This window comes from Novacetimonas cocois (assembly GCF_003311635.1).
Lineage (GTDB): Bacteria > Pseudomonadota > Alphaproteobacteria > Acetobacterales > Acetobacteraceae > Novacetimonas > Novacetimonas cocois.
In genome coordinates, this window is sequence record NZ_QEXL01000013.1 from 1 (window position 1) to 115,343 (window position 115,343).

The 115,343-nt window shown below is 63.9% G+C and carries 96 protein-coding genes and 2 pseudogenes (1 of these 98 running past the window's edge); 47 read left to right on the forward strand and 51 right to left on the reverse strand.

Going from position 1 to position 115,343, the window contains the following annotated elements:
• A pseudogene (locus tag NJLHNGOC_RS10460) lies at window positions 1–337 on the forward strand (hypothetical protein); the annotation flags it as partial.
• 105 nt (window positions 338–442) lie between these two features.
• Here the strand turns inward: NJLHNGOC_RS10460 and NJLHNGOC_RS10465 are convergent.
• From NJLHNGOC_RS10465 to NJLHNGOC_RS10480, 3 genes are all read right to left on the reverse strand, one after another.
• Window positions 443–2,017: a 2-isopropylmalate synthase gene (locus NJLHNGOC_RS10465; protein ID WP_113596372.1), complete on the reverse strand. Its 1,575-nt coding sequence runs from the start codon at window positions 2,015–2,017 to the stop codon at window positions 443–445.
• Window positions 2,018–2,329: 312 nt separating this feature from the next.
• Window positions 2,330–3,166: an N-acetylmuramoyl-L-alanine amidase family protein gene (locus NJLHNGOC_RS10470; RefSeq protein WP_408890822.1), complete on the reverse strand. Its 837-nt coding sequence runs from the start codon at window positions 3,164–3,166 to the stop codon at window positions 2,330–2,332.
• Window positions 3,167–3,622: 456 nt separating this feature from the next.
• The gene (locus NJLHNGOC_RS10480) at window positions 3,623–3,937 is read right to left on the reverse strand and encodes a hypothetical protein (RefSeq protein WP_133258727.1); all 315 of its coding nucleotides are present in this window, start codon (window positions 3,935–3,937) and stop codon (window positions 3,623–3,625) included.
• A 95-nt stretch (window positions 3,938–4,032) separates the two neighbouring features.
• Between NJLHNGOC_RS10480 and NJLHNGOC_RS10485 the strand changes: the two genes are divergently transcribed.
• Complete coding sequence (locus NJLHNGOC_RS10485; RefSeq protein ID WP_113596311.1) at window positions 4,033–7,002, forward strand: Rne/Rng family ribonuclease; 2,970 nt, start codon at window positions 4,033–4,035, stop codon at window positions 7,000–7,002.
• Between the two features lie 88 nt (window positions 7,003–7,090).
• Here NJLHNGOC_RS10485 and NJLHNGOC_RS10490 read toward each other — a convergent pair whose 3' ends face one another.
• A complete protein-coding gene (locus NJLHNGOC_RS10490) occupies window positions 7,091–7,312 on the reverse strand; it encodes a hypothetical protein (RefSeq protein WP_133258728.1) in 222 nt (73 codons plus the stop codon).
• Window positions 7,313–7,362: 50 nt separating this feature from the next.
• Here NJLHNGOC_RS10490 and NJLHNGOC_RS10495 point away from each other — a divergent pair, with 50 nt between their 5' ends.
• From NJLHNGOC_RS10495 to NJLHNGOC_RS10510, 3 genes are all read left to right on the forward strand, one after another.
• The gene (locus tag NJLHNGOC_RS10495) at window positions 7,363–7,986 is read left to right on the forward strand and encodes a hypothetical protein (RefSeq protein ID WP_113596313.1); all 624 of its coding nucleotides are present in this window, start codon (window positions 7,363–7,365) and stop codon (window positions 7,984–7,986) included.
• Window positions 7,983–8,306 carry a winged helix-turn-helix domain-containing protein gene (locus tag NJLHNGOC_RS10500; RefSeq protein ID WP_113596314.1) on the forward strand — a complete coding sequence of 108 codons (324 nt, stop codon included), beginning with the start codon at window positions 7,983–7,985 and terminating at the stop codon, window positions 8,304–8,306. The genes NJLHNGOC_RS10495 and NJLHNGOC_RS10500 overlap by 4 nt, the downstream gene beginning before the upstream one ends.
• Before the next feature lie 377 nt (window positions 8,307–8,683).
• The gene (locus NJLHNGOC_RS10510) at window positions 8,684–8,968 is read left to right on the forward strand and encodes a hypothetical protein (protein WP_239021468.1); all 285 of its coding nucleotides are present in this window, start codon (window positions 8,684–8,686) and stop codon (window positions 8,966–8,968) included.
• 19 nt (window positions 8,969–8,987) lie between these two features.
• Here NJLHNGOC_RS10510 and NJLHNGOC_RS10515 read toward each other — a convergent pair whose 3' ends face one another.
• From NJLHNGOC_RS10515 to NJLHNGOC_RS10530, 4 genes are all read right to left on the reverse strand, one after another.
• Complete coding sequence (locus NJLHNGOC_RS10515) at window positions 8,988–10,490, reverse strand: ATP-binding protein (protein WP_113596317.1); 1,503 nt, start codon at window positions 10,488–10,490, stop codon at window positions 8,988–8,990.
• Window positions 10,487–11,746, reverse strand: a complete 1,260-nt coding sequence (locus tag NJLHNGOC_RS10520; RefSeq protein WP_113596318.1) for a TIGR03862 family flavoprotein — start codon at window positions 11,744–11,746, stop codon at window positions 10,487–10,489. The genes NJLHNGOC_RS10515 and NJLHNGOC_RS10520 overlap by 4 nt, the downstream gene beginning before the upstream one ends.
• A 4-nt stretch (window positions 11,747–11,750) precedes the next feature.
• A complete protein-coding gene (gene cysE, locus NJLHNGOC_RS10525) occupies window positions 11,751–12,560 on the reverse strand; it encodes a serine O-acetyltransferase (RefSeq protein ID WP_239019203.1) in 810 nt (269 codons plus the stop codon).
• A gap of 118 nt (window positions 12,561–12,678) precedes the next feature.
• The gene (locus NJLHNGOC_RS10530) at window positions 12,679–13,902 is read right to left on the reverse strand and encodes a UbiH/UbiF/VisC/COQ6 family ubiquinone biosynthesis hydroxylase (protein WP_113596374.1); all 1,224 of its coding nucleotides are present in this window, start codon (window positions 13,900–13,902) and stop codon (window positions 12,679–12,681) included.
• A 291-nt stretch (window positions 13,903–14,193) separates the two neighbouring features.
• On the opposite strand from NJLHNGOC_RS10530, the gene NJLHNGOC_RS10535 reads away from it, so the two are divergent.
• Window positions 14,194–14,532 carry a P-II family nitrogen regulator gene (locus NJLHNGOC_RS10535; RefSeq protein WP_110529784.1) on the forward strand — a complete coding sequence of 113 codons (339 nt, stop codon included), beginning with the start codon at window positions 14,194–14,196 and terminating at the stop codon, window positions 14,530–14,532.
• 53 nt (window positions 14,533–14,585) lie between these two features.
• Complete coding sequence (locus tag NJLHNGOC_RS10540; RefSeq protein WP_113596319.1) at window positions 14,586–15,086, forward strand: hypothetical protein; 501 nt, start codon at window positions 14,586–14,588, stop codon at window positions 15,084–15,086.
• Between the two features lie 265 nt (window positions 15,087–15,351).
• Here the strand turns inward: NJLHNGOC_RS10540 and NJLHNGOC_RS10545 are convergent, their stop codons facing one another.
• Genes NJLHNGOC_RS10545 through NJLHNGOC_RS10555 form a run of 3 tightly spaced genes read right to left on the reverse strand, consistent with a single transcriptional unit; the run spans window position 15,352 to window position 18,367 of the window.
• The gene (locus tag NJLHNGOC_RS10545) at window positions 15,352–16,389 is read right to left on the reverse strand and encodes a retroviral-like aspartic protease family protein (protein WP_113596375.1); all 1,038 of its coding nucleotides are present in this window, start codon (window positions 16,387–16,389) and stop codon (window positions 15,352–15,354) included.
• Window positions 16,390–16,398: 9 nt separating this feature from the next.
• On the reverse strand, window positions 16,399–17,358 hold the full coding sequence (pip, locus tag NJLHNGOC_RS10550; protein WP_113596320.1) for a prolyl aminopeptidase: 960 nt from the start codon (window positions 17,356–17,358) through the stop codon (window positions 16,399–16,401).
• Between the two features lie 34 nt (window positions 17,359–17,392).
• Window positions 17,393–18,367, reverse strand: coding sequence for a tyrosine recombinase XerC (locus tag NJLHNGOC_RS10555; RefSeq protein ID WP_113596321.1), 975 nt, complete (start codon window positions 18,365–18,367; stop codon window positions 17,393–17,395).
• 158 nt (window positions 18,368–18,525) lie between these two features.
• Here NJLHNGOC_RS10555 and NJLHNGOC_RS10560 point away from each other — a divergent pair, with 158 nt between their 5' ends.
• Window positions 18,526–20,793 (forward strand): primosomal protein N', encoded by a 2,268-nt coding sequence (locus tag NJLHNGOC_RS10560; RefSeq protein WP_113596322.1) that lies wholly within the window; start codon window positions 18,526–18,528, stop codon window positions 20,791–20,793.
• A 168-nt stretch (window positions 20,794–20,961) separates the two neighbouring features.
• On the opposite strand, the gene NJLHNGOC_RS10565 is transcribed toward NJLHNGOC_RS10560, so the two are convergent.
• Window positions 20,962–22,644, reverse strand: a complete 1,683-nt coding sequence (locus tag NJLHNGOC_RS10565; protein ID WP_113596323.1) for an NAD(P)/FAD-dependent oxidoreductase — start codon at window positions 22,642–22,644, stop codon at window positions 20,962–20,964.
• Between the two features lie 308 nt (window positions 22,645–22,952).
• Between NJLHNGOC_RS10565 and NJLHNGOC_RS10570 the strand changes: the two genes are divergently transcribed.
• The 3 genes from NJLHNGOC_RS10570 to NJLHNGOC_RS10580 all read left to right on the forward strand — a co-directional run bounded on the left by NJLHNGOC_RS10570 (window position 22,953) and on the right by NJLHNGOC_RS10580 (window position 26,608).
• Complete coding sequence (locus NJLHNGOC_RS10570) at window positions 22,953–23,981, forward strand: cation diffusion facilitator family transporter (protein ID WP_113596324.1); 1,029 nt, start codon at window positions 22,953–22,955, stop codon at window positions 23,979–23,981.
• 56 nt (window positions 23,982–24,037) lie between these two features.
• Window positions 24,038–24,913 (forward strand): cation diffusion facilitator family transporter, encoded by an 876-nt coding sequence (locus NJLHNGOC_RS10575; RefSeq protein WP_113596376.1) that lies wholly within the window; start codon window positions 24,038–24,040, stop codon window positions 24,911–24,913.
• A gap of 288 nt (window positions 24,914–25,201) precedes the next feature.
• Complete coding sequence (locus NJLHNGOC_RS10580; protein WP_113596325.1) at window positions 25,202–26,608, forward strand: chloride channel protein; 1,407 nt, start codon at window positions 25,202–25,204, stop codon at window positions 26,606–26,608.
• On the opposite strand, the gene NJLHNGOC_RS10585 is transcribed toward NJLHNGOC_RS10580, so the two are convergent.
• The 9 genes from NJLHNGOC_RS10585 to NJLHNGOC_RS10625 all read right to left on the reverse strand — a co-directional run bounded on the left by NJLHNGOC_RS10585 (window position 26,584) and on the right by NJLHNGOC_RS10625 (window position 35,718).
• The gene (locus NJLHNGOC_RS10585) at window positions 26,584–27,660 is read right to left on the reverse strand and encodes a glycosyltransferase (RefSeq protein WP_239021469.1); all 1,077 of its coding nucleotides are present in this window, start codon (window positions 27,658–27,660) and stop codon (window positions 26,584–26,586) included. The two genes, NJLHNGOC_RS10580 and NJLHNGOC_RS10585, sit on opposite strands and share 25 nt — an antisense overlap.
• A gap of 5 nt (window positions 27,661–27,665) precedes the next feature.
• Window positions 27,666–28,739, reverse strand: coding sequence for a WD40 repeat domain-containing protein (locus NJLHNGOC_RS10590; protein ID WP_113596326.1), 1,074 nt, complete (start codon window positions 28,737–28,739; stop codon window positions 27,666–27,668).
• Window positions 28,736–29,728, reverse strand: coding sequence for a CobW family GTP-binding protein (locus NJLHNGOC_RS10595; protein ID WP_113596378.1), 993 nt, complete (start codon window positions 29,726–29,728; stop codon window positions 28,736–28,738). The genes NJLHNGOC_RS10590 and NJLHNGOC_RS10595 overlap by 4 nt, the downstream gene beginning before the upstream one ends.
• Before the next feature lie 85 nt (window positions 29,729–29,813).
• Window positions 29,814–30,905, reverse strand: coding sequence for a glycosyltransferase family 4 protein (locus NJLHNGOC_RS10600; RefSeq protein WP_113596379.1), 1,092 nt, complete (start codon window positions 30,903–30,905; stop codon window positions 29,814–29,816).
• Window positions 30,906–31,039: 134 nt separating this feature from the next.
• Window positions 31,040–31,708 carry a glutathione S-transferase family protein gene (locus tag NJLHNGOC_RS10605; RefSeq protein WP_113596327.1) on the reverse strand — a complete coding sequence of 223 codons (669 nt, stop codon included), beginning with the start codon at window positions 31,706–31,708 and terminating at the stop codon, window positions 31,040–31,042.
• Window positions 31,709–31,737: 29 nt separating this feature from the next.
• A complete protein-coding gene (gene mnmA / locus NJLHNGOC_RS10610; RefSeq protein WP_113596328.1) occupies window positions 31,738–32,817 on the reverse strand; it encodes a tRNA 2-thiouridine(34) synthase MnmA in 1,080 nt (359 codons plus the stop codon).
• Window positions 32,818–32,914: 97 nt separating this feature from the next.
• The gene (locus NJLHNGOC_RS10615; RefSeq protein ID WP_110529925.1) at window positions 32,915–33,229 is read right to left on the reverse strand and encodes a ferredoxin family 2Fe-2S iron-sulfur cluster binding protein; all 315 of its coding nucleotides are present in this window, start codon (window positions 33,227–33,229) and stop codon (window positions 32,915–32,917) included.
• Window positions 33,230–33,289: 60 nt separating this feature from the next.
• The gene (locus NJLHNGOC_RS10620) at window positions 33,290–34,465 is read right to left on the reverse strand and encodes a cysteine desulfurase family protein (RefSeq protein ID WP_206059773.1); all 1,176 of its coding nucleotides are present in this window, start codon (window positions 34,463–34,465) and stop codon (window positions 33,290–33,292) included.
• 107 nt (window positions 34,466–34,572) lie between these two features.
• Window positions 34,573–35,718: a cysteine desulfurase family protein gene (locus NJLHNGOC_RS10625; protein WP_113596381.1), complete on the reverse strand. Its 1,146-nt coding sequence runs from the start codon at window positions 35,716–35,718 to the stop codon at window positions 34,573–34,575.
• A 622-nt stretch (window positions 35,719–36,340) separates the two neighbouring features.
• Here NJLHNGOC_RS10625 and NJLHNGOC_RS10630 point away from each other — a divergent pair.
• The 3 genes from NJLHNGOC_RS10630 to NJLHNGOC_RS10645 all read left to right on the forward strand — a co-directional run bounded on the left by NJLHNGOC_RS10630 (window position 36,341) and on the right by NJLHNGOC_RS10645 (window position 39,105).
• On the forward strand, window positions 36,341–37,006 hold the full coding sequence (locus NJLHNGOC_RS10630) for an alpha/beta hydrolase (protein ID WP_110529744.1): 666 nt from the start codon (window positions 36,341–36,343) through the stop codon (window positions 37,004–37,006).
• A gap of 276 nt (window positions 37,007–37,282) precedes the next feature.
• Complete coding sequence (gene tyrS / locus NJLHNGOC_RS10640) at window positions 37,283–38,530, forward strand: tyrosine--tRNA ligase (protein WP_113596330.1); 1,248 nt, start codon at window positions 37,283–37,285, stop codon at window positions 38,528–38,530.
• Window positions 38,531–38,550: 20 nt separating this feature from the next.
• Window positions 38,551–39,105 carry a DUF4186 domain-containing protein gene (locus NJLHNGOC_RS10645; RefSeq protein WP_113596331.1) on the forward strand — a complete coding sequence of 185 codons (555 nt, stop codon included), beginning with the start codon at window positions 38,551–38,553 and terminating at the stop codon, window positions 39,103–39,105.
• Here the strand turns inward: NJLHNGOC_RS10645 and NJLHNGOC_RS10650 are convergent.
• Window positions 39,077–39,460 carry a Rieske 2Fe-2S domain-containing protein gene (locus NJLHNGOC_RS10650; RefSeq protein ID WP_239021471.1) on the reverse strand — a complete coding sequence of 128 codons (384 nt, stop codon included), beginning with the start codon at window positions 39,458–39,460 and terminating at the stop codon, window positions 39,077–39,079. The genes NJLHNGOC_RS10645 and NJLHNGOC_RS10650 overlap by 29 nt on opposite strands.
• A 148-nt stretch (window positions 39,461–39,608) precedes the next feature.
• On the opposite strand from NJLHNGOC_RS10650, the gene NJLHNGOC_RS10655 reads away from it, so the two are divergent.
• Together NJLHNGOC_RS10655 and NJLHNGOC_RS10660 are read left to right on the forward strand one after the other, a co-directional pair.
• On the forward strand, window positions 39,609–40,856 hold the full coding sequence (locus NJLHNGOC_RS10655) for an aminopeptidase (protein WP_113596332.1): 1,248 nt from the start codon (window positions 39,609–39,611) through the stop codon (window positions 40,854–40,856).
• The gene (locus NJLHNGOC_RS10660; RefSeq protein WP_113596383.1) at window positions 40,853–41,347 is read left to right on the forward strand and encodes a hypothetical protein; all 495 of its coding nucleotides are present in this window, start codon (window positions 40,853–40,855) and stop codon (window positions 41,345–41,347) included. Before NJLHNGOC_RS10655 ends, NJLHNGOC_RS10660 begins: the two co-directional genes overlap by 4 nt.
• Here the strand turns inward: NJLHNGOC_RS10660 and NJLHNGOC_RS10665 are convergent.
• The 4 genes from NJLHNGOC_RS10665 to NJLHNGOC_RS10680 all read right to left on the reverse strand — a co-directional run bounded on the left by NJLHNGOC_RS10665 (window position 41,314) and on the right by NJLHNGOC_RS10680 (window position 46,312).
• On the reverse strand, window positions 41,314–42,471 hold the full coding sequence (locus NJLHNGOC_RS10665; protein WP_113596333.1) for a glycosyltransferase family 4 protein: 1,158 nt from the start codon (window positions 42,469–42,471) through the stop codon (window positions 41,314–41,316). The two genes, NJLHNGOC_RS10660 and NJLHNGOC_RS10665, sit on opposite strands and share 34 nt — an antisense overlap.
• 14 nt (window positions 42,472–42,485) lie before the next feature.
• Entirely contained in the window at window positions 42,486–44,210 is a 1,725-nt protein-coding gene (locus tag NJLHNGOC_RS10670) for a heparinase II/III family protein (protein ID WP_113596384.1), read from the reverse strand.
• A gap of 34 nt (window positions 44,211–44,244) precedes the next feature.
• A complete protein-coding gene (gene rpe, locus NJLHNGOC_RS10675; RefSeq protein ID WP_113596334.1) occupies window positions 44,245–44,925 on the reverse strand; it encodes a ribulose-phosphate 3-epimerase in 681 nt (226 codons plus the stop codon).
• A 64-nt stretch (window positions 44,926–44,989) separates the two neighbouring features.
• Window positions 44,990–46,312, reverse strand: coding sequence for an RsmB/NOP family class I SAM-dependent RNA methyltransferase (locus NJLHNGOC_RS10680; RefSeq protein WP_113596335.1), 1,323 nt, complete (start codon window positions 46,310–46,312; stop codon window positions 44,990–44,992).
• 348 nt (window positions 46,313–46,660) lie between these two features.
• Here NJLHNGOC_RS10680 and NJLHNGOC_RS10685 point away from each other — a divergent pair, with 348 nt between their 5' ends.
• The 6 genes from NJLHNGOC_RS10685 (at window position 46,661) to NJLHNGOC_RS10710 (ending at window position 53,524) form a co-directional block, all read left to right on the forward strand.
• The gene (locus NJLHNGOC_RS10685) at window positions 46,661–47,380 is read left to right on the forward strand and encodes a YggS family pyridoxal phosphate-dependent enzyme (RefSeq protein ID WP_113596336.1); all 720 of its coding nucleotides are present in this window, start codon (window positions 46,661–46,663) and stop codon (window positions 47,378–47,380) included.
• Between the two features lie 123 nt (window positions 47,381–47,503).
• A complete protein-coding gene (locus tag NJLHNGOC_RS10690) occupies window positions 47,504–49,522 on the forward strand; it encodes a potassium transporter Kup (protein ID WP_110529716.1) in 2,019 nt (672 codons plus the stop codon).
• A 64-nt stretch (window positions 49,523–49,586) separates the two neighbouring features.
• Entirely contained in the window at window positions 49,587–50,747 is a 1,161-nt protein-coding gene (gene hemW, locus NJLHNGOC_RS10695) for a radical SAM family heme chaperone HemW (protein WP_113596385.1), read from the forward strand.
• Window positions 50,748–50,882: 135 nt separating this feature from the next.
• Window positions 50,883–51,971 carry a nucleoside hydrolase gene (locus NJLHNGOC_RS10700; RefSeq protein ID WP_165837922.1) on the forward strand — a complete coding sequence of 363 codons (1,089 nt, stop codon included), beginning with the start codon at window positions 50,883–50,885 and terminating at the stop codon, window positions 51,969–51,971.
• A 21-nt stretch (window positions 51,972–51,992) separates the two neighbouring features.
• Window positions 51,993–52,439 (forward strand): DUF1489 family protein, encoded by a 447-nt coding sequence (locus tag NJLHNGOC_RS10705; RefSeq protein WP_113596338.1) that lies wholly within the window; start codon window positions 51,993–51,995, stop codon window positions 52,437–52,439.
• 68 nt (window positions 52,440–52,507) lie between these two features.
• The gene (locus tag NJLHNGOC_RS10710) at window positions 52,508–53,524 is read left to right on the forward strand and encodes a lytic transglycosylase domain-containing protein (RefSeq protein WP_113596386.1); all 1,017 of its coding nucleotides are present in this window, start codon (window positions 52,508–52,510) and stop codon (window positions 53,522–53,524) included.
• Here NJLHNGOC_RS10710 and NJLHNGOC_RS10715 read toward each other — a convergent pair.
• Window positions 53,505–55,550: a glycoside hydrolase family 3 C-terminal domain-containing protein gene (locus tag NJLHNGOC_RS10715; RefSeq protein WP_239021472.1), complete on the reverse strand. Its 2,046-nt coding sequence runs from the start codon at window positions 55,548–55,550 to the stop codon at window positions 53,505–53,507. The genes NJLHNGOC_RS10710 and NJLHNGOC_RS10715 overlap by 20 nt on opposite strands.
• 320 nt (window positions 55,551–55,870) lie before the next feature.
• Here NJLHNGOC_RS10715 and NJLHNGOC_RS10720 point away from each other — a divergent pair, with 320 nt between their 5' ends.
• Genes NJLHNGOC_RS10720 through holA form a run of 4 tightly spaced genes read left to right on the forward strand, consistent with a single transcriptional unit; the run spans window position 55,871 to window position 60,876 of the window.
• Window positions 55,871–56,398: a DUF3576 domain-containing protein gene (locus tag NJLHNGOC_RS10720; protein ID WP_113596339.1), complete on the forward strand. Its 528-nt coding sequence runs from the start codon at window positions 55,871–55,873 to the stop codon at window positions 56,396–56,398.
• Between the two features lie 27 nt (window positions 56,399–56,425).
• Window positions 56,426–59,056 (forward strand): leucine--tRNA ligase, encoded by a 2,631-nt coding sequence (gene leuS / locus NJLHNGOC_RS10725; protein WP_206059770.1) that lies wholly within the window; start codon window positions 56,426–56,428, stop codon window positions 59,054–59,056.
• Window positions 59,057–59,854, forward strand: coding sequence for an LPS assembly lipoprotein LptE (locus NJLHNGOC_RS10730; RefSeq protein ID WP_113596341.1), 798 nt, complete (start codon window positions 59,057–59,059; stop codon window positions 59,852–59,854).
• Window positions 59,851–60,876: a DNA polymerase III subunit delta gene (gene holA, locus NJLHNGOC_RS10735; RefSeq protein WP_113596342.1), complete on the forward strand. Its 1,026-nt coding sequence runs from the start codon at window positions 59,851–59,853 to the stop codon at window positions 60,874–60,876. The genes NJLHNGOC_RS10730 and holA overlap by 4 nt, the downstream gene beginning before the upstream one ends.
• 380 nt (window positions 60,877–61,256) lie before the next feature.
• Here holA and NJLHNGOC_RS15995 read toward each other — a convergent pair whose 3' ends face one another.
• Window positions 61,257–61,427 carry a hypothetical protein gene (locus tag NJLHNGOC_RS15995; protein WP_165837919.1) on the reverse strand — a complete coding sequence of 57 codons (171 nt, stop codon included), beginning with the start codon at window positions 61,425–61,427 and terminating at the stop codon, window positions 61,257–61,259.
• 1,043 nt (window positions 61,428–62,470) lie between these two features.
• On the reverse strand, window positions 62,471–63,070 hold the full coding sequence (locus tag NJLHNGOC_RS10745) for a PadR family transcriptional regulator (protein WP_206059771.1): 600 nt from the start codon (window positions 63,068–63,070) through the stop codon (window positions 62,471–62,473).
• A gap of 471 nt (window positions 63,071–63,541) precedes the next feature.
• On the opposite strand from NJLHNGOC_RS10745, the gene NJLHNGOC_RS16000 reads away from it, so the two are divergent.
• Together NJLHNGOC_RS16000 and NJLHNGOC_RS10755 are read left to right on the forward strand one after the other, a co-directional pair.
• Window positions 63,542–64,444, forward strand: coding sequence for a CPBP family intramembrane glutamic endopeptidase (locus tag NJLHNGOC_RS16000; protein WP_165837920.1), 903 nt, complete (start codon window positions 63,542–63,544; stop codon window positions 64,442–64,444).
• Window positions 64,445–64,643: 199 nt separating this feature from the next.
• Complete coding sequence (locus NJLHNGOC_RS10755) at window positions 64,644–66,101, forward strand: phosphomannomutase (protein ID WP_206059775.1); 1,458 nt, start codon at window positions 64,644–64,646, stop codon at window positions 66,099–66,101.
• A 110-nt stretch (window positions 66,102–66,211) separates the two neighbouring features.
• Here the strand turns inward: NJLHNGOC_RS10755 and NJLHNGOC_RS10760 are convergent, their stop codons facing one another.
• The 3 genes from NJLHNGOC_RS10760 to NJLHNGOC_RS10770 all read right to left on the reverse strand — a co-directional run bounded on the left by NJLHNGOC_RS10760 (window position 66,212) and on the right by NJLHNGOC_RS10770 (window position 68,627).
• Window positions 66,212–67,234 carry an MYG1 family protein gene (locus NJLHNGOC_RS10760; RefSeq protein ID WP_113596346.1) on the reverse strand — a complete coding sequence of 341 codons (1,023 nt, stop codon included), beginning with the start codon at window positions 67,232–67,234 and terminating at the stop codon, window positions 66,212–66,214.
• 73 nt (window positions 67,235–67,307) lie between these two features.
• Window positions 67,308–67,895: a methylated-DNA--[protein]-cysteine S-methyltransferase gene (locus NJLHNGOC_RS10765; RefSeq protein WP_113596347.1), complete on the reverse strand. Its 588-nt coding sequence runs from the start codon at window positions 67,893–67,895 to the stop codon at window positions 67,308–67,310.
• A gap of 183 nt (window positions 67,896–68,078) precedes the next feature.
• Complete coding sequence (locus NJLHNGOC_RS10770) at window positions 68,079–68,627, reverse strand: Dps family protein (RefSeq protein WP_113596388.1); 549 nt, start codon at window positions 68,625–68,627, stop codon at window positions 68,079–68,081.
• Between the two features lie 307 nt (window positions 68,628–68,934).
• On the opposite strand from NJLHNGOC_RS10770, the gene NJLHNGOC_RS10775 reads away from it, so the two are divergent.
• Entirely contained in the window at window positions 68,935–69,537 is a 603-nt protein-coding gene (locus NJLHNGOC_RS10775) for a cupin (RefSeq protein ID WP_113596348.1), read from the forward strand.
• 16 nt (window positions 69,538–69,553) lie between these two features.
• On the opposite strand, the gene NJLHNGOC_RS10780 is transcribed toward NJLHNGOC_RS10775, so the two are convergent.
• Window positions 69,554–70,465: a LysR family transcriptional regulator gene (locus NJLHNGOC_RS10780; RefSeq protein WP_113596389.1), complete on the reverse strand. Its 912-nt coding sequence runs from the start codon at window positions 70,463–70,465 to the stop codon at window positions 69,554–69,556.
• Window positions 70,466–70,625: 160 nt separating this feature from the next.
• On the opposite strand from NJLHNGOC_RS10780, the gene NJLHNGOC_RS10785 reads away from it, so the two are divergent.
• On the forward strand, window positions 70,626–71,402 hold the full coding sequence (locus tag NJLHNGOC_RS10785; protein ID WP_113596390.1) for an SDR family oxidoreductase: 777 nt from the start codon (window positions 70,626–70,628) through the stop codon (window positions 71,400–71,402).
• A gap of 567 nt (window positions 71,403–71,969) precedes the next feature.
• Here the strand turns inward: NJLHNGOC_RS10785 and NJLHNGOC_RS10790 are convergent.
• Window positions 71,970–72,458 carry a Spy/CpxP family protein refolding chaperone gene (locus NJLHNGOC_RS10790; RefSeq protein ID WP_239021473.1) on the reverse strand — a complete coding sequence of 163 codons (489 nt, stop codon included), beginning with the start codon at window positions 72,456–72,458 and terminating at the stop codon, window positions 71,970–71,972.
• Between the two features lie 235 nt (window positions 72,459–72,693).
• Between NJLHNGOC_RS10790 and NJLHNGOC_RS10795 the strand changes: the two genes are divergently transcribed.
• Window positions 72,694–73,635: a nucleoside hydrolase gene (locus NJLHNGOC_RS10795; RefSeq protein WP_113596350.1), complete on the forward strand. Its 942-nt coding sequence runs from the start codon at window positions 72,694–72,696 to the stop codon at window positions 73,633–73,635.
• A gap of 33 nt (window positions 73,636–73,668) precedes the next feature.
• Here the strand turns inward: NJLHNGOC_RS10795 and NJLHNGOC_RS10800 are convergent, their stop codons facing one another.
• On the reverse strand, window positions 73,669–74,157 hold the full coding sequence (locus tag NJLHNGOC_RS10800; RefSeq protein WP_113596351.1) for a GAF domain-containing protein: 489 nt from the start codon (window positions 74,155–74,157) through the stop codon (window positions 73,669–73,671).
• A 176-nt stretch (window positions 74,158–74,333) separates the two neighbouring features.
• Between NJLHNGOC_RS10800 and NJLHNGOC_RS10805 the strand changes: the two genes are divergently transcribed.
• Complete coding sequence (locus NJLHNGOC_RS10805) at window positions 74,334–75,248, forward strand: glycosyl transferase (protein ID WP_113596352.1); 915 nt, start codon at window positions 74,334–74,336, stop codon at window positions 75,246–75,248.
• A 178-nt stretch (window positions 75,249–75,426) separates the two neighbouring features.
• Here the strand turns inward: NJLHNGOC_RS10805 and NJLHNGOC_RS10810 are convergent, their stop codons facing one another.
• The 3 genes from NJLHNGOC_RS10810 to NJLHNGOC_RS10815 are packed head-to-tail and all read right to left on the reverse strand — an operon-like array spanning window position 75,427 to window position 76,205.
• Window positions 75,427–75,687 carry a hypothetical protein gene (locus tag NJLHNGOC_RS10810; protein ID WP_113596353.1) on the reverse strand — a complete coding sequence of 87 codons (261 nt, stop codon included), beginning with the start codon at window positions 75,685–75,687 and terminating at the stop codon, window positions 75,427–75,429.
• Between the two features lie 51 nt (window positions 75,688–75,738).
• The gene (locus tag NJLHNGOC_RS16005) at window positions 75,739–75,894 is read right to left on the reverse strand and encodes a hypothetical protein (RefSeq protein WP_165829174.1); all 156 of its coding nucleotides are present in this window, start codon (window positions 75,892–75,894) and stop codon (window positions 75,739–75,741) included.
• A 32-nt stretch (window positions 75,895–75,926) separates the two neighbouring features.
• On the reverse strand, window positions 75,927–76,205 hold the full coding sequence (locus NJLHNGOC_RS10815; protein WP_113596354.1) for a hypothetical protein: 279 nt from the start codon (window positions 76,203–76,205) through the stop codon (window positions 75,927–75,929).
• A gap of 137 nt (window positions 76,206–76,342) precedes the next feature.
• Here NJLHNGOC_RS10815 and arfB point away from each other — a divergent pair, with 137 nt between their 5' ends.
• Window positions 76,343–76,765: an alternative ribosome rescue aminoacyl-tRNA hydrolase ArfB gene (arfB, locus tag NJLHNGOC_RS10820; protein WP_113596355.1), complete on the forward strand. Its 423-nt coding sequence runs from the start codon at window positions 76,343–76,345 to the stop codon at window positions 76,763–76,765.
• A 167-nt stretch (window positions 76,766–76,932) separates the two neighbouring features.
• Here arfB and NJLHNGOC_RS10825 read toward each other — a convergent pair whose 3' ends face one another.
• The 4 genes and pseudogenes from NJLHNGOC_RS10825 to NJLHNGOC_RS10835 all read right to left on the reverse strand — a co-directional run bounded on the left by NJLHNGOC_RS10825 (window position 76,933) and on the right by NJLHNGOC_RS10835 (window position 82,676).
• Window positions 76,933–77,622: a Fe2+-dependent dioxygenase gene (locus tag NJLHNGOC_RS10825; RefSeq protein WP_113596356.1), complete on the reverse strand. Its 690-nt coding sequence runs from the start codon at window positions 77,620–77,622 to the stop codon at window positions 76,933–76,935.
• A 48-nt stretch (window positions 77,623–77,670) separates the two neighbouring features.
• A pseudogene (locus NJLHNGOC_RS16380) lies at window positions 77,671–78,618 on the reverse strand (TonB-dependent receptor).
• Window positions 78,619–78,653: 35 nt separating this feature from the next.
• Complete coding sequence (locus NJLHNGOC_RS16385; protein ID WP_456306360.1) at window positions 78,654–80,180, reverse strand: TonB-dependent receptor; 1,527 nt, start codon at window positions 80,178–80,180, stop codon at window positions 78,654–78,656.
• 306 nt (window positions 80,181–80,486) lie between these two features.
• Window positions 80,487–82,676: a TonB-dependent receptor gene (locus NJLHNGOC_RS10835; RefSeq protein WP_206059776.1), complete on the reverse strand. Its 2,190-nt coding sequence runs from the start codon at window positions 82,674–82,676 to the stop codon at window positions 80,487–80,489.
• Between the two features lie 187 nt (window positions 82,677–82,863).
• Between NJLHNGOC_RS10835 and NJLHNGOC_RS10840 the strand changes: the two genes are divergently transcribed.
• The 3 genes from NJLHNGOC_RS10840 to NJLHNGOC_RS10850 are packed head-to-tail and all read left to right on the forward strand — an operon-like array spanning window position 82,864 to window position 84,937.
• On the forward strand, window positions 82,864–83,217 hold the full coding sequence (locus tag NJLHNGOC_RS10840; RefSeq protein WP_133258732.1) for a hypothetical protein: 354 nt from the start codon (window positions 82,864–82,866) through the stop codon (window positions 83,215–83,217).
• On the forward strand, window positions 83,214–84,680 hold the full coding sequence (locus NJLHNGOC_RS10845; RefSeq protein WP_113596359.1) for a PepSY-associated TM helix domain-containing protein: 1,467 nt from the start codon (window positions 83,214–83,216) through the stop codon (window positions 84,678–84,680). Before NJLHNGOC_RS10840 ends, NJLHNGOC_RS10845 begins: the two co-directional genes overlap by 4 nt.
• Window positions 84,677–84,937: a hypothetical protein gene (locus NJLHNGOC_RS10850; protein ID WP_113596360.1), complete on the forward strand. Its 261-nt coding sequence runs from the start codon at window positions 84,677–84,679 to the stop codon at window positions 84,935–84,937. The genes NJLHNGOC_RS10845 and NJLHNGOC_RS10850 overlap by 4 nt, the downstream gene beginning before the upstream one ends.
• A 136-nt stretch (window positions 84,938–85,073) precedes the next feature.
• Here the strand turns inward: NJLHNGOC_RS10850 and NJLHNGOC_RS10855 are convergent, their stop codons facing one another.
• From NJLHNGOC_RS10855 to NJLHNGOC_RS10870, 4 genes are read right to left on the reverse strand one after another with little or no spacing between them, the layout of a single operon-like run.
• The gene (locus NJLHNGOC_RS10855) at window positions 85,074–86,033 is read right to left on the reverse strand and encodes an ABC transporter ATP-binding protein (RefSeq protein ID WP_206059777.1); all 960 of its coding nucleotides are present in this window, start codon (window positions 86,031–86,033) and stop codon (window positions 85,074–85,076) included.
• 44 nt (window positions 86,034–86,077) lie between these two features.
• Window positions 86,078–87,151, reverse strand: coding sequence for an ABC transporter ATP-binding protein (locus NJLHNGOC_RS10860; RefSeq protein ID WP_239021475.1), 1,074 nt, complete (start codon window positions 87,149–87,151; stop codon window positions 86,078–86,080).
• The gene (locus NJLHNGOC_RS10865) at window positions 87,141–88,115 is read right to left on the reverse strand and encodes an ABC transporter permease (RefSeq protein WP_113596362.1); all 975 of its coding nucleotides are present in this window, start codon (window positions 88,113–88,115) and stop codon (window positions 87,141–87,143) included. Before NJLHNGOC_RS10865 ends, NJLHNGOC_RS10860 begins: the two co-directional genes overlap by 11 nt.
• Complete coding sequence (locus NJLHNGOC_RS10870; protein ID WP_113596392.1) at window positions 88,112–89,116, reverse strand: ABC transporter permease; 1,005 nt, start codon at window positions 89,114–89,116, stop codon at window positions 88,112–88,114. The genes NJLHNGOC_RS10865 and NJLHNGOC_RS10870 overlap by 4 nt, the downstream gene beginning before the upstream one ends.
• 765 nt (window positions 89,117–89,881) lie before the next feature.
• On the opposite strand from NJLHNGOC_RS10870, the gene NJLHNGOC_RS16010 reads away from it, so the two are divergent.
• From NJLHNGOC_RS16010 to NJLHNGOC_RS10885, 3 genes are all read left to right on the forward strand, one after another.
• Window positions 89,882–90,037: a hypothetical protein gene (locus NJLHNGOC_RS16010; RefSeq protein ID WP_165837921.1), complete on the forward strand. Its 156-nt coding sequence runs from the start codon at window positions 89,882–89,884 to the stop codon at window positions 90,035–90,037.
• Window positions 90,038–90,262: 225 nt separating this feature from the next.
• Entirely contained in the window at window positions 90,263–92,113 is a 1,851-nt protein-coding gene (locus NJLHNGOC_RS10880) for a CocE/NonD family hydrolase (RefSeq protein ID WP_239021476.1), read from the forward strand.
• 434 nt (window positions 92,114–92,547) lie between these two features.
• Entirely contained in the window at window positions 92,548–95,766 is a 3,219-nt protein-coding gene (locus tag NJLHNGOC_RS10885; protein WP_239021485.1) for a TonB-dependent receptor domain-containing protein, read from the forward strand.
• A gap of 450 nt (window positions 95,767–96,216) precedes the next feature.
• On the opposite strand, the gene NJLHNGOC_RS16015 is transcribed toward NJLHNGOC_RS10885, so the two are convergent.
• The 4 genes from NJLHNGOC_RS16015 to NJLHNGOC_RS10900 form a co-directional block, all read right to left on the reverse strand.
• Window positions 96,217–96,432 carry a hypothetical protein gene (locus tag NJLHNGOC_RS16015; RefSeq protein WP_165837917.1) on the reverse strand — a complete coding sequence of 72 codons (216 nt, stop codon included), beginning with the start codon at window positions 96,430–96,432 and terminating at the stop codon, window positions 96,217–96,219.
• Window positions 96,433–96,826: 394 nt separating this feature from the next.
• Window positions 96,827–98,440 carry a serine hydrolase gene (locus NJLHNGOC_RS10890; RefSeq protein ID WP_239021477.1) on the reverse strand — a complete coding sequence of 538 codons (1,614 nt, stop codon included), beginning with the start codon at window positions 98,438–98,440 and terminating at the stop codon, window positions 96,827–96,829.
• Window positions 98,441–98,580: 140 nt separating this feature from the next.
• Window positions 98,581–99,471 (reverse strand): LysR family transcriptional regulator, encoded by an 891-nt coding sequence (locus tag NJLHNGOC_RS10895; RefSeq protein WP_110529617.1) that lies wholly within the window; start codon window positions 99,469–99,471, stop codon window positions 98,581–98,583.
• Between the two features lie 142 nt (window positions 99,472–99,613).
• Entirely contained in the window at window positions 99,614–100,528 is a 915-nt protein-coding gene (locus tag NJLHNGOC_RS10900) for a serine hydrolase (protein ID WP_239021478.1), read from the reverse strand.
• A 228-nt stretch (window positions 100,529–100,756) separates the two neighbouring features.
• Here NJLHNGOC_RS10900 and NJLHNGOC_RS10905 point away from each other — a divergent pair, with 228 nt between their 5' ends.
• The 8 genes from NJLHNGOC_RS10905 to NJLHNGOC_RS10940 all read left to right on the forward strand — a co-directional run bounded on the left by NJLHNGOC_RS10905 (window position 100,757) and on the right by NJLHNGOC_RS10940 (window position 114,091).
• Window positions 100,757–101,221, forward strand: coding sequence for a DUF2946 family protein (locus tag NJLHNGOC_RS10905; protein WP_113596394.1), 465 nt, complete (start codon window positions 100,757–100,759; stop codon window positions 101,219–101,221).
• Window positions 101,222–101,375: 154 nt separating this feature from the next.
• The gene (locus NJLHNGOC_RS10910) at window positions 101,376–103,610 is read left to right on the forward strand and encodes a TonB-dependent siderophore receptor (protein WP_239021479.1); all 2,235 of its coding nucleotides are present in this window, start codon (window positions 101,376–101,378) and stop codon (window positions 103,608–103,610) included.
• Window positions 103,597–105,303: an ABC transporter ATP-binding protein/permease gene (locus NJLHNGOC_RS10915; protein WP_239021480.1), complete on the forward strand. Its 1,707-nt coding sequence runs from the start codon at window positions 103,597–103,599 to the stop codon at window positions 105,301–105,303. The genes NJLHNGOC_RS10910 and NJLHNGOC_RS10915 overlap by 14 nt, the downstream gene beginning before the upstream one ends.
• A 168-nt stretch (window positions 105,304–105,471) precedes the next feature.
• A complete protein-coding gene (locus NJLHNGOC_RS10920) occupies window positions 105,472–106,692 on the forward strand; it encodes an FAD-dependent oxidoreductase (RefSeq protein WP_113596368.1) in 1,221 nt (406 codons plus the stop codon).
• Window positions 106,693–106,706: 14 nt separating this feature from the next.
• A complete protein-coding gene (locus NJLHNGOC_RS10925; RefSeq protein ID WP_113596369.1) occupies window positions 106,707–109,118 on the forward strand; it encodes a penicillin acylase family protein in 2,412 nt (803 codons plus the stop codon).
• Window positions 109,115–110,407, forward strand: coding sequence for a serine hydrolase domain-containing protein (locus NJLHNGOC_RS10930; RefSeq protein WP_239021481.1), 1,293 nt, complete (start codon window positions 109,115–109,117; stop codon window positions 110,405–110,407). The genes NJLHNGOC_RS10925 and NJLHNGOC_RS10930 overlap by 4 nt, the downstream gene beginning before the upstream one ends.
• A complete protein-coding gene (locus NJLHNGOC_RS10935) occupies window positions 110,407–112,548 on the forward strand; it encodes an alpha/beta fold hydrolase (RefSeq protein WP_113596370.1) in 2,142 nt (713 codons plus the stop codon). The genes NJLHNGOC_RS10930 and NJLHNGOC_RS10935 overlap by 1 nt, the downstream gene beginning before the upstream one ends.
• Window positions 112,549–112,909: 361 nt before the next feature.
• The gene (locus NJLHNGOC_RS10940) at window positions 112,910–114,091 is read left to right on the forward strand and encodes a zinc-dependent alcohol dehydrogenase (protein WP_113596371.1); all 1,182 of its coding nucleotides are present in this window, start codon (window positions 112,910–112,912) and stop codon (window positions 114,089–114,091) included.
• A 105-nt stretch (window positions 114,092–114,196) separates the two neighbouring features.
• On the opposite strand, the gene NJLHNGOC_RS10945 is transcribed toward NJLHNGOC_RS10940, so the two are convergent.
• Window positions 114,197–115,343 carry the 3' portion of an EAL domain-containing protein gene (locus NJLHNGOC_RS10945; protein WP_113596397.1) on the reverse strand. 1,106 nt of this gene lie beyond the right edge of the window, so 1,147 of the gene's 2,253 nt are visible here — the last part of the coding sequence; its start codon lies beyond the right edge, outside the window; it ends in the stop codon at window positions 114,197–114,199.

The window sequence follows — 115,343 nt, forward strand, 5'->3', positions numbered from 1 at the left end:
GCTGGCGGGCGCGGCGGGCGGCGCGGCCGTGGGCGCCGCGACGACGCCACGCCCGCGCCGTACCGCGCCACCCAGCTATGTCTGTCCCAACGGGACGGTGCTGCCCCCCGGCTATCCCCCGCAGAGCTGCCCCGGCACGCAGCCCACCGGCTATGCCACCCCGTCCTATCCGCAGGGCGCGGCGTATCCACAGGCCTACCCGCAGCAGGGCTATCCCCAGGGAAGTTATCCGCAAGGGAGTTATCCACAGGGAAGCTATCCCCAGACAGCCTACCCGCAGGGCAGTTACCAGCAGAATGGCTACCCGCAGGGCCAGAGCGGATATTACCAGCAGTAACTTCGTATCGCCTGACAAATGAAAAAGGGCTCCGTCATGAAAACGGAGCCCTTTTTGTTTTTAAGAGACCACACGGTCGCGTTGGCGCGTTACATGCGCGCTGGATCAGGCGCTCAGTTCGGCCGGCTCCGCGCGGTCACGCTTGACCAGCAGCTTGTTGAGCGCATGGACATAGGCACGCACGGCGGAGACCAGCGTATCCGCATCGGCCCCCTGTCCATCGACCATCTTGCCGCCTTCCTCCAGCCGCACGGTGGTACGTGCCTGCGCGTCGCTGCCTTCCGTTATCGCCCCCACGGAATAGAGGCGCAGGGTCGCGTCATGGGCAACGATGGCGCGGATGGCGTTGAAGGCCGCATCGACCGGCCCCTGCCCGGCGGCGGTGACGTGATGTTCCTTGCCATCGACCTCCAGCGTCAGTTCGGCCTGCGCCGGACGGCGCGACCCGGCGGACACGTGGAGCGCGACGAAGCGGATGCGGGCATGGTCGCGCACCTCGTCATCGACCAGCGCGACCAGATCCTCGTCATAAATGACCTTCTTGCGATCGGCGAGGTCCTTGAAACGGGTGAACGCATCGTTGAACTGCACTTCGTCCAGCGCGTCGTATCCCATGGCCCTGAGCTTGTCGCGGAAGGCCGCGCGACCGGAATGCTTGCCCAGCACCAGTGAGGAACGGGTCCAGCCGACGCTTTCGGGCGTCATGATTTCATAGGTCGCGGCGTTCTTCAGGATGCCGTCCTGATGGATGCCACTTTCATGGGCAAAGGCGTTGCGCCCGACGATCGCCTTGTTGGGCTGGACGTCAAAGCCCGTGATGGTGGACAGCATGCGCGACACCTTCAGCAGCTTTTCCGTATGGATGCCGGTGGTATAGGGCAGCGCGTCATGGCGCGTGCGCAGGACCATGACGATCTCCTCCAGCGCCGCGTTGCCCGCGCGTTCGCCGATGCCGTTGATCGTGCATTCGATCTGCCGCGCCCCCGCCCGCAGGGCCGCGACCGTATTGGCCACCCCCAGGCCCAGGTCGTTATGGTTGTGAGTGGAAAAGATGACGCCGTCCGCGCCGGGCACGCGCGCGCGCAGGTCGGCAAAGATGCGGGCCATGTCTTCCGGCGTGGAATATCCGACCGTATCGGGGATGTTGATGGTGGTGGCACCCGCCCGGATCGCCGCCTCCACGCAGCGGCACAGGAAATCGGGATCGGTGCGCGACCCGTCCTCCGCCGACCATTCCACGTCATCGGTGAACTGCCGCGCCGCCTCATTGCCCGCCCTGATGACGTCGAGGACCGCCTCCGGCTCCATGCGCAGCTTGTATTTCATGTGCAGCGGGGAGGTGGAGATGAAATTGTGGATGCGCCCGCGCCTTGCCTCGCGGATGGCCTCGCCCGCGCTGGCGATGTCGTTCTTGCCGCCGCTGCGCGCCAGCGCGCAGACAACCGTGTCCTTCAGCGCGCGCGCGATCTGCGCCACGCTGTCGAAATCACCTTTCGAGGCCACGGGAAACCCCGCCTCGATCACATCGACGCCCAGATCCTCCAGCGCTTCGGCCATGCGCAGCTTTTCGGTCAGGTTCATGGAAAAACCGGGCGACTGTTCACCGTCACGCAGGGTCGTGTCGAAAATGATGACACGGTTTTCGTCAATACGCCCAAAGGACGGATGATTGATGGTCATGGGAAATACCTCGGACATATCCGGATGTGGGACCTGAAACTTCCCGCCGGACATCAGCCGGAGGAAATTCCGTCATTCGTGTTCATGATGGCTGCATGACGCAGCCTGACCTTCCCCCTGGGCGCACCGGAACAGGCCGGCCCTGACCGCTCAGGGGCGGATAAGTCGTAGAAGACGAAGAAGTCCGGCGCCGTCACGCGCACGCAGGGACACGGACGCCTGCGCGCCTGTCAAACCTGCGTGGATGTGCATGTCCGTTGCCATGCGCGGCACAATACAGCGGCATCCGCCGATTGCAACATATAATGCGCCCTATCCGGTAACGCGCGTGACCATGCTGGCGGAGGCGAAATAGCGGTCGATCGCCTGCACCATGGCGCCCGCGACGACCATGCGATGCGCCGACTGCCGCAGGGCGGCCTCGTCCATATGGTTGGACATGAAGCCCATTTCGACCAGGACCGAGGGAATGTCCGCCGATTTCAGCACCACGAAGGAGGCATGCCGCGCGGGGTGGGTCAGCAGGCTGATGCGCGGACGGAACGAGGAGACGATGCTGCTGGCCATGTGGGCCGCGCCGTGGCGCGTTTCCTCGGTCACGAGGCTGGCGAGGATTTCCTGGACCTCAGGCGAGGTCGCGTGAACCTGCGGGCCGCCAAAACGGTCGGCGCTGTTTTCAGAACGCGCGATCGCCGCCGTCTGCGCGTCCGACGCATGCGACGACAGGGTATAGACGCTGGCCCCGCGCACCGCCGGATCGTGCAGGGCGTCCGCATGCATGGAAATGAACAGCGACGCCTTGTGGGCATGGGCAAGGTCCACCCGCCCCTCCAGCGGGATGAAACGGTCATCGGCGCGCGTCATCGCCACGCGGTACCGTCCGCTGCCGACCAACTGGCGCTGCAGTTCGGCCGCCGCTGCCTCCGCCACATGTTTTTCATAGGTGCCGGAAATGCCGATCGCCCCCGGATCCTTGCCGCCATGTCCGGGGTCCAGCATGATCAGCGGACGCGGGGGCGCTGCCCGCCCCACGATCGCGGGGCGATGCAGGGTCGCGCCGGCGGGTGTCGCGTGGGCGGCGGCATGCGTGGCCGGGACATGGGACAGGACATGCCGGCGCGTGGCGGACATGGCCTGCCGGGGCATCATCGCCGCCATGGCGATCCCCGCCAGCAGCACACGCCGGCGCACCGCGTCAGGTGGGGTCAGCGGCCCGGCATCGCCGCAGCCCGCGACCGCCGGTCGTGACGTCGATGATCCGGATGGCGTGGATGATACGGTGGCCACCGTTCCGGCCGCCTGGCCGCTGGCGTGAATATCCGTGGAATATCCAGTACGCATGCTGCGATGTCGCCTCAAGTGGGGTGAAGATCCGTAGGGTCGGCTGTGCATATCATCATATACATGCGCGCGTCAGCGGCATAAACCTTCGCAAGGCTTGCAGGACGGACGCGCTTGCGTCATGGTGCGTAATAGTGATGGGCGCGCGACGTCCGGACGTCAGGCTATCGGGATACCGTGCGTATCCGGCGCCGCGTCCGATGGCGCAAATCCATCCGGCAGCCATCAGGCGCGCGCCCGCAGCATTTTCCGCCATGACCGATGTCACGGAAATGTCGCCGGCGGATCATGCGCGCGGCCAGAGGCCACCGCACCGGCGCCCCCGATCGACAGGGGGCCGGATGACACGGACCCGTCGATATTTTCCACGAAGGCCCCGCCTGCCCTGAACGGGCGGGACAGGACCTTCCCCAAGATGACCGAGGATGGATTGATGACCACGGTGGACATATCCGCCGACGCAACAGGCACATGCATGTCATGGAACGGCGCGACGCCGGGCCACGATGCCACGCATGCCGTTGCCGTCGCGCGTGACGGCCGCCAGGGGATCAACGCCGGATACGATCGCACTTTCATTGATGTTCCTGTCCGTTCCCATTCCCGTTCCCGCCGCCCATGGGGCGTTGCGCGGGGCGGACGCACGAACCGGACATACCGGAGTTTCCCTTTTAATGACCAAACGCATGCTGATCGACACGACCCACGCGGAAGAAACCCGCGTGGTCGTGATGGATGGTAACAGGCTTGAAGATTACGATGTCGAGGCATCGGCGAAAAAGCAGCTCAAGGGCAATATCTACCTCGCCAAGGTGATCCGGGTCGAACCCAGCCTTCAGGCCGCCTTTGTCGATTATGGCGGCAATCGCCACGGCTTCCTCGCCTTCAGCGAAATCCACCCCGATTATTACCAGATCCCCGTCGCCGACCGTGAAAAGCTGCTGGCGCTGCAGGAAGAGGAGCGCCGCGCCGAGGAAGCCCGCAACGCGCGCGAGGATGACGAGAAGACCGAGGGCGAGGACGACGCCACGGAAGAAACCGCCCTGCGCGCGGACGACGCCGAGGGCGAGGACGCCGAACCCGAGACCGTGGGCGGCGAGAACGATACCGGCGACGAGCCGGAGGCCCAGCGCCGCATCGCGCGTTTCCTGCGCAACTACAAGATCCAGGAAGTCATCCGCCGCCGCCAGATCCTGCTGGTACAGGTCGTCAAGGAAGAGCGCGGCAACAAGGGCGCGGCCCTGACCACCTATGTCTCGCTCGCCGGGCGTTACTGCGTGCTGATGCCCAACTCGCTGCGTGGCGGCGGGGTGTCGCGCAAGATCACGTCGGTGGCCGACCGCCGCCGCCTGCGTGACATCATCGCGGAACTGCAGATCCCCCACGGCATGGCGATGATCGTGCGCACCGCCGGGGCGCAGCGTCCGCGCGCCGAAGTCATGCGCGACTGCGAATACTTGCTGCGGCTTTGGGACGACATTCGCGAACACACCCTCAAATCCGTGGCCCCGGCCCTGATTTACGAGGAAGCAAGCCTGATCAAGCGCGCGATCCGCGACATCTATACCCGCGAGATCAGCGAAATCCTGATCGATGGCGAGGCCGGATGGAAATCCGCGCGCGAATTCATGCGCATGCTCATGCCCCAGAACGCGCAGAAGGTGCGCCTGTGGCACGATCATGGACAGACGCTGTTCTCCCACTACCGGGTGGAGGGGCTGCTGGATTCGATGCTGTCGCCTTCGGTGCAGCTGCGTTCGGGCGGGTATCTGGTCATCAACCAGACCGAGGCCCTCGTCGCCATCGACGTGAACTCCGGCCGCGCGACGCGGGAACGCAATATCGAGGAAACGGCCCTTCGCACGAACCTCGAAGCCGCCGACGAAGTGGCGCGCCAGCTGCGCCTGCGTGACCTTGCCGGGCTGATCGTGATCGATTTCATCGACATGGAAAGCCGCAAGCATAACGGCATGGTCGAACGCCGCCTCAAGGAAGCGCTGCGCAACGACCGCGCACGTATCCAGGTGGGCCATATCTCGCACTTCGGCCTGCTGGAAATGTCACGCCAGCGCCTGCGTCCCTCCATCGCGGAATCGACCTTCACCCCCTGCCCCCATTGCGAAGGCACCGGCATCATCCGTGGTGTGGAAAGTTCCGCGCTGCATGTCCTGCGCGCCATCGAGGACGAGGGGATGCAGCGTCGTGCCGCGGAAATCACGGTGCATGTCGCCCCGGAAATCGCGCTCTACATCTTCAACAACAAGCGTGACTGGCTGCATGAGATCGAGGAACGCCACAAGATGCACGTGGTGTTCACGACCGATTCCACGCTGCACGCGGCGGAATCGCGGATCGAGCGCACGCGTCCGCAGACGGCGCAGTTCGAACCCGCCCCCGCCATCACGGCGGAACCCGAAAGCAGCCGGGCGGATACGGTCAGCGTACGCGAAATCCCGATCCACAACGAACCGCCCGCCGTCACTGCGGAGGCCGAAGTCGCCGCGCCGGATGCCGGCGCGATGACGGACGAGGATACGGCATCGGGAACCGACCATCGCCGTCGCCGCCGCCGCCGTCGCCGTCGTGGCGGCGCGAACCGCGAGACCACGACCCAGCAGGGCATCGACACGGCGGAAAGCGAAGCCGCCGCCGCGCCGGAACCCGAACCTGTGGTCGAGGTAGGTTACAAGGGACCGACGCCTGCCGATCCGTTTGGCGATGCGATCATCGACATCTTCGACGTGATCGAACAGACGACGACGCCTGCCGTCGAACCGGTGATCGAACCCGAAGCCCCGGTTGTGGTCATCGAGGCCGAAACCGTGGACGAACCGGCGGCCGAGGAAGAAAAGCCCCGGGAAGAAAAAACCCGGAGCACGCCGCGTCGCCGCACCCGTCGCGCCAGCCGCCCCGCCACGGCGGCACCGGCAGCCGTCACGGCGGAAACCCCGGTCGAAGCCGAAGCCCCGGCCAGGGAAATCCCGACCAAGGCGGAAGCCGAAATGCCGGAACCCGTCGCAGTGAAGGCGCAGCCCGAAGCGGAACCGACCCCGGCAGAACCGGAAGCCGAGGCTGAGAAAAAGCCGCGCCGTCGTCGCACGACAACGCGCAAGGCCACCACGACCACCCGCGCCAGGAAGACGGAAGCCGCCGAAGCCGAGCCGGTAAAAACGGCCCCGGCAGAAGCAGCGGCGACGGAAACGCCGGTGGAAGAAGCCACCAGGGACGCTGCGGCGGAAGAGGAAAAGCCCAGGCGCAGGCGGACCACCACGACGCGCGCGGCCGCGACCAAGGCCCCCACGCGCCGTCGTGCCAGCACGGCCAAAACCGCCAAGGCAGCAGCGGACAGCGAGCCCGCAAGCGAGGAAGCCACTGCTGACGCGGCAGCGCCCGTAGCGGAGGAAAAGCCCAAGGCCCGTCGTGTCACGCGCCGCAAGAAAGCCGAGGCCGAGGCGCCAGCGGCCGAACCCGCGGTGGAGGAAAAGGCACCGGCGCGCAAGACCACGCGCACACGCCGCAAGAAGGTGGAAACGCCCGAAGCCGAAGCCCCTGCGGACAGCACCGTCACCGGCCTGCCGCCGCAGCCGGTGGATGTTGATCAGGCCCCGGCCCCGAAACGGCGCACGGGCTGGTGGAAGCGGTAATCGCCGCCTTCCACTTCAGGCTTCGATAACAGGACAGGCCCCGCACCTTCTGGCGCGGGGCCTGTTTTTTTATTCCGCGCGAAGATGTTCATGCATCCTGAAAACCGGCCTGAGCCATGCCGCGAACGGCGATATTGATGGCCGGGGTCATATCCATCCGTTCTCCGAAACAATATACTTTGAATTTAAAAGTTGTCTGTGATTGAATGTTTCTGGCCGTGGAATCGCTTTCCCACACGCCCCGCCGCATGTCGGGACGGATTTCGCGGCAATGCGTATCCCGTTTTGACACATCCATCCGTCCGGGCATGCCATCGCCCCTGCGTGGCGCCCCTGTTCAACCGGCTTTGGAGACAGGCCATGGAAATACCGCAAAAGACCTCTCCCTCCGACGATCTTGCCTTCCTGCGCGCACTTGCGGAGGCAGGACGTGACGTTCCCCTGACATGTGGTCCCTATTTCCTTGCCGCCGGCCTTGTCTTCGGCGCGGCCAGTTTCGTGGCGTGGGGGATTTCACAGGCCCCCACGCATTTCGCGGCGACAGCGATCCAGCTGGTCTGGATGATCGCGGGCCTTTCCTATGTCCCCATCGTATGGGTCCTGAACCGGCGCGCCGATGTGGTGGCGGGATCCACGGCCACCATCAACCGGGCGGTTTCCACCATATGGACAGGACTGAGCTGGGGCATCGCCACGATGTTCGTGTGCTGCATGATCCTTTGCTGGCGTTACGATTCGCCCATGATCTGGGCGGCATTCCCGTCAACCATGCTTGCCCTCTACGGCGCGGGATGGGGGGCGACTGCCTTCATTTCACGTCAGGGATGGCTGAAACTGGTCACCGCCGGGTCATTCCTTGCGGCCATCGCGGTCGCGGCAGCCACCGGCAGCAGCTATACATTCCTGATTTACGGGGTGCTGCTGGTGGTCCTGATTGCCATTCCCGGCTGGGTCCTGATCCAGCGGCGGACACAGACGGCATGACCACGGAGGCCCCTTCCTTCGATATCGCGCGCATTGACGAGGTGATCCACGGACGTGTCCGGCTGGGGATCATGACCCTGCTCGTCACGCGCGGCGGGGTCGAATTCAAGGCCATGCGGCAACATCTGAACGTGACGGACGGCAACCTCTCGACACATCTGCGCAAGCTGGAGGAGGCGGGATACGTGGCGCAGGAAAAGACCTTCGTCGGCAGGCGTCCCCTGACCCGCATCGAACCGACCGTGAAGGGGCGCGACGCATTCATCCACTATCTCGACGAAATGCGGGTCCTGCTTGGCACCGACAACATCACATCATGAGAACGCATCCGTTCCGGAAGACGACACCCGAAAGAACGGTATTCGTAACGGAATATTGACCGGAACATCTGCCGATCCCACTCTCCGGATCAGGGAAAACAGGTGCGCGGCCCGTCATGCGTCATCATAATGACAGGGCCGTTTCCCGCATTCCGGATTCCCCCGACGGAACGCGGGAGACTGTTTGAAAAGGCAGGTCCAGTAACACACTGAAATTGTCAAAAGTTTTTGGTGAAGCTTTTTATAAAAAGCTTCGAAAGAGGTCACCTTTTTGAAAAAAGGCGACACCCAAAAACTTTTATCATGTTTATCAATGGGTTATTTTCAATCCCCGGACTGCAAACATCGGAACCGACTGGTCCATGGAGCACGCCAGCATGTCAGCCCAGCCACCGAAACCCTGGTTCGCCCCGAAAAGTCACGGATATGGCTCCGGCCTGCCCATCAGCTGGGAAGGATGGGTGGCATTAATGCTGTTCCTTGCCATCACCATCCTGCCATGGTTCGCCCTGTCCGTGATCCATCCCGACAACGCGCATGCCATGATGTTTACGGTGTGCCTGTCGCTGGTCGATATCTTTGCCACGGCTGCTTTTTGCTACCTGTGCAAATCCAGAACCGCGGACGGATGGAAATGGCGGTGGGGGAAAGACGTCGGCTGACAGTCTTCCCCCTGACGGCTCAGCTGGCAGGTGCGTCAGGCAGGGCCGGCGCCGTTTCCCAGCCAAGCCCGACGATCACTGCACTGCGGCGGCCCATCCCGTCGAGGCGCAGGACAATGACATTCTGTTCCTCCAGATAGGTCAGCTGCCGCCGCGCCCGTCCCAGCGAATGGGTGCCATAGGCGCGCGCGATCGTCGCATCCGACGGACAGGGCAGTTTTTCCAGCGCGCTTCGGGCGATCAGCAGGAAAATCCCCTGCACGTCTTCGGGCAGGGCCGAGGCCATCTGTTCGGCCTGCATCCATGTCTCGGTCTGTGCCATGCGGGCATCCACACCCGCGCGCGCGGTCGCCAGCGCGCGGCGAAAGCGCGGCATGTCCAGCGCCTGACGGCCCATTCCCTCGATCCGGCAGCGGACGAGGAAATCCTGATACAGCACATGGACCGGGCGGAACCCCGCTTCCTCATCCTGCAGGATGTCGGAAAGGATCGCGGCAAAACGCTCCTTCTGCTCCCTGGGGTCGATGTCAGGGGCACTCTGGGCCTCGACCTCCGCCTCCGTGCGGGCCACATCGGCATGCGCGGCCAACTGGGCAAGGATATCGGGCGGGGGCGTTGCGGGACGCGGCGCGCGCGCGGGCAGCTCACGCTCCGGCACGGGGGTAAGGATCAGTTCGCGGATTTCCTCCGTCGGGGCGGTGGGTTCGAACGGCATCAGGGCGGGACCGGCCGAGCGGCTTTCGGTTTCCACCATCCCGATCCGCACCGCAAGCGGCCGTCGGCTGATGGCGGGGCCAAGGGCCACGAAACAGCCACGTTCCAGATCGCGGAAGCTTTCCGCCTGCCTGCGCTCCATCCCCAGCAGGTCGGCGGCGCGCATCATGTCGATATCCAGAAAGGTGCGCCCCATCAGGAAGTTGGAGGCCTCCGCCGCGACATTCTTGGCCAGCTTCGCCAGACGCTGGGTTGCGATCACCCCGGCCAGCCCACGCTTGCGCCCGCGACACATCAGGTTGGTCATCGCACCGAGCGAGGCTCGCCGCGCCTCGTCCGACACTTCGCCAGCGGCGGCGGGCGCGAACATCTGCGCCTCGTCCACCACGACCACCACGGGATACCAGTATTCGCGCGGCACCTCGAACATGCCGCCAAGGAAGGCGGCGGCACGACGCATCTGCACCTCGGCATCCACGCCCTCAAGGTTCAGCACGACGGAGGCACGATGCACGCGCATGCGTTCGCCCGCCGCCTGCAGCGCGGCCTCGGTATGTTCGGCGGCGTCTATGACCAGATGGCCGTAACGTTCGGCCAGGCTTACGAAATCCCCTTCCGGATCGATGATCGCCTGCTGCACGAGACGCGCGGACTGTTCCAGAAGACGCCGCAGCAGATGTGACTTTCCCGATCCTGAATTGCCCTGCACCAGCAGGCGCGTGGACAACAGTTCCGCAAGGTCCATCGTGACCGGGGCATCACCCGTGGTGGCCCCCCGTCGTTCCCCAATCGTGATCGCTACCGTCATGAGGCAGACGGATACAGCCCCTTGCGGGTATCCTGCAACCATTGCACCACGCCACGGGCCGCCCAATGCCCCGTCGCAATGCAGGCCTGCAGCAGGTAGCCGCCGGTCGGTGCCTCCCAGTCCACCATTTCCCCCGCGACGAACACGCCGGGCAGCCGGCGCAGCATCAGGCGGTCATCCACCTCGTCCCAGCGCACGCCGCCCGCCACCGAAATCGCGCGGTCGATGTCATCGGTCCCCGTCAGGACCAGCGGCACGTCCTTTACCAGTCGCGCCAGCGCCGCCGGATCGCGCGGCAGGTCAACCCCGCTCCCCTCACGCAGCAGGGCCACCGCCACCGGCGGCAGGCGCAGGGCCTTGCGCAGCAGGTTCGACATGCTTTCGCGCCCCCGCACCCGCGCCAGCCGCTGCGTCACCTGCGCGATATCCATCTCGGGGCGCAGATCGACATGAAGGACCGCCTGTCCATGCGCCGCGATCTCGTCGCGCAGAAGTGCCGAGCACGCATAAACCGCGCCCCCCTCGATCCCGTCACGCGTGATCACCGCTTCGCCACGGACGGTCCCCGCACGCGTATGCAGCGCGATTGCATGCAGGGGGCATCCCTCGAAACGGGTGCGCATCATTTCCGACCAGGAAACGCGAAACCCGCAATTGGCGGGCCGGAACGCCGCGACATCGACGCCACGGGCCGAGACGATATCGCGCCATGCGCCATCCGCGCCCAGCCGTGCCCAGCTTGCCCCGCCTGTCGCCAGCACCAGCGCATCGGCAGGCAGGCTGTCTTCCGCGCCATCCGGGCCGCTCACGCGGACGCGGCCTTCGGCATCCCAGCCCAGCCAGCGGTGGCGCGTCATGATCCGCACGTCCATCCGTTCCAGCCGCGCCACCCATGCGCGCAACAGGGGCGATGCCTTCATGGCCGTGGGAAAGACCCGGCCACTGCTGCCGACGTAACAGGGCTGCCCCAGCCCGGCGGCCCAGCGACGCATGTCGTCGGGGCCAAATGCCCCAAGGGCGGCGGCAAGATAGGGTTGCGCCATGCCGTAACGCGTCATGAACCGCGTCATGGGTTCCGAATGCGTCAGGTTCAGCCCGCCCCGGCCCGCCATCATGAACTTGCGCCCCACGGTGGGACGCTGTTCCAGCACCCGCACCCGGCATCCCGCGGTGGCAAGCTCTTCGGCGGCGGCAAGCCCGGCCGGGCCGCCGCCGACCACGATCACCCGCGCTCCGCCGGCCCCGTGCGCCGGCATGATGTCAGATGATGTAGTCAAGCGGCGGCAGCATCTGGTCCATCGTGAAGGCCGGCAGGGAGGAATGACGCGTGCCCACCGCGCGTGCCGGGTTGCCCACGACGGTGGTATAGGGGGCGACCGATTCCAGCACGATGGACCCCGCGCCGATCTTGGCCCCTTCGCCGATTTCGATATTCCCCAGTATCTTGGCCCCGGCCCCGATCAGGACCCCGCGACGGACCTTGGGATGCCGGTCACCCACGTTCTTGCCCGTGCCGCCCAGCGTGACCCCCTGCAGGAGGGAGACATCATCCTCCAGCACCGAGGTCTCGCCAATCACGATGCCCGTGCCATGGTCGAACAGGATGCGCCGTCCCAGCCGCGCCGCCGGGTGGATGTCCACCGCAAACAGTTCCGAAGACCGGCTCTGCAGGTGCAGGGCAAGATATTCGCGCCCGTTGTTCCACAGCCAGTGCGCGACGCGATAGCCCTGCACCGCGTGATATCCCTTGAAGAACAGGAAAGGCGTCGCGTAATTGCCCGTGGCGGGATCGCGTTCGCGGATGGCCACGAGATCGGCGGCGGCGGCGGCCACGATATCCGGATCGGCGGCAAAGACCTCCATCACCAGTTCCGCCAGCGCGTCGTCCGCCACGGAACGATCGCCCAGCTTGCGCCCGATCAGGGCCGCAAGGGCCGCCCCGAATGAGGCATGATTACGGATTCCCGTCGCCAGAAGCCCCTTGACCAGCGGGTCGCAGCATCCGCACGCCCCTTCGACAATATCGCGCCACAGGGCGTCGATATCGATCCCCGACAGCGTGGGCGGCATGACGGGCGGGCGGGCGGACTGGGTAAGGGAAGCGCCTGGGGGCTGACGTTCAGACATGTCGGAGCGTCCGGTTATGAAAAATCAGGATGAAGACACGATACGGGATAAGGCGGGCGCGTTACAGGCCCATGGCGTGCCGCGCAAAGGCCCGGCGCAGGGGCGTGATGCGGTTCACCCCCGCCAGCCCGACGTCACGCGCCAGACGCAGCACGGGATTGTCGTTGCCGAACAGGCGTTCCAGCATGTCGGTCGCCGCCAGCATCAGCATGTTGGCCGGACGGCAGCGCGCCTGATAATCACGCAGCACCGAAGCTTCGCCCACATCGCCGCCGCGCGCATGCACACCCGCCAGCAGGTCCGACAGCGCGATCACGTCACGAAAGCCAAGGTTCAGGCCCTGCCCCGCGATGGGATGGATGCCGTGGGCGGAATCCCCCACCAGCACCAGCCGCGTGTCGATATAACGCTGCGCGTACTGCGCCGACAGGGGATAGACCCAGCGCCGTCCCACCGGCGTCACCTCACCCAGCCAGTCGCCCATGCGGCGGCGGATTTCATGGGCGAACGCCTCCGCCGGAAGCTCCGCCAGGCGGTGGGCCAGCTTTTCCTCGTCCGTCCAGACCAGCGCGGACAGGTTGGGATGTTCCGCCGTCCCCGCCATCGGCAGCTGCGCAAAGGGACCGGCAGGCAGGAAATGCTCCAGCGCGCGCCCTTCGTGCGGGCGCTCATGCGCCACGGCGCACACGATCCCGCACTGGTGATACGGCAGGCGCGTCACCACGATTCCGGCCTGCGTGCGCAGAGGGCTGCGCCGTCCCTCCGCCGCGACGACCAGGCGCGCCGAAATGGTGCGTCCGCTGCGCGTGGTGATGACCGCGCCCTCGGGCCTGCGCACGACCGTCGCCTCGTCCGGGGCAAGGACCGTAATGCCGGGCGTTGCATGCAGCGAGGCGTTGAGCGCGACACGCAGGGCCCGCGCCTCGATCATGGAACCAAAGGGTTCCGGCGCGTCATCGCGCCCGAATTCAAGGAACAGGGGCGACGGCCGCTGTCCCGGCCGGCCGTCGGTGACGCGGATTTCGCGGATGTCGCACGCGGGCATCGGCAGGCGCGCCCACACGCCTGCCGCCTCCAGCAGGCGGCGCGACCCCGCCGCGATGGCATAGGCACGGCCGTCAAAGGCAGGATGTTCCATCGGCGGCAGGGCGGCACGGTCAATGATGACCACGCGCATCCCCTCCACCGCCAGTCGGCATGCCAGGGTCGCGCCCACGGGGCCCGCCCCCACAATGCAGACATCCGCCTCCATCGCGTCGCCCGGATTGGACGGGGTGGCTGTCATGTGTTCGCTCATCGTCTTCTTCGTCCTGTCAGTGGCCGCCGCATGGGAACCGCCCAGCGCTGTGGCGTGTTCACGGGCAATGCAACGCAGATATGGCATGCAACGTATCAGGTGTCCAAACGCCGCGCGCCGGGCCTTCGCCAGATCCCGGCCGCCAGTTCCCGGCGCAGGAAGGCGACGGCGCGTAATCACGGATGACATGCCTCCTGCACTCGCGGTATAAGAGGCGTGTCATCCGATGCCTGATGACGGTTGCACGGCCCGCAAACACAGGATTGGAGATACGGTGAGATGAAGCTTGTCACTGCCATCATCAAGCCATTCAAGCTCGACGACGTGCGCGAGGCGCTGACCCCGCTCGGGATTCAGGGACTCACCGTCTCCGAGGTCAAGGGATTCGGGCGGCAGAAGGGCCAGACCGAAATCTATCGCGGGGCGGAATACCACGTCAGCTTCCTGCCCAAGATCAAGATAGAGGTCGCGGTATCGGACGACCTTGTCGAACAGACGGTGGAAACCATCGTTCAGGCCGCCCATACCGGCAAGATCGGCGATGGCAAGATTTTCATCATCCCACTTGAAAGCGTGGTGCGCATCCGCACCCGTGAAACCGGCGACAGCGCATTGTAGCGCATGACGCGCGGACCTTATGTATTTCAGTCAAACCGGAGGACCATTTTTTCATGATTTTTTCCCGCCGTCATTACCTGGCCGCTGCCATGGCTGTGGGCCTTCCCGCCGCCCTCGCCTTCTCTCCCGCCACCGGCCATGCCCGTGAAACGTCCAAGGCCTGCCACCAGAAATTCGTGGCCGCCCGCACCGCAGGTACCCTGAACGGACAGACCTACAAGGCGTTCAAGGCCGCGCAGTGCGATGACGCCACCACTCCTGCCGCCGCTGCGGCAGCCCCCGCCGAAGCGGCAAAGCCCCCCGTGGCGGCAGCACCCGCGCCGGCAGCAGCGCCAGCCGCACCCGCCGCCAAGGTCGCGCCGGTTGCGACGAACGCCACCCTGCCCAGCGCCGTTTCCGCGAAATATGCCAAGGAAAGCGCGGGCAAGGCCCGGCTGCACACCTGCCTTGACCAGTATAATGCCAACAAGGCGACCAACGCGAATGGCGGCCTGCGCTGGATCGAGCGTGGGGGTGGGTACTACAGCGTGTGCAATGCCCACCTGAAGGGCTGACACCTGTCCAACCAGCCCCTGCGTGACCCGCATCACCGGCAGGCAGGGGCTGGCATGTCGTGAAGAAGCTTCCCCGCAGGCTTTATGTAAAAAAGCCTGCGGGACTGTTTGAGATAGAAGTTTTTGGGTGTCGCCTTTTTTCAAAAAGGCGACGTCTTCCGAAGCTTTTTGCAAAAAGCTTCACCAAAAACTTTTATGACTTCAGGAATATTATTAGGGACGGCACACGAAAACTTCCGCCGTCTTTCATCCCGTGGGGTGTTTGCTATCGGTCCGGATATTTTCTGGCCGGGGATGCGGGGCCATGCGGTTTCGCCTGCGTCCCGTGCGTGGAATCCTGGGCAAGGACCGCCGGCCTTACGAAGGCCTGTCCTGTGGCATAGGAAATCCAGACCCGATGGAGCGCGAACCAGTCGGAGCCAAGCAGCATTTCCAGTCCCTCGCGCAGGGGGGCCACCGTCATGACGGTATTGCGTTCCAGTTCATGGCCGATCTGCAGGCTGCTGAAGCGATGCCAGTGATAGACATCCTCGTGCCCGTCAATGCCGCTGGTGATCCCGCCGGGGTCGGTTTCAAGCTGTTCCGCGCGGACGCCAAGGCGCGCCGCCACTTCGGGCGAGACAATGCGCGAGCGCGCGCCACTGTCGAGCAGCGCCTTCACCGGCTGTCCGTTGAGGCGCACATCCAGCATGAAGCGGTTTTCCTGCCGCTGCAGGGGGAGCGTATCGTACCATCCGGCCCATGCCGGGGGCTGCGCGCAGGCGACGGAACCCGCATGCACTTCCCACAGGCCCATCTGTCCGTTGGGGACATCCATGTCGAGGTCGAAATGCGATAGCACGTCCCCCCCGATCAGGCCACCCACGGGCGGGGTTATCATGGGCTGTCCGGGCAGTACGCCCACCGGCGCGGACATGGCGCCAAAATCCACCCCGCCGATTCGCAGGTCCGGCACGATGGCGTTGGGCGTTGCATGGACCGTGCCGCCCGTTCCGTGCACCACCGTCTGCTGCGCCGGATCAAGGCCCAGGCGCAGGCGATGCACCATTTCGGGCGTCAAAAGGCCACCATCCGATCCCGTATCCACCAGCAGGCTGAGTTCGCGGCCCGCCACCTCCGCGACAATCGAAAGGTAGCCGCCATCATTGCGCAACGGGATCTGCGCCACATGCCTGCGTGAACATACGCGCCCTTCGTCCTGCGCCCATGCCGGACGCGCGGACACCGCCTGCGTGCCAGACAGCACGGCGGCACACAGCGCGATGCCCCACGACCGGGCGCGGGGTGCAGGGGAACGCGACATCACCATGCCTTACAGGCGGGTGGCGAACGAATCCGTCGCGTCCAGCAGGGCCGAGAGGATTCCGGGTTCGGACATCGCATGCCCCGCCGCGTCAACCAGATGGAACGTGGCTTCGGGCCAGGCGCGATGCAGGTCCCACGCGGTGCGCATGGGCGTGGCGATGTCATAGCGTCCCTGTACGATCACGGCCGGGATATGGCGGATCAGCCCGACATCGCGGATCAGCTGCCCCTCCTCCAGCCATCCGCCATGGACGAAATAATGATTCTCGATCCGTGAAAATGCCGTGGCATAGCGGATATCGGCATGCTGGCTGGCGATATCGGGCATCGGCAGCAGGGTCAGGGTCTCCCCTTCCCACAGGCTCCATGCCAGGGCGGCGCGCGTGCGCTCCTCCCCGTCGGGGCCGGTCAGGCGCCGGTGATAGGCCCCGATCATGTCACCACGTTCCTGGGGCGGGATGGGGGCGATGAAACGTTCCCATTTGTCCGGGAACAGCCATGACGCCCCTTCCTGATAGTACCACTGGACCTCGGCACGGCGCAGGGTGAAAATCCCGCGCAGCACCAGCGCCGTGACCCGGTCGGGATGCGTCTGGGCATAGGCCAGCGCCAGCGTCGATCCCCATGACCCGCCAAACACCATCCATGTCTGCGCGCCCGTCATTTCGCGCAGGCGTTCGATATCGCCGACAAGATGCCATGTCGTGTTGTTTTCAAGCGAGGCATGCGGCTTGGAACGTCCACATCCCCGCTGATCGAACAGCAGGATGCGGTACCGCGACGGGTCGAACATGCGGCGTTGCAGCGCCGAACATCCGCCCCCCGGCCCCCCATGAAGGAATACGACAGGAATCCCGTCGGGATTGCCGCAAAGCTCCCAATAGACCCGGTGGCCATCCCCGGTATCGAGGTATCCATGGTCATAGGGATCAATGGGCGGATAGGGCTGGCGGGGGAGCTGGCTCATGTCTTGAAAAACTCCGTTTTCCTGTGGCGGTAGCCTATATCCGTGCGCGGGGATGCGCACGCGTCCAGACGTCAAGCAGCCGTGATTCATCCGCAAGGGTGTAGCGCTGCGTCGTGGACAGGCTGGCATGACCCAGAAGTTCCTGGATCACGCGCAGATCGGCCCCGCCCTCCATCAGGTGGGTTGCAAATGAATGGCGCAGCGCGTGGGGGGTTGCATGTTCCGGCAGGCCCGCCATGTGCCGCCATGTCCGCATCGCGCGCTGCGCCACGGCGGGCTGCAGGCGACCGCCACGCACGCCGGGAAACAGCGGCGCATCGGGAAACGGTGCGGGATGACGCCGCCGCCATTCCATCAGGCTGCGCCCCACCACCGGCAGGATCGGCACCATGCGTTCCTTGCCCCCCTTGCCCCGGATGCGCAGCACGCCCTCGTCCGCCCCGTCGCCCAGCGCCAGGGCATGGTCAAGGTCCGCGATATCAAGCGACAGTGCCTCCGAAATGCGCAGGCCGCAGCCATACAGCAGCAGGAACAGCGTCCCGTCACGCACGCGTGCCATGGGGGTATGCGCGATTTCGCCCACGCCCTGCGGCACCTCCAGCGCGTCTTCGTGATTCAGGGGGCGGGGCAGGGTCTTTTTCACACGCGGGGCCGCCAGCAGGCCGGGCGCCGGATTGTCCACGCCATGATGCCGCGCGAGGTAGCGGAAAAAGGAACGCAGCGCCGACACCCGGCGTGCGCGCGTGCGCGCGGCGCGGTCGTGGGTCGTAACGCGATGTCCCGGTCGCGGACGCAGGGCCTGGTCATGTTCGAACGCCAGCCATGCCCGCAGGTCGGCAAGGCCGATCCGGTCGAGCGCGGCGATATCCACCTCGCCCCCCAGATGGTTGCCCGCAAACGTGATGAAGCGTTGCAGGTCGCCGCGATATGCCTCGATCGTGCGGGGGGAGGCACGGCGCTCGTCAGCCATCCAGTCCAGAAAACATGCACATGCCTGCGTGGCCATCATGTTGCGTCATCCTCCCCTGCCACGGCCAGCCGTTCCCTTAATCTGCAACCTGTCAGTCCGGCGGCCCGTCACGCCACCACCATGGCGTTCATGTTCCCATGTGCATTCCCACGCAACAGCAGACAAGACATCCGTGCCCCGCGACGCTAGAAAACCGCATGCCGCGCCGCAACCACACGCCTGACCTGATGGAGTCGCAACCGGGTTCGCACGCCCCGTCGCCCACGGCGCGGCGGGTGCGGGTCATGCTGCCCCTGCCTTTCGCGGGCGCACTGGATTACCGCGCGCCGACGGGCCTTGACCTGCGGCCGGGCGATATCGTCAGCGTGCCGCTGGGCCGCCGCACCGAAACGGGCGTGGTCTGGGACATGGAACTGCGCCTGCCACCCGAATTCATACCGCCCCCCATGCCCCCGGTCGCGGCGGGCCGCCTGCGCGCGGTTGGCGGCCGCCTGGACCTGCCACCCATGCCCGCCCCCCTGCGACGCTTCATCGACTGGGTCGCGGCCTATACGCTGTCGCCGCCGGGCATGGTCCTGGCGATGGCCCTGCGGACCAGTACCACGGCCGCCGCCCCGCGCCCGGCGGCGGGGTGGAAGGTGGCCGATGAAATCCCGCCCGGCCTGCGCCTGACGCCCGCACGGCAGAAGGTCCTCGACATCGCGCGGGCCGGCCCCCCCATGTCCACCACCGACCTGGCCACCCGTGCCGGGGTGGGCGCCAGCGTCGTGCGCGGCCTTGCGCAGGCGGGATGCCTGCATGAAGTGGTCCTGCCGGCGCCACGGGCGTTCGCGACGCCGGATCCCGCCCATGCCCCGCCGGTGCTGGAGGGGGAACAGGCCGACGTCGCCCGCGCCCTGCGTGATACGGTGGCGGAAGACCGGTTTTCGATCACGCTGCTCGAAGGGGTGACCGGATCGGGCAAGACGGAAATCTATATGGAGGCCATCGCCGCATGCCTTGAAAAAGGACTGCAGGTGCTTGTGCTGCTGCCAGAAATCGCCCTGTCATCGCAGTGGACGGAACGTTTCGAACGGCGTTTCGGCACCGCGCCCGCGCTGTGGCATTCGGACCTTGGTCCGCGCCTGCGCCGGGTCACGTGGCGCGCCGTAGCCGATGGCGAGGCACACGTGGTGGTGGGCGCGCGGTCCGCCCTGTTCCTGCCGTTCGTGCGCCTTGGCCTCATCATCGTGGACGAGGAACACGAGACCTCCTTCAAGCAGGAAGAAGGCGTCACCTACAACGCCCGCGACATGGCGGTGGTGCGCGCGCGCATGGATAACGCGCCCATCATGCTGGTTTCCGCAACGCCCAGCCTCGAGACACTGGCGAATGTGGGGGCCGGACGTTACCGCCACCTGCGTCTGGGCGCACGACATGGCAATGCCTCCATGCCGCAGGTGCGTACGCTCGACATGCGCGCCAGTCCACCCGAACGCGGGCTGTTCCTGTCGCCTGTGCTGACCGACGCCATTGCGCAGACCATCGGGCGGCAGGAACAGGCGATGCTGTTCCTCAACCGGCGCGGGTACGCGCCGCTGACGCTGTGCCGCACCTGCGGGCACAGGATGCAGTGCCCGAACTGTACCGCGTGGCTGGTGGAACATCGCGCGCGACGCATCCTGACATGCCATCACTGCGGCCATCACGAAGCGATGCCCCCCGCCTGCCCCTCGTGCAATGCCGAAGACAGCCTGACGCCCATCGGCCCCGGCGTCGAACGCATTACGGAGGAAGCGCGCGCAACCTTTCCCGACGCCCGCATCCTTGTGATGGCCAGCGACACGCTGCATGGTCCGGCGGCCACGGCCGAAGCGGTCGACCGCATCGCCCGGCGCGAGGTGGATCTGGTGATCGGCACGCAGATCGTCGCAAAGGGATGGCATTTCCCGCACCTGACGCTGGTGGGGATTGTCGATGCGGATCTCGGCCTTGGGGGTGGCGACCTGCGCGCGGCGGAACGCACGGTGCAGCTGCTGCATCAGGTGGCCGGCCGCGCCGGCCGGGCGGAGGCGCAGGGCCATGTCCTGCTGCAGAGCTATGTCCCGGACCACCCGGTGATGGAGGCCCTCGTCTCCGGTGATTTCGCAAGTTTCATGGAACAGGAAGCCGAACAGCGCAGGCCCGGATTCTGGCCGCCGTTCGGTCGCCTCGTCGCCCTGATCGTCAGCGCCGACACGCCGGAGGCCGCCGACATGACCGCCCGCGCGCTGGGGCACGAGGCCCCGCGCCTTGATGGCGTTCAGGTCCTTGGCCCCGCCCCGGCCCCGCTGGCGATCCTGCGCGGCCGCCATCGCCAGCGCCTTCTGCTGCGCGCGCGGCGCAATATCCCGGTCCAGCCGATCATGCGCGAATGGCTGTCGCGGGTGAAGCCCGAACGCGGCGCGCGGGTGGACGTGGATATCGACCCGATTTCATTCCTGTAGCCGCGCCCCAGGGGGCCGCCTGAAAAGACAGACCGGACAATACCCTGAAATCATAAAAGTTTTTTGGTGAAGCTTTTTGCAAAAAGCTTCGAAAGACGTCGCCTTTTTAAAAAAAGGCGACACCCAAAACTTTTGTTTTTATCAAGCGACTGTTCTTCAGACCGCCAGCTAGCGCGCGTCCGACGCCTGCGTCATCCCCTTGCGCACCAGCCCGTCCACCGGACGCCCCGCCAGCGACAGGGCCACGGCTTCGGCCATGCGGATACCATCGATGCCCGCCGAAAGGATGCCCCCGGCATATCCGGCCCCCTCGCCCGCCGGATAAAGCCCGCGCGTATTGATGCTCTGCCCGTCCGCTCCACGCGGGATACGCAGGGGGGAGGACGTCCGGGTTTCCACCCCGGTCATCACCGCGTCGTTCATCGCGAATTCCGCCAGCTTGCGGTCAAAGGCGGGCAATGCCTCCCGCAGGGCGGTGATCGCAAAATCCGGCAGGCAGGCGGACAGGTCGGTCGGCGTGACACCGGGCCGATAGGATGGCGTGACATCGCCAAGCGAGGTCGAAGGCCGGCCGACAAGGAAATCCCCCACCGTCTGGGCCGGGGCGAAATAACGTCCCCCACCCGCAAGGAACGCCTGACGTTCCCAGTGCCGCTGGAACGCGATCCCCGCCAGCGGACCACCGGGATAATCCACCTGCGGGCTGACCCCCACCACGATCCCGGCATTGGCGTTGCGTTCGGCGCGGGAATACTGGCTCATCCCGTTGGTGACGACCTGCCCTTCCTCCGACGTGGCGGCGACCACGGTGCCACCGGGACACATGCAAAAGGAATAGACCGCCCGGCCGTTGGAAGCATGATGTACCAACCGGTAATCCGCCGCCCCCAGCAACGGGTCTGGCGTACGGGTGCCATAGCGCGCGACATCGATGACCGATTGCGGGTGTTCGATGCGCACGCCGATGGAAAAGGGCTTGGCCTCCATCGCGACGCCGGAGGCATGCAGGCTGGTAAACGTGTCACGGGCGCTGTGACCGATGGCGAGGATGACATGAGTCGATTCGATGACGTCGCCATTGGTCAGGCGCACGCCCTCCACCCGCCGGACGCCGTCATGCGTTGCAACCAGCAGTTCGTCCACATGCGCGCCGAAATGGTATTCACCGCCCAGCGCCTCGATCTCCGCACGGATATGTTCCACCATGGAGACAAGACGGAACGTACCGACATGCGGGTGGGAAATATAGAGGATCTCCTCCGGCGCGCCAGCGCGCACGAACTCCTCCAGCACCTTGCGCCCGTAATGACGCGGATCGCTGACCTGGCTGTACAGCTTTCCGTCGGAAAACGTGCCCGCGCCGCCCTCGCCGAACTGCACGTTGCTTTCGGGATTGAGGATGGATTTGCGCCACAGGGCGAACGTATCGACGGTGCGTTCGCGCACGACCTTGCCCCGTTCGACGATGATGGGGCGCAATCCCATCTGCGCCATGACCAGCGCCGCCATCAGGCCGCATGGCCCCGCCCCGATCACGACGGGACGGCTGTATCCGGGCCGTGACGCAAGGTCCGCCCCATTTTCGATCCCGAAACGGTAGCGCGTATCCGGCGTGGCCGTGATGTTGGGCGCATCCGCATGCGCCGCCAGCACCGCATCCGCGTCGCGCACGCGGCAGTCCACGGTATAGACCAGCATGATCCGCCCACGCCGGCGCGCATCATGCCCACGGCGGAAAATCCGTACCTCCTCCAGCGCGTCCGGGGCGATGCCCAGGCGCGTCACGATGGCCTGTTCCAGTGCCGCGCGGTCATGACCAAGGGGAAGGCGCAGTTCGGTAAGTCTGATCATCGGCAAGGGTCCATTGACAGGATGACGGTCCGGCAGGACATGGGGACAAGATATGGCAAGGGCATATTATGACAGGGGGCATATATGGCAGGGGACAAACATGCGCGCGCCGCATGCAGATCGCCCATTGCCCATATGCGGCGCGCCTGCCATATCATGCCGACCCGGATGGGGCGAGAGTGCCCTGTCGCATTCGGGCATGACATGGCGATGCCGTTCCACGTGCCCGATATGGTCCCATCCCCCCGCGAGTTCCCGTTCCGCAGTCCGACCGCTGCCGGGGCAGAGCCTGAGGAAAGACCGTGCCAATGGGCAAGAATCACCACCACGATCCGCATCATGACCACCACCACGATGACGAGTCCGGGGCAGCGGCATGCCAGCATGACCATGACGGGCATGAAGGACACGACCATGCCCACCATGGTTTCGGCCATCACCACGTCCATGCCCCCGCGTCGTACGGACGGGCCTTTGCGCTGGGAATCGGGCTGAACCTTGTCTATGTCATCGCGGAGGCGATCTGGGGCATCGCATCACATGCGCTGGCCCTGCTGGCGGACGCGGGGCACAACCTGTCGGACGTGCTGGCGCTGGGGGCCGCATGGCTTGCGGAAATCCTGTCGCGGCGGTCTCCCACCTCCAATTTCACCTATGGGCTGCGGCGTTCATCCATCCTCGCGGCACTTGGCAACGCCGTCGCCCTGCTTCTGGTGACGGGGGGGATCATCTGGGAATCGGTGCTGCGGCTTATCCATCCCCACCCTGTCGCGGGCATGACGGTCATGGTCGTCGCGGCCATCGGCATTGCCGTCAATGGCCTGACGGCAATGCTGTTCGCCCGCAGCGGCAAGGGGGACCTGAACCTGCGCGCCGCCTTCGTGCACATGGCGTCCGACGCGCTGATGTCGCTGGCGGTCGTGGTGTCGGGCGGGCTTATCCTCATGACCGGATGGCTGCGGATCGACCCGGTGGTCAGCCTGCTTGTGTCGGTTTCCATCGTGGCGGCGACATGGTCCCTGCTGCGCGATTCGCTGGACATGGCGCTGGACCGGGTGCCGCGGTCCATCGACCGCATGATGGTGGAATCCTACCTGCGTGGCCTGCCCGACATCGTCGACCTGCATGACCTGCATATCTGGCCCATCAGCACGACGGAAACCGCGCTGACGGTCCATCTGGTGCGCGACGAACATGCCCCGGCCATGAACAGCCGCATGCTCCATGACATCGCGCGCGAACTTAAGACGCGTTTTGCGATCGTCCACCCCACCCTGCAGATGGAAACCCGTCACGACGCGACGCTGTGCGTCCTTGCGGAGGCGCACAGCGTATGAGCGAAGCCACCACCACCGTCACTGCCGCGCCATCGACGGGCGGCGCGTCACGCAACATGATCGCCTGGGTCACGCTGGGCGTCAGCATCGTCGCACTGGCGATGAAATACGCCGCATGGCGCGCGACCGGCAGCGTGGCGCTGTATTCCGACACGCTGGAGACGATCATCAATGTCGTCGCCGCCGTGACGGGGCTGTGGGCGCTGCATGTCGCAAGCCTGCCGCCGGACGCCAACCATACCTATGGCCATTACAAGGCGGAATACCTGTCAGCCGTCGCCGAAGGGGTGCTGGTGGTCATGACCGCCATCACCATCGGGCACGAGGCATGGAAGGGATGGTTTTCGCCCCACCTTCCGACCAACTCCCTGATGGGTGTCCTCCTCAACGGCGGGGCGGGTGTGCTCAACCTCGCATGGGGGACGGTCATGATGGCGGCGGGACGGCGGCACCAGTCGCCCACCCTGATCGCGGGGGGGCAGCATGTGCTGTCCGACGTGTGGGCATCCGCGGCACTGGTCGCGGGCTTCATCCTGATCCCGCTGACGGGATGGGACCGGCTGGACAGCATCCTGGCGGGACTGATCGCGCTGAACGTCCTGCGCACGGGATGGGACATGATGCGCACGTCCATTTCCGGCCTGATGGACGCGGCACCCGACCCGGAAACGCTGGCACGCATCCGCCAGATCATTTCGGCCACCGCCTCCGGCGCGATCGAGGCGCACGATATCCGCGCGCGCACCGTGGGCGCGATGACCTTCATCGAATTTCACCTTGTCGTCGCAAGCGACATGACGGTCGAAGACGCGCACCAGATCTGTGACCGGATCGAAGAGGCCCTGCGCGGCGATCTGGGCAGCGCGCTCATCAACATTCATGTTGAACCCGAGCGCAAGGCCAAGCATAACGGCGTCGTCGTCCTGCCCTGACGGCCCCGGCCCTGGGGAAATCCCCCCGCCGGCACGACGATGTGATACCGAAACCCTGCGACCGCACGGCGGTTCAGGGTCATTATGACGGCCATTCGCAACACCACCAACCTCATGGGTCCACAAGGGAAATGGGTCCACAGGGGAAACAGATACCCGGCGGGTGGCCCCCGTGCGGATCATCCGCGCCATCAGGCGCCCGACAGACAGTAATGACCGGCGACCTCCACCCTCCTGCCCGTCAGGATGGTTCCGGTTCCACGCATGACCTGAAAGCCCTGACCGGCGATGAAACCTGACCTTACCCCCGCCCGCAGGCGTCACCTGCGGCGTTCCGCACGGATCACCACGGAACAGTGGCGACGCAAACTGGCGTGCTGGAGCGCTGCCGTCATGGTGGGGATGGTGGCGGTCGGATTCGCCCTTGCCGCAGATACGGCGGCCAGCATCCGCACCCACCTGATCGCATGGAACCCGTGGATCATGCTGGTTGTCACCCCCGGCGGGCTGGCGCTGTCGTCATGGCTGACGCGGACATGGTTCCGGGGCGCGCAGGGCAGCGGCATCCCCCAGACCATCGCCACGCTGAACCTGACGAATTTCGCCGTCGTGGACCGGCTGCTGACGCTGCGCGTGGCGTTTGGCAAGATCGCGCTGACGACGCTCGGCCTGCTGGCGGGGGCGTCGATCGGGCGCGAAGGCCCCACGGTGCAGGTCGGCGCGGCCATCATGCATACCTGCGGGCGGTGGCTGAACCTGTCGACCGTCAGCATGCGCCGCGGCCTGATCCTTGCGGGTGGGGCATCCGGCGTGGCGGCCGCATTCAACACGCCGCTGGCGGGCATCGTCTTCGCCATCGAGGAGCTGAGCCATTCGTTCGAGCAGCGCACCAGCGGCACCATGCTGACCGGGGTGATCCTGTCGGGCGTGACCGCCATCGCGCTGGTGGGCAACTATACCTATTTCGGGCATACCGACGTCAGCGTGCCCATCGGCATAAGCTGGATCGCGGTGCTGACGTGCGGGATCCTCGGCGGTGTGGGCGGCGGGGTGTTTTCCGCCATCCTGATCCGCGCCACGGCGGGACTGCCCGGTGCGCTGGGACGTTTTGCCAAGGGGCATCCCGTCGCCTTCGCCGCCGCATGCGGGCTGGCGCTGGCGATCTTGGGCATCGCGTCAGGCGGCATCACCTATGGCACGGGGTACTATCAGGCGCGCTCCGTCATCGACGGGCAGGCGCATTATCCCGCGTCCTTCTTCATCCTGAAGTTCATCGCCACCATCATTTCCTACTGCTCCGGCATACCGGGGGGGCTGTTCGCGCCCTCGCTTGCCATCGGGGCCGGATTTGGCGGCTGGGTGGCGCAGTTCCTGCCCCACACCACGCCCGGCGCGGTCGTCCTGCTGGGCATGGTCGGGTATTTTTCGGCGGTGGTGCAGTCCCCGCTGACCGCGTCGGTCATCGTGATGGAAATGTGCGACAATCAGGAGGTGACGCTGGCGCTGCTGGCCACATCCTTCCTCGCCTATGGCGTGTCGCGCATGATCTGCCACCACTCGCTCTACAGCGCGCTGGCGGAATCCTTCCTTGGTGGCGTGGCGAAACAGCAGCCGCCTGCCCCGCCACGCAGGCCCGCCACCACGAATCCGGGCATTGATGTCCCGCCCGTTCAGCAGGCGGAAATCCGGCGGTAATACTCAAGCCAGCGCCGCGTTACCGCAGCGCGGGTATAGCCGGCCTCGTAATCCGCGTATCCCCCGGCGATGATGCGCGCGCGAAGGGATGCGTCGTCAAGGACGGCGCGCAGGGCATGACGCAGCGCCCCGACATCGTCGATCGGCACCAGCATGCCATTTTCGCCATCGCGCACATGCGCGCGCGGCCCGGCGCTGGCGCATGCGACCAGCGGCGCGCGCGCCGACCAAGCATCAAGGATCACCGTCCCGAACGGTTCATAGCGGGAGGGCAGGACGCACACATCCGCCGCCGCCAGCAGCGCGCCGCGATCCGTCCGCCACCCAAGGAAGCGGACACGCGATTCCACCCCCAGCCGCCGCGCCAGTTCCCCCAGCGCGTCGCGCAGCGGGCCCGTCCCGGCCATCCACAGGTAACAGTCCGGCAGGTCACGCAGGGCATGCAGCAGGGTTTCCAGTCCCTTGGCCTCATGCAGGCGCGACAGGGTCAGCAGCACGCGCGCGGCTGCCGGCGTATCCAGCGTCCGGCGTGACAGCGGGGCCGCGACCTGCACCGAGGGGAAGGTCGGGATATAGGCGACATGATCGTCCGCGATCCCGCGCGCACGCATCGACTGCGCCATGTCGGGGGTACATCCCACGAACCAGCGGCAGTGCGAAAATGCGCGCAGGTCCTTGTAATTACCGAACCAGCCGATGACCTGCGCCGCAGCACCCGCGTCGCGCGGGGTCAGTTCGGCGGCGCGACGCAGCCAGCAATGCACGATATCGGGCCGGTACCGCGCGATCACCCCGCCCATGCGGCGACGCTGCATCAGGGCAAGGGGCGGGCGCATGACATCGGTGATGACATCCACCCCTGCCGCACGCAGTTCGCGCACGCGCGGCGCGTCGGGACGCATCACCACGCACTGCGCCAGCCCGGCCTGCTGCAGGCTGAGGATCACGTCCGTGGAATACAGCTCCGCCCCGCCGTTTCCCCGGCCCGCCATGACATGCAGGACACGCACGGGGGGGACCACCGCGCCCGTGGCGTCGTCCGTGCGTGCCATGTCGTTCAACGCGCGGACAGGTCCACGATCGCGATGCGTCCTTCCTCCGTCCCGAAGGCAAGGGCGCAGCCATCGTCGCTGAAGGCCAGCGCGGAAATGGGGCCGCCACCCGCCGTGCAGACCGGCAGGATCTTCTGCGCCGTGGTATCGGCCAGCAGCACGGTCCCGTCGGCAAAGCCCGCCGCGACGATATCATGGACGGGATGGGTCGCCACGCGGGTGCAGATCACGCCCGGCACGCCACCCAGTTCCGCCGGCGCCTTGCCCATCGGACCGCCGCCAAAGAACGGCCACATCACCACGACATCCGCGCCACCGGTCACAAGCCATTTGCCATTGCGGGTAAAGGCCATCGACGCCACCTTGGCGGGATAGCCGCTCATGCGCATGTTGTGCCCGTCCGACAGCCGCCATCCGTGCAGTTCGGATTCCTGCATCGATGTCACCAGCGCCTCGCCCTCGGGGTGGATGACGACGCCGATATGGCTGCCCTTCCATTCCAGCTGTCGCGGCGTATCGACCTTTGCATGGACGAACCACATCGTCGCGCCATTGTAATGCGACGCGGCAATGCGCTTGCCCTTCACGTCAAAGGTGATGCCGCTGACGGTGGAGGGATGGTCCAGCGTCTTGAGCGTCGTTTCCCCCGACGCATCGCGCAGTTCCACCTGCCGGCCCGCGACAAAGGCGATCACGCCACCCTTTGTCGCGTCCTTCGGGTTGGCCCATGTCGCGACATGCTCGACCCAGCGGCGTCCCCGCACCAGTTCGCTGACCGTCCCGTCGGCGGCGATGCGGCGCAGGGTGTTGTCGTCCCCGCCCGTCAGGAATCCCCCCGGCGCGGCATCCGCCGCCACGGAAAGGACCGCGCCGTCATGGACGGTCGTCACCTGCCACGCATCGGCCTGTCCCCAGTCGGCGCGCGGGGCGACGATGATGTCCCCTTCCCCCGTCGCAAAGGCGACCTGCTGGCTGTCGCGCGAAATGGCGCAGCCGGTCACGTGGGCGTCCAGCGTGCGGGTCGCGCCGCGCCGTTCCAGAAGGGAGACGGGCGCGGCCTCATTCATCCGGTCACTCATTTCGCACGGCAGCTTTCAAATCCGCGACGCAGTTGCGGACGGTTGAGGTTGCGTCCGATGAACACCAGACGGGATTCCGGCTTCTCATCCTTTTTCCATGGTCCGATGAAACCGCCATCGGCCATCATATGCACCGCCTGGAACGCGAACCTCTGGGATTCCCCGGCATAGTTCAGGATGCCCTTGGCACGCAGGATATCCGCACCCTTCTCCTGAAGCAGCGCGCCGATCCATGCCTGGAACTTCGCCCCGTCAAGCGGCTCTTCCACCACGAAGGACATCGAGGTCACATCCTCCTCGTGATGGTGTTCGGTCTCCTCCAGGAAACGCGGCGCCTGCTGGAGCGCGCGCTGCAGGTCGAAGCCCCCCTGGTCCAGCACGTCGCTGAGCGGGACATCGCCGCGCTGCGCGCGATGCAGGCGGGCCACGCCGTTGATCGCGCGGATACGCGATTCGATGGTCGCCAGCGCCACTTCGTCCACAAGGTCGGTCTTGTTGAGGATAATGACATCGGCAAAGGCGATCTGGTTCACCGCCTCCGGGCTTTCATTGAGCGTCTGGAGCACGTTATAGGCATCGACCACGGTCACGACCGCATCCAGCCGCGTCTTGCCGCGCACGTCCTCGTCAACGAAAAAGGTCTGCGCGACGGGGGCGGGATCGGCAAGGCCGGTCGTCTCCACGATGATGCCGTCGAACTTGCCCCGCCGCTTCATCAGGTTGCCAAGGATGCGGATCAGGTCGCCGCGTACGGTGCAGCAGATGCAGCCGTTGTTCATTTCGAACACTTCCTCGTCCGCATCGACGACGAGGTCGTTATCCACGCCCAGTTCCCCGAATTCGTTGACCACGACCGCGTATTTGCGGCCATGTTCGGCGGTCAGGATGTGATTGAGCAGCGTCGTCTTTCCCGCGCCCAGAAATCCGGTCAGGACCGTGACCGGCACAAGCCGGTCGGTATCCGGCGATGCCTGCGTGGCGTCCGACATGGTGTACTCCATCAGTCTGCGTAATTGTAATTCCTGCATATAGGCATACGGGGGCGCCTGTCACATACCCCCCCATGCAACAGGGTCATGCACGCGGCCCCAGACACGCGGCACGGACCTGCCAGCGGATGGCCCGCGTCCGTGAAAGGTCGTACCGCCGCGCCTGTTCGCGCCCCCGCGCCGACAGCGCCGCCCGCGCGGGGGACGAGGCCATGAGATCGGACATCGCCCGTGCCAGCCCCTCCACCGGGGTGGGGGACACCAGCAGTCCGCCATCGCCCACCAGTCGCGCCAGCGCGCCATTGGGCGAGGCGATCAGGGCCGTTCCCGCCGCCATTGCCTCAAGCGCGCTGACGCCAAACGGTTCTGCCCAGCGGACGGGCATGACCATGATCGCCGCGCGTCCCATGGCCGCCAGCACGTCGGCATGGGGGCGGTATCCCAACATCTCCACGCCCGCCGCCTCGGCCTGCGGGCGAAGGGCGGCGATGAACGGGGTTTCATCGGCACCGGCGAAAAAACGGTCCGCACCATACATCACGGCGCGCCAGCCGGGACAGGCATGGCGCGCCATTGCCCATGCCTGCACGAACAGGTCCGCCCCCTTGTCCGCCACGACCCGCCCGGCGAACATGACCACGCGCTCACGCCCTGAATCCGGCAGGCAGGTCGCGGGCACGGTGGTCCCGTTGGGGGAAAAGGCGACATCCCCGGCGCAGTGCGGGGGCAGCCCCTCCAGAAAACGTTCCCGCAGCCAGTGGGACACGGCGGCAACGCGCACGCGACGCAGCAGGGCATGCCGCGCACGGGGCGTGCGCGCGAAACGCATCCCCTGCGGATCGTTATGCAGCACCAGCAGGATCGGGACGGAGGGAAAACGCCGCCCGAGGAACAGGGCCATGTCGGGACGGTTATGCACCTCGATCAGATCAGGTGACGCCGCATGACGCCTGATGGCGCGCGCGACGGCATGGGCATACCGCCACAATGTGCTGCCCGGTGGCCATATCCCGATCGGGGCAGGCACGAAATGTCCCCCCGGCAGGGGCGTTCCCGTTATCGGGACGCCCACGATCACGTCATCCGGCCTCGCCATGGCCGTGACCTGAAGGCCGATCGCGCCCGTAGCGTCGGTGGCATATCCCTCGCGCCGGGGGAGTACCGTCACGACCTTCATGGTTTTGGCCGATGGCACGAAGAATGTTCCGAAAGTCGCCCGCAACACACTGCCTTTTGGGAAAAAGGCAGCATATGGAAATTTTCGTTGTTTTTTATCAAAGGGTTATTTTCAGGTCAGATCCGGAACGCGCCTCAGGGAATATCCTCGAACCGGGCGTTGCGCCATTCCTTCGGCTCCGCCAGCGCATCCTGGTACCACTGATCCACCAGCGGGTGCGCCCGCACCGCCTTCATGTAGGCCACCGATTCCGGGGAAGGCATGACATCATAGGACAGGAAGCGCGAGACGATGGGCGCGAACATCACATCCGCCAGCGTGAATTGCGGGCCGAACAGGAACGCGCCGTCCTGTCCGAAATCAAGGCGCGCCTCCGTCCAGATGGCGTCGATGCGCGCGATATCGGCATCGATATCATCCGTCGTCCCGTTCGCCAGCGGCCTTGCGTTGCGCCCCACGTTCATCGGCATGGCCGCGCGCAATGCCCGGAACCCGGCATGCATTTCCGCCGCGATGCTGCGGGCAAAGGCACGGGGACGCGGGGATGCGGGCCACAGGGACGGCACATGATCGGCGCAGTATTCGCAGATCGCGATGCTTTCCCATACCGCAACGCCCCGATGTTCCAGATAGGGCACCTTGCCACTGGGGGAAATCGTCTTGATGGCGGACGTGCTGCCATCATTGGACAGGGGAATGACGACCTCCTCCACATCCAGCCCCGCCAGCCGCACCGCAAGCCAGCCCCGCAGCGACCACGAGGAATAGCGCCGCGTTCCGATGACCAGTGATCCTTCAGACATGCCTTCGCCCTTTCGTGCCGGTCAGACCGTCAGGCCGCGGGATCATGGCGACAGATAAATCCCCCGCCCAGCACCCGCGTCCCGTCATACATCACACAGGCCTGCCCGGGGGCAGGCACCGCCGCTTCGTCAAGGAGGACCGATGCCCCGCCGTCTGGCGCGCGCCAGACGGTCGCGGGCCGCACGGCCTCACGCGCGCGGATCTGCACCCCGCAGCGCAGCCCCTCCGCCGGCGCGTCAACCAGCCAGTTCATGTCCCGCAGGCGCAGTTCGCGCGTAACGCCCTGCGTGCGCGGCCCGATGACCACGCGGCGGCGGGCGGGTTCGATCCCCACCACCATCTGGCGTTCGCCGCCATGCATCGTCGCATCGCCCAGCCGGCGGCTTTGCCCCACGGTGTAACGCGCGACGCCTTCGTGCGCGCCGACCACGTTGCCGCGCAGATCCACGATCTCTCCCCCGCCGCCAGTCTCCGGACGCAGCTTTTCCACCAGCGCGGCATAGGAACCATCGGGGACAAAGCACAGGTCCTGGCTGTCGGGCTTTCCCGCCACCGCAAGGCCGAACTGCTCGGCCTGCGCGCGCACGGCATCCTTGTCCGGCATGTCGCCAAGCGGAAAGCGCAGGAAGCCGAGCTGCTGGAGCGTGGTGGCGAACAGGAACCATGACTGGTCCCGCGTCCGGTCCACCGGGCGGTGCAGTTCCACGCCATCAGGCCCTTCGATACGGCGCACGTAATGGCCGGTGGCCATCGCATCGACGCCAAGGTCGCGCGCCATGCCCAGAAGGTCGGTGAATTTCACGCCCTGATTGCACGCAACGCACGGAACCGGCGTTTCACCCCCGGCATAGGCATCGGCGAATTTTTCGATCACGCTGTCGCGGAAACGCCGTTCGGCGTCGATGACATAATGCGCGATCCCGAGACGGTCGGCCACGCGCCGCGCGTCATGGATGTCGCGCCCGGCGCAGCATGCCCCCTTGCGCGCGCTTTCACGCGAATCATAAAGCTGCAGGGTCGCCCCCACCACGTCATGTCCCTCCGCAACAAGGCGGGCGGCGACAACCGAACTGTCCACCCCGCCGGACATGGCGACCAGGATACGCATGGGTCTGCTATACTTTCAGATCAGGGAACGATAACCGGGCCTTCCTGCCTATCGAAGGCAGGGACCCGACGTCAAAGGAATTATCAGCCCGCCCGCGTCAGGATGTGTGCGGCAGGCGCACCACGAGGCCATCGAGCGCCTCGGTCATCACGATCTGGCAGCCAAGGCGCGAGGTCTTTTCAAGACCGAAGGCAAGATCGAGCATGTCTTCCTCATCCTCGGTCGGGGGCGTCAGCTTGTCCGCCCACTGCGGATCGACAACGACATGGCATGTCGCGCACGCCAGCGATCCCTCGCACGCGCCTTCGAGGTCAATTCCGTTCTTGTGCGCGATTTCCAGCACCGACAGCCCGATGGGGGCCGCGACCTCGCGCCGGGTGCCATCACGTTCGACAAAAACAATATGCGCCATCATTCCATCCTGAACACAGTTCCATGCCCGGACATCCCTGCCGGGCTGCTCTTCCCCGCGCTACGTGTCCCCTGCCGCCGCGCGGCACAGGATCGCCGCCGCACGATCCACATCGGCGCGTGAGGTATAGCGTCCCACCGCCAGACGCAAGCTTCGCGCGGCCTGCGCCGCGTCCAGCCCCATCGCCGTCAGGACATAGGAAGGCACCAGCTGCGCCGAAGAACACGCCGAACCGGTGGACACACACAGTTCGGGCGCGCGGGCCATGATATCAAGGGCGATGGCGTTGGCAAAACGCAGGTTCAGGTTGGACGCAAGGCGGTGTTCCATGCTGCCGTTGACCGCCAGCCCCGGACATCCGGCCTGCAGGAGGTGGAGCAGGCGGTCACGCAGCATGCGCATGCGCGCGCCGTCGGCCGTCATTTCCTGCATCGCGATGTGGCATGCCGCGCCAAAGCCGATCAGCAGCGGCGCGGGCAGCGTGCCCGACCGCAGGCCCCGTTCCTGCCCGCCGCCCGAAAACAGCGGCGTCAGGCGCACGCGCGGGCGACGGCGCACGAACAGCGCCCCCACCCCTTTTGGCCCGTACATCTTGTGCGCGGAGACCGAGGCAAGGTCGAGCCCGCCCACGTCCAGCGCGATCTTGCCCGCCGCCTGTGCAAGGTCGCTGTGCAGCAGCGCGCCCGCCCGGCGCACCAGTGGCGCAAGGGCGGGCAGGTCATGGATGACGCCCGTTTCGTTGTTCGCCGCCATGATGCTGACCAGCAGGGTCGGCACCTCCAGCGCGCGATGCAGCGTATCTGGATCAAGCCGCCCGTCCGCCCCGACAGGCAGGATGACAGGCTCGCACCCTTCGGCGGCAAGGTCGCGGACGGATTCCAGCACGCATTTATGTTCGGTGGCGACGGTGATGACGCGGCGGCGGGTCGTGCCCATGGACAGCAGGTGGCGCACCGCCCCCTTGATGGCGAGGTTGTTGGCCTCCGTCGCGCCGGAGGTAAACACGATTTCCCGCGCTTCGGCGCCCAGCAGGGCGGCAACCCGCGCACGAGCGATTTCCACGGCGGCCTGCACGCGCCGGCCGGCCGCGTGATCGGCGCTGTGGGGGTTGGCGAACTGCAGCGTGAACCACGGCAGCATCTCCTCCATCACGCGGGGATCGCAGGGCGTCGTCGCCTGGTAATCGAGGTAGATTTCCCCGTCCGGCAATGGCGTATGCGGTGGCGTATCAAGCATTGTCATCCCTCATCCCGCCACGCCGCGCGACCGGAACGTCCCGATGGCCGGGGATTGTGGTGGCGGGTATCATCATGACCACATGTGGGAACGCGACACGCCTCCATCTAGCCCCCCGCGCGGGCGGGAAGGCGCGCGGCCATGTCGACATAGGCGGTCATGAACGCCCCCACCTGTTCCGCCGTGACGGACCAGGGCAGGGACACGCGGATGGCGCATCCGGCCAGATCGTCCATGCCCATCGCAACCAGGACATGCGAACGCGCCACCTTGCCCGAAGAGCAGGCCGACCCGGCGGAGACGCAGAATCCCGCCATATCCAGCGCGATCAGCTGCGTCTGCGCCCGCCTGTGGGGCAGGATGAGGCACGTGGTGTTGGACAGTCGCGGCACGTCACCGGAACATACCACCGCGCCACAGCTGCGCGCCATCCGGTCGATATCGTCGCGCCATCCCGCCATGCGGGCCTGATACGCCGGATCGGCACAATCGCGCCGCGCCGCCACCAGGGCGGCCGCCATGCCCGCGATGGCCGGAAGGGCGGGCGTGCCGCCACGCCGCCCCTGTTCCTGCCCCCCGCCGGCGAGCATCGGCGGCAGGGCGAAAAAGCGTTCGCCCGCCAGCACAAGCGCCCCGGCCCCTTTCGGACCGCCGAATTTATGGGCGGAGACGGCCATGCTGTCCGCCCCCAGATCGCGCAGGTCCACCGCCATGCGTCCCGCCGCCTGCACCGCGTCCACATGCAGGCACGCGCCATGATCGCGACACAGGCGCGCAATCTCCGCAACGGGCTGGATCGCCCCCGTCTCATTATTCGCCAGCATCACGCACACCAGCGGCGCCTCCCCCGATGTGCGCGCCAGCATGGCCGCCAGCGCGTCGGTGCGGATGACGCCGCGCCCGTCGACGGGAATGACCTGTCCGCCGCGCACGCCTGCGGCCATGCGCACGGCATCATGTTCCGTCGCGCCATACAGGATCGGCCGTCCCTGGCCCAGCGCATCGACCGCCAGCACGTTCGCCTCCGTCCCGCCGGAGGTCATGACGCAGTTTTCCGCCGTGGCGCCGAAAATGGCCGCCATTTCCTCACGCGCGGTTTCCATGATCGCGCGCGCCGCGCGTCCGGCACGGTGAACCGATGACGGGTTGCCACAGACCCGCGCCGCCGCCGTCATCGCCTCCAGCGCCTCCGGACGGAGCGGTTCGGATGCGTTGGCATCCAGATAGTAGAAATCACCCGCGCCGCCGTTCATTTCAATCCCCGATCCATATGTCGCCAGCAATACCACGACATTACTTTGTGGTTTAAGTTTACGATTTATCTGGCAATTTGTGAATTGGCCTCGCTATAAGCTGCGCATCCGACCTGGCGGCAGGGCCGCGCAGGGCCGAATGAGACGTGACACTGGCAGTCGTACATTGGCAGCCGCGTCCCCGTACACGATCGCAATAGCGGAGCGTAGATCATGAGGCAGCATCCATGCAGGCAGTCCGTGCCGGCCCTTCATCCGCCGGACCTGACGGCATGCGCATGACGCCCATACCTGCCGCAAATGCAATGCTTACCCGACAAAGAAACATTTTTAATCACTAGGCCACGTCAGCATTATCGGGCCCAATCGGTATATATCCGGGTCCGCACACAGTCATCATGGCATCCGGCACGGCCGGATGCGGATATTCGTTTTGGATTTACTGGCGCCATTGTGGCTGACATCACGGCCGCGTGGCGTCCCCTAGGGTGGTTTTGCCGCCCGTGGGGGTAATTGAACAGCCGCCTGTCCGATGCGGGGCATCGTTATCGGAAGGAATGAAACGCCAACCGCCCCGGTGCCATGCCATCAGGCCACCGGGCAACCATATGCGGGATCTTATATGCCTGAGGTCATGTTCGCCGGCCCTGACGGCCGCCTGGAAGGACGCTACCATCATTCAAGCGAGCCGAATGCTCCGCTTGCGCTGATCCTTCATCCGCACCCGCTGCACGGCGGCACCATGAACAACCGCATCACCTATGCGATGTATCGCGAATTCGAAAAGATGGGCTTTTCGGTCATGCGCTACAACTCGCGCGGGGTGGGTCGCTCTCAGGGGCGCTATGACGGGGGAATCGGCGAAATCTCCGACGCCGCCGCCGCCCTCGACTGGATGCAGATGGTCAACCCGAACGCGCGCGGCCTGTGGATCGCGGGATATTCCTTCGGCGCGTTCGTGGGCATGCAGCTGCTGATGCGCCGCCCCGAAATCACCGGCTGGATCAGTGTCGCCCCGCCCGCCAACCATTACGATTTCGGCTTCCTCGCCCCGTGTCCCTGCGGGGGCCTGATGATCGCGGGCGATGCCGACGAACTGGTCCCCGAACCCGCCGTGCACAAGCTGGTGGACAAGCTGAACACCCAGAAGGGGGTCGAGGTCGATTACCGCATCTTCAAGGGCGCCGACCATATCTTTGCCAACCATGCCGATGAGGTCGCGGCCGCGCTGGAAGATCACGTCAGCACCGTAATGAACCGCCACGCGCTGGCCCTGGCCGCGGACTGAACCTGCACCGCGCCGCACGTTGGCCGCGCCTGTTTCCAGTGGGCCTGCACCCTGTGGTCCGCCGGCATGTCGCGTCATGGCATGTCCCTGCTGGGCCTGTCCGGTCACAAAACCGGACAGGCGGTAATGTCGCCCGTTATATCCCTGCCCTGCCGAACGCATGAAACGCGCCCCAGTTTCATCGGCCACGGTTTCATCACGGGGCGCGACCGTGCTAGACCCCGTCGCATATCCGCCGTCGCGGATCGGTGACAACCCGCAGATACAGTAGAGATCATGCCCAAAAGCGAATTCCTCCGCGAGGCCGAGGCACGTGGCTTCATCTTCCAGTGCACCGACATGGAGGCGCTTGACGCGGCCATGCAGGCCGGGCCGGTCGCAGGGTATATCGGGTTCGATCCCACCGCGGACAGCCTGCATGTCGGCAGCCTGATCCAGATCATGATGCTGCGGCTCCTGCAAAAGCATGGACACCGTCCTGTTGCCCTGCTGGGGGGCGGAACGGCGCGGATCGGGGATCCCTCCTTCCGTGAGGAAGCGCGCCAGCTCATGACGGCGGAAACGATCGCGCACAACCTGCGCGGGATCGAGGGATGCCTGCGGCAGTTCCTGTCCTTTGACGCCACCGCCGACGGGGCCATGCTGGCGAACAATGCCGACTGGCTGGACCGGCTTTCCTATATCGACCTGCTGCGTGACGTGGGCGTCCATTTCTCGGTCAACCGGATGCTGTCATTCGATTCGGTCCGCAGCCGGCTGGAGCGCGAGCAGGGGCTGACCTTCCTCGAATTCAACTACTCCATCCTGCAGTCCTATGACTTTCGCGAACTCAATGCGCGTCATGGCGTGACGCTGCAGATGGGGGGATCGGACCAGTGGGGCAACATCGTCTCGGGCATCGACCTCGTGCGCCGGATGAACCAGCAGCAGGTGTTCGGCCTGACGACCCCGCTGCTGACCACCAGTTCGGGCGCCAAGATGGGCAAGTCCGCGCGCGGGGCGGTCTGGCTGTCGGCGGCACGCCTGCCGGTGTTCGAATACTGGCAGTTCTGGCGCAATACGGAGGATGCGGATGTCGGGCGTTTCCTGCGCCTGTTCACCGACCTGCCGATCGAGGAATGCGATCGCCTTGCCGCCCTGCCCGGCGCGGGCATCAACGAGGCGAAAAAGGTCCTCGCCACCGAGGCGACGGCGCTGTGCCACGGTCGCGCGGCGGCGCAGGAAGCGGCCGAAGCCGCGCGCCGCACGTTCGAGGAAGGCGCGCTGAGCGCCGATGCGCTGCCCACCATCACCCTTCCGGCCGCCACCCTGCGTGAAGGAATCGCGGCGTTCCGCCTGTTCGCGGACAGCGGCCTTGTCGCCAGCAATGGCGAGGCACGACGCCTGATCCGTGGGGGTGGCGCACGCCTCAACGACGAGGTCATCACGGACGAGGGTCGCGTGATCGGCGAAGGCGACCTGCATGACGGCGTCCTCAAGCTGTCGTCGGGCAGGAAAAAGCACATTCTCGTCCGTCCGGCCTGAACGGCGGCACCGGACAACGGATGAGGCGTCCCCCTTCCGCCCGCAGGCCAGGGCCGGGTGTAACTGGCGGCGTGGATGGATGGCAGGCGGACCTGTTTGGATCGCCCGCGCCATCGCAAACTGAAACGCCTGCGCCACCTGCGCTGCCCGATCCGGCACGTCCCCTTCCCGCCGTGGCGCCGGATCTGTGGGCGCGGCTGTCGCGTTCAAAATTCCGTGCCCGATTCCATCTCGATGACAGGGACCGGACCTATCTGCGCCGGCAGGGGCTGCAGGCCGTTTCCCGCCATGCCACGGAATTCATCGCGACCCGGCTTGCCCCCGCCCACCCGCACAAGGACGGACGGCAGACACCTTGGCGGGGCCATCCGGTTTTCGTGGCGCAGCACGCCACGGGCACCTGCTGCAGGGGCTGTATCGAGAAATGGCATGGATTTACCAGGGGGCATGACCTGCAACCGGCGCAGCAGGACTATATCCTCGCGGTCATCCGCGGCTGGCTGATGCGCGAGGACCCGGCCTGCGCCCCGACCGATGCTTCGCCCGCTACGGACGCAGGTCCATCGCAGGCATAGGGACGGGCCGCACGCTGGCCCATACCGTTCCGTCCTCGACCCATGCGACATAGGGGCGCGGCAACGGATTCGCCGTCTCCATCCGGCCACCGGGCGCATCCACGTCGCCCTGCACGCCGAATGTCCACATATGCAGCGGACAGACCAGCCGGTCATACATCACATATCCACTCGACAGCCGCGCATTGCCATGGGGACAGCGATCGTCGAACACGCATGGCCGTCCGTCCTGTGTCGTCCATACCACCAGCGCGCGACCCTGCGTCACGACGCGCTGTGGGCGTTCGCGCGCGGCGTCAAGCGCGCAGAGCCTGACGGCATCGCCGGGCGCGTCCGGGGCGCCTGTCATTTCCATCGCCTTCGCATCCTTCTCCACGATAAGGTATGATTTTACGCAACCCTGGAATGTCGTCTATCGTATCGTGACTGACTTCTTGCCATGGACCGGGACGGTTCCATCCGGTCCGCCCCCTTCCACCGTCATCAACAGGATGAACCCACGCATGCCCGCAGCACCCAACCACGCAGAACTCCTGGACCGGCTTGGCGAGGTTGCGGTCCGGGTCGGGCTGAACATCGCCCATGGCCAGCAACTGCTGATTACCGCCCCGCTGGAGGCCGTGCCGCTGGTCCGGCGCATCACCGAACATGCCTATCGCGCCGGGGCGTCGCTGGTCAGCACCTTCTACACCGACGACGAAACCACGCTGGCGCGTTTCCGCCATGCGCCGGACGATACCTTCGACACGGCGGCGAAATGGCTGCATGACGGGATGGCCGATGCCTATCGCAATGGCGCGGCGCGTCTGGCGATTACCGGCGGGAATCCCATCCTGCTGGCGCGCGAAAACCATGAACGCGTCGCCCGTGCCTCCCGCGCGAATTCGCTGGCGGGTCGCGCGTCGATGGAACTGATCACGAATTTCGCCATCAACTGGAACATCGTCGCCTGCGCCACCCCCGCATGGGCCCAGCAGGTCTTTCCCGACCTTCCGGCCGATCAGTCGCTGACGCGGCTGTGGGATGCCATCTTTGCCGCATCGCGCGTCACCGCCGACGATCCCGTGGCCGAATGGGCGCGGCATAACGAAACCCTGCACCGCCGGGCCGCGTGGCTGAATGAACGCCGTTTCGCGGCGCTGCATTTCCGGGGGCCGGATACGGACCTTACGGTGGGACTGGCGGATGGCCATGCTTGGGCGGGCGGGTCGGAACCCGCGCGCAACGGCATCGTGTGCAATCCCAACATCCCGACGGAGGAGGTCTTTACCACCCCGCACGCCCGTCGCGTCAACGGCACGGTCCGCGCGACCAAGCCCCTGTTCCATCAGGGAACGCTGATCGATGATATCGCCGTCCGTTTCGAGGAAGGCCGCATCGTGGAGGCCAGCGCCAGCGCCGGGCAGGAGGTGCTGACGCGCATACTCGATACCGATGAAGGCGCGCGCCGCCTGGGCGAGGTCGCGCTGGTTCCCGCGTCGTCCCCCATTTCCAGCAGCGGCATCCTGTTTCGCAACACGCTGTTCGATGAAAATGCGGCCAGCCATATCGCGCTGGGACAGTCCTATACCAAATGCATGCTCGACACCGACAGCCTGACAGAAGCGCAGCTGAGCGAGCGCGGCGCGAATTCCAGCTTCATCCATATCGACTGGATGATCGGATCAAACCGGATCGACGTGGATGCCATCACCCATGACGGCACCCGCGAATCGTTGATGAAACAGGGGGAATGGACCAGCCAGCCATGACGTTCCGCACATACATCCTTGCCGCCGCCCTTGCGGTGGCCCTGCCTGCGCTGCCTGTGATGGCAGCCCCCGCACCCGCCGCACCGGCACAGCCCGCGCCCGACCCGAAGGCGACGATGGCGCATGACATCAATGCCGCCGCGCAGTACCGCCTGCCTGACAATTTCTTTGCGATCATGATTCCGACCATCAAGGAGATCAAGGCGCGCAACGTTCCCCCGCCGGACACCAGCAACCTGTCCCTGTCGCAGACCATCGAACGCACGGCACAGACGGAACGCCTGATGCCAATCCTGCGCGATCATGGGCTGAGCGCTTCGGATTTCGTCATGGGCATCACGACATTCGGCATGACGACCGCCCTGATGCACCAGCAGGCCCCCAAGGGCGCGCCCGCGCTGAACCCCGCGAACGTGAAGCTGATCAACGCCCACCCGCAGGAAACCCAGGCCCTGATTCAGGAAATGGGCGGCGAACTCTCCCAGCCCTGACGTCCATCGCCCGCATCGCGCGTCAACAGGGCGGCCGTGCGGGCGATCACCCTTTCCTGTGAAAACAGTTCCAGCGCGCGCTGACGCCCCGCATCCCCCATGCGACAGCGCAGTGACGCGTTGCGGGCAAGCCGCCCCAGCGCGGCCGACAGGGCATCAACCCGCCCCGCCGGCACGCAAAAGCCGGTTACCCCCTCCACGATCTGTTCGCGGATGCCCCGGATATCGCTGCCCACGACCGGCAGGCTGCACAGCATCGCCTCGATCACCGTCATGGGAAGCCCCTCGAAATGGCTGGGCAGGACAAAGATATCCGCCGCCGCCATCAGGTCGGCCACATCCGCGCGATATCCAAGGCGTTTCAGCCGTGGCCCGAGTTCCGCCCCGGCCGCATCCAGACACGCCCCCATGTCGGGACCATGATCGGTGGGCAGGCGCTCACCCGCGATCCATAGCGTGGCTTCCTGCACGTCGCGCATCGCCGCCAGCAGTTCGGGATACCCCTTGTGCCGCACCAGACGCGAAACCGCGAGGATGATTACATCTCCCTCCGCCGCGCCCAGTTCGGCGCGGACCCTGTGGCGGGTCGGGGCATCCGGGTGAAAGACGTTCCCGTCGCGTCCGTTTCCGATGGCCGTGGCATGCCGGTGTATGCCCAGACGGCGCGCATCCCGCGCCTCCTCGCGCGAGACGGTGAGGTAGATATCGGTGATGCGTCCCGCCAGCCATTCCAGCACAAGCGCCAGCATGCGCCGCCATGCCGGTCCGGGCTGGTTGAACAGGAATCCGTGACAGGTATAGGCCACGCGCGGAACGCCACACAGCCACGCGGCAAACCGGCCCAGCAGGCCGCTGATGGGCATGTGGACATGCACCATGTCGGGCCGTTCCCGCCGGATCAGGCGGATCAGCGCCAGCAGCGCGCGCGCCTGCGCCAGCGGGGAAAAGGAACGCGCCATGGCAACGGGTTCCACGCGAAAGCCATCGGCCCGCACGCCCGCCAGCAGCGGCCCTTCGGCGCAGGCCCCCACGACTTCATGTCCCTGGTCACGTAACTGGCGCATCAGCGGATGCAGAAAATGATACAGCGCGAAATCAACGTTCGTGATTTCGAGGATTTTCATTCCCCGCCCCGGCGTCATTCGCGCTCCAGCCCCCAGCGGATCACGCTGCGCCTGCGGCCGGGCGGCACATCCGCCGGCGCGGGAATATCCGGAATCCCGCCTCGCGCCGCGGGCGGGGCATCGGGCATTTTTCCGGCTTCCTCTCCTTTGGCCGCAGGGTCATCGACGTCGGCCGGCGGCCTGCGTCCGCCATTGGGCGTGACGCGCACGACAATCTGGGTGGAGGGCACCGGACGCGTCCCGCCGGAATAGACGCTTTCCTCCACCGTGACTTCACCGCCCGTGGCGCGGAAACGCCATGTCTGCTCCCCCGCCTCCAGCAGGACGGTGCCGTTCTGGGGATCGGGCTGGGCATAGACGGATGGGTGCAGATGCAGCCGCAGGACGAAGGCCAGTTCGCGTTCGCCCTCGATCGTTTCCTCGCCACGCAGCCCGTCGCCGCCGCTTCCCAGATACAGCCGCCGGGAATAGGTCGCGCCGGCCGTGGGATAATATCCGTCATGCGACAGGCTTATCCAGTGCGCGCCCTCCCGCGTTGCATGCTCCACCTCCACATGGGCGGGGCGACGCGCCACGGTGCCGTCCTCATGAAAATCGGAGGAGGAAAGCCCCTCCACCTCCACAGTGGAATGGGCCGCCGTCTGGCGCAGCGCCTTTTTCCATTGCGGCAGCAGGCCACCGCCGCAATTGACGATCAGGCGTTGGCGCATGCACGAAAATTCCAGCGACAGTGTCCCCGCATGCGCGTTGTGGTCATGCCCCGCGGGCGCGGGCGCGCCCGCGTCGATCAGCAGCAGCGAACGTCCCGCCTGCGCCCGCACGAATCCGCCATCGGGCATCGAATTGGCAACCACCCGCGTGCGCGTGGCCTGTGACAGCACCATCTCGATCAGGGTGGCGGTCCGTTCATGGCTGCCGTTGAACAGCGCCAGCCCGCCGTCACCATGACGCATGGCCCGCAGGACGGGGCTCATCTTGTCCAGCGCAAGGGCAACCGAATGGGGCAGCGCATGCTGGGCGGCCTGCATCATCGCGCGCATTTCCGCCAGTTCGCGCAACGCGCGCAGCTGCACCTCCGGACTGCGCTGGACATGCCAGCCATCGGGCAGGATCTGGCGTTCGACCTCCCCGTCGATATAACGCCGGTACCGGCTGAGGAACCCGGTATATTCCGGCATGGCCACCGCCACCGCCAGCAGCCCCTTCAGCGCGGTCAGGGACTGCCAGTCATGGCATTCCGGCGGCAGCAGGGCCGCAATCGTGCGTCCCTCCACCAGCAGGCGTGCCATCAGGCGCTGGCGGAACTGGTCGCTGGCCGACGCGGCAAAGAAATCGTAATGACCCAGCCACGCCGCCACCCGTGCCCCCGCCACGGAACAGTCGCGCACCATGGGATGGGTAGGGGGATTGAGCAGCCAGTCATCCACCAGCGCGCGCGCGCGCAGGCGCGCCGCATCGGTTCCCACCGCGCGCAGGTCGCGCAGCCAGCGGAAACTGTGCAGTCCCTCACGAAACGCGGGTTCATATCCGGGATTGTCCCACATTCCCGGCCCGACGGGATGGGTATATCCCGCCAGCGTCAGGCTGCCCTTGATGAGCATGGCGCCGATTCCGGCATCGCCCGGCCACAGGTCGCGGATATTGTGGACCGGCGCGACAGGCACCCGCCCCTTGCCAACCAGCAGCGGCAGCCGGGCCATCGACAGACGCGCACCCTGTGCCAGCCGCTTCAGGACCATGTCGGATCCACCGCTCCGATGATGTGAATTCCCCTCACGCCGGGCGGGATGCCCCGCCTGTGCGCAGGGCATTGATGGCGCGGGCGTAATCCTCCTGCCCGTAAACCGAGGTACCGGCAATCAGGACATCCGCGCCGGCCTGCGTCGCAAGGGTGGCGGTTTCGGGCGTGATCCCGCCATCCACGCCAATGCGGATGTCACGTCCCGTGGCATCGGCCATTTCACGCAGGGTGCGGATTTTCCGAAGCTGGCTGGTCAGGAATTTCTGTCCCCCGAACCCCGGATTGACCGTCATGACAAGGATCATGTCCACCAGATCAAGCACCTCTTCCACCGCCTCGGGCGGGGTGGCGGGACAGATCGCAAGTCCGGCCTTCACGCCATGGTCGCGCACATGCTGCAGGGAACGGTGGGTATGCGGCCCGGCCTCCACATGGATATGGATATGATCGGCGCCCGCCTTGGCAAAGGCCGCGATATACGAATCGACCGGCGCGACCATCAGGTGCACGTCGAACGGCAGGCGCGAATGCGGACGCAGGGCGCTGACCAGCTGCGTGCCCATCGACAGGTTCGGGACGAAATGCCCATCCATGACATCCAGATGGAGCCAGTCCGCGCCCGCTTTCTCGACGGCAGCGACTTCGTCCGCCATGCGGGAAAAATCAGCCGACAGGACGCTCGGCGCGATAAGGGGAGAAGATAGAGCTGCCATACCTCTTTGATATCAGGAATATCGAAGACAGGCCATAGTTTTACGAACCCCGTCCCCCTCCACGTCAGGCCTTGCGGAAGCGCGCGGCAAAGAACCCGTCCATGCCACCCTGCGCCGCCCACAGGCCGGGATGCGTGCGCAGCCAGCCCTCCGCCGTGCGGGCCTGCGGCAGGAAGGACAGTTCCTCCGGCGTGAAGGGATCGGCGATCAGGCCCATTTCCTCCGCCGCGCGGGCGCAGGCGGGACCTTCCTCCGGCTGGAGGGAACACACGGCATAGACCAGCCGCCCGCCCGGACGCAGCATGTCACGCGCCGCCGCGATCAGGGCCTGCTGCCCCGCCGCCAGCCCCGCAAGGTCGCGCGGACGCTTGATCCACATCGCGTCGGGATGGCGGCGCACCGTGCCCGTCGCCGAACACGGCGCATCCAGCAGCACGGCATCAAGCGGCACGTCCGGCCGCCACTGCGTGGCATCGCCGCGCACCGTTTTCACCCGGTCCGTCAGGCCCAGCCGCGCAAGGTTGGCGGCCAGGCGCTCCATCCTGCGGGCGTCGCGTTCCACGGCGGTCACCTCCCCCCCGGCAAAGGCAAGCTGCGCGGTCTTGCCCCCCGGCGCGGCGCACAGGTCGGCCACGCGTTCCCCCGCCTTCACATCCAGCAGCCGCGCGGGCAGCGTGGCGGCCGCGTCCTGAACCCAGAACTCCCCTTCGGAAAATCCCGGCAGTTCCGTCACCCGCGTGCCGGCAGGGAAGCGCACGGTGCCATTGGGCAGCACTTCGCCCCCCGGCGGCGGCAGGCAGCCGGGCCGCATCGACAGGTCGAGCGGCGGTTCCATCCCCAGTGCCGCCGCGACGGGACGCGCCATGCGCCCCCACGAAGTCCACAGCCAGGGCGGCACGTCGAGGCGTTCCTGATCCAGCCCCTCCAGACAGGCATCGCCCTGCTGCGCGATGCGTCGCAGGACCGCGTTCACCAGCCCGGCAAACGGCGCAAGCCCCCGCCTGCGCGCCAGCGCGACGGACGTCGCCACCGCCGCATGCACCGGCGTGCCCAGGAACAGGAGCTGCGCCACGCCAATCAGCAGGACAGCGCGCACGGGCTCGGGCGGTTCCTTTTTCAGGAAAGGCGACAGCACCTCCGTCGCGGTGCCCATATGGCGCAGGACGGACGCGCCCAGACGATGGGCCGCGGCGCGGTCACGCGGCTCCGCCTCCCGCGCCGCGGGGGAGTTTTCCATGGAGGTTTCAAGCATGCGCCGGTGTTCGATCACGCCGCTGACGATATCAAAGGCAATATCGCGGGTCGGGTCGGCCGCGGCGGCCTGCGCGCCACGCCCCCCCATGACGCGACGTCCGGACGAACGGGGTGCGGACGACGGCTGTTTCATTCTTTATCCTGCCCTGAAACTCAACACTGAACCAAAACTCCGCAACGACGCGCAACCACGCCGGCATGGTCACGCACATGACACGCCGACGCCCGCGCCGCCACCCCGGCATACAGGTTTTTTGTCGATATGCCCCATCCATCCTGCCGTCACTTCCTGCCGGATCGCCTCCACCCTCTTCCCGCCAGATGATCACGTCCCGCCCCTGCCCCCGATGACACGCGGGCGCGCGGCATGGTATCGGGACGGGTCCCCTGTCCGTCCCCCGCCCCATGCCGCGCGGGGCGAGGACAGGGATTTTCGATTTTTCCGACAGAGGGGAAAGGGCGCATCGTGCAGGACACAACCATGCCAGCGGGGGATGAAACACCCGCGTCCCGCGCCACGACGGGCCACGATATCGCACAGGCGCTCGCGACGGTGCGCGCGCGGATCGCGGCCGCGGCACGGCGCGCCGGACGTGATCCGGCGGACATCACGCTTGTCGCCGTCTCCAAGTTCCATCCACGTGAAAGCGTCGTCGCGGCGCTGCGGGCGGGACAGATGACCTTTGGCGAAAACCGCGTGCAGGAGGCGGCCGCCAAATTCCCCCCCCTGCGCGCGCAATGGCCGGAGCTGCGCCTGAACATCATTGGCGGCCTGCAGACCAACAAGGCGCTGGAGGCCGTGCGCATCGCCGACATGATCGAAAGCCTTGACCGCCCGGCCCTGTGCGACGCCATCGCGCGGGCGGCCGAGCGGACGGGCCGCCTGCCGAAACTGCTGGTGCAGGTCAATACCGGGGACGAGGCGCAGAAATCCGGCGTGGCGATGGAAGGGGCCGATACATTCATCACGACGGCAAAGGCGCGTTTTGGCGATGCGGTGGTCGGCCTGATGTGCATTCCCCCCCATGATCAGGATCCGATGCCGCATTTCCGCGCGCTGGCGGACCTTGCCGCGCGGCACGCGCTTCCGGTGCTTTCCATGGGAATGTCTGCGGATTTCGAGCAGGCCATCGCGGCGGGCGCGACGCACGTGCGCGTCGGCAGCGCGATTTTCGGACCCCGTCCGGCCCATCCGGTCTGAAATCGCCGGAATGGCACCCGCGCGGATACGGGCCTTGATGCCCCTGCCCCTTGTGGGTATGCGAAAGTACCGGGCATGATATTGCCTGTTTCTTGATATTCACTGCCGCGGAGCCGTCACGACATGACGCAACCCACGGGGCCAGACGCCCCCGGAAAACCGACGACGCCCGCCCATGGCACCCCTGCCGCGGACGGTAAGGCTTCGGACGGCAGGGCCACGGCCTCCCCCGTTCCGTCGAAAGTTACGGAATACGGCGCGGACCAGCATGAACATGCCGCAAACCCGGTGGGATTTGCGGCGCTGCTGGGCGTGCTGGGCGTTGTGTTCGGCGATATCGGCACCAGCCCGATTTACGCGCTGCGTTCGACCATCATGGTGGTGTCGCAGCACCACAGGATCGAGCCGTGGGAAATCCTCGGCGTTCTCAGCCTCATCATCTGGTCGCTGCTGCTGATCGTGACGGTGAAATACGTCATCCTCATCATGCGCGCCGACCATAACGGCGAAGGCGGCATCATTTCGCTGATGTCGATGGCGCAGCGCGTCGCCACGACCAACCGGCTTCGCGTGGCGCTGGGCATGGTCGGGATCGGCGGGGCGTGCCTGTTCTTTGGCGACGGCATGATCACCCCCGCGATTTCCGTGCTTTCGGCGGTGGAGGGGCTGGAGGTCAGCTTCCCCGCCGCGCGTGAACTGGTCATCCCCATCGCGCTGGTCGTGCTGGTGGGGCTGTTTTCGGTCCAGTCCTATGGCACGGGCAAGGTGGGGACCATCTTCGGCCCCATCATGCTGGTGTGGTTCAGCCTTCTGGGGATCCTCGGGCTTACGCAGATCGTGCAGCATCCGGGCATCCTGCTGGCGGTGTCGCCCACCTATGCGGTGCAGTTCATCATCTATCACGGATGGCTGTCGTTCATCGCCCTTGGCTCCGTCGTGCTGTCGGTCACGGGGGCGGAGGCACTGTATGCCGACATGGGGCATTTCGGCCGCCAGCCCATCCGCTATGCATGGCTGTTCTGCGTGCTGCCGTGCCTTGCGCTGAATTACCTGGGACAGGGCGCGCTGATCATCGCGGACCCGTCCAGCCTGACCAACCCGTTCTTCCTGCTGGGCCCGCACTGGCTGCAGGTGCCCATGATCATCCTGTCGACCTGCGCCACGGTGATCGCCAGCCAGGCCGGGATTTCGGGGGGCTTTTCCCTGTGCCGGCAGATCATCCAGCTTGGCTACCTGCCGCGCATGCGCATCACCCACACCAATGCGGAGGAAGAGGGCCAGATCTACCTGCCGGAATTCAACCGTTTCCTGATGACCGGCGCGCTGCTTCTCGTGCTCAGCTTCCGCAGCTCCGATGCCCTGGCCTCCGCCTACGGCATCGCGGTGACGGGCACGTTCATGTGTACCTGCGTGCTGGCGATGGTGGTGTTCCGCCGCCTGTATCACTGGTCGCGCGCCGCCGCGATCACGACGTTCGGCGGCTTTTTCATCATCGACACGACCTTCTTCGCCTCCAACGCGATGAAAATCCCGCAGGGTGGCTGGGTGCCGGTGATGCTGGGCATCGTACTGACGCTGATGATGACGACATGGAAGAAGGGCCGTCAGCTCATCATGAACCGGCAGAAGCAGGACAGCATGCCGATGAACTCCTTCCTTGCCCGGCTGCCGCAATCAAGGATCATCCGCGTGCCGGGAACGGCGGTGTACATGACCGCCACGCCGGATTTCGTGCCGGCGTGCCTGCTGCATAACCTCAAGCACAACAAGGTGCTGCATGATCACGTCCTGTTCGTGACGGTCCAGACCCTTGACCAGCCGGAGGCGGACCGGGGCCACCGTGTCGCGTTGCAGGAGCTTGCCCCCGACATGTATCGCATCATCCTGCGTTACGGTTTCATGGAAACGCCCAACCTGCCCCGCGCGCTGGAGGACCTGAAGGCCAGCGGGCTGGATTTCGACGCGCTGCAGGCCTCCTACTTCACCAGCCGCGAACTGCTGGTCCGTTCCTCGGTGCCCAAGATGTCGCGCTGGCGCATGTCGCTGTTCCTGCTGATGGCGCGCAACGCGACGCCGGCCACCGAATTCTTCCGCATCCCGCCCGACCGCGTGGTTGAGCTTGGCGTCCGCCTTGCCATCTGACGCGCCTTCGCACGTTCCCGCCCCGGCATCCTCCACCGGGACGGGCCTTGAGGCGGAGCAGACGCTGGCGCTTTATGTGCACTGGCCCTTCTGCCTGTCGAAATGCCCGTACTGCGACTTCAACAGCCATGTGCGCGACGTGATCCCGCAGGCGCGTTTCGGCAACGCCCTGCGCCGCGAACTGCGGCATGAGGCGGGGCGCATCGGCCCCGACCGCGCGGGGCGGCCGGTGCTGGGTTCCATCTTTTTCGGCGGGGGCACGCCCTCCCTGATGGAACCCGCGACGCTGGCGGCCCTGCTGGAGGACGCGGGCGAACTGTTCCACCTGTCCCCCGACATCGAAATCACGCTGGAGGCCAATCCCACCAGCGTAGAGACCGGCCGCCTGCGCGCCTTTCGCGATGGGGGCGTCAACCGCATTTCGGTGGGACTGCAAAGCCTGGACCCCGAGGCGCTGCGGTTTCTGGGGCGCGAACACAGCGTCACGCAGGCCATCGCGGCGCTGGAGCAGGCGCGCGCGCTGTTCGGCCGCATTTCGTTCGACCTGATCTATGCCCGTCCCGGACAGTCGCTGCCGTCGTGGCGGGCGGAACTGCGACAGGCCCTTTCCCTCGTCTCGGACCATCTGTCGCTCTACCAGCTGACGATCGAGCCGGGCACCCGCTTCGAAAGCCTGTACCGGCAGAACCGTTTCCGCCTGCCTGACGATGAACTGGCGGCCCGCCTGTATGAGGAAACGGCCAGTGTTGCAGGACAGCACGGCCTGTCGGGATACGAGGTTTCGAACTATGCACGGCCGGGCGCGGAAAGCCGCCATAACATGACCTACTGGCGGTATGGCGACTATCTGGGGATCGGGCCGGGCGCGCATGGACGCATGACGTCCGGCGGCGTCACCCATGCGACGCGCCGCCATCGCGCGCCCGAACCCTGGGCACAGCGGGTGGAGGAAACCGGCAGCGGCCTGACGCATGAAGAGGCACTTGCCCCCCGCGAAAAAGCGCGGGAGATGCTGCTGATGGGACTGCGTCTGGATGAGGGAATCGCGGCCGGGCGTTTCGCCCGCCGAACGGGGATGAACCTGCAGGAGGCAACGGACCCCGATATCCTGCGCGCGGCACTTGATGAGGATTACCTGCAATGGCGCGAGGGCGGAACACGCCTGCGCGCGACGGCGCAGGGACGCCTGCGTCTTGAAAGCCTGCTGGCGGCGCTGGTGGTATAGGAGCGCGCCATGAAACGGCCAAGCTGGACTGTCTGGTCAGGGAAGGAAACCCCCGCCGTGTCTTCTTCATTCATGTCATCTTCGCCAGGGGCGTCTGCCTTTTACGGCAGGGCACGCCGTACGGCCCTGTGCCTGATGGGCGCGTTCGGCCTGTGGGCCGGGCTGCCGGCCGCATCGCGCGCCGCCACGCCGTCCTCCACCGGCCCGGAACTGGTGATCGAGGATAACGATTTCCTTGGCCCCGGCGGTTCGGACCAGCAGTCGATCATCCCGCTGCTGTTCAGTCCGCATGTCCGTGTGCTGGGCTTTACGGTCGTCAGCGGCGACGGATGGGAAAATGCGGAATCCGCCCACCTGCGCCGGTTCCTTGAAATCATTGGCCGCACGGACGTGCCGGTGGCCGACGGCGCGGTCTATCCGCTGGTCAACACGGTGGCCGCCCTGCGCGAACATGAACACCAGTTCGGCACCATCCCGTGGAAGGGAGCGTGGGGCGGGCTGGGCGCGATCGATTCCACTCCCGACCAGCAGCCACCGGTTCCCCCGCTGAAGGAAGGCATGCCCCATATGCGTGCACTCACGCAGAGCGCGGCGCAGTTCCTGATCGAACAGGTCCATGCCCATCCGCATCAGGTCACCATCGTTGCTGCCGGGCCGCTGACGAACCTTGCGCTGGCCATCCGGCTGGACCCGACCTTTGCCGAGACGGCGAAAAAGCTGATCTTCATGGGGGGCATGCTGGACACCAGCATGATGTCGGTGACGAGAAACGCGGATTTCGCCTCCGACTTCAACATGATTTTCGACCCCGAGGCCGCGCACATCACCCTGACCGCGCCATGGGCGTCGGTCACGGTGGTCGGCAGTGTCTCGAACGACCTGATGATGTCGCGTGACTACCTCAACCGCATCACGCGCAGGTCTACGCCCATGACGCGTTATCTGGCGCAGTATTACGAGCCGCTGCCGATGTGGGATGAACTGACCAGCGCAATCGCCGCCGAGCCGTCGCTGGTGACATCCAGCGTCGATGCCTTCATGGACATCGATCTGACCCACGGCCCGAATTACGGTCATGCCTATGTCTGGCCCGAACAGCTTGCGCCGAAAAAACAGGGGGTGCGGCTGGTGCATATCGTGCGCGGCGTGGATGCCACGCGTTTCCGCGATCTTTTCGCGCAGGAAGCCCAGAGCGACATCGCCCCCGCCCCGGCGCGCCCCTGAGATGACGCGGGAGGTCCGGTAATGCTGCATATGGTCAAGCTGGCGGTGGGGGTCGGCAGTATCGCGGAACTGGCGCAACGCCAGCAGGCGAACCCGCCGGTGCCCGGCGACGGACTGGACGGAACGACCCCGTCGGGACATCCGTGGCTGCGCACGCGGATGTATCCCCGCCGCGCGGGGGAAATACTGGAGGGCGGGTCGCTGTACCGCGTCATCGCCGGCATGATCATGTGCCGCCAGCGCATTACCGGCATCCGTCCCGACACCCGCGACGACGGGGTGGCCTGCGCCCTGATTACCCTCGACCCGCTGATCGTGCCGGTCGCGCCACGCAGCATGCGCCCCTTTCAGGGATGGCGTTACCTGCGTGCCGCCGACGCGCCGCCGGACCTTGGGCATTCCGACATGAATGGAGATATCCTTCCTGATGACATGCGTCGCGAACTGGCTGCGTTGTGCCTGATCTGAAACCCGACACCCCATCGCCCCTGTCCGTTTTCCCTTCCGCCCCCCGTGCCATCGCCCTTGCGGGCTGCATGGCCCTTGCGCTGGCGGGATGCGCCTCCAACGCGCCAAAGGGCACCTCGCACTATTCGCGTTATTATTCCAGCAGCGGCGCCTATCGCGCGCCGGGACCGGCCGAAGATCCGTGGAAGCCCTATATCGAGGAGGCATCGAACCGTTTTGCCGTGCCCCAGCCATGGATCCGCGCCGTCATCCAGAAGGAATCGGGCGGCCATGAATACATGGACGGCCATCCCATCACGTCCGCCAGTGGCGCGATGGGGCTGATGCAGCTGATGCCCCAGACCTATGGCGACATGCAGAAGCGCAACCATCTGGGATCGGACCCGTACGACCCGCGCAACAACATCCTTGCGGGCACCGCCTATATCCGCACCCTGTACGGACTGTATGGCGCGCCGGGCTTCCTTGCGGCCTACAATGCCGGGATCGAACGCCTCAACGACTATCTGGAGGACGGGCGCCCCCTGCCCAGCCAGACCGTGCGCTACCTGCGGATCATCACGCCAAACCTTGGCAATTCCGTCGCGCTGAGCGGCCCGCTGGCGATCTATGCCGGGCCGGGACAGCCGGTAACGCGCACGCCGGTCGCGCTGGGCGGGCGTAACCAGCATGCCGTCCTGCAGTACGCGACCCTCAACCCGCCCGCGCCCACCCGCACGCCACCCGCGCAGGCAACGACGCGCTGCGTGCAGGACCCGGACGCGGCGTACGATCCGTCGGCGCGCTGCACCGCCACGACCGTGACGGCATCCGCCGGCGCGGGAGTGAATTACGGCGCGTGGAGCGTGCAGGTGGGCGCCTTCTCCACCGAGGGGCAGGCCCGTTTCGCCACCACCATGGCGCGGCAGGGGGATTTCGCCACCCTGCAGGGCGCGCGCAGCATGGTGATCCCGGTCACCAGCGCGCGCGGGACGCCGGTCTATCGCGCGCGTCTGGCGGGGCTGTCGCAGGCGGCGGCAGGCAGGGCGTGTTCCAGCCTGAAGAACCAGGGGCTGCTGTGCATCGTCATTCGCCCTGGGATGTAGGCGACGGCAGGTTTTCAAGCATTGCGGGCACATGCAGCGCCGGCAGCCGCACGCTGGCCTGATGCATCAGCATGACGGCGGAACTTCCCACCGAAAAGGTATAGGTCCCGGCGGGAACCGACCATGTCCCTGCGGTGGCGTCCCATTGCCCCAGCAGGTGGGGATCGACCGGGATGCTGACATGCGCGGCATGTCCGGGCGTCAGCGCGATGCTGCGCCATCCGACCAGACGCTTGACCCCTCCGGCCTCGGGCGGGGGGGTCAGGTAAAGCTGCGCCACGGCGCGCACGGGATGGTCCGATGTATCCGTCACGCTGAAGGCCGCGCCCAGATGCGTCGCGTCCTCATGGGTGACGTGCACGTCGCCATATGACACCTCCCCACCCACCGACAGGCCATAACCGAAGGGGAACAGCGGCGCGATGTGGGCGCTTTCGAACGCATGGTAATCGGCATAGGCCATGCCGGGTGGATAGAATCCCCCCGTGAACGTCATCGGCAGATGGCCGGAGAAATCGCGCGTCCCCGTCAGCATGGCCGCCAGCGGGGCGGCATATTCGTCATGCCATGACCATGCCTGGATCACGCTGTCCACCACATCAAGCCACGGCATCGCCCGGTCGGGGCTGTCGGACATCATGATGGTCACGACATGACCGCCCAGATCGGCCAGCGCGGTGATGAACGCATTGTCCGCGTCCCGGTCCGTCAGCATCACGACCCGCGCGACCTGTGACGCCTGCGGCGGGGGCGGCGCGCCGCGACTGACGATGCTCTGGCTGACCCGGACGCCATCATGCCGCAGGGCCTCGCCCAGCGTGGCGAGCGGCCCGGCCAGATCCTGCGTCGCAAGCAGCAGGACAGGCCCGCTGCGGTCATCAAGGGGCAGGACCTGGTTTTCATTCTGCAGCAGGACCATCCCTTCGGCCCCGATATCGGCCATCAGCCCCTCCACCGGTGCGGGACCCGCCGGGGCGGCCTTCCTGTCGCGCGTGAAGGGCGGCGGATGGTCCAGCACCCCGGTTCCGTACAGCGACGTCAGGACATGCTGCGCCATCTGGTCAACACGCGCGGGCTGCACCGCGCCGGAGGCCAGCGCGCGACGCAGGGGCGCGGCATACACGCCTTCGTCCGCCCCCTGCGCCTGTTCCATGTCCACACCATCGCCCACGGCCGTCATGGGGGGCATGGGCACGCCATCCGTTCCCGCAAGCGTGCCGGGCATCGCCATCAGCATGCCGCCGAAATGCCACTGGTCACGCAACATGCCCGCCAGCCCCGACAGCGCGCCGCAGGCATGTATCATCCCCCCGCACGCAAGCGCCCCGCCCCGCGCGGTTTCCAGCGCGACGGAAAGCCCCATCATGCTGGTGTTCATGAACTGCCCCACCGCGGCGGGCAACGTGGCGGGAAGGGCGACGACCCCGTCGCCGCGCCCCTGTTCTTCCGCCCGCAGGGCGGCAAAGACCGGCACGACATGTCCCGCCATCAGTCCCGACGCGACCATGCCCGCCGTCACCCCCGCAAGGAACGGGTCCTCGCCCGCCTGCAGGCGGCCCGAAGGCAGCAGGTCCACCCCACCGACACGGACCATCGCCCGCCCCCGTCCCCATTCGTCATGCGCGCGCAGCACGCCCGCGCGGTGGGCCAGCGCGGGGTCCCAGCCTGCCGCAAGCGCGAGGAACGGCAGCTGCGGCATGGCGGAGGCAGGGGGATGCGGGTCATCGAAACGGGGCATGCGCAGGGCGGGCAGGCCAAGCCGCGGCACGCCGGGCCATGTCAGCAGCCCCGCGCCCGCGTCGTTTCCTTCTGCCTGCGGGGCGGGAAAGGCCCGCAGGACCGAAAGTTTTTCCTCGGGCCGCATGCGCGCCACCATGTCGGCGGCACGCGCGGCCGACGCGGGCGAGGACGGGGCAGCCCATCCGGATGCCGCAGGCACCGCCATGCCACCCAGACAGGACAGCACCCCCAGCGTCACGGCCATGATGTTCATAATGTCGGAAGTCGTGATGAATGTATGTCGCACCCTGCCTGCGGATCCTCCCTGTCATGTCTGTGTGTCCATGCCCGTGCCGCCATGTCGCGTGGGGCCGGGACGATACATAGGTACTATCATCGACGCCGCAGTGCCATGATCCATGCCACGACCCGGCAGGCATCCCCGTCATGATGGCGGCACAGAAAGTCGCCGCGTGACTTGGCGGGACCGGCGTGGCGGGATATGAAGGACAGCACATCGACACAGGCAGGACCGTGGCCGATCGTTCCGGCATCTCATGACGGGACGGGGAGCACGGGGCCGAAATACCACATGCGGGGGCCATCCCCGACGTCCATAGAGGCATCATGACCCTTCGTCCGCCATTTTCCGCCGCCCTTTGCCACTCCTCCCGCCGCGTGGCGCGCAGGGGCCTGCCGATCCTGATGCTTGGCGCCCTGCTGGCCGCGTGCTCCAGCGGCCCGCACGACGCAAGCGGCCTCGCCCGGCCCCAGAACAAGCTGCTGAAGGAAGATCGCGGGGCCACCGGCGGCAATGACCAGCTGGCCAAAAGCGGGGTCAACGCCTTCCTGTGGCGCGGGGCGATCGATACGCTGTCCTTCATGCCGTTCGCATCGGCGGACGCGGTTGGCGGCGTGATCCTGACGGACTGGTACACGCCCCCCGCCACGCAGAACGAGCGTTTCAAGATCACCTGCTTCATCCTGTCGAGCGACCTGCGTTCCGACGCCGTGCGCGTTTCGGTGTTCCGCCAGGTGCAGCAGGACAACCAGTGGGTCGATACCCCGGTCGCCGCCAACACGGTTTCCGACATCACCTCCAAGATCCTGACCCGTGCGCGCCAGCTGCGTGCCGATAGCGGCCACTCGAACTGATTCCTCGCGCACCGGACCATGACCACGATGACTGATTCCCATCCCTCCGCCGACACGCCCGCCGCCTATGACTTTTCCACAGCCGAGCCGCTGTGGCAGGGGAAATGGGAACGCAGCGGCGTCTTTGACGTGCCCGACGTCCCCCCTGCCGACCGCCCGAAATATTACGTGCTGGAGATGTTCCCCTATCCGTCGGGGCAGCTCCACATGGGGCACGTGCGCAATTACACGCTGGGCGATGTCGTCGCGCGGTACAAGCGCGCGCAGGGATTCAGCGTCCTGCACCCGATGGGCTGGGACGCATTTGGGCTGCCGGCGGAAAATGCGGCGCGCGAACGCGGCGTGCATCCGGGCAAGTGGACGATGGACAACATCGCCGCGATGCGCACGACGCTCAAGCAGCTGGGCTTTTCCTTCAACTGGGACCGCGAGATCGCGACCTGCCTGCCGGAATATTACGGCAAGCAGCAGAAGCTGTTCCTCGACATGCTGGCCGCGGGGCTGGTGGAACGGCGCGAAAGCTGGGTCAACTGGGACCCGGTGGACAATACCGTCCTGGCGAACGAACAGGTCGTCGACGGGCGCGGCTGGCGTTCGGGCGCGCTGATCGAACAGAAGCAGCTGTCGCAGTGGTTCCTGAAAATCACGAAATTCGCGCCGCAGCTTCTGGACGGGCTGTCGCACCTGCCGCGCTGGCCCGAACGGGTGCGCACGATGCAGGAACGCTGGATCGGCCGGTCGGAGGGCGCGCGCGTGCGCTTCGGCCTGCATGAACCGCCGGCGGGCTTTGACGTGGACCTTGATTCGGTGGAGGTGTTCACCACCCGTCCCGACACCCTGTTCGGCATGTCCTTCCTTGCCATCGCAGCGGATCATCCGCTGGCGGCCAAGGTCGCGGCAAGGAATGCGCAGGCCGCCGAATTCATCGCGGAATGCCATCGCCTCGGCACCTCCGAAGAGGCCATTGAGACGGCGGAAAAGCGTGGGTTCGACACCGGGCTGCGGGTGTCCCATCCCTTCATGCCGGACAGGTCGTTCCCCATCTGGATCGCGAATTTCGTGCTGATGGAATATGGCACGGGCGCGGTATTCGGATGCCCCTGCGGGGATCAGCGCGACCTTGATTTCGCCAACAAGTACCACCTGCCCTTCATCCCCGTCATCCTGCCGCCCGACGCGGACCCGCAGACCTTCAGCGTGACCACGAAGGCCACCGACGGGCAGGGCACGCTGTTCAATTCCGCCTTCCTCGACGGACTCGACATCCCCACCGCCAAGAAGGAGGCGATCGCCCGTCTCGAGGGGCTGGGCGTGGGACGCGGGGTGGTCAACTGGCGCCTGCGTGACTGGGGCATTTCGCGGCAGCGTTACTGGGGCTGCCCCATTCCCATCATCCACTGTGCCTCCTGCGGTGCGGTGCCTGTCCCTGACGATCAGCTTCCGGTGGTCCTGCCCGAGGACGTCACGTTCGACCGGCCGGGCAACCCGTTGGAACACCACCCGACATGGAAACATGTCGCCTGTCCCAGATGCGGCCAGCCCGCCACGCGGGAGACGGATACCTGCGACACCTTCGTTGACAGTTCGTGGTATTTCGCCCGCTTCACCGCCCCGCACGCGGCCCAGCCGACCGTGATCGCGGCAGCCGACGGATGGCTGCCTGTCGATCAGTATATCGGCGGCATCGAACATGCGATCCTTCATCTGCTCTATGCCCGTTTCTTTACCCGGGCCATGCATGAAACCGGGCACCTGAACGTGGACGAACCCTTTGCCGGGCTGTTCACGCAGGGAATGGTCAACCACGAAAGCTATCGCGACGCGGCGGGCAACTGGCTGTATCCCGACGAGGTCGAACGCACGGCCACGGGCGCGGTCCGCCGCGACAGCGGCGCGCCGGTCACCGTGGGCCGTGTCGAGAAGATGTCCAAGTCCAAGCGCAATACCGTCGCCCCCGTGACGATCATCGAACGCTTTGGCGCGGACACCGCGCGGTGGTTCGTCCTGTCGGACAGCCCGCCGGAACGCGACATGGAATGGACGGAATCCGGCGTGGCTGGGGCGGCGCGTTTCCTGCAGCGCCTGTTCCGGGTCGTGCGCACCGTTGCGGCACAGACCACGGCGGAGGCCACCTGCCCCGCGCAGGTCGCACCGGCCGCCGATACGCTGCGTCGTGCCACCCACCGCACCATCGCCGCCGTGACGGAGGCGCTGGAGGGTTTCAGCCCCAACGTCGCCGTCGCGCGCCTGCATGAACTGACGTCGGCGCTGTCCGACGCGGAAAGGAACGCGGACGAGGCAGGCGTCGCCTTTGCCCGGCGCGAAGCCGCGCTGGCGCTGTGCCTGCTGTGCGCGCCGATGGTTCCCCATCAGGCCGAAGCCATGATGGCGCTGCTGGAACCCGGTGGCGTGGCCGTGGTCGAACGCGCATGGCCCAGGGCGGATCCTGCCCTGCTTGCCGCGAAGGAAGTCACGATCGCGGTGCAGATCATGGGCAAGCTGCGCGGCACGATCGCGGTGCCGCCGGACATGGCCGGCGACGATGTCATCGCCCGGGCCGAGGCCGAGCCGAATGTGGCCCGCCTGCTGGAAGGCGCGCGGATCGTCAAGCGCATCCACGTGCCGGGGCGCATCGTCAATTTCGTGATCGCGAAATAGATGCCCGGCCTTTCCTGCCGTTCCCGTTTGCGGTCGCTTGCCGCCGCCGCCCTGCTGGTCATGGTGGGTGGCTGCGGCTTCTCGCCCATGTACAAGACGACAGGAAAGCATCTTGGCCCCGATGGACGGCCCACCGTGACCGATGTCGCGGCAGAACTGCAGCAGGTCTATGTCCCGCGCATCACCGAACGCTATGGCCAGCAGCTGCGGCAGTTCCTGCAACAGGATCTGGGCGGGGCGGGGCCGGAAAACCCCACCCGCTACAGCCTGAGCATCCGCACCTACATGATGAACGAGGCGGTGGACATCCATTCCGACAATACCAGCGGGCGCACGCGCACCACCGCCTTTGCCCACTGGCAGCTTTATACCATCGGCGCGACCCCCCACCTGCTGGCGCAGGGGGACGCGAACATCATCGACGGGGTCAACAATACCTATGAACAGTATTTTGCCCTGTCGCTGAACCTGGAAACCGTGCGCACCCGCGTCGCCAAGAACATGGCCGAAGAGATCACCCAGCAGGTGGCCATATGGTTCCGCACCCATGCGAAGCCCGCAACGGACGGTTCGGACGCGGACCAGAACCAGCCGCGCTTCATTGATCCGGATTCCATGCCGAACGTCGACAACAACCAGATGCCATCGCAGCGTCCCGGCCCCGACGGCCTGCCCGCACTGGCGACGGGACGGTCGAATTCGCAGCTGGATGACCAGAACAGCACCAGCACCTCAACCAGTGTCGGGTCTGACTTGCCTGATAATGTCAGCATCGGCGGCAACGGCGAAAACCAGTGAAGATTAGCCCCCGCGCGATTGCCTCCACCCTGCGTGATCCCGGGGCGTGGCACGTCCTGATGCTGCATGGGGAAGATGCCGGCCTGATCCGCGAACGCGCGACACAGGCGGCGCAGGTCATCACGCCCCAGCTGGACGATCCCTTCCGGGTCGCCATTCTTGGGCGCGATGCCCATGACCGCATTGTCGAAGAATGCACGGCGCTGTCGCTGGTGGGCGGACGTCGCGTCGTCTGGGTGCGCGAAGGGCGCGACGGCCTGACAGCCACCCTGAAGGAGTGTCTGGCGCAGCAGACCGATACGCTGCTCATCATCGAGGCGCCGGGACTGGAATCCCGCTCCAGGCTGCGCACCCTTCTGGAAAAGGCCCCCAACTGCGCCGTCATCGCCTGTTATCCGGAGGAAGGGCGCGCGCTGGAGGGCAGCATCCGCCAGATGCTTGGTGCGCTGGGGGTCCAGATTGATCCCGATGCCCTGGCATGGTTTGCCGAACGCGCCAGCCCCGATCGCGCGGCGACACGCGCCGAGGTGGAAAAGCTGTTCCTTTTCGCCGGGGAAGGTGGGCGCCTGACGCTGGACGATGTCCGCGCCAGCATTGGCGACGCGGCCAGTGTCTCCCTCGAAGATGCAGCCTTTGCCGCGATGGTGGGGGATCGTGCCGCGGCCGACCTGGCCATTGAACGCGCCATGACCACGGACCGCATGACGCCGATTGCCGTCGCGCGCGCCCTTCTGTCGCATATCCATCGCCTGCGCCGGGTGCGTCTGGCGATGGATTCGGGACAGGGCCGCGCCGAAGCCATGGCCGGATTGCGGCCGCCGGTTTTCTTCAGGCGCACGGACGCTTTTGGCCGCGCCGTTTCAGTATGGAGTGCCCCGGCCCTGATGCAGGCGGCAGAGCAGACACAGCAGCTTGAACTAGCGTGCAAGCAGACGGGAAGCCCCGACGTGGTCCTGTGCAAGCGCCATATCGCGCAACTGACGGCGCAGGCACGGATAATGGCGCGCCAGCGCCGGGGATAGTCCATATTGCCGCTTGCCCCCGTTCCGTCCGTTCGCTACACAGGGGCGGTGTGTCCGCGTAGCTCAGCAGGATAGAGCACAGGATTCCTGGTTTCAAATTGGGCGTCACGATGGGAAACCGCGTGGCGGATCTGCTCAAATTCGGGGAACGCTCTGGCAACGATGCCGTGCCGATCCCGAGCCAAGTCCGGCCCCGCGCCGGAAAGGTGTAGAGACTGGATGGGCAGCACCTACCGATCCCCCGTGGGTCCATGGTGAAGGGACAGTCCAGACCACGAACGTCATCGCATGATGACGGCGGCGAAAGTCGAAGTGGGATGAATCCTGGGGCCGTGGGTTCGAATCCCGCCGCGGACACCAACTTTCAAGTCATCCTGGAATCATAAAAGTTTTTGGCGAAGCTTTTTGCAAAAAGCTTTGAAAGGCGCTGCCTTTTTCAAAAAGGCGACACCCGAAATTTTTGTTTTCATCAGCAGGCTGTTTTCAGGCAGTCTCCCGGAAAACAGCCATTTCCCCTGAAACCGTATTGCCGGGATCGGTTTTGTTGTCATATTGCCGCCGTGACAACAGACGGCATCTTACAGATACGCAGTGCCGTGCAGTCCATCCCCGCAGTAAACCCGGTGTCGTGTCAGATGGTGAAGGTCAGACGCTCGAAACTGTGGCGGCAGCTGTATTGCATGGCCGCTTCATGATCACGAGCCAACAGAACCGGGCCGTCTCCTTACTTACCAAGGTCGCCTGTCCAATAAATGCAGCATACGGGCAGACGGCATGACCGACATAAAAAAAAGGCCCGGCGTAAAACCGGGCCTTTCGTCTGGGAGATGGGATCAGTTGGAGCTGGAGCTGTTGCTGCTGGAACCGTTGTTCTGGTTCCAGCCGCCGCCATGACGGTCGCCACCACCGTGACGGCCCCAACCGCCACCGTTCTGGCCGCCACCATTCTGACCGCCATCGCCCTGGCCCTCGCCACCATGGCGACCCCAGCCNACCTTCATTCTGGCCTTCGCCACCACCATGACGGCCCCAGCCGCCACCGTTCTGGCCACCACCATTCTGACCGCCATCGCCCTGGCCCTCGCCACCATGGCGACCCCAGCCNGCCTTCGTTCTGGCCTTCGCCACCACGCTCGCCATGATGATGTCCATGGCCGCGATGTTCACCCTGCTCACTGCTCTGACCCTGATCAGAAGACTGGGCATGAGCCGCCAGCGGGAGGGAGGCGCCAAGGGCGAGTGCAAACAAAATTGAACGCTTCATGATATATCCTTTAAATCGACCCACAATACGTTGTGCCAGATGACTGAAAATGTAAGGCCGAATAGTGTAACAAACAGAATCAGAATATCTTTCACGGTGACAGTAAAAGCTTTCCGAATGATAGATATTCTATAAAATGCACCAGATATATTTTATTGATATTCCGGAACATCATTGTATCCGCATGGATAATCCGCCACGACCGGTTCATGTTTTCCCGAAGGGATGGCTTCCTGCACGGTAAATACATGAAGGTTACAGGGCAGCTTCCGGCCCGGATGTGCTTCAGCGCAACCGAGCCGGGGCGTATATATCCGGGAGCGGTCTATTTCAGAGCTGGGCGATCGCCCGCGCGGCCTCGTCCAGCAGGGCTGCGATCTTTTCCTCGGCGGCCGTATCGAGACCACCGTTGCGCAGCCTCAGGCGAAGCGCGGTGCGCAGGTTTTCCATGCCGCGCATGACCGGCATCGGGACATCCCTGCGGCCCCCCCTGCCCTCTGCGGCACCGGTCGCGGCACGGGCCAGGATTTCATCAAGACCCGCGCGATTGGCCCCAAGGAACGCCTCGCCTTCCGGCGTGATGTGATAGTTCTTGCGGCCATCGGCCTCGACTGCGCGGGCATAGCCGGCCTCATCCAGCCATGTCAGCGTAGGATAGATCACGCCGGGGCTGGGGGCGTAGCTGCCACCGAATTTTTCCTCGATCATGCGGATCAGTTCATACCCGTAAGTGGGCTTTTCCGCGATCAGCGAGAGGACCAGCAGCCGCATCTCGCCATAATCGAACAACCGGTGGCGTCCGCCCCGGCGGCCACCGCCATGATGCCCGCCACGACCGTGATGGCGACGGGGCCCTTCGGCACCGCCCATGCCTTCGGGAGAGAAAGTCTGGCGGTTACGACCGCCTGCGTGTCTGTTTCTGTGTTTCATGATTGTCGATATAATTCCCGATATATCATACGTCAAGATATATCGGGATATATTTTCTCTTTTCGCATCATGCCATCCAGCAGGCCAGCGTCTCCCCCCGGTCTAATCACTGTGCTGGAGCAGAGAAAAAGATCCCTTATCCGTTCTTCTTGTCTGTCGTTCAGACAATTCCGTGGCATGATAAGAGGTCGCGTCAAGAATCGCCCCAGAAATTCTCAGTATTTTACAAAAAGGTCTTTGGTTAAGGTTTTCGCAAAAAGCTTCAAAGAACGCCGCCTTTTTGAAAAAAGGCAGCACCCAAAAACTTTTATTATTTTCTATCAACGCGTTATTTCCAAACAATCTCCAGCCGACCAAAGTGATTCAAAGACCGACGATTTCACAGTAAAAACGCAGACGGAAAGAATAAAAGGACAGACGCCTCCCCGTCTGGACCAAAGGATGCGCGGCCTGACAAAAGGAACATTCAGCATGGGCACTCTGCGCCTTGCACGGCTCCCGTCCCTCCGAAGCTGGCTTGCGCTACTGTTCATCGCCGCAGTGTATATCGGATTCGACCACCTTGCGTTTGTCATCGACAAACCGCTGGCCAAGGCGTTCGGCCTTCACACGACAGCCCGGGACGAGATGGAGCTGTTGCCCTATGCATTGCTGATGGTGGTCCGATTCCTGATGGACCTGCCTGTCGTTGCAGGCGTCTGCGCAATCCTGAATTGCCCGATAGCCGGTTTTCCGCTGCTCGGTCCCCGGATGGGAAGGCTGACAGTCATTGGGTTGGCAATCGGCCTGACCGTCATGACCGGCGCGATCCTTGCAATCATGGCAACCGGAAGCGCCGATGTCGCGGTATCGGCGCAGTCTCCGCTGTCCGCCCTGTCATATGGCAGCGGCTGGCTGGTCTTTGATTTTGTCGGGGCAACGGGCGAAGAACTGTTCGGTCGGGTGGCCGTCCTGCTGGTCGCGGAACGCTTTGTCGGGCGTGGGGGCGCCGCAATCGTCTCCGGGCTGATGTTCTCCGCCCTTCACCTCGGCAATCCCGGGGCAAGCTGGATCTGGCTTGCGCGCCTGTTCTTCCAGGGCGTGCTGCTGGCCTATGCGGTGTACCGGACAGGGTCGGTCTGGTGGTCCGTTGGCTATCATACCGGCTGGAACTGGGCGAGCGCGCCGCTGTTTGGCGCGGCCGGCAGCGGTTATCTCGATCAGGGGCATCTTCTTGACTTCATGCCAACCGGGTCCAGCCTGATAACCGGGGGCGCGGTGGGACCGGAAGGAAGCATATTTGCCTTCGTCGCCATGCTCTGCGCCTTCATGCTGCTTGTTACCACGACCTCCGGACACAGACTGGCCGCACGGCCGGTTCAGGAGATTTCCTGACAACGGCAAGGTCCCGGGAATTCAAAGCCCCGGTCCCAATGACTGCCTCCGGACCGGAACGCGCGATGGGGCACATCGGCGTACGCATCTTTATGGAATGAAATGGATTTTCATAAATATGCAGCGTGGGAAGATGTGATAAAATCCCCCGCACGACATAAGCAGGATGAAAGAAACGCTCATGAAAATAGCCCAATGGATGGAGCAGTCGGGTGTCGCTTTTGGCACCAGCGGTGCGCGCGGCCTTGTTTCCGCAATGAAGGATTCCGTCTGCTTCGCCTATACGGTGGGCTATCTCAAACATCTGGCGGGCCTTGGGGAATTCGCGCCGGGAACACACGTCGCGGTGGCGGGTGACCTACGCCCCAGCACGCCGCGCATCCTACGGGCCTGCGTCGCTGCCATCGAATACATGAAGGGGGTGCCGGTCTTCTGCGGTTATGTCCCGACCCCCGCCCTGTGCCTGCATGCCTTTGCGCGGGGCATTCCCTCGCTCATGGTCACGGGCAGCCATATCCCGGCCGACCGGAACGGGATCAAGTTCAACCGCGCACGGGGCGAGTTCCTCAAGACCGATGAGGCCGCCATGCGCGAACAGGACGTCGAACTTCCTGACGGATGGTTCGATGCGGACGGCGCGCTGACCGCGCCTGTCGAACTGCCGGAAAAGACCGATGTCGTTCCCGGCTTTGTCGCGCGTTACCGCGATTTTTTCGGGGCGGACGCCCTGTCGGGCCTGACGCTTGGCGTCTATCAGCATTCCGCCGTGGGACGCGACGTCCTTGTTGAAATCGTCGAGGCGCTGGGCGGCAAAGCCGTTCCGCTGGGCCGCAAGGACAGCTTCATTCCCGTCGATACCGAGGCGGTCCGCCCCGAGGATGCGAAGCTGGCGCGTGAATGGGCTGCCGACGGGAAACTGGACGCCATCCTGACAACGGATGGGGATTCCGATCGTCCCCTGCTGGCAGATCGGGCCGGAAACTGGCTGCGTGGGGATGTTCTGGGCATTCTGGCCGCGCGTTTCCTTGATGCGGCTGCCGTCACCACCCCCGTCAGCAGCAATACCGCGCTGGAAAAATCCGGCTTTGCAAAGGATATCCGCCGCACCCGCATCGGCTCCCCCTTCGTCGTGGCGGCCATGACCGAGGCAGCGGATGCGGGATTCGTGCCCTCCGTCGGTTATGAAGCCAATGGCGGCTTCCTCCTCGCCAGTGATGTAAAGCGTGGGGAGCGGACACTTGCGGCCCTGCCCACGCGGGATTCCATCCTGCCGATGATCTGCGCGCTGGTCGCGGCCCGCAGGGCAGGAAAGGACCTCGCGGGCCTTGTCGCCACCCTGCCGCAGCGTTTCACGCTGAGTGACCGCCTGGTGGAAATGCCCACGGCCCAAAGCAGGGCCCATATTGCAAAGCTTGCCGAAAACCCGGCCCGGGGCGCCACGTCACTCGGCTTTACGAAGGCCTGTGGCAACCTGTCCCACGTGGACCACACCGATGGCCTGCGCATGACATTCGACAGCGGGGAAGTCATTCACCTGCGCCCGTCCGGCAATGCCCCGGAACTGCGGGTTTATGTGGAGGCCGACAGCCCTGAACGCGCCGCCTCCCTGCTTGCCACCGGCATTGAGGCGGTCGGCGCATGGCGCGACGCATCGTAATGGCTGCCGCGCGACCTGTCCCCCTGCGCTGACGGGGGCAGGCATCGCGAAATCCCCTGACCACCGCGCGGGTCAGGGGCAATCCCCGATCCGGGCGGTCGGGGCTGGTGTTACGCGCCCTTGAGGGCCTCGTCGATCTCCAGCGCCAGACGCGCCATCTTCAGCGCGCCTTCGCGGCTTCCCGCGCCACAGATGAACCGCGCGGGGTGGGCGAACACGGCGTCGGGCACGCCCGATACACTGGCAAGGGCCTCGCCTTCCAGTCCACGCCAGGCCTCGGGCAATGAAACGCGCTGTCCGAAATCGCCACGGACGGGCGGGACCGCCTTTACGTTCCAGCGCCCCGATCCCGCCGGCGACACCACATAGACGACGGGCAGGTCATGCTCGAAAATCACCTTTTCGGTGGGCATGCCCGTATCCATCACCAGAATGCGCTTGTCCTGCGCCGCTTCATAAGCTGCGAGCACCCGGTCCGTCGCCTTGAGGCTGGCGCGCACACGATCGACCGTGTTCACCAGATGGGACGCGACCGCCACCGCCGCATTCGCGAAACCCAGCGTCTCTCGCGCGCGGGCTTCCTGTGCGCCATACAGTTCGGCCGCATCCCATGTCGGACGGCAGGCCGATACGATATCCGCCAGCGACAGTTTCTCCAGCTTCACGACGCCATTGTCGTCCTGATCGATCGGCAGGACCATCGACCGGTCAACGGCCTGCCAGATGGCCTCGGCCACGCTGTCTTCCACCGGGGTGCCAAGGATATTGCGGATCGCGGCAATGCCGTAATCCTTCCACAGCAGGCCCGCCGCGCTGAAGGGCGTTCCGTCCTCGCGCAGGGGCTTGTCCTTCATGTGGTGGTCGTAACGTCCCTTTGCCGGGTCATAGACCCCGCCGACGTCAAACACGATGTCCGCCGCGCGGATGCGTTCGGGGGAACGCGTCCGTTCGAAACCGAGCCTGTCCGGCGTCCCTTCGCCCAGCACGCGCCCGCGCAGGTCGCCACCGGGCGCCAGTGCGTAATGAAGGATGACGTAGCCCAGTGTCTCGTCAAGGTGGAAGTTCCCCGAATGGGTCAGCGCCCTGACGGGTGTGTTCCCGTCCCCAAGACCAACGGGGGTGTACTGTGACATGTGAAGACCTATCAACGAACAAGAATGAATTTCCAGCAGCGCCCCTCATGCCGCAAAGACCGCCACAAGACAATCAGCCCTGTCCGCGAATCATGCCGCATTCCTTCACGCTGGCCGCTTCGCGGTCCAGCAGGGCCTGCTTGCGCGCCACGCCCCAGCGATAGCCCGACAGCGTGCCGTCGGTGCGTATGACACGATGGCACGGAATGACAATCGCCAGCGCATTGGCCCCGCAGGCCCGCCCCACCGCGCGCACGGCCCGTGGCGCGTCAAGCCGTCGCGCAATATCGGCATAAGTAAGGGTGCCGCCTGGCGGAATAGTGCGCAGGACATCCCAGACCCGCTGCTGAAAGGGGGTGCCGCGCATATCAAGCGGCAGATCGGGCACCTGGTCGGGCGCGTCCCCGTCCCCCATCGCATCGACATACGCGCCGACGCGCTCCAGATACAGGCGGGCCTGTGGATCATCGTCTGTCAGTTCGGCACCGGCAAAGCGGGCCCGCAGGTCATGGGACAGCGTATCGGCGTCATCGCCCATCATGATGGCCACGACCCCCCGCTCCCCCGATATCAGCCCCAGCATGCCAAGCGAGCATGGCACCATGGCCATGCCAAGGCGTTCGCTTCCTGCCGAAACGCCCCGTAACCGCGTGTCCGTCATGAATCTCTCCCCTCGCATCGCGACAGCATCGGGATGGGTCCATGATCCGGCAGCGGGCGCGACAGTTACCTCCATCCTAGACGCAATCGTCCCCGGCCACGACAGATATCGGCGTGGGGATGGGACAGAGACCGCATCAGACTTGATGGCAGGGTTCTGGGGGAAAGGTTCCGGCGGCAGGGATCAGCTATTGCTGCCAAATGCCGGACGCGTGGCCTCGAACAGGAACCATGTGCGGCGTTCGGTTTCGTCGATCCACACTTCCAGCAGGCTGGCCGTGGCGACGTCATTACCTTCGTCGCACAGGGCATGAACCGCCCGCATCCGGGTGGTCAGCGCCAGATTGTCCTCCCGCAGTTCGGCAAGCATGTCTTCGGGCGTCACATATTCGGCGTCATTGTCCGCGACCTTCGTCAGGCGGCTGATTTCGCCAACGGAATGCAGCGTGGTGCCCCCGATCTTGCGCGCGCGTTCGGCCATCGGGTCGGTCATCGCAAAGATCTGCTCGCCCTGTTCATCCAGCAGCAGGTGATAATCGCGGAAATGGCGGCCGCTCATATGCCAGTGAAAATTCTTTGTCTTGATGTAAAGGGCGAAAACATCGGCCAGGGTCTCCTTCAGCCCGGCGGCGATATTCCTTACCGCATCCTGTTTCAGGTCCGTCGGCGTGCCGAGATAGGTCCGCACATGGGCTTCGCCTGCCTTCATCGCGGCCGTCTTGCTGCCTGTCATCGCAATCTCCATCAATATCGTGGTTTTTGTGGGATACGCAGGGCCCCGATGTTTCCGCCATGCCCCGTACGCGCGACGCGTAGGGCCGGTGGAATGGAACTTCCCTTTCGTTCCATGAACGGAAAAAAAAAACCTTCGTCAGGGCCGGGTTCCGGAGAAACGTCATGTTGGGGAAACGTCATGCGGGGGCGGACGGTTCCCCCTGATGCAACCGCCTGCGCCAGCAGGCGTCCATATTCGTGAACGCCCCACACGGGATACCCGTGGGAAACGGCACTGTCCCATTGCACCGGAAAGGAATGTCACAATGACCCTGCAACGTCGGCAGTTCCAGGCAATTCTGGGCATGCTGGGGCTGGTGCTGTGTGGCAGCAGCGTCCGCATGGCACGCGGGGCCACCAGCCGGAACAGCCCCGATTCCTTCATGCTGCCGCCCAATGGCTGGGTTCCGAACAATGCGCACCTGCCAGTCCTGCATTACCGCAATGGCTTTCCCACCCATGGCAGCGACCCGGCATCGGGGATGGAGGCGCTGTTTACCGCCAATGGCTGGCCCCCGCGCTGGCGATGGGGGGTTTACGATTTCCACCACTATCACAGCACCGCGCATGAGGTCCTGGGAATAGCAACGGGGTCCGCGCAACTGCGCCTTGGCGGCCCGGATGCCCGTCTGGTCACGGTGCGCGCGGGCGATGTCGTCGTCCTGCCGGCAGGCACCGGCCATAAAAACGAGGGGTCGAGCGATGATTTCCTGGTGGTGGGGGCCTATCCCCCCGATCAGGATTTCGACCTGCAGCGCGGGCCGATTCCGCCCGCGGCAATCACGATCATGAATCGCCTGCCATTCCCCTCAACCGATCCGGTGCAGGGCAGGGATGGCGCGCTGCCACGCCTGTGGCGGACGGGATGACGCCACGCGCCTGCCTTCATCCCGCCAGCGGCCGGGCGCATTCACGCAGCACCTCCTCCAGCCAGTCGGCGAAAACCTGTATCTTGCGTGAAAGATGCCTGCGATGGGGATAGAGCAGCGTCATGGGCAATGGCGGGGCACGCCATTGCGACAGCACCTCCACCAGTTCGCCACGATGCAGGAGGTCAGACACGTCATAGGCGGGAATCTGTATCAGCCCCAACCCGGCAAGACAGCAGGCAATGAACGCCTCGGCGCTGTTGACGGTCACGCGGCCGGACATGGGCAGCGTCCGCAGCATGCCGTCTTCCATCCATTCCCATGCCTCGACCCGCGCGGTGGAGGGCGACGCGTAACGGACGGCCATGTGCCGCGTCAGGTCCGCGGGCACCTGGGGCACGCCATGACGCGCCAGATAGGCGGGGGAGGCCACATTGATCAGCGGCAGTTCGCCCAGTGCGCGCGCGATCAGTCCGGAATCCTCCAGCGGGCCGATCCGCAGGACGCAGTCCACGCCATCTTCCACAAGGTTGACGGCCCGGTCGGTGACGCCGAGCTCGATGTCGATGCCCGGATAACGGTCCAGGAATTCCGGCAGTCTGGGCGCCACCAGCAACCTGCCGATCCGGCCGGGCAGGTTGACACGCAGCAGGCCGCGCGGGGTGTTCGCCTCCTGCCGGAACAGGTTTTCGGCCTCCTCCACATCCGCGATCAGGCGCAGGCAATGCTCATAGAACGCCATGCCATCCGCCGTCGGCGTGACGGAGCGGGTCGTGCGGGCCAGCAGGCGGATACCCAGCCGTCCCTCCAGTTCCTGAATGGCGGTGGAAACCGTCGATCGCGGCAGCTTCAGCGTCCCGGCCGCGCGGGTGAAGCTTGTCGTCTCCACCACGCGGGCGAAGACGCGGAACAGGTCGATCCGGTCCATTTCCTCCATCCCTCCCGATCACCGACACGGCGCTTTGTTCGTTATCTACGACATATGTTGTCGAAAAAGGCAACTTTATATGGATATCGCAAATGATATCTTTCCTTCATGACACCCGTCACCAGCGGGGCAGCATCGGAAACGAATGAAAGGCACCATCATGGCCGACCACAGCATTCACGGAAAAACCGTCCTGATCGCGGGGGGCGCCAAGAACCTGGGCGGACTGATCGCCCGTGATCTGGCGGCGCATGGCGCAAAGGCCATCGCCATCCATTACAACAGTGCCTCCACCAAGGCCGAAGCGGACAGGACGCTCAGCGACCTCAAGGCCGCGGGCGTGCAGGCCGTGGCATTTCAGGCCGACCTGACCACCGCCGCCGCCGCCACCGCAAAACTGTTTTCGGATACGGTCAATGCCATCGGACGCCCCGACATCGCCATCAACACGGTGGGGAAAGTCCTGAAAAAACCCATCAGCGAGACCAGCGAAGACGAATTCGACGAAATGTTCGCGGTCAATACCAAGGCGGCCTATTTCTTCATCAAGGAAGCGGGCATCCACCTCAATGACAATGGCAAGCTGCTGACGCTCGTCACCTCGCTGCTGGGGGCCTATACGCCGTTTTATTCCACCTATGCCGGGTCGAAGGCGGCGGTGGAACATTTCACCCGCGCGGCGTCAAAGGAGTACGGAGCACGCGGCATTTCGGTCAATGCCATTGGTCCCGGCCCGATGGACACGCCATTCTTCTACGGACAGGAATCGAAAGAGGCCGTCGCCTATCACAAGACAGCCGCCGCCCTGTCCGCGTTCAGCAAGACCGGCCTGACCAATATCGAGGATATCGCGCCGCATGTCCGCTTCCTGGTGTCCGAAGGATGGTGGATGACGGGGCAGACCATCCTCGTCAACGGTGGCTACACCACCAAATAGGCATCATTCCCCTTCGCGCCCGCACCCTACGGGCGTGAGGCCCCGTTCGGGGCGACCGGACCAGAAATCCCGTCCTGACTTCCATCAGCACCACTGCAATGGATCGCACGCCTGCGGACCATGCGGTGGTGCTGGCGCGTACGCCGCCATGCTTCCGCATCCCGATCGGATCTTTTGCCCTGCCACGATCCGCAAGGCACATCGGCAAACGGATTTATGTGTCGGGTTCGATAATATCATGAATATCGACCCAATCGTGCCTCTGAATGGCTTTCGGGGCATTGTCTGGCATGAACCGCCCTCCGGTCCGCCCCCGAACAGGTAGCCGACCTTCGGCCGAGATGTTCCCGATCTGGCCGCTGCCTTATTCCAGACGGTAGAGACGGTGCCTGCCATCCCTTCCGGGTGCCCTTCCCGCCTCTGCCTCCTGTCGGCGTGGCCTATGGCAGGATCATCCGTGGCCGGACGCAGGGCCAGCAAACAGAAATGGCGCCGGTTGAGGTCAACCGGCGCCATTGTCGGATGGGAAGCGGAACCCTGCGGCCCGCTTCCCGATGCCGGGAGAAGTTATTTCTGGGGCGCGGGGGGCGCCATCAGGGCATGCAGCTGTTCATGCAGGGCGTCGATCTTGTCCTGACGGTCCTTGATCTGCGCCAGCTGTTCCGGGGTCAGGATATCGTGGATCTTGACTTCCATCTCCAGATGCCGTGCCTCGCGCTTCTGGCGCAGGGCGTCCAGCTGCTGCTCGATCGAGGTCAGGCTGGCCTGATCGACCGTGCCGGGGGTGGACAGCACGGTGCGCAGCTGCGTGCGCAGGGTATGTTCCTGTTCCATATCGGCGCGGAAATCCGGATGCGGCCCGTGCATCAGCGCCGCCAGTTTCTTGTGCTGGGCGGCGGTCAGGGTAATCCCGCGCAGCGACAGGATATGATGGCCATGATGGTGACCGCCCCAGCCCCCGCCGCACCCTTCGCCCGGCGGGGGGGCATCATGCGCCAGCGCCGCGTGACCCGCAGTTCCGGCCAGACCGGTCATGACGGCAGCGGCAAGAAGCATTTTCTTCATCATTTCTGACTGAGTCCTAAATATTAAAATGATGTAATCAGCGTCATGTCATGCGCCTTACATTTACGGTTATATGAAATACCACCCGTTAGAATACGGCATCTGTTCTACGAATTGTAACATGTATATTTCGACATGAACCACTAGGTCTGGATAACGCCATTTCTGGCATCCGCAATAAATATGTCATAGTGTGATTACAGTAGTTACAAGGCATGCGGACCACATGACAGCGCACAGGATCATCATCGATACCGACCCCGGCGTGGATGACGCGGTCGCCATCATGCTGGCGCTGGCGTCCGACAGGCTGAAGGTGGAGGCCCTTGTCACCGTCGCGGGCAACGTGACGGTGGAACAGACCGCGCGGAATGCGTGCAGGATCCTTGAACTGGCGCAACGCACGGACATTCCCGTCCATGCCGGATGCGCGCGCCCGATCGGACATACCCGCGTCAGCGCAAGCCATGTCCATGGGGTCACGGGCATGGACGGTCCCGACCTGCCTGACCCCACGATGCCGGTCCAGCCCCGGCACGGGGTCGATTACCTGATCGATGCCATCCGTGACGCCCCGCAACACAGCCTGCACCTTGTCATGCTTGGTCCCATGACAAACCTCGCGATGGCCCTGATCAAGGCACCGGATATCGCCACGCGCCTGCGCGGGGTGGTGGCGATGGGCGGCGCGCGGTGCGAAGGGGGCAACATCACCCCCAGCGCCGAATTCAACTTCTACGCCGATCCCGAAGCTGCGGATATCGTCCTGCGCAGCGGCATCGCCCTGACGCTGCTGCCCCTCGACGTCACGCACCAGTGCCTGACGACGCCCGCGCGCCTTGCGCGGCTGCGTGCGCTGCCGGGCCGGTGCGCATCGGCGGTGGTCGCCATGCTGGAGGCATCGGGACGCTTTGACCTGAACAAATACGGGTGGGCGGGCGCGCCCCTGCATGACCCGTGCACCGTTGCATGGCTGCTGCAGCCGGACCTGTTCGCAGGGCGGCAGGTCAACGTCGCGATTTCGCTGCATGATCCGCTGACGCGCGGCATGTCCGTGGTGGACTGGTGGGACACGACGGACCGGCCCGCCAACGCCCTGTTCATGCACGACGCGAACGCGGACGGGTTTTACGAACTGCTGACGCGCCACCTCGCCCGCCTGCCCTGATGATCCCCTGCCCGCGCGAACGGGGGCAAGCCATCAGGGCGTCGCGTCACCACAGGCACGGACATACAGGGACGCCACCTGTTCGATCAGCTTCGCATGCGCGGGGGTAAAGCGCGCGACGTGGGGGCTGTCGATATCAATCACCCCCAGCACCTCCCCCGCCCGCATGATCGGCACCACGATTTCCGAACGCGATGCCGCGTCACACGCGATATGTCCTTCGAACTGATGGACATCCGGCACCACGATGGTCGCGCGCTGCCGTGCCGCCGTACCGCAGACCCCCTTTCCCATATCGATGCGGGTGCAGGCCACGCGTCCCTGGAATGGCCCCAGCACCAGCTGTCCGCCGCGCAGGAAATAGAAACCGGCCCAGTTGATGTCTGTCAGCCCCTCGAACAGGATGGCCGCGATATTTGCGGCATTGGCAATCGGATCACCCTCCCCTTCCATGACGGCGGTGATGGACGGGACGATGTCATCTTCCCCCAGGCGGGCGGATGTCCCTGCTTGAACTGTCATCAGTGCGGTTCCTATCATTAATCATGCACGCCCCGGAAGATAGCCGGTGCCGCAGGGATGGGCCAGCTGGGATGGGCCAGCAGGTGACGGCCCGTTTCCCATGCCAGGAAGATGACTGTATGCTGATCCTGTCCGTCCTGTCATGACCGGCCGGCGGGCAAGGCAGGAGTACCCGGTTGCGCAAGGTTATCGTCACGGGATGTGACAGCGGCTATTTCCCCCTAGTCATGGAACTGATCCAGTCGATCGGGAACAGGACGGATGCGGCATTATGCGTCCTCGATGCCGGGCTGACCCCGCAGCAGGCGCGCACGCTCCATGATCTCGGGGTGATGGTGCGCACCCCCTATGTCCCGGACTGTGCGCCGTCATGGCGGGTGCGCCGTCGCCCCACCCTTGCCATCAACCTGTCCAAGCTGTGGCTGGACCGCCTGTTGCCGCAGTTCGACCTGATCCTCTGGATCGATGCCGACGCATGGGTGCAGGACATCGCCGCCATCGAACATATGTTCGACGCCGCGCGCGGGGGTGGGATCGCCATCGTTCCTGAAATCGGCGCGAAAATCGCAGACATGTTCGCGATCCGCTGGATCTGCCCTGGCTGGATGCAGGTCCGCTCGTTCCTGTACAAGAACGCGCGCAAGGCCCGGCTGCCCTTTGCCATACGGCGGCAGATCGGGGCCAAGCCACTGCTGAATTCCGGGGTGATGTGCATCCATCGCGACGCGGCCATCTGGCCGGTGCTGCGCAAATGGCAGGACACCATCATACGCCGTGGCGGCGCGCTGTTCACGCAGGACCAGCTCAGCATCGCGCTTGCGGTCTATATCGACGGCGCCAGTGTCGTCTTCCTCGACAATTCGCACAATTATATCGGGCCATGGCTGCTTGATGAGGAATGCGGCAGCCTCGTCAACCTGTTCTATCCCCATGACCCGGTGGGGATTGTCCACCTCGTCTCGCAGGCGCGGCTGAGGGAGTCGCTGTCCAATACCCTGACCGTCCCGACGCTGTCGGGCGGGCAGGCGGCCGTCAACCTGCGGTTTGGCGGGATGCGGGCCTTGCGCGACGCGTCCTTCCCCGCTGACTGAATGACGCGGGGAAGCCTGGATCCGTTTGACAAGACAGGCCCGATAATCCCCTGAAATCATGAACGTTTCTGGTGAAGCTTTTATCCAGAAAGCTTCAGAAGACGTCACCTTTCTGAAAAAAAGGCAACACCCAGAAACTCTTATATTTTTCATCAACCGGCTGTTTTCAAACAGCCTTTTACGACGTTGCCTTATCCTTGATGGCTTTGTCCTTGAGCACCGTATCCGCCGCATCGCGCAGCTGACGCGCCAGATGCCGCGCCTGTTCTGGATGAAGGGCGGTCACCACGCGGCGGTCGCCGGATTTTAGGTGTTCGGGGGAGGTCGCCATGAAAAGGTCGAGGATCACCACGGAATCCTGCACCGCCTCCGCGCCGCAGCTTACGGTCGGATAGACGACGACATTGCCGCTGGAATCTTTTGTGTTTGCGTCAGACATGGGTGTCCTGTCCCTGAAGTTGAAGGTGGGATTGGGAATTGAAAACGGAACTCAGCGCACGCGCTTTTTCTGGGCCTGTTCCTGACGGAGCTGCGCGCTCTGCGCCTGGATGGTTTTCTGCGCCGCGGCCAGCGCGTCCCTGAGCCGTGCCAGTTCGGCCTTCAGTGCGGCGATTTCGGCACGCAGGGCGGGGGGATGATCGTCCATTCGTCACAACCTTTGCATACAGGAAGGGGGCGCTATTGGGTGGCAAATCGCGAACGTACCTGATCGAACAGCGCACGGGCCGCCATATCCTTTGAATCGGTATGTTCCATCAGGTGACGCATGCGCGCGGCGATGTCTTCGGCATGCACCGTGCCGGAATCAACCAGCATCTGCATCAGCTCCATGATGACCAGCTGCTGCGCGGCGATCATCTTGACCACCGGCATCACCTTCTTCTGCGCGGACTGTTCCGCCGCCTGCGCCAGAAGCTGCTGCAGCTGTTCGGTTTCGCTATCGGTAACCTGTTCCATGTGTTCCTCCCGCCATGTTCTTGGTTATTCACATGGTGGTCGTATCCACGTCGGCGGGCAATGCCCGTCATGCGGGGAAGGTATCCGCAAACCGAACATCTGTCCCACATGATGGCGGGAATATGCTACACGCGGCCATGGCGTACCATGTCCTTCCCGATCTTGTTATCCATGACGATGATATTGTCGTGACCTATATCCATGCCTCCGGCCCGGGGGGACAGAATGTCAACAAGGTCGCGACCGCGGCCCAGATCCGTTTTGATGCCACGCGTTGCGCCACGCTGACCTCACGCCTGCGCGCGCGGCTGCGGCTGCTGGCTGGCAGCCGCATGACACGCGACGGCGTCGTCATCCTGACGGCGCAGCGGTTCCGCAGCCAGTCCCGCAACCGCGAGGATGCGATCGAACGCCTGCTCGACCTTCTGCGGCAGGCCGCGCACGTGCCTACCCGCCGGATCGCCACCCGCCCTTCCCGCACGCAGCGCCGCCGCCGCATGGATGACAAATCCCGCCGCGCGCGGATCAAGCAGGGACGCGGCCGCCCGATGGCGGAATGAAGCCTGTGCGAAGGGCAAGGTCGTGAAGACGTTCCCGAGAAAGCTGCTTTCAGAAAATGCCAGGGGAACGCGGCCTTTTTGAAAAAAGGCGACACCCAGAAACTTCTGTTATCCTGTCGACGTATTTTCAAGCCCCTGCGCCAAGGGCCGTTCACGCAGGCCCGATGTCACAGGATGCACCACTGCCGCATCAGGTTGTGATAGATGTTGGTCAGTCCCAGCACGGACGGGTCATGATCGCCCAGCCGTTCACGCAACGTGATGGTCTGCAGGTCCAGATCGAAAAGGATGCGCCGTCGCGTTTCATCGGCGACCATTGACTGTGACCAGAAAAAGGCCGCAAGGCGCGACCCGCGCGTCACGGGGGTCACGCGGTGCAGGACCGTGGTGGCATACAGGACCAGATCCCCTGCCGGCAGCTTGATGGCCTGCTCCCCTCCCGGTTCGGACATGATGAGTTCGCCGCCGTCATATTCGTCCGGGTCCGACAGGAACAGCGTGGACGACACGTCCGTGCGGATGCGGGTATGGATGCCGCCGGCGAAAATCCCCCGGATCGCATTATCGACATGCGCGCCAAAGGACATCCCGACGTCATAGCGGTTGAACAGGGGCGGACTGACCCGGTATGGCAGCACGGCGCTGTTGAACGTTGCATTACGGCCCAGCGCCTTGAGCACGATCTCCCCCAGTTCGCGACAGATGGGGGAATCCTGCGGCAACTGGCGGTTATTCTTGCTTTTGGCGGACTGCTGTCCTGCCGTTTCCCGTCCGTCTGTCCATTGCGCCGTCCGCAGTGCCGACTGGCACCGCGACAGTTCATCGGCATTCAGCAATGCAGGCACGTGCAGCAGCATTCCACTTATCCCCGTGTCGGCCGGGCCCGTGCGATACGGGCCCATCCCTCAGTATTGGGCGGACAGATTAAACAGGAACGACCGTCCGATGGAAGGCGTCACGCGGTTGGAAAACAGGCTGCCGTAATTCAGGCGGTTGTCGAGGTTGTATCCATTCATCGCCACCTTCCAGTGATTGTTGAAACGGTGCGACACCATCGCGTCGAATTCCACCGTGGCGGGCGCGCGCGCCGTGTTGGCCTGATCCAGCCACACGCCCTGCCGCCATGTCAGGCCACCGCCGATCGTCATGTTCCACGGCCGGCGCGGGGCGATTTCATAGGAAGTCCACGCGGTGGCCTGATTGTGTGGCACGTACTGGATCTGCCCCCCCNCTGTTTGGAGGACGCCGATCCCGCCTTGGTGATCGTGGGGTCATACANGCGCATACGTGCCATAGAACATCCAGTTGGGCAGGATGTTGCCCGAAATGCTCAGCTCCAGCCCCTGGTTGCGTTCCTGATCGCTTGTGGCGCTGATGTCGCCGGTGGAAGGATCGGTCTGGATCGAATTGCTCTTGTCCAGGCGGAACAGCGCGGCCGTCATGCCGATCCTGTCGTGAAAAGCACTGTATTTCGCACCAATTTCATAAAGCGAGCTGCGTTCCGGCGCGGCGCTCTGGCTCTTGGCGTTCATCGGTTCGGAACTGTTGGTGACATACATGCTCAGCGGCGTGGTGGATTGCGACCAGTTGAAATAGACCATCAGGTTGCTGCGCGGCGTGTACATGACGCTGACGCTGGGGTTGAAAGTGGTTTCGTCCTGCCCGTAATGCACGTCGGGATATTTCGCCGTATCGCCACCTGTCGCGCTGTAATGACTGTTCCAGTTGTCCCAGCGGAAACCCGCCTTGACCGAAAGGTAATCCGTCAGCCAGACCTGATCGGACAGGAAGAAGCCGACATCAAGGGCATCGCTGTCCTTGTAACACTTCTTGCCAACGCCACTGATGTTCACAAGACGGTCGGGATACTGGTTGCAGTCGCCCAGCGTCAGGCCNGGGCACGTACATCGACGGACTGAGCAGGCTGGTGCTGGGCCGGTTGCTGCCNATAGGCATAGTTCTGCCGGTGGTCGGTCACATATTCGATGTCGAAACCGCCGATGATTTCATGCCGGATGCGTCCGGTGCGGAAACGCGCGATGCCGGAAAAGACATCCTGTATCGACCAGTCGCTCTGCCGGTAGGGTTCGGGACCACCCACGCCGCCATTACGCGCGACCTGTGCTGCGGCGGGGTTGGCGGAAAACAAATCGGCATTACAGGTCGCCGACGGCACGCTGCCATTTATCAGGTTGTTGTTATACGCCGTTGTGCCCGCCGCCATGGACGAACATGCCTCCTGCGAGGCGGAGAAATAGCGGTGATAGATCCCGCCGCGCATGTCGTTGTAAAGTGTCAGGATCGGGCTGACCTTTGCCGTCAGGCGACCGGTGATCATGTCATCACTGGTATTGTCCTGATCATAGGTCGTGCCATACCAGTTGGTACGCCTGACCCCGTATTCCGTCGCAGGCAGGCCAACCGCCGCCCCCGGCTTGTAAACGACGGGCACGCCGTAATCGGGGATGCGGTTATCGTTCTGATGAAAATATTCCAGAACGAATGACACCTTTTTCCCAAGGCCAAAGGCAATGGAGGGCGCAATGCCCCAACGATGGGAATAGATGTAGTCGCGGCCGACGACATTGTTTTCATTTCCCATGCCACTCAGGCGAAAGGCGATGCTGTTGGTCAGCTGCTGGTTGATATCCAGCGTGCCGCGATAATAGGACCCGCTGCCGCCCGAGAAATTCGCCTGATAGAAATTGCCCAGCTGCGGGCTCTTGGTCACGATGTTGATCGCGCCGCCCGTCGTGCCGTTGCCGAAAACCTCAGACGACGGGCCCTTGATGACGGAAACATGGTCATAATTGAAACTGTCGCGGGTATAGACGCCAAAATCACGCAGCCCGTTTTCATAGATGTCGTTCTGCGACTGAAACCCACGGATAAGGAACTGATCCCCGGCCATGCCGCCTTCGCCCTCGCCGACCGAGGCCGTGATGCCCGGCACGTTCTTCAGTGCCTCGTCAAGGGATTTGACGTTCTGCTGCTGCATCAGGACCTGCGGCACGACGTTGATGTTCTGTGGCGTGTGCATCGCGTCGTGCGGCATGCGGCTCAGCCCGACCGACTGTTTCAGCGCATTCATCGGCGATGCCGTCACCGTGGTGTAATCGTGCCGGTGATCGGAAATGATCCCCGACGCATCTTCCTGTGCGGCCGCATCCCGGGACGTCGTTTCGTGGGATGCCGTGGTGGTGGTGGCGGTCCTGGCCTTCCCTGCCGGCGTCGTGGGGGATGTGCCTGACTGCTGCACGACGGTGGAGGTTTCCTCCCCCGTGGCGGCGGCATGTGCCGCGGACGAACAGGCAAGCGCCAGCGTCGCTGTTGCAACGGAAAATGGTCGGAGACGGCGGGGTGGGATCATGGGGGTCATCTTTGATAGTTGCGACTGATTCTTATTTCCCCCCATTAATGAAAGTGAGTTTGATTCGCAATATCAAACGGGCGGATTTTTTGACAATCCGCCTTCTTAGCGTCCCTGTGGTGTTTTTGCCGCACGGGAACAGGCATGAAGGATCCCGAACGCCGCCCCGCCAGACAGACGATCCCGCGCGGCAACGACCGGAATATCGCGACACGAAACCCGTTGATCTGGATATTTCCTGAAAATGACAAAAGCTTCCGGGTGCCGCCCTTTTTAGGAAAGGCGGCGTGCCCAGAAGCTTTTCAGACAAAAGGCTTCCCGAAACTTCTCTACGGTGTCAGCAACAGCTTCTTACAGATCGGCGGTAAAGGAGAACTTGAACGTCCTTGGCAGGCCTTCAAGCAGGTAGCCGTTGAAAGAAGACGACCAGTACCGGGTATTCGCAAGGTTATCGACGCCAAAGCGCAGCGTCAGCGGCTTGTGATCAGCAACGAAGGTATAGCGCGCCGCCAGGTCAAAACGCGTCCAGACCGGCAGGTGCATCGTATTGGACGTATTGACCATCTGCTTGCCCGTGTTGACGACGCGTCCCACGACCGTCGCGCCCTTGAGGAACGGCAGGTCATATTCCAGATTTCCGTTGATGGTGTAATTGGGAATCCCGATCGCGGTATGACCGTTCTGCAGCCCGCCCGCCGTGCGTCGCAGGTCCGCGTCGATGACCGTGCCGCCACCGTTAAAGCGCAGGCCCGGCAGGATTTCCCCATTGACGTTCAGTTCGATGCCACGGTTGCGCTGCAGCCCGTCCTCCACAAAAATCGACTGGCCCGTATTGCCGATGGCCTGCGAATACGAATTGGGCTGCGAGATTTCGTAAACGGCAAGGGATGCGCTGAAACGCCGGGTTTCATACTTGGCGCCCACCTCGTACTGGGTGGATTTATAGGGGGCGAAAATCTGTCCCTGGTTGATCGTATCTGCCGGCGCGGTCTGCCCCTGCGACAGGCCCTCGATCCGGTTGAAATACAGCGCTGTCTGCCGCGTGGGATGGATCACCAGCCCGACCACGGGGGTAATGGCATCCTGATCGTAATGGGAATTGATGGCGCCACGGCCCGATGCGGCGTAATCGTATCCGTTGATCAGCATGTTCTGGTAACGAAATCCCCCCGTCAGGGCGACGCGGTCGTGAAAGAACGACATCGTGTCGGAAAAGAACAGGCTGTACAGCCGCGTACGGTTGATGGGCTGCGGATTGGCGACGTCACCGCCGCTAAAGGTATTGGCAAGCGGCGAGATGTAGGGCGTGTTGTAGATATTCGTCGTGACCGAGGTCAGCGCCATGGAATAGGCGGTATCGGCCTCCTCCCACAATGATGATCCGCCTGCATTGATTTCATGCCTGACGGGACCGGTCCTGAAATGCGCCCGCACGCCCGCGCGCGTGCTTTCGTTCGTCTGGTTATAGGGCACGTACATGCTGCCGATGGTCGCCGCCCCGGTGATGGCGTCGGTTACGGTCGGGTTCGCGTATTCGCCCTTCTCATTCCCGCCAAGACCACCGAACGCGCCATAGACGGTGATATGCTTGGAAAAGTCGTGTTCGATATTGAGCATGCCGAAAATGTAGTTCAGGTCGTTATAGGCCCAGCGCTGCCCGAAATTGTGCGACGGCGCTGCCGCGCGCGGCACCGAGGTCACACCCGTCCCGAGGAAGATGGCCGGCCGCCCCCCGTTGACGCCCTGATTCTGGTAATTCATGTCCAGCGAAATGCGGGTATCGTCATTATGCCAGTCGAAATCGGCCCCCACGGCGGCGGAATGGCGGTATTCATGGTCGATCGAATCCTCGCCATCCTGCCCTGCAACATTCAGGCGAAAGCCGAAGGCCTTGTCCCGCCCGAAACGACGGCCGAAATCCACGCTTCCCCCGCCCAGGGCATTGCTGGTGTAATCACCCGTCACGCGGGTAATCGGGGTTTTGGTCGCGTGCTTGAACATCAGGTTGATGTTGCCGCCGATGGCCGATCCGCTGGGCGCCGCGCCATTGAGGAACGCGCTGGCCCCGTTGAGCACCTGCACCTGATCATATAGCTGCGGGGAGACAAGCTGCCGCGGCGTGATGCCGTACAGCCCGTTGATCGCCACGTCATCGCCATCGACGGGAAACCCGCGGATCACGAACATCTCCGAAAAATTGCCATAGCCATAGGTGGTGCGCACGGACGGGTCGTTTTCCAGAACCTGCCCCAGCGTCTGCGACTGCTGGTTGAGGATCAGGCTGGAGCTGTAGCTGCGGATGTTGAAGGGCACATCAAGCCCCTTCTTGTTCCCCAGCACCCCGAGCTGACCGCCACTTGTCACTTCCATCTGGTTGCGGCGGCTGGCGGTGACGATGATTTTCTCGTCCTTCGCCTGCGCGTCGGCCTTTTCCGGCCCGGGGGTTTTCTGTGCCCCGGGGGCTTTTTTCTGCGTTCCGGGCTTTTCATCGTCCGCGGCGAATACCGGCGCCATCGGCAAAAGGCTTCCCATAACGATCATGACCGCCAGCGCCACGACAGTCTTCCGGCGGACAGGGATCAGGCATGCACATAACATTACGAAGAGCCTTCGGATAAAAGCGGTTGGGGAGTGGGTGATATACGCAAATGCGATTAAATCGCAACATCTGGGCCGGCATCGTTGTATTTTTTTCGCATCCGGCGACATTCTGTGGCATGAAGAACACATGCAAATGCGTCGCATTTATTTCTCAATATGTAACAGAAGACCGCAACTGACGCGCGACAGGGCGAAACGCCCCCCCACCCTTGCCGTTGGCAGGATCAGCGCCCTGGCGATCGGTTGCCTGCTTTCCTATCTGGTCGCGCACCTGCTGCTGATGGATATCGGCCGGATGGTTGCGCGCCATGGGAACGGGACGCTTCCCCCGGATGCGACACAGCTGGGGTACATGGTTGCCGTTGGCGCCCTGCCCCTGCTGATCCTGACCTGTTTCGGGATATGGGCGCGTTATCGCGGGATCATTGCCGTGGGGATGCTGGGCACGATCGCAGCCCTTGCCGGAACGGTCCTGCCATGACGCGTGAAACCCTGCGCACACGCATGGGATGGCTGCATGCCTGGGTCGGATTCGTGTGCGGGCTTGCCCTTGTCTGCATCTTCGCCACCGGCACGCTTGCCGTTTTCGATACGGAAATCACCCGGTGGATGCAGCCTGAAATCCCGGCCCTTGCAAACGCGCAGCCCACCGACATCGCCCTGGACAGCGCCAGCCGGATGGTGCGTGACCAGCAGGCGCACGGCATGTCGGCCTTTCTTGTCCTGCCCTCCGCGCGTTCGTCCGTGCTGGAAATCCTGCATTACGACGGCCATGAATTTGTCGGCGATATCCTTGACCCGCGAACGGGGGCAATAATCCCCGCGCGCCCCACGGCAGGGGGCAAATTCTTCTACGACTTCCATTATTCCCTGCGCGGTGGAGGCGTGATTGGCGTCGGTCTGGTCAATGTCCTTGGCACAGGGCTGCTGGTTGCGGTGGGGGCGGGCATCGTGATCCACCTGCGCGCGCTGCTGCCGGATCTGGTCATGCTGCGGCTGTCGGTCTCGCGCATCCGGTCATGGCTGGATGCGCATCTGCTGGCCGGTGTCCTGTTCCTGCCCTTTACCGTCATGATGGGCTATACTGGCGTCCTTGTTCATGCCGACAGGATCCTTCCCGCCACGCCGCTGGCAACGATTTTCCGGCATGACGCCGCCCCGGCGCGTCTGCCCGCCTCTCCGCCGGTCCTGTCGCCCGTGCCGTCCTTGCGGCCCCTGCTGGAAACCGCACGCCTGCGCCTTGGCGGACGGGAATGTGGCTTCATCCTGTTTTCGCCCGATCGCCTTGGCATCTTCGCCAGCGATGCCTCCGGCCCGTTCATGACGCGCGACCATGTGGATTTCGGCCTGCCTGACGGGCGGGTGCTGGGCACGACGGTTACGCGCGGACCTGTCGCGACAACCCTGCAACTGATGCACGGCCTGCATTACGCGCGCTTTCTCCCGCTTTCCCTGCGCTGGCTGTATTTCGTATCCGGCCTGTGTTCGACCGCAGCCATTGCAAGCGGCATGGTGCTGTTCCTGATGAAACGCCGCCGCAAATCAGGCTATCGCGCGGTTTTCCGCATTGCCGAAGGGCTGTGCATCGCCACGATAACGGGCCTGCCTGTCGCCATCCTGTCCTTCCTGTGGGGCAACCGCCTGCTGCCCGCGACCCTGCCGGGTCGGGAAATACTTGAAATAGACGTGTTCTTTTTCATCTGGGCCATCTGCGGCCTGCATGGAATCACGCGATCATGTGCCACGTCCCCCCTGTCGGGATGGCGCGAACAGCTTGTGGCGACAGCGGCGCTGGGATGTGGCCTTCCGCTGCTGGATGCCGCGGGCGACGCGACCGCGTGGCGGCAATGGTCCGGCATTCACGCGGGCATTGATGGCATGGGGGTTCTGTTTGGCGTGATCGCGGCCTGCGTGGCGCGTCACATGAAAGACAGGGCTGCATGACGATCCTCATTTCCCTGCTGTCATGGGGCATTGCCCTGTCCTGCCATGCGTGGCTTCAACACGCGCGGTATCACCTGCCGCCGGTCTCACGCCCCATTCAGCGCGCGATGCGGATCGTGCGCGCGGTCGCCCCCATGCTTGCGCTGGGTGTGGCGCTGACCGCCGGTCCGGTGGCGGGCGTGCTTGTCTGGTGTGCGACGTTTTCCATCGCGGGAATGGCTGTTGCCATCGTGGTGGAACGGCTTACGCATCACTGACGATGGCTCTGGTGAAGCTTTTTGCGGAAAGCTTCGCAAGACGCCGCCTTTTTGAAAAAAGGCGGCACCCAAAAACTTTTATTTTCTTTTATCAACAGGCTGTTTTCAAAAATCTCTTTTCATGCATCGGCAACAGTCACGCGGTGCCATCCAGCGGGAAATGACAGGCCACCTCATGCCCTTGTCGCACCGGACGCAGTACGGGTTCGTCCACACGGCAGCGATCCTGTGCATAAGGGCAGCGCGTATGGAACCGGCAGCCTGACGGACGCGCGACCGGGCTGGGAATATCCCCCCGCAGGGGAATGGCACGCATGCCCCCCACGACGGGACGCGGCACGGCGGCGCTCAGCGCGGCGGAATAGGGATGGGCCGGATGGTGCAGCACACTGTCCGTTTCCCCCAGTTCGACAACCGCCCCCAGATACATCACCGCCACGCGCGTGGAAATCTGGCGCACCACCGCAAGGTCGTGCGCCACGAAGACATAGGTCAGCCCCAGCCGCGCCTGAAGATCGACGAACAGGTTGACAATCTGCGCCTGCACCGACACGTCCAGCGCCGAAACAGGTTCATCCGCCACCACCAGACGCGGCGACAGGGCCAGCGCGCGGGCGATATTGATACGCTGGCGCTGCCCCCCTGAAAATTCATGGGCATAACGCTCCAGCGCCGCGCGCGGCAGGCTGACCAGTTCCATCAGTTCATGCAGCCGCGCGGTAATGGTCGCGGCCGATCGCCTGCGTCCATCGGCATCGGGATGCACGCGCAGCGGTTCCGCCAGCAGGTCGCCAATGCGGCGCCGGGGATTGAGCGATGCGTAGGAATCCTGAAACACCATCTGCATGCGCTGGCGCAACGGACGCATGGCACGTTCGTTCAGCGCGGTGATATCACGCCCCTCGAACAGGATCCGGCCTGACGAGACATCCATCAGGCGCAGCAGGCAGCGCCCGAGGGTGGATTTGCCACATCCCGATTCCCCCACCAGCCCCAGCACCTCCCCCGGCATGACGGAAAGCGAGATACCATCCACCGCCTTGAGCGTCTGGCCACGTGGCAGGCGATAGGTCTTGCGCAGATCCCGCACCTCCATCAGCGGAGCGGCCGTCCCCTGCGTCATGATGGGTGGATGCGCGTTCATGCCGGCCCCTCCTGCGGGGCGGACGCCGGACATCGCGGCGGCAGGGGCCTGCCCTCCGTCGGCAGGACGCAGGCGGCGGCCTGATCCGGTCCGACCGGCACCAGCGGCGGCGGCGCGGGGCGGCAGCGTTCATGCACATATCCGCAACGCGGGCCAAAGGCGCAGCCGACCGGCCGGTCAAGGGGGGCGGGGGGCACGCCGGCGATGGTCGGCAGCCGTTCGGGGCGCGGCCCGTCCAGCGGCGGTATGGAAGCAAGCAGCGCCGCCGTATAAGGATGGCCCGGCCGCGCGAACAGCGCCCCTGTCGGCCCGGTTTCGGCAACACGCCCCGAATACAGCACCAGCGTGCTGTCACAGGTTTCCGCCACCACCCCCATGTCATGCGTGATCAGCAGCACTGAGGAGCCATGCCTGCCGCGCAGGGCGCGGACAAGTTCAAGGATCTGCGCCTGCACCGTGACGTCGAGTGCCGTGGTCGGCTCATCCGCGATCAGCAGGACGGGATTGCACGACAGCGCCATGGCGATCATCGCGCGCTGGCGCAGCCCGCCCGAAAGCTGGTGCGGATAACACCCGGCCGTGCGGACCGGGTCGGGCACCCCCATTTCCCCCAGCAGGCGCACCGTGCGCGCGCGGGCCTGCCTGCGTGAAATCCGCTCATGCGCGCGGATCTGCTCATCAATCTGCCATCCGATGGTATAGACCGGGGTAAAGGCCGTCATCGGATCCTGAAAGATCATGGCGATCTGCCCCCCGCGCAGGCGGCGCAGTTCCCTGGGGGCAAGGCCCACAAGTTCCTGCCCGCGAAACAGGGCGGATCCGGTAATCCGCACGCCCGGACTGTCGATCAGGCCCATCAGCGCCATGGCCGTCACGGACTTGCCCGAACCCGACTCCCCCACCAGTCCAAGGATCTCGCGCTCCGCCAGTGTGAAGGAGACATGTTCGACAATCGGGATCATCCGTCCCGCCGAAGGAAAGCTGACACACAGGTCACGCACCTCCAGCAGTGGCGCGCGGGCGGAGCCGTCCCCGGATATCGCATTGCCGGGCATCGTACTACCGGGCATCGCGCACCCGTGGGTCCAGAACCACATGGATGACATCGACCACCGCGTTGGCGATCACCACGAACACCGCCGAATACATGACGCACGCCATGATGACCGGCAGGTCGAGGTTGTTGAGCGCCTGATAGGTCAGGTGCCCCACCCCCGGCAGGCCGAACACGACCTCCGTCAGCAATGCGCCGCCGCCGACCAGCTGCGCGAAGTCCAGCCCGAAAAGGGAGACGAAGGTAATCATGGACATCCGCACCCCATGCCACAACAGGATGCGCACGGGCGACAGCCCCTTGGCACGGGCGGTGCGCATGAAATCCTCGCCCGACAATGCCACCAGATCGGCACGCAGGACGCGGCTGTAGATGCCGATGAACATGACCGCCAGCACGATCCACGGAATGACCAGCGCGCGGAACCATCCCAGCGGGCTTTCCCCAAAGGGCACGTATCCCAGTCCCGGCACCCATGAAAACAGCCATGTATCGTGATACCGGCTTTGGGTGACAAGGTTGGTCACCTGCCCCAGCCAGAAGACGGGCATGGAAATCCCCACCAGCCCCAGCATCATGAGGCCGCGATCCACCCATGTATCCTTCATCGCCGCGGCCAGCGTCCCCATGATGATGGACGCCACGACCCAGATCACCGCCGCCCCGCAGACCAGCGACGCCGTCACTGGGGCCGCGCGCGCGATTTCAGGCACCACCAGTTCCCCCCGGTCCACATAGGAGGCAAGGTCGCGCGTGATGAACAGCTTTTTCATCATCGTTGCGTACTGCACCGGCAGGGAGCGATCGAAGCCGTATTCCCTGCGCACTTTTTCCATGACCTGGGGCGAGGCATTGCGTCCCGCGATCCGAGCGGTGGGATCGGCGCCCGGCGTCGCAAAGAACACCATGAACACCAGCGCCGAAATCCCGAACAGCACGAACACCGTCTGCCCCAGTCGGCGCAGCAGGGCGCCCATCATGATGAACGCCGCCCGGCGTCGCGCACGTCCAGCGCGTCACGCAGCCCGTCGCCAAGGATGTTCAGCGCCAGCACGACCACCACGATGGCAAGCCCCGGCGCCACCGCCACCATGGGACGGGTATAGATCAGCCCCTCCCCATCCTGAATGATGGTGCCCCACGACGCCGCCGGCGCCTGAACCCCCAGCGAAAGGAAGGACAGCGCGCTTTCGGCCAGCAGCGACAACGCCATCAGCAGCGGCCCCAGCATCACCAGCGTGGTGGTGACATTGGGCAGGATGTCGCGCAGGACAATGCGCCAGCGCGGCACCCCCAGACAGCGCGCGGCCGTGACGAATTCCGCCCCCCGCAGCGCCATGACCCGCCCCCGGATGGGCCGCGCGGCATAAGGCATGTAAACCAGCGCGATGATGAAGACGGGTATGAACAGGCTGTCCGCCCGCACGACGAAAGGCCCCAGCGTCAGCCCGTGGCTGACGGTGACGATGGAAAGGGAAATGGCGAACAGATAGACCGGAACCGCCCACATGATATCCATCATGCGCGACAGCACGGCATCCACGATCCCGCCCGAAAACCCGGCAATGATCCCCGTTGTCGCGGCCAGCACAAGGCACAGCACCGCGGCGCAGGAGGAGATCAGCAGCGAATTGCGCCCCCCATACAGCAGCCGCGACGCCAGATCGCGCCCCTGGCTGTCGGCCCCCAGCAGGTAGGAAGCCCGCCATGTCGGCCCGATGGGGCTGAGCCCGAGATGGAGCGGATTGTCATTGGGCTGCATGATGTCCACCTCCCGCCCGTCAAGCATGACGCTGCCCGCCACGTTGGAGACGAACGGATCGGTCCGCGCGATATCGCGGGCATATAACGGCGCCAGCAGGCAGGCGAGCGTCACGAGCAGCAGCGTCGCCAGCGCAATCATGGCCGAACGGTTGCGCCCGAGCGCGCGGATGGCCTGCCGCCACGGTCCCGGCGGCGGAGAGGACGCCATGCCCGCCATCACCACCCCCGCATGCGCGGCCCGGGCACGCGGCAAGGCGCGTCATGCCCCGGACGGACGGAAGGCGGGCATGTGTCCTTTATGACAGGAAAGGGCACGGTGGCCTCATTACAGTTGATGATACCGGATGGCTGGCGGCACCGGCGGCCTGACGCCACGGGTTTCCCAGACGGAATCACCCGCAGTGCGTGCGGCATGCCGTGCATGAAGGCATCGGGGCCAGAATGGCAATGGTTGGACAGAGTGGTCACTCTGCCGGAATAAAGGCGGATGCCCGGACATGCAAAGCCCGGATGCCACGGCCCCCTTCGTCCACTTTGCCTGATGCGATCCCTGCCCCACGCGCCAGACACCGTGACAGGGACGTGGCGGTTTTCATTCTTTCCATGTGCCATCTTTCACAAAACGGAATCATCCCACCTTTCCCCGGGGAGGAGTATATGAAAACAGCCCGCTGATAAAAATAACAAAGTTTTGGATGCCGCTCTCCCCCGAAAATCCGACATTCATGGACGCTTTCTTGTGAAAATCCCCACCGAGATTCCTTCATGATGCGCAGGATGTTTCATGGATACCCTGCGGTCAAAAACACATTTTCATGCCATGTATTATTGTTCCTGCCCCTTAGACAAAGGTTATGGGGAGGCCATATTTTGATAATTGACGACAGTACATGCGTGAAACGATAATCTGGTTTACTCCATCTCGACATGGAATGCTTCCGCACCGGCAAATCCGGGTGCAACGAAGACGGAGCCCTGACTGATGTCATCGCCACCCGAAGCATTACGCGCCCTCCCATTCCGTCCTGACAACGCCGGTTCCGTGCCCCTGCTGGCGGGGACGTGGCGTCGTGAAAGCGCGAAACTGTCGGGCCATTGCCGAAAATCCCTCATGACCGCGATGTCCGGGACGCGGTGACGCCTGCCTCCCCACACGGCCCGGCAGAAGATCATGGGGCTTTTCGTGCTTCCTCAGATAAAGGACAATTCCGCTCCTCCGGCCGTCCACCCGGCCCGTGACAGAATTTCCGTGGCATGGATCCAGAAAAAGAAAATGCAGAAATCCCTTCTCCTTACAGCATGTCTTGTCCTCTCCTGCGCATCGGCCACGGCGTCTCCCGCGCCAGAGGGAATCCCCGCCGACATGCCACAGGATTTCCACGCAAGCGACAGCAGCTTTGACTACATCCGCCGCAATGTCATGATCCCGATGCGCGATGGGAAAAAACTGCATACGGTCATCATGATCCCCAAGGGCGCGCATGGCGCCCCCATATTGCTGACCCGCACCCCATACAACGCGGATGAAATGGTCACGCACAATATCAGCGGGCATATGCGTTCCGCCCTGCAGGGGTATGACAACATGCCCGACGTGATCGCGGATGGCGGCTATATCCGTGTCATTCAGGACGTGCGCGGCAAATACGGTTCCGAAGGCAGCTATGTCATGAACCGCCCCCTGCGCGGGCCGCTGAACAAAAGCACGGTCGATCATGCGACCGACACATGGGACACCATCGAATGGCTTGTCCACAACGTCCATGAAAGCAATGGGAAAGTTGGCATCATCGGCGTATCGTATGACGGGTTTACGTCCATGATGGCGCTGTTCAACCCGCATCCCGCGCTGCGTGCCGTCGTCCCCATGAACCCCATGATCGACGGATGGCGGGGGGATGACTGGTTCCATAACGGCGCCTTCCGCCAGCAGATGCTGCCCTACATCTATGATCAGGACGCCACCCGGAGCAACACCGCCAAATGGTGGAGCAGCTATCACGATGATTACAACCTCTACCTCGACGCCGTTTCCGCCGGGGCGCTGGGCAAAAGCCATGGCATGGACCAGATCGGTTTTTTCAGACAGATCCTTGCCCATCCCGCCTATGATTCGTTCTGGCAAGACATGGCGGTTGACCGGCAGATCGCCGGATATGGGCTAAAGGTCCCCACCCTGCTGGTCCACAGCCTGTGGGACCAGGAAGACATCGTCGGCGCGATCGGCACCTATTACGCACTCCACGACAGGCCGGATTCGCGCGACAATCTTTTCCTTGTCATGGGTCCGTGGAACCATGGCGGGGAAATCCGGCAGGCCAGCACGATGGGCGCGGTGCGGCTGGGGTCCGATACCGGGGCCTATTTCCGCACCCGGATACTTGAACCCTTTCTGGCTCATTACCTGAAGGACGACAGCTCCGTCCCGCTACCCGCGCATGTGACCGCCTTTCGCTCCGGCAGGAATGAATGGGAATCCTCCGACAGCCTGCCGTCACAGGCCTGCAGCCCCTGCACGACGCTTTATCTGGGGGCGGGACACACGCTCGGCCTGTCAAAAGCCGACAGCGCAGCAGGAACGGAGGAGTATGTGTCGGACCCGGCGCGTCCGGTGCCCTACCTGCCGCGCGCCATCGAACCGATCGCCCATACGCCCGTTTCCGCATGGCCGAACTGGCTGGCGAGCGACCAGAGGGAAGCCTCCGGCCGCACGGATGTCGCGACCTTCACGTCCCCTGTCCTGACGGCGCCGCTGGACATCCAGGGACTGCCCGTCGCCCATCTTACGGCTTCCACCACGGGTACGGATGGGGATTTCGTCGTCAAGCTGATCGACGTGTATCCTGACGAGGTTCCTGAACAGCCTGAAATAGGCGGATACCAGCTCATGGTCAGCGCGGACATCCTGCGCGGCCGTTATCGCAGGAGCATCGAGCATCCCGAACCGATCCCGGCCAACACGCCGCAGCTTTACAGCTTTGCCCTGCCGGTCGCCAACCACACCTTCCTGCCCGGCCATCGTGTCATGATACAGGTCCAGTCAAGCTGGTTCCCCCTTTATGACCGCAATCCGCAGACCTATGTGGACAATATCTTCCTTGCCCCGCCGGCGGCCTACAGGCCCGCGAAAATCAGCATCGACCTTGCCAACAGCTGGATCGATGTCCATTCGACCTCCCCGGTCGCCAACCCCTTCGCCGCGCCCCGGCCCTGATGGCTGGCAGGCCCCGCCTGACACGCAAAGGCTGATCCGTTTCGGGGCGCATGGCCCCGCGATACGCGCATTTCCCGCCATTTCCGGGAAATGCGGCGGATTTCATGCAATCGGACGAAAAATCCGGCCCGCCACGCCGCCATGCCAACCCGGCGGCACGGGGGATTTTTCCTATCTGCAAAGATTTCCCCCGCTTTCCTTTCCATCTCGGACAGGTGATCTCTAAACCACAGGTTAATTCTTCCGCATGTTTTAGAAATCGACAAAACGTCACTCGGAATGGGATCGTAATGAAGGCGAGGTAGACCTGTGTTGGTGGCGATGATTTGCCAGCGGTCGCCGTGGTGAAATGCGGAGTTTTAGAAATGAGCACTGGCCTTCCATCTGTTCGAAGGAAACGTAGGGACGTTCCATCCAGACCAAGCTTGAAAACAGTGCTGCTGATTGGCGCGGCAGTGACAATTGCTGGCTGGAGCATCGATAGTACAGAGGCTGCCACCAGCTCCACATCCCATGGCTCTGTCGTTCCGGCCAAGAGCAAGAAGAAAAAAAGCACCTCGACCTCCAAGACCGCCACCTCCTCGTCCACCGCCCAGACGGCATCGGGCACTGCGGGCACAGTCACGGCCACCAGTCAGACGAGCACGACAACCCAGAACGCCACCACCCTCCAGCAGGCGTCATCAAGCACCGCGGCTGCCGGCCGGAGCGAAGACATTACCGTTACCGGCACCCGTCTGTCGCAGACGCGGCTGAGTAACGTCACGGCCGGCACCACGCTGGATGCCAAACAGCTTCAGGCACGTGGATATTCCAACCTGGGCCTGGCGCTGCTGCGTGAAAACCCGGCATTTTCCGTTCCGTCCAACAGCCCCGTCGGATCACAGGGATCATGGGGCGCGGGACAGACCTTCAGCGGCCTGCTGGCCCTGGGTGACCAGCGTACCCTGACGCTTATCGACGGCATGCGCATGGTCGGCGGCGCCACGGCGTCGCTGTATGGCGCGGGCAGCGGTTCGCAGGTGGACGTCGGCACCATCCCGACCTCGCTGGTGAAAAAGATCGATACGCGTTACGGCGGCGCGGGCGCGGCCTATGGTGCGGACGCCGTGGCCGGTGTCGTCAACTATCAGCTCGACGATCATTTCAAGGGCATTGATTTCAACGCGCAGGGCGACTGGACCCAGAAACTCGACGGGGGACAGGAAAAGGTCTACCTGAAATACGGCACGGGTTTTGACCATGACAAGGGCGGCATCGTCTTTGACGTGGAATATCGCAATGCGGATGGCCTGGTTTACAATGACCGTGCCAAAAGCATCGGCAGTGAGGCCGAAACCTATCTGTGGCCGGCCCTGACCAGCGATTCCCCCTATTATTACGTCCTGACCAAGAACGAACGTTTCAGCCAGCTGAGCGCAACCGGCATTCCGCTTGTCAATGGCGAGCTGAATCCTTCCTATTTCGGGCAGGCATCCGGCGGCATCGCGGCGCCCGGCGGGGGCGTCCTGCAGTTCAGCAAGGACGGCAAATCCCTGATCCCGCTGACGGGAACGGTCACGCGCAGTAATTATTACACTGCCGGCGGCAATGGCCTGTCCTTTGAAAATTATGACCAGCTTTATACGCCGCAGACGTCCCTGAACCTGACGACGCTGGGACATTATGACTTCAACCGCCACCTGCATGCCACATGGCAGGGCTGGTACCAGCGTGGCGAGGCCAAGAGCTCCGTCAACCAGGGTCTGTACTATTCCGCCACGTTCGAAGGCGATCCGCTGACGCGGGCGAACTTTGACGCCGATCCGCAGGATTACGTCAACGGCAACCTGGTTTTAAGCACGGCCAACCCGTACCTGACCTCGGCTGAGCGGACAACCATCGTCAATGCCCTCAAAGCCGCCGGACAGCCGACGGATACGTTCTACCTGTCCCGTGCCAACCAGGATTTCGGGGAAGGCGCGTTTACCACCACAAACCAGATGTATCGTTTCCAGGGCGGTCTGAACGGTGATTTCGAGGCGGTGGGCCGTCGCTTCGACTGGAGCGTAAAGGGCGAATACAGCGAGTATCTGAGCAACACCAGAACCCTGATGGTGGATACGAACAACCTGATCAACGCACTTGATGCCGTGACGCTGCCCAACGGCACCATTGGCTGTGCGCCGGGTTATGTCAATTCCACGGCCAAGACCCGCAGCGAGACCTGTGCCCCCCTTGATGTCTTCGGGCGCAATCAGGAAAGTGCCGCGGCGCTGAAATACATTACGTCATGGGTCAATCCCAGCAACACCAACAAGCAGCTCGACGTGCAGGCGGAAATTCACAGTACCGTTGTCAAGCTGCCCGCAGGTAATGTCCGGTGGGATCTTGGTTACGAACATCGGTGGGAATCCTATAACTTCGATGCTGGCAGCATCCTGAACGGTGAATTGCTGCCCGATGGCAGCCGCCGTCAGTATGGCGATGAAATCCCCACTCCGAACACCAACGGGGCTTACGGCACGCACGAAGTCTTCGGGGAACTCGATGTTCCGATCGTGTCGCCGGAAATGCATGTGCCGGGCGCCTATCATATCTCGGCCACGGCAAACGGACGCTATATTCATAACAGCATGACCGGCAGCTACTGGACCTATATGTTCGGTGGCAGCTGGTGGCCCACCAGGGATTTCGGCTTTAGCGGAAATTACGCACAATCCGTTCGTAACCCGTCCGTCACCGAACTGTTTTCCCCGACAAGCCGCGTCAACAGCATGGCAAGCGACCCGTGCGCCCAGGAGGATATCGCCAACGGCCCCAATCCTGCCGTTCGTGCGGCCAACTGCGCCAAGCAGGGCATTCCCAAGGGATTTGTCTCGAACATCGTCAACTATGGCATTTACGGAACGGATGGCGGCAACTCGCACCTGCAGAACGAAGTTTCCCACAGCTATACCGGTTCGCTCCATTTCATGCCGCATTTCGTCCCCGGCCTGCAGATTGACGCCTCCTTTGTTGACGTGAGGATCAGCAATGAGATCGAGGACCTGGACATCAGCGACATCATGAGCGCCTGCTACGATTCAAGCTCGTTCCCCAACAAGTACTGCAGCATGTTCACCCGCGACCCGACCACCCATCAGGTGACGAATTATCAGGAAGGCTTTGTCAATATCGCCAACCAGCATATGCAGGCGCTTGAAGGAAAGCTGAACTACTACATCCCGCTGTCACACTTCGGCCAACGGTTTGCCGACTGGGGATCGTTCAATATTGGCGTGAACTACAACCACTACGTCAAGAATACCCAGACATTCCTGGGCACGACCTATCCCGAGGTTGGCAGCACCAGTTCGCCCAAGGACTCCTTCACGGCCAACCTTGATTATGTGCGCGGTCCGCTTTTCGTGCAGTGGCAGACCATCTATTACGGTCCGTCCAAGTTTAACGTGACGGCCAGCCAGTACGCAGAAACGTTTAATAGCCGGCCGGATTTCTTCTACTTCAATACGACGATTGGCTATAAGATCACGAAGAACCTGAACCTCAACTTCATGATGAACAATGTTTTCAACGAGCTTCCCAAGGGCGTGGGAACGGTGGGCCTGACACGTTACTATGATGTCATTCTTGGCCGTTCCTTCGAATTCTCGGCCGGAGTTCACTTCTGATTTTCAAAACAGGCGGTCCGGCTTCCTGAATACTGCCGGACCGTATTTTCCATCATTACAGAAAACCGTGCCCGCCACTGGAAAGATCCCGGTGGCGGGCACTGTCATATCCGGCCCGATACTTGTCTTTTCCTGCCCTGGGTTACAGATTTTGTGAACCAGATGCCGACCCGGAGCATGCGGAAGAACGCCCGATATCCTCGTCCGGGTTCGGTACTGCGACGAAGAAGCGTCGGAAAAATCAGGCAGGTATCCGCAAATACCCATGACCTGTCCGTGGTGTATCACCCTGCACATCCCGACAGCGCGATGACCCTGCCCCCAGATCGGGGCGATGCCACAGCCACCTGCGATCATGCGTTGCGTCCCATCGCCACTCAGGGGAGTGCTTCAAAATCCTGCCTGTGGCACGGCATCCAAATCGTAAGGAAGTTTTTGGTGAAGCTTTTTTCAAAAAGCTTCAGGAAACATCGCCTTTTTGAAAAAAGGCGACACCCAAAAACTTTTATCATTTTCGTCAAGACGGTACTTTCGGATCCCCATCCCGGATGAGGCCGCCGTTGAAAGGGCTTCCAGCTCCTGCCGACCATCCATTCTGAATGTCGGCAGGGTGAAACACCAGCCTGCAAAAACATGCACCAGAACAATGGAAAGATTGTCCATCATCCACCCGATGAACATGCTCAGCACAGATTTCGAATGAAAGCCGGTTGATGGGACCGCTTGTGATGAATGGAGGATTATCCGGGGGATTGATCACAATGCCGTCTGTGCTGTCAGCATTGGAAAAGACAGAACAGCAACAGGATCGAACATCCTGAATGCCTTTATCCCCGGGATCGGCGATCAAGCGGGGATACCATAATGGTTCCCTCGGCTGTCCGGATTATATCTTAACAGATCTGGCGATGGCGGGGAATGCAATCACGGATTGCATCATGTCCCCGGCATCAGAATGGCTATCGGAAACATCCCATGAATGTTCCGATCATTATTTCATGCGATTGGGAATACGGACACCAGCCCGGAACCTGTCTGTTCCGGGCTGGTATTTTTGATATCAGGGCTTGTCGGATATTTTCTTCGGATGCAGGTCCTGGGCATCGAAACTGAAGTCGGATCCCACGACCCGCATCGATATGCCCGTAACCTTGCCATCCATGTCACGCTGGAACTGCACGTAGCAATCGTCCCCGGCATCCTGCGCACGATCGTCCCATCGCACGACGAACAGATCATGCGGCAATGCGGAGAGGGTGCCGGCAAGTCCCGGTGAGTTGTCAAAGGAAAGACGCAGATCGTTTCCTTTCTGCGTGACATGGATATTGCCGCGCCAGTCATCATGATACAGCCCGATATAATCATGCTGCGCCTGCGCTGACAGGTGAATGAACGGCCGTGCCGGCGACCCGGGGCCTGTTGTCGCGGCAATCTTCGCCTGCTCCGCGCTGTTGTCGTCCGCCTGCTTTTTCCAGTGCGCGAGCCAGTCCGCGCTTTTCCCGGTCGTGACCAGTGAATTCAGCGTCGTCTGGATGATAAAGCTGGGGCGGTAATCATCATGGTTCGTCAGCACCACGATCCCGGTTTTCATTTCCGGCAGGAACGAGACATAGCTGACCATTCCGTCGATGGTTCCCGTGTGCCAGACACGCTTTTTGCCGAAAAAGTCCTCCATGAACCAGCCATAGCCATAGGCACGGAAATGTCCCTGCGTCGCCTCCGCCGTGTCCGGCAGCGGCAGCAGCGCATGCGGCGCCCAGACCTCGTCACGCTGTGCGGTGCTGATGATGGTCTTCCCTTCCGGCGTCTTGCCGCCATTAAGGTACATCTGCACCCAGCGGGTCATGCCATCCACGCTGCACCAGATACCGCCCGCAGGCGCCACGACAGGCAGGCTCAGCGATGCGCGGTCCGGCAGGTCGGGACTGTTGCCCTCGCCCGTTGCGACATCCGTCTCTCCCTTGACGGGCGGCGTGCTCTGGCAGGCGGGCAGGCCCGCCGCGTCAATCAGGCGCGACTGCACGAAATTTTCCCAGCTGGTGCCGGTCATTTTCTCCACCAGCGCACCAGCGACCACGTACAGCAGGTTATTATACGCGTAATTCGCGCGGAACGGCGCGGTAAACGGCATATAAGGAAGGGCCGCCAGAATTTCCGGGCGGGTGAAGTTGCTGTGGGAAAACAGCATCAGATCGCCCGCGCCCAGCCCCATGCCGCTGTGGTGGGTCAGCAGGTCGCTTATACGGAAATCCCGCGTGATGAAGGGGTCTGCGACACGGAATTCCGGCATATGGTCAATGACCCGGTCATCCCATTTCAGCTTGCCCTGATCGACAAGGAGCGCAAGCGCGGTAGTCGTGAATTCCTTGGTGTTGGAGCCGATGGCGAACAGGGTGCGCGTATCGACCTTTTCACTGTGTGCGTCCTCGCTGCGACGGCCATAGCCACGCGAGAACACGACCTGTCCATCATGGACGACCGCGACGGCGATACCGGGCACATGGAACGCATCGCGGGTGCGTTCGACAATGGAGTCAATCTGTTCCGCCGTCAGGCCGGCAGGCAGCGCGGGTGCCGCACATGCGGGCAATGCGACAAGGGGAACGGCAAGGAGCGAAAGCGCCCCCACTCCCCCCATGTAACGAATGATCCGTCCTGCAAATGACCTGTTCACTACTCTGCTGTCCTGCTCTGCTGAAAACGAAAAGATGCCGGACATGGCACTCCATTGTGGCAAGCAAAGCATGAAACATCCCCCGCTGTCCCATAACGAGATGCAACCCGTCCTTAACCTGGGGTATAATTCCCTGCCCTTCAGTCCTGCAGACGCTGGAGGTCGACATCCAGCTCCGTCCGCAGAAGCGACAGGATATCGCGCGAAATATGCGAAAGCGCGTAATCCGCGCGGAACAGCACGGTGCATGCGACATGCAGGGGCGGGGTAATCGCATGGGGCTTTGACAGGCCGGGATGATGCAGCGCGGTCAGGGCATCGACAATGGAACATCCCGCCCCAAGCCGTACCAGTTCCGCCGCCATGTAATGCGTGCGCACCCGCACCGATGGCGCCGCGCAGACACCCGCCTCCTCCATCGCCATGTCCAGAAGCCGGGCGGTGGGGTCGTTCTCGCTCAGGCCGATATACCGCGTCGGGTCGATCCGCTCCAGCATGACCGGGCCATCCGCGATTTCCCCGTCAATCAGCAGAAGCGGTACGTCCGCGATATGGTGGGAGCCCACCCCGTCGCAGGCATAATCGCCAAAGACGATCCCAAGGTCGAGGTCATGGTTGAGGATGCGCGACACGATTTCGGTGCCATGCAGGGTATCGATCGTCAGTTCGGTGCCCGGATGGCTGGCATGGTATCGCTGGATCACCCGTGGTACGAGACTGAGCCCGAGGCTGGGCACGCAGCCGATGCTGATCGTATGGCCGTCACGGGCATAGCGCAGGTTGTCGGTCAGGCGCTTGAGGTCCGACAGCTTGCCGAAAATCGTGTTCACATGGGGCAGCATGATCTGCGCCTCACGCGTGGGGACAAGGCGCCCGCCCGTGCGCTCGAACAGCGCAAAGCCCAGGGACTGCTCCGCATACCGCAGCACCTTGCTGGCGGCGGGCTGCGAGACATGCAGCACTTCCGCCGCACGGCGCAGCGATCCCGTCGTCATGATCGCATAGAAAACTTCAATCTGACGCAGACGCATATCCCGCGTGCCCCCTGTCTATGGCTGGCATGCGATGGCGTACCCGTTACGCCATCCATAAGAAACCGCGGCTTCACGCGGCCCGAATCCACGTTGGTCCACTTCCGGAGCCATCGCGGTCCCGCTCAGGCGATCAGTCCCCTCAGCCGTTCGTGGACGGGTGGACGAAACTGTCATGAACCTGCCGGGAAATCCTGTTGAGCACCCTGATCCCCGCGGCCTCGTCAGGGAGGGATTTCGTCAGCATTACAAGGATATAATGCCGCCCGTCGGGCAGGAAGACGATCCCCGCGTCGTTGCGCACGCCATCGACCCATCCCGTCTTGTGCGCGACGGGCGTGCCGGGCGGCAGGCCCGGCGGGATCATGTCATTGAATTTCTGCCCCTTCATGATGTCGATCATCGCCTGGCTCTGTGCCGGTCCCACGATGTCGCCGTGGTCGAGCTTCTGCAGGAACAGGCCCAGCCCCCGCGCCGATACCTGATTGTGGATCCCCTGATCGTTGGCGTCATAATCCTCGATCATCCGGCCGAACCTGATGCCATCAAGGTGCTGGGCCGCCACGATGGCCCGGATATAGGGAACGCCGATGCGTTCGATCATCAGGTTTGTCGCCAGGTTGCTGCTGTACTGGATCATCACGCGCAGCAGTTCCGAAACGGCGACCGGCCTGCCGATCGCGGCATAGAGCGGGTCGTAGGAATCTTCCTTCTGGTCCAGCGCGAAGCTTCCTGTCCCCACCAGGGAGTGGAAACGGTTATGCACGACGATCACGTCCTGCGGGTGCAGGGTGCCCTTTGTAAAACTGTCATAGGCGGCATCCATCACGAACAGCTTCATGGTGCTGGCCGCATCGATGAAATCGTCGCAGTTCAGGCAGACCTGCGGCGGCTGTCCCGACATTGCCGCATAGACGGCGAAATGACCGGGCTGTCCCTGTATGGTTTTCGCAATGTCATCCGACAGTGTCGCGGCATGGGCCTGGGTCATCATGCACGTCCCCATGATCATCAAAGTCGCGACACCGCGCCGCAGCACTGCACCAACCCTGAACATGGGCATTCCTTCTCTCAAACAGGCCCGCCGTGACGGGGCCACGCCGCCGGTCCGGACATGAACGGAACCGTGGCCGGGGTCAGTCTTACACCATTCCGCCTTCGACACAATGCTTTCCCTGACGTCATTACCCCGACCCGAAATCCCGGGACGTGGCAGGATTTGACAAGCATCCCCTTGTGGCGGAAACTGGCGGAAATTCATGAAAAAGGCATATCTTTCCGGCTCATGGCGCGCGTCCTTCACCCTGTGACATGCCCGGCCACAGGCCGGTGGCTGATTGTCGCGTGCACGCTTCTGGGCTTTGTGGGGCAGTTGCTGATCCTCAGTCAGGCCCGGCCGGGGGAAATGCCCCGCGCCACGATTGAACGCCTGCTTGGCATCGACATCGCGTCAGGCCAGGCCATGGCGGACTGTGAAGAGCAGCACGGCCCGGCCGCGATGGCGATGGGCGGGCCGTACCACGTCCTTGCCCACGAAGGCGGAGATGACGCATCCCATCATGACCATGACGGGTCATGCGCGCTGTGTCCGCTGCTGCATCTTCCGGCCATGGCGCTGGCGGCGCAGGCCTTCCTGCCGCTGCCACCCATGCCATGGATGCGCCCCCACTGCCGTCCGGGCCAGCCACGCGGCCCGCCGGCCATTTCACCCGGCGTCCCCCCATCACGCGGTCCCCCGCCTGCTGCCTGAACCCTAGCGTCAGCAGGACGCGGCAGGACTGTCCCATCTGTTCCGCTGCCCCGCACGATGTCCCCCGCGATATCGTGCCGGATGGTGATGGAGACATGAAAACGCGCATCCATTCCCTGCTGGCTGGTTTTCCGTCAGTTCAGGATCGTAATTCATGTCGCGTTTTTCCAGGGCGGCCGCGCGCTGGGGGATCGTCATATGGGGATGCATGATCGCCCGCGATGCATGCGCGTCCCTGTCCCCCGACCTTCGCCAGACCCATCACCCGGCCGTCGCCTCCGCCCGGACGGCGCCGCCCCCGGCCAGCAAGGCGCGGAAAGCCATATCCGACGCGCATGATGGCAGCGAGAACATAGAGGTCCATGCGAACCGCGGGTCCTATACGGCGCCCACGTCCGACGTGTGGGGAAAATCCGGCGTGGCGCTGAAGGACATTCCGCATTCGATTTCCGTCATCACGCAGGAACGGATGCAGGATTCCAACATGCTGACGATGACGGATGCGATGCGGCAGGTAAACGGGATCCGTGTCCTGCCGGGATCGACGGCGAACTCCAATTTCTACTCCCGTGGCTATCAGCTGACGACATCGCTTGACGGCACGCCCAATGCGGCGGGAACGCTGAACAACGCGTCGTTCGACCTGTCGATGTATGACCGTATCGAGGTACTGCGCGGGTCCGCCGGCCTGTTGCAGGGCGCGGGCGGCGCGGGTGGCGTGGTCAACGAGGTGACCAAGAAACCGGGGCGGGATTTCAGCGTCAGCGGGGCCGCGACGATCGGCAGCTTTGACAATTACCGCGCCGACCTTGACCTTAACGTGCCGCTCAACCGTGCACGCACGTTGCGGTTCCGGACCGCCGACCTGTTTGAGGACAACGACTTTTTCTACAACTATTCCCATTCGCGCAAATGGCAGGCCTATGGCGCGCTGGAATGGGACATCACGCCGACGACGACTTTCCTCGTCTCCCACGCAGCACAGCAGCAGGACATCACCGCGCCCTATTACGGGCTTCCCGTCACGACGGACGATACGTTGTGGTACGGCGGGCGGTCCGCCAACCCGTCGCAGCCATGGGGATACAGCAACTACATGACGCAGCAGACCATCGTGTCGCTGTCGCAGAAGCTGGGCAGGGACTGGACCCTGACCGCGCGTGGCACGTTCTATGACCAGGGTTATGACATGCTCTATAACGAGCCGTGGACCACCATAAACGCGAAAACCGGCCTTCTGACCTATGAAGATCAGGGCATTGCCGCGCAGCGGGGCAGCAGTTCCTCACGCTCGGCCGATATCTATGCGACGGGCGCGTTTCACCTGCTGGGCCGGACGCACCATATCCTTGCGGGTTTCAACTATAATTCCTACGACCAGTACGTGGCCTATGCCAATGTAAGCGGCAGCGGCGTGTATCCGGACATCAGCATCAACAACACCGCCGCCGTTCCCGCCCCGTCGCCCGGCAGCATCAGCTATGCCCCCTCTTCGGGCGGGGCGGAAGGCAGCGACGATTTCGCTTATCAATGGGGATTTTACGGACAGCTGCGGCTGGAACCGGTCCGTCACCTGTCCCTGATCCTGGGGGGACGGATCTCGCGCTTTTCCGAACATTCACGCGACGCCTATCCATCCCCACGGGGACGGTGGTCGATGGAATCGGACATCCATGCGCAGCTGACCCCCTATCTGGGGGCGGTGTACCAGATCACGCCAAACCTGTCGTGGTATGCCAGTTATGCCAGCATCTTCACCCCTTCGGTGGGGGATCTGCGATACCATGGCGGCGGCATCGCGCCACAGGTGGGCAACCAGATCGAAACCGGATTCAAGGGCGGGTATTTCCAGGGGCGCCTGAACATCTCCGCCGCCCTGTTCCGCATGGAAAGCACCAACCAGCCCCTGTCGGACCCGCAACATATCGGGTTCTACATCACGACCGGCCCCATACGCCGGCAGGGGTGGGAGGCACAGGTCGACGGCGAAATCCTGCCCGGCCTCAGCGTCTCGATCGGCTATACCTATCTGGATACCAAGCTTTCCAACCCGTCCTCCCCTGATTTTGGCGGGGCTTTTTCACCACATCACATGTTCAAGTCATGGATGCATTACACGCTGCCCGGCGGCCGGCTGAAGGGGCTGAGCCTGGGGGCCGGCATCGATGCCAGCAGCAACCTGCGCGGTGGCTATCCCACCACGCTGCAGGGTGGATACATGACCATCGACAGCATGATCGGCTATGCCATCAACAGGAACCTGCGGCTGCAGCTCAATGCGAATAACCTGACCGACCGTTATTACTATGAACGGGCCAGCGGCGTGTGGCAGTTCAATTTCCCCGCGCCCCCCCGCAACTTCATGGCGACCTTCCGTGCGACGTACTGATCTCCCTCCCCGCCATTCCCTTTCGGACTGGTCGGTCCTGTTTCCCTACTGGCGGTCAGGGGAAAAATGGATACCGCTGGCGATGCTGGGGGGCATTGTCGGCCTGTCCTTCGCATATGTGCGCATGGCCGTGTGGTTCGGCATGTGGAACCAGCAGTTCTTCGATGCGATGTTCGCCTACCGGATCGGAACATGCCTGCGGCTTCTGCCGATCTATATCGCGGTCTGTATCCTCTCCAGCGGCTGCTATGTCTTTCAGACCTACCTGACGCAGGTCCTGTCCATGCGCTGGCGTCTGTGGAATACACGGGTCTATCTGCGCAGGTACCTGTCGGACACGGCCTATTACCGTCTGGAACATGGGGGCGGGCGCGACGACAATCCCGACCAGCGTATCGCGGATGACCTGTCGCAGATGACGGTCCTCAGCCTCCGCATGGGACTGGATGGCATTCAGGCCGTGACAACCCTGCTGTCATTTTCCATCGTACTGTGGAACATCGGCGGCACGTTCGATTTCACATGGATGGGGCACCATTTCCACCTGTCGGGCTATCTTCTGCTGGGCACTGTCGCGGCAACGCTCGTGGCTTCGTTCCTCATGGAGAAACTGGGCAGCCCCCTGATCGAGGCCGATTACCGGCAGCAGCATGTCGATGCGGACCTGCGCGCGGCCCTTGTGGACGTGCGGCGCAATTCGGAACAGATCGCCTTCTACCGTGGCGAACAGGCCGAAGAGCTGCGCCTGTCCCATTACCTGGCGAATATCGCGCATAACTGGCGCAGCGTCGTGACCTATACCTGGCGGGCCAGTTTCGTCGGCGACCTGTTCAATAGCACGGCGTCAATCATATTGTGGGTGCTGCTCCTGCCGAAACTTCTCGCGCATGCGCTGACTTTTGGCGAATATTCCCGCACCAACGCGGCATTCATGCAGGTCAGGCGCAGCCTGCAATGGTTCATGAGCAACTATACCGACCTCGCCATCCTGCGTTCCGTCCTGCAGCGCCTGCATGAATTCGAACATGCCGTCAGCGAACCTCAGCCCCATGACATCGTGCGCATCGATACCGCCGCGCCGGGTATCGACATCACGAACCTCACCATCAACCGTCCCGACACTACCCCCCTGCTTACCATCGTGGACCTGCACATCGGACAGGGCGAACGCTGGATGGTCCGTGGCGCGTCGGGGACGGGCAAAAGCACCCTGCTGCGGGCGATGGCCGGACTGTGGGAATACGGGCATGGCACCATCGCCTTTGACATCGGACATGCCATGTTCCTGCCGCAACGCAGTTATCTTCCGCCCGGCACGCTGCGCCGGGTGCTCGATTATCCCTTTTCCACCCGGCATGAGGACGCATATTACGCGGCGGTCCTGCAGACCCTCAATCTGGGCGCGTACATCCCCCGACTGGACGAGGACGCCTGCTGGGGCAGCATCCTTTCCCCCGGCGAGGCACAGCGCGTGGCGATCGCGCGCGCCCTTCTGTCACGCCCGGCCATCCTTTTCATGGACGAGGCAACCTGCGCGCTGGATGCGGAAAATGAACGCAATGCCTATGCCGCGCTGCTTGCGGCGCTGCCACGCACCACCATCGTCAGTGTCGCCCACCACGAGGGACTGCGTCATTTCCACCAGCATGAAATGACACTCAATGCCAGAACAGGAAACATCACGATATCGTAACGTAACGAAACAAATGGCCGATTTTGCAATCCCTTAACCATGGGTTATGGGAAGACAGCGTTTTTAAACTGGCCTGACATGGTGTCTGTTTTTAGATTTTCAGACGAATAACACCATAAAAACATTACCGGCGTCTGCACGGTAATGCCAATCCAAAGGTCAGGGACGATGCCGGCACAACGCAATATCACGGTCATAGGCGGTGGCGTCACGGGATTGGCCACGGCCTATGCCCTGTTGCGCGACGGGCATCAGGTCACGCTTGTCGAACGGCACGACGACGTGGGGGTGGAGGCAAGCTTCGCCAACGGTGGACAGCTGAGCTACCGCTACGTCCATCCCCTGGCGGATGCGGGCGTGCCGCGCGATGCGCTGGCATGGCTGCTGCGGGCCGGTTCCCCGATTTCGCTGCGCCTGCGGGCCGACCCGCACCAGTGGCGGTGGATGCTGTCGTTCCTGTGCGCGTGCAACGCGACCACCAATGCGAAAAACAGCGCGATCCTGCTGCAGCTGGCCCTGCGCAGCCAGGCGGGCCTTACGCAGTGGCGCACGGACGGGCTGAAGGATTTCCTGTGGCGGCAGCCGGGCAAGCTTGTCGTCTATCGCAACGCGGCGAAATTCCGCAAGGCCGCGCGCAACGTCAGCAATCCCGAACTGGAACAGGTACTCTCCCCCCACGAATGCGCCAGGGTGGAACCCGCCTTCGCCGCCCTTGCGCCCGATCTGGCGGGCGGGATCTTTTCCCCCGCGGACGAGGTGGCGGACTGTCACCTTTTCTGCCTTTCCCTGCGCGACGCCATGGCCGCGATGCCCGCATTCCGGCAGGTCCGGGGCATCGCCAGCCTGAGCGCCGCGACAAACGGCCGGTGCGACGTGCTGGTGGACGGAAGGCCGCATGACACGGACCTTGTCGTGCTGGCCGCGGGCGAAGGATCGCGACGCCTTGCGCGTCCGCTCGGCTTTGACCTGCCGCTTTACGGGCTGAAGGGATACAGCCTTACGGTAAACTCACGCGCGGGCACGCTGCCGGATGTCAGCGTCACGGATTATGACAACCGCGTCGTCTATGCACGGCTGGGCGACGCGCTGCGCATCGCGGCCATGGTCGATATCGGCGCGCGTGACGCCAGCGTGGACCCGCGCCGTATCGCCCGCCTGCGCGCGCTTGCGGCACAGACCCTGCCGCAGGCCGGTCCGTACGAAACGGCGCGGCCATGGGCGGGACTGCGCCCGGCCACGCCCACCGGGGTTCCCATCATCGCGGGCACGCGTTATCAGAACCTGCTGTTCAATGTGGGACAGGGCGCGCTCGGCTTTACGCTTTCGGTCGGTTCGGCATTGAGAATCTGCGACCTCGTACGCGGCGACAACGCCCAGGGCGCCGCCTGAGAGGAGAGCAGGGCATGCAGGATATCCGATGTGGCCGCCGCCATCTGCTGCTGGGGGGCGCGGCCAGCCTGATCGGCCTTGCCACCACGCCCGCCATCGCGCGCGCGAAACGCAGCCGCACGGTGGTCGATGGCCTTGCGGGGCTTGGCGCCCCGGTCGAGATCCTGGAGGACCGCTGGGGCGTACCGCATGTCCGGGCCGCCAGCATTCCCGATGCGTTTTTCGCCAATGGTTTCCTTGTGGCGCGCGACCGCCTGTGGGAACTGGATTTCGGCCATCGCCAGTCGCTCGGCCGCCTTGCCGAAGTCTTCGGGGCGGATTTCGTGGATTCCGACACCGCCAGCCGCCTGTTCCTGTTCCGCGGGGATGCCGCGGCCGAACTGGCGCGTTTTTCCCCGCAGGTGCAGGACTGCGCGCGCGCGTACGTGGCGGGCATCAACGCATATCTGGCCCGGCTGCGGGCCGATCCCGACCTTCTGCCACCGGAATTCCGGATTTTCGATTATATGCCGCTGGATTGGGACGTGCTGGACCTGATCCGCATCCGGGCCGAAGCAACAGGCAATACGGAGGCGGAAATCCGCCGCGCCCGGCTTGCGGCACAGGGGGGGCTGGCGCTTGATGGCCTCGTCATGCCGCTGCAGCCCGCGCATGACCTGTCCGTACCGAACGGTCTGGATGTGCATGCCGTCTCGGAAAAGGATCTGGGGCTGTTTGGCGTCCTTCAGAACCCGCCATCACTGGGCAAGGCGAGGCTGCCTGACGACACGCGGCACAGGCGGATGAATTCCGGCAGCAACGCATGGGTCATCGCCCCGTCGCGCACGGCCACCCGTCGTCCCATCCTTGCCAATGACCCGCATCTTGGCTTTGGCATACCGGGACCGCGATACGTCATTCACCTCAGCGCGCCGGGGCTTAATGTCATCGGCGGCGGCACGGCGGGCATGCCCGGCGTGATGCAGGGCCATAACGGACATATCGCCTTTGGCCGGACCAATTTCCACATCGATCAGGAAGACCTGTTCATCCTGCGCACCCATCCCGCCCATCCCGACCGTTATTTCCATGACGGCGCATGGAAAGGCATGGAGACAGTCCATACCCGCATCGCCGTGCGGGGGGAGGCCGACCGCGATGTCATCCTGCGCTATGCCGCACAGGGGCCGGTGGTTTCCACCGATCCCGCCCGCCATCGCGCCACGGCGGTCAGCGCGACATGGCTGTATCCGGGCGCGAACGGGCTGCTGGTCAATATCGGCCTGAACCTTGCCCATGACTGGGACACGTTCCGCGAGGCGCTGCGTGTCCATACCAGCCCCACCAATTTCACCTATGCCGACACCACCGGCAATATCGGGTGGCAGGCGGCCGGCGGGCTGCCGTCGCGCGCGGACGGGCATGACGGGCTGCTGCCGGCGCCCGGCGATGGCCGTTACGACTGGAAAGGGCTCCAGCCGCTCGAAATGCTGCCATCCACCTTCAATCCCGCCCGGGGCTGGTTCGGCACTTCCAACGAAATGAACCTGCCCCCCGGTTATCCGGCGCAGGAACGCCGCGTCAGTTTCGAATGGCGCGACGCCTTTCGCTACAACCGCGTGGCCGAGGTCCTGCAGGGTCTGCCACGCGCCACCGTGGCAGACTGCGTGGCGCTGCAGCATGACACGTTTTCCCGGCTTGCGCTCGACATGGTGGGACTGCTGCCCGACGTGCCCGCCGACCTTGCGAAAGAGGCCGCCATGCTGCGTGGCTGGAATGGCCGCGTCGAAGCCGACAGCCCGGCCGCCGCCCTTTACGAGGTCTGGTGGACGCGCCTTGAACGCGCGCTTTACGCCCTCCTGATCCCGGCGCACCTGCGCGACATCCTGCCCGGCCCTATCGATGCCGCGGTGCAGCTGTCCCTACTGCGCGCGCCCGACGCGCGTTTCGGGACGGCGCCGGTGGCTGTGCGCGACACCATGATGATCGATGCGCTGCGCCAGGCGGTGGCCGAACTGCAGCAGCGGCTCGGCCCCGTTCGCGCGGCATGGCGATGGGGCGCGCTACATACGATCACGCTGCATCATCCCCTGGCGCACATCCCTGATATCTCCACGCAGTTTCCGCAGATCGGTGGCGCGACAACCGGCACGGGCGGAGATTCCTATACCGTCATGGCGCGGTGGTACAATCCCCTTGCGAAACATCACGCCCCCTATATCGCCACGGGCGGCGCAAGCTACCTGATGGTGTGCGACGTGGGGGCATGGGACAATTCGGTCTTCCTCAATTTCCCCGGACAGTGCGGCAATCCGCGTTCCCCCCATTACGCGGATTTCATGCCCGTATGGCTGAAGGGACAGATGCAGCCCCTGCCCTTTTCCGCCCACCGTGTCAGGGCGGCGGCCGTCGGGCGCGTGACATTGCAGCCGGGAGAAAAATCATGAGGATGCCTGTCCTTTTCACGGCCATGGCCTGCGTGATGGCCTGCGCCCCGGCCGTGGCGGCGCAGGCGCGCGGCCACGGCCCGACGGATGCGGCCATGGACGCCATCCTGACACATGGCGAAAGCCACCCCCTGGCCGCGATCGCCGCCGTGCGCATGCATGAAGGACGGATTGCCTACAGCTATTATGGTGGCTTCGCACGCAGGACGGAGCATGGCGAAGTGGGCGACGTGCCGGCGGGGCCTGATACGCTGTTCCGCATTGCCTCGATCTCCAAGCTCGTCACGACCATCGGCCTGATGGAACTGGTCGAGCAGGGACGCATCTCCCTTGACGGGGATATCTCGGACTATCTTGGCTTCCGGGTGCGCAATCCGGATTTCCCCGATGCGCCCATCACCGTAAGGATGCTGCTGAATCATACCTCCACGCTGGCGGATGCGAACGGATACACGCTGCCGCCCGACCACAAGGTCGCGGAGCTGTTCGGCCCCGACCGCAAGCCGGGAGACGCGGGATATCACTTCGCGCACGGCGCGGGGCACAGGCCGGGAACATGGTTCGAATATAGCAATCTCGGCTTCGGGCTGATCGGCACCATCATCGAACGCGTCAGCGGCGAACGCTTTGACCGTTACCAGCAGGCACATGTGCTGACGCCGCTTGGCATTGATGGGGGCTACAACGTTACGGAACTGCGCCATCCCGAACGGCTGGCGACCCTTTATACGGACTCTTCCACCGGTTATGCCGCGCAGGTTGATACCCTGCCCCCCCGGGGATGGCCGGCCCAGCTGGTTTCCCGTTACACGGTCGGGTCCAACGGCACGATATTTTCGCCACAGGGGGGATTGCGGGTTTCCATCGCAGGCCTTGCCCGGCTGGCACGTTTCATGCAGCAGGGCGGAACGCTGGAGGGGACGCGGCTGCTGTCCGCACGCAGCATCCACCTGATGGAAACGCCGACATGGCAGTATGACGGGCATGACGGAAGCTGCCCCTATCCCATCGCCAGTTACGGGCTGGGGATGATCCAGCTGACGGGCGGCAAGGATCCCGATGGACGTCCGACCGCGCCCTATCGCGGGTATCATGGCCACCTGCGCGGGCATCTGGGGGATGCCTACGGGCTGCATTCGGGTTTCTGGTACGATACGGCGAATGGAGATGCGTTCGTGTTCGCGGCGGACGGATATCCTGATGACGACAGCGCGACGCCCGGCGCCTACTCCTCCTTCACGCGGGTTGAAGAACAGATTTTCACGACACTGGCCGGAGCCGCACGATAATGGTCCCTTCTTTCTTCCCATACGGGCTCCTGCGCCGGGCTGGCATCGGTATCTTGGGGGGCACCCTGCTGACGGTCCCAGCCTTTGCCGCGCCGCAGAGCGCGACGCAGGGAAATACGGTGCCGGCGGATACGGCACAGACAGGGGATGCCGCACTGGAAAAACGCCTCTCCGCGCTGCTCGCGATGCCCTTTGCGTCCGAGATGACGGCGGCAGCACAGGCCCCGCGCATCGCGTGGGTGGAACGGCGTGACGGGGCGCGCAACATCATGCTTTCCGACAGGGGGCAGGCCCCGCGGCGCATGACGGATTACACGCGCGATGACGGCACCGATTTGTGGGGACTGGCGCTGACGCCCGATGGCCGTACCCTCGCCTATGTCGAGGGGGGAGATCCGGAATTTCCCAACGATGCGCCCCCCAATGCCGGGCGGGCCGTGTTTGCTGGAAAACAGACCGTCCACCTCATCCTGCCTTCGGGGCGCAATCTTATGATGGGTGAAGGACATTCCCCCGTCTTTTCGCCCGATGGCAGCCATCTAGCCTTCAGCCATGGCGGCACGCTGATGGTTGGGCGCACCGGAACGACCCCCGTTGCCGCCTTTACGACGCCGGGGGTCATCACCGGACTGCGCTGGTCGCCCGATGGCCGCCGCATCGCCGTCGAGGTGGACCGTGGTTCCCATGGGGTCATCGCCCTGTGGGATATCGATGGCAGGGCGCCGGACATCAGCTTCATCCCGTCGGGCCTCGCCAGCGATGTGCTGCCGGTTTTCTCGCCCGACGGGCAATCCGTGGCGTTCGTGCGCAGGCAGGAGCCGGTATTCAATACCGCCCCGGACAAGGGTCGTTTCTGGTCGATACATGTCCATGACATCCGGACGGGGACCGAGCGCATGATATGGACCCCGCCACAGGGAACGGGATCGCGCTTTGCCGCACCGGAAGGGAGCATGCTGTACTGGACGGCGGATAACCAGCTGCTGTACCCGTGGGAGGGCAGTGGCTGGATGCGCGTGTGCGCCCTGCCGGTTACGGGACAGGCGACACCAAAATGCCTGACCCCGGACGGGGCCGAGGTTTCTTCCTATCATCTCTCCAGTGATGGAAAGAACCTTCTTTATACGGCCAATGTCGGAAATCAGGACCTGTGGCGGGCATGGTCCCGGCCTCTGGCAGGTGGCGCGGCCACGCCCCTGACGCAGGAGGATGAGGAAGTCACCGAACTGTTCACGGCAGGCAGCGATGTTGCCGTCATGGCGACCGGCGTGACGCAGACGGCGCATCCCGTGATGTTCGATCACGGAACGCGACAGGTGCCGGTCACACCCGCCCTGCCCCCCGGCGTGTCGTTCGTCACGCCACAGAACGTGCGATTCCACAGCGCCGACGGGCTGGACCTGCATGGGCAGTTGTTCGTGCCGCCTGATGATACGTCACGACGTCATCCGGCGCTGGTCTTCGTCCATGGCGGCCCACGGCGCCAGATGCTGCCGGCATTCAACGCGATGGGATATTATTCCAATGCCTATCTGATGAATCAGACACTGGCGGCCGAAGGATATGTCGTGCTGGCGGTCAATTACCGCAGCGGCTCCGGTTATGGCGAAGCCTTCCGCAACGCGCCTGACACGGGTGAGACGGGTGCCAGCGAATATCGCGATGTTCAGGCCGCCGCCACGTACCTGCAGCATCGTGACGACGTAACGCCAGAGCGGATCGGGATCTGGGGCGGAAGCTGGGGCGGATACCTGACGGGACTGGCGCTGGCGCGTAACAGCGACATTTTCGCGGCGGGCGCGGATTTTCATGGTGTCCATGACATGACCGGCCCCGATCATCCCGGCCTGTCGCCACAGCAGAACCGTGAGGTCCATGAAACGGAATGGCGTTCCTCCCCCATCGCGGACATCCAGCACTGGCGCGCGCCCGTCCTTCTGGTGCATGGCGATGATGACCACAATGTCGAGTTCGAACAGTCAACGCTGCTTGCCCGCATGCTGACGGCGCAAGGCGTTCCTTATGAGGATCACGTTTTCCCCGGGGAACGTCATGCCTTTTTGCGCACATCCGATTGGCTGCATGCCTATCTGTGGATGGACCATTTCTTTGGACGCACCCTGAAACAGACACAGAAATAGGGAATTGTCCGGGAATACTGCGTTTATGAAATAACGGAAGTTTTCAGGTGCTGCCTTTTTTCAAAAAAGGACAGCATTCTTTTAAGCTTTTTGAAAAAAGCTTCACCAAAAACTTTTGCATGATTTCCGGACATTTACCGCGAAACTTCTGAAACGGTTCCTTTCTGACAGGTAACCGTGATTTCCCTTCCTGCTGATAACGATTCCTGCGAAACATTCGGATTGGCGCGGCAACATTGCCGTCATCCCGTATGGGGGCATGTGCAAAATCGCCCGGACCATTCTTTGGAACGGACGGCAGGAAAACTATGCGCAGCGGCGTGCGTCTGTCTCATATCACCGCTGAGCAGGACATCCTCCCATGAAAGCACTGACCTGGCAGAAAAAGGGCAAGATCACATGTGAAAGCGTGCCTGATCCCGTCATTCTCGACGGAGGCGACGTGATCATCAAGGTGAGCGCATGCGCCATATGTGGCTCCGACCTGCACCTAATGGACGGCATGATGCCGACCATGCGATGTGGCGACATTCTTGGCCATGAAACGATGGGAGAAGTGGTCGAGGTCGGAAAGGACATTACACGCCTGTCGGTGGGCGAGCGCATAGTCGTTCCCTTCACCATCTCCTGTGGCGCATGCCGACAATGCAGGTGGGGTAACTGGAGCTGCTGTGAACGAACGAACCCCAACGGGCGGGAACAGGCCGAAACCTTCGGATATCCATTGTCCGGCCTGTTCGGTTATTCCCATATCACGGGTGGCTTTGCCGGCGGTCAGGCGGAATATCTGCGCGTCCCGTATGCTGATGTCGGACCGATCGTGGTGCCGGAAGGACTGGATGACGAACAGGTTCTGTTCCTTTCGGATATTTTCCCCACAGGCTATCAGGCGGCTGAAAACTGCGACATCACCCCGGAATCCGAAAAGACCATCGCTGTCTGGGGTTGCGGGCCGGTCGGACAGATGGCGATCCGGTCATGTTTCCTGCTGGGGGCGAAACGTGTCATCGCCATAGATGAAGTGCCCGAAAGACTGGCGATGGCGCGCGCGGGCGGGGCCGAAACCATTGATTTCAGTCAGCAGAACATTCAGGAGACCCTTATCGACATGACGGAAGGGTTCGGGCCGGATGCGGTCATCGAGGCCGTCGGGATGGAAGCACATGGCGCCGATACCATGATGCAGAAAGTGGGGTCGGCCCTGCTGTCCGCCACAACCCTGGAACGACCATTCGCGCTCAATCAGGCCATACTGGGCTGTCGTCCGGGTGGTATTCTTTCGATGCCGGGCGTCTATGCCGGGGCGCTGGGTCCTGTCATGGTCGGAATACTGATGAACAAGGGCCTGACCCTGCGCACAGGTCAGACCAATGTGCAGAAATACCTCAAACCACTGCTGGAACGGATCAGGAATGGGGAAATCGATCCCTCTTTCGTCATCAGCCATCGTTCCGCAAACCTTGAGGACGGCCCGGCCCTTTATGAGAAATTCAGGGACAAGAAAGACAATTGCACCAAAGTTGTCTTTCGGCCTCATGGTTGAAGAAAATCCGCAATCAGCACGGAGTTTTTCAAAAATACTGAAAACGCCGCCTTTTTGAAAAGGCGGCGTTCGTGAAAGCTGGCATGTTCCGTTCAGGCGGGATGGTTATTTTGATTTCGGCTGACCTGATGGCGCCTGTTTCTGGGCCTGGGCTTTCTGCATTGCGGGCATGATTTTACGCGGCTGCCTGAACCATGTTTCAAGATCCTTGGGCGCCATCGGCTTGGCAAACAGGTAGCCCTGCATGACATCACAGTGCAGGCTTTCCAGAAGTTCGTACTGTGCCTCGGTTTCAACCCCTTCGGTAATGACCGTCATGCCCAGACGATTGCCGATCCCGATTACGGCTGTGGTTACGGCCTGCGCATTCGCATCATGTTCCAGATTCATGATGAAGCTGCGATCGATCTTGATTTCCGTAAGCGGCAGGCGCGTCAGGCGCGACAGGGATGAATACCCCGTTCCGAAATCGTCCATGGAAAGACCGACATTCAGGGCACGGATGGCATGCAGGACATCCATCGTGTCCTTGATTTCGTCCATCATGACGCTTTCGGTTATTTCCACCGTCAGCCGCGTCGGCGCGATACCGAACTGCGTCAGAAGGTTGGAAATCATTTCCGGCAGCTGACGCTTGCGGAAATGCCCGGCTGACAGATTGACGGACACGGCCGGAACGACGATGCCATCGCGGTCCCATTTGACAATCTGGCGGCAGGCTTCTTCCAGACACCACGCGCCAATGGCCTCGATCTGTCCGGTATCTTCCGCCACCGCGATGAAGCGTGAGGGGAAAATGTTACCCAGATGTGGATGATGCCACCGCGACAGGGCCTCCACACCGTACAGAGCGCCCGTTTTAGCCTCGACCTGCGGCTGGTAATGAAGGTTCAGCAATCCCTTGGCCAGGGATTCACGCAGGGCGGACCCAAGGACAAGACGATCCTGCGCCGCAGCGTGATCATCCGGCGTTGCGACACGGAATGTCCCGCATGCTTCCTTTTTGGCAAGACGCATCGCGGCTTCGGCATGACCGATCAGGGATTCACCGTCCGGCCCGTTTTCAGGGAACATGCTGATCCCCACGCTGACCGATGCCGCAAGGAAATTGCCCCCGATTTCAATAGGGGCCTCCATCCCGCCAATCAGCGTTTCGGCAAATGCCATTGCATTGGTCACCCGTGTATCGGGCAGGATGATGACGAACTCGTCCCCGCCGACCCGGCTCAGGATATAATGGCTGCGGCACAGG

Bases quoted from the DNA above. Each gene is read 5' to 3' on its own strand.
- NJLHNGOC_RS10465 (WP_113596372.1), bottom strand. From the start codon at position 2,017: ATGACCATCAATCATCCGTCCTTTGGGCGTATTGACGAAAACCGTGTC.
- NJLHNGOC_RS10470 (WP_408890822.1), bottom strand. From the start codon at position 3,166: ATGATGCCCCGGCAGGCCATGTCCGCCACGCGCCGGCATGTCCTGTCC.
- NJLHNGOC_RS10480 (WP_133258727.1), bottom strand. From the start codon at position 3,937: ATGAAAGTGCGATCGTATCCGGCGTTGATCCCCTGGCGGCCGTCACGC.
- NJLHNGOC_RS10485 (WP_113596311.1), top strand. From the start codon at position 4,033: ATGACCAAACGCATGCTGATCGACACGACCCACGCGGAAGAAACCCGC.
- NJLHNGOC_RS10490 (WP_133258728.1), bottom strand. From the start codon at position 7,312: ATGCCCGGACGGATGGATGTGTCAAAACGGGATACGCATTGCCGCGAA.
- NJLHNGOC_RS10495 (WP_113596313.1), top strand. From the start codon at position 7,363: ATGGAAATACCGCAAAAGACCTCTCCCTCCGACGATCTTGCCTTCCTG.
- NJLHNGOC_RS10500 (WP_113596314.1), top strand. From the start codon at position 7,983: ATGACCACGGAGGCCCCTTCCTTCGATATCGCGCGCATTGACGAGGTG.
- NJLHNGOC_RS10510 (WP_239021468.1), top strand. From the start codon at position 8,684: ATGTCAGCCCAGCCACCGAAACCCTGGTTCGCCCCGAAAAGTCACGGA.
- NJLHNGOC_RS10515 (WP_113596317.1), bottom strand. From the start codon at position 10,490: ATGACGGTAGCGATCACGATTGGGGAACGACGGGGGGCCACCACGGGT.
- NJLHNGOC_RS10520 (WP_113596318.1), bottom strand. From the start codon at position 11,746: ATGCCGGCGCACGGGGCCGGCGGAGCGCGGGTGATCGTGGTCGGCGGC.
- cysE (WP_239019203.1), bottom strand. From the start codon at position 12,560: ATGCCGCCCACGCTGTCGGGGATCGATATCGACGCCCTGTGGCGCGAT.
- NJLHNGOC_RS10530 (WP_113596374.1), bottom strand. From the start codon at position 13,902: ATGACAGCCACCCCGTCCAATCCGGGCGACGCGATGGAGGCGGATGTC.
- NJLHNGOC_RS10535 (WP_110529784.1), top strand. From the start codon at position 14,194: ATGAAGCTTGTCACTGCCATCATCAAGCCATTCAAGCTCGACGACGTG.
- NJLHNGOC_RS10540 (WP_113596319.1), top strand. From the start codon at position 14,586: ATGATTTTTTCCCGCCGTCATTACCTGGCCGCTGCCATGGCTGTGGGC.
- NJLHNGOC_RS10545 (WP_113596375.1), bottom strand. From the start codon at position 16,389: ATGTCGCGTTCCCCTGCACCCCGCGCCCGGTCGTGGGGCATCGCGCTG.
- pip (WP_113596320.1), bottom strand. From the start codon at position 17,358: ATGAGCCAGCTCCCCCGCCAGCCCTATCCGCCCATTGATCCCTATGAC.
- NJLHNGOC_RS10555 (WP_113596321.1), bottom strand. From the start codon at position 18,367: ATGATGGCCACGCAGGCATGTGCATGTTTTCTGGACTGGATGGCTGAC.
- NJLHNGOC_RS10560 (WP_113596322.1), top strand. From the start codon at position 18,526: ATGCCGCGCCGCAACCACACGCCTGACCTGATGGAGTCGCAACCGGGT.
- NJLHNGOC_RS10565 (WP_113596323.1), bottom strand. From the start codon at position 22,644: ATGATCAGACTTACCGAACTGCGCCTTCCCCTTGGTCATGACCGCGCG.
- NJLHNGOC_RS10570 (WP_113596324.1), top strand. From the start codon at position 22,953: ATGGGCAAGAATCACCACCACGATCCGCATCATGACCACCACCACGAT.
- NJLHNGOC_RS10575 (WP_113596376.1), top strand. From the start codon at position 24,038: ATGATCGCCTGGGTCACGCTGGGCGTCAGCATCGTCGCACTGGCGATG.
- NJLHNGOC_RS10580 (WP_113596325.1), top strand. From the start codon at position 25,202: ATGAAACCTGACCTTACCCCCGCCCGCAGGCGTCACCTGCGGCGTTCC.
- NJLHNGOC_RS10585 (WP_239021469.1), bottom strand. From the start codon at position 27,660: ATGGCACGCACGGACGACGCCACGGGCGCGGTGGTCCCCCCCGTGCGT.
- NJLHNGOC_RS10590 (WP_113596326.1), bottom strand. From the start codon at position 28,739: ATGAGTGACCGGATGAATGAGGCCGCGCCCGTCTCCCTTCTGGAACGG.
- NJLHNGOC_RS10595 (WP_113596378.1), bottom strand. From the start codon at position 29,728: ATGTCGGACGCCACGCAGGCATCGCCGGATACCGACCGGCTTGTGCCG.
- NJLHNGOC_RS10600 (WP_113596379.1), bottom strand. From the start codon at position 30,905: ATGAAGGTCGTGACGGTACTCCCCCGGCGCGAGGGATATGCCACCGAC.
- NJLHNGOC_RS10605 (WP_113596327.1), bottom strand. From the start codon at position 31,708: ATGTCTGAAGGATCACTGGTCATCGGAACGCGGCGCTATTCCTCGTGG.
- mnmA (WP_113596328.1), bottom strand. From the start codon at position 32,817: ATGCGTATCCTGGTCGCCATGTCCGGCGGGGTGGACAGTTCGGTTGTC.
- NJLHNGOC_RS10615 (WP_110529925.1), bottom strand. From the start codon at position 33,229: ATGGCGCATATTGTTTTTGTCGAACGTGATGGCACCCGGCGCGAGGTC.
- NJLHNGOC_RS10620 (WP_206059773.1), bottom strand. From the start codon at position 34,465: ATGCTTGATACGCCACCGCATACGCCATTGCCGGACGGGGAAATCTAC.
- NJLHNGOC_RS10625 (WP_113596381.1), bottom strand. From the start codon at position 35,718: ATGAACGGCGGCGCGGGTGATTTCTACTATCTGGATGCCAACGCATCC.
- NJLHNGOC_RS10630 (WP_110529744.1), top strand. From the start codon at position 36,341: ATGCCTGAGGTCATGTTCGCCGGCCCTGACGGCCGCCTGGAAGGACGC.
- tyrS (WP_113596330.1), top strand. From the start codon at position 37,283: ATGCCCAAAAGCGAATTCCTCCGCGAGGCCGAGGCACGTGGCTTCATC.
- NJLHNGOC_RS10645 (WP_113596331.1), top strand. From the start codon at position 38,551: ATGAGGCGTCCCCCTTCCGCCCGCAGGCCAGGGCCGGGTGTAACTGGC.
- NJLHNGOC_RS10650 (WP_239021471.1), bottom strand. From the start codon at position 39,460: ATGGAAATGACAGGCGCCCCGGACGCGCCCGGCGATGCCGTCAGGCTC.
- NJLHNGOC_RS10655 (WP_113596332.1), top strand. From the start codon at position 39,609: ATGCCCGCAGCACCCAACCACGCAGAACTCCTGGACCGGCTTGGCGAG.
- NJLHNGOC_RS10660 (WP_113596383.1), top strand. From the start codon at position 40,853: ATGACGTTCCGCACATACATCCTTGCCGCCGCCCTTGCGGTGGCCCTG.
- NJLHNGOC_RS10665 (WP_113596333.1), bottom strand. From the start codon at position 42,471: ATGAAAATCCTCGAAATCACGAACGTTGATTTCGCGCTGTATCATTTT.
- NJLHNGOC_RS10670 (WP_113596384.1), bottom strand. From the start codon at position 44,210: ATGGTCCTGAAGCGGCTGGCACAGGGTGCGCGTCTGTCGATGGCCCGG.
- rpe (WP_113596334.1), bottom strand. From the start codon at position 44,925: ATGGCAGCTCTATCTTCTCCCCTTATCGCGCCGAGCGTCCTGTCGGCT.
- NJLHNGOC_RS10680 (WP_113596335.1), bottom strand. From the start codon at position 46,312: ATGAAACAGCCGTCGTCCGCACCCCGTTCGTCCGGACGTCGCGTCATG.
- NJLHNGOC_RS10685 (WP_113596336.1), top strand. From the start codon at position 46,661: ATGCCAGCGGGGGATGAAACACCCGCGTCCCGCGCCACGACGGGCCAC.
- NJLHNGOC_RS10690 (WP_110529716.1), top strand. From the start codon at position 47,504: ATGACGCAACCCACGGGGCCAGACGCCCCCGGAAAACCGACGACGCCC.
- NJLHNGOC_RS10700 (WP_165837922.1), top strand. From the start codon at position 50,883: ATGGGCGCGTTCGGCCTGTGGGCCGGGCTGCCGGCCGCATCGCGCGCC.
- NJLHNGOC_RS10705 (WP_113596338.1), top strand. From the start codon at position 51,993: ATGCTGCATATGGTCAAGCTGGCGGTGGGGGTCGGCAGTATCGCGGAA.
- NJLHNGOC_RS10710 (WP_113596386.1), top strand. From the start codon at position 52,508: ATGGCCCTTGCGCTGGCGGGATGCGCCTCCAACGCGCCAAAGGGCACC.
- NJLHNGOC_RS10720 (WP_113596339.1), top strand. From the start codon at position 55,871: ATGACCCTTCGTCCGCCATTTTCCGCCGCCCTTTGCCACTCCTCCCGC.
- leuS (WP_206059770.1), top strand. From the start codon at position 56,426: ATGACTGATTCCCATCCCTCCGCCGACACGCCCGCCGCCTATGACTTT.
- NJLHNGOC_RS10730 (WP_113596341.1), top strand. From the start codon at position 59,057: ATGCCCGGCCTTTCCTGCCGTTCCCGTTTGCGGTCGCTTGCCGCCGCC.
- NJLHNGOC_RS15995 (WP_165837919.1), bottom strand. From the start codon at position 61,427: ATGACAACAAAACCGATCCCGGCAATACGGTTTCAGGGGAAATGGCTG.
- NJLHNGOC_RS10745 (WP_206059771.1), bottom strand. From the start codon at position 63,070: ATGAAACACAGAAACAGACACGCAGGCGGTCGTAACCGCCAGACTTTC.
- NJLHNGOC_RS16000 (WP_165837920.1), top strand. From the start codon at position 63,542: ATGGGCACTCTGCGCCTTGCACGGCTCCCGTCCCTCCGAAGCTGGCTT.
- NJLHNGOC_RS10755 (WP_206059775.1), top strand. From the start codon at position 64,644: ATGGAGCAGTCGGGTGTCGCTTTTGGCACCAGCGGTGCGCGCGGCCTT.
- NJLHNGOC_RS10760 (WP_113596346.1), bottom strand. From the start codon at position 67,234: ATGTCACAGTACACCCCCGTTGGTCTTGGGGACGGGAACACACCCGTC.
- NJLHNGOC_RS10765 (WP_113596347.1), bottom strand. From the start codon at position 67,895: ATGACGGACACGCGGTTACGGGGCGTTTCGGCAGGAAGCGAACGCCTT.
- NJLHNGOC_RS10770 (WP_113596388.1), bottom strand. From the start codon at position 68,627: ATGACAGGCAGCAAGACGGCCGCGATGAAGGCAGGCGAAGCCCATGTG.
- NJLHNGOC_RS10775 (WP_113596348.1), top strand. From the start codon at position 68,935: ATGACCCTGCAACGTCGGCAGTTCCAGGCAATTCTGGGCATGCTGGGG.
- NJLHNGOC_RS10780 (WP_113596389.1), bottom strand. From the start codon at position 70,465: ATGGACCGGATCGACCTGTTCCGCGTCTTCGCCCGCGTGGTGGAGACG.
- NJLHNGOC_RS10785 (WP_113596390.1), top strand. From the start codon at position 70,626: ATGGCCGACCACAGCATTCACGGAAAAACCGTCCTGATCGCGGGGGGC.
- NJLHNGOC_RS10790 (WP_239021473.1), bottom strand. From the start codon at position 72,458: ATGCTTCTTGCCGCTGCCGTCATGACCGGTCTGGCCGGAACTGCGGGT.
- NJLHNGOC_RS10795 (WP_113596350.1), top strand. From the start codon at position 72,694: ATGACAGCGCACAGGATCATCATCGATACCGACCCCGGCGTGGATGAC.
- NJLHNGOC_RS10800 (WP_113596351.1), bottom strand. From the start codon at position 74,157: ATGACAGTTCAAGCAGGGACATCCGCCCGCCTGGGGGAAGATGACATC.
- NJLHNGOC_RS10810 (WP_113596353.1), bottom strand. From the start codon at position 75,687: ATGTCTGACGCAAACACAAAAGATTCCAGCGGCAATGTCGTCGTCTAT.
- NJLHNGOC_RS16005 (WP_165829174.1), bottom strand. From the start codon at position 75,894: ATGGACGATCATCCCCCCGCCCTGCGTGCCGAAATCGCCGCACTGAAG.
- NJLHNGOC_RS10815 (WP_113596354.1), bottom strand. From the start codon at position 76,205: ATGGAACAGGTTACCGATAGCGAAACCGAACAGCTGCAGCAGCTTCTG.
- arfB (WP_113596355.1), top strand. From the start codon at position 76,343: ATGGCGTACCATGTCCTTCCCGATCTTGTTATCCATGACGATGATATT.
- NJLHNGOC_RS10825 (WP_113596356.1), bottom strand. From the start codon at position 77,622: ATGCTGCTGCACGTGCCTGCATTGCTGAATGCCGATGAACTGTCGCGG.
- NJLHNGOC_RS10835 (WP_206059776.1), bottom strand. From the start codon at position 82,676: ATGATCGTTATGGGAAGCCTTTTGCCGATGGCGCCGGTATTCGCCGCG.
- NJLHNGOC_RS10840 (WP_133258732.1), top strand. From the start codon at position 82,864: ATGCAAATGCGTCGCATTTATTTCTCAATATGTAACAGAAGACCGCAA.
- NJLHNGOC_RS10845 (WP_113596359.1), top strand. From the start codon at position 83,214: ATGACGCGTGAAACCCTGCGCACACGCATGGGATGGCTGCATGCCTGG.
- NJLHNGOC_RS10850 (WP_113596360.1), top strand. From the start codon at position 84,677: ATGACGATCCTCATTTCCCTGCTGTCATGGGGCATTGCCCTGTCCTGC.
- NJLHNGOC_RS10855 (WP_206059777.1), bottom strand. From the start codon at position 86,033: ATGGAGGTGCGGGATCTGCGCAAGACCTATCGCCTGCCACGTGGCCAG.
- NJLHNGOC_RS10860 (WP_239021475.1), bottom strand. From the start codon at position 87,151: ATGCCCGGTAGTACGATGCCCGGCAATGCGATATCCGGGGACGGCTCC.
- NJLHNGOC_RS10865 (WP_113596362.1), bottom strand. From the start codon at position 88,115: ATGATGGGCGCCCTGCTGCGCCGACTGGGGCAGACGGTGTTCGTGCTG.
- NJLHNGOC_RS10870 (WP_113596392.1), bottom strand. From the start codon at position 89,116: ATGGCGGGCATGGCGTCCTCTCCGCCGCCGGGACCGTGGCGGCAGGCC.
- NJLHNGOC_RS16010 (WP_165837921.1), top strand. From the start codon at position 89,882: ATGTCATCGCCACCCGAAGCATTACGCGCCCTCCCATTCCGTCCTGAC.
- NJLHNGOC_RS10880 (WP_239021476.1), top strand. From the start codon at position 90,263: ATGCCACAGGATTTCCACGCAAGCGACAGCAGCTTTGACTACATCCGC.
- NJLHNGOC_RS16015 (WP_165837917.1), bottom strand. From the start codon at position 96,432: ATGATGGACAATCTTTCCATTGTTCTGGTGCATGTTTTTGCAGGCTGG.
- NJLHNGOC_RS10895 (WP_110529617.1), bottom strand. From the start codon at position 99,471: ATGCGTCTGCGTCAGATTGAAGTTTTCTATGCGATCATGACGACGGGA.
- NJLHNGOC_RS10900 (WP_239021478.1), bottom strand. From the start codon at position 100,528: ATGTTCAGGGTTGGTGCAGTGCTGCGGCGCGGTGTCGCGACTTTGATG.
- NJLHNGOC_RS10905 (WP_113596394.1), top strand. From the start codon at position 100,757: ATGGCGCGCGTCCTTCACCCTGTGACATGCCCGGCCACAGGCCGGTGG.
- NJLHNGOC_RS10910 (WP_239021479.1), top strand. From the start codon at position 101,376: ATGTCGCGTTTTTCCAGGGCGGCCGCGCGCTGGGGGATCGTCATATGG.
- NJLHNGOC_RS10920 (WP_113596368.1), top strand. From the start codon at position 105,472: ATGCCGGCACAACGCAATATCACGGTCATAGGCGGTGGCGTCACGGGA.
- NJLHNGOC_RS10925 (WP_113596369.1), top strand. From the start codon at position 106,707: ATGCAGGATATCCGATGTGGCCGCCGCCATCTGCTGCTGGGGGGCGCG.
- NJLHNGOC_RS10930 (WP_239021481.1), top strand. From the start codon at position 109,115: ATGAGGATGCCTGTCCTTTTCACGGCCATGGCCTGCGTGATGGCCTGC.
- NJLHNGOC_RS10935 (WP_113596370.1), top strand. From the start codon at position 110,407: ATGGTCCCTTCTTTCTTCCCATACGGGCTCCTGCGCCGGGCTGGCATC.
- NJLHNGOC_RS10940 (WP_113596371.1), top strand. From the start codon at position 112,910: ATGAAAGCACTGACCTGGCAGAAAAAGGGCAAGATCACATGTGAAAGC.